At 39.6% G+C, this 115,343-nt stretch carries 109 protein-coding genes and 1 pseudogene (1 of these 110 running past the window's edge); 74 read left to right on the top strand and 36 right to left on the bottom strand.

What is annotated here, in order from left to right; all coding sequences use genetic code 11:
- Window positions 1-109 precede the first annotated feature (109 nt).
- The 4 genes from AB986_RS07235 to AB986_RS07225 all read left to right on the top strand — a co-directional run bounded on the left by AB986_RS07235 (window position 110) and on the right by AB986_RS07225 (window position 2,089).
- Window positions 110-808: a DUF421 domain-containing protein gene (locus AB986_RS07235; RefSeq protein ID WP_048310192.1), complete on the top strand. Its 699-nt coding sequence runs from the start codon at window positions 110-112 to the stop codon at window positions 806-808.
- Between the two features lie 17 nt (window positions 809-825).
- On the top strand, window positions 826-1,002 hold the full coding sequence (fbpA, locus tag AB986_RS21525) for a Fur-regulated basic protein FbpA (RefSeq protein ID WP_084006441.1): 177 nt from the start codon (window positions 826-828) through the stop codon (window positions 1,000-1,002).
- A 198-nt stretch (window positions 1,003-1,200) separates the two neighbouring features.
- Window positions 1,201-1,389: an aspartyl-phosphate phosphatase Spo0E family protein gene (locus AB986_RS07230; RefSeq protein WP_048310191.1), complete on the top strand. Its 189-nt coding sequence runs from the start codon at window positions 1,201-1,203 to the stop codon at window positions 1,387-1,389.
- 457 nt (window positions 1,390-1,846) lie between these two features.
- Window positions 1,847-2,089, top strand: a complete 243-nt coding sequence (locus tag AB986_RS07225) for a type B 50S ribosomal protein L31 (RefSeq protein WP_048310190.1) — start codon at window positions 1,847-1,849, stop codon at window positions 2,087-2,089.
- A gap of 190 nt (window positions 2,090-2,279) precedes the next feature.
- On the opposite strand, the gene AB986_RS07220 is transcribed toward AB986_RS07225, so the two are convergent.
- Both AB986_RS07220 and AB986_RS07215 read right to left on the bottom strand, forming a co-directional pair.
- The gene (locus AB986_RS07220; RefSeq protein WP_048310189.1) at window positions 2,280-2,768 is read right to left on the bottom strand and encodes a sigma-70 family RNA polymerase sigma factor; all 489 of its coding nucleotides are present in this window, start codon (window positions 2,766-2,768) and stop codon (window positions 2,280-2,282) included.
- A gap of 359 nt (window positions 2,769-3,127) precedes the next feature.
- A complete protein-coding gene (locus AB986_RS07215; protein ID WP_048310188.1) occupies window positions 3,128-4,006 on the bottom strand; it encodes a TetR/AcrR family transcriptional regulator in 879 nt (292 codons plus the stop codon).
- Window positions 4,007-4,231: 225 nt separating this feature from the next.
- Between AB986_RS07215 and AB986_RS07210 the strand changes: the two genes are divergently transcribed.
- Both AB986_RS07210 and AB986_RS21120 read left to right on the top strand, forming a co-directional pair.
- Window positions 4,232-7,348, top strand: coding sequence for an efflux RND transporter permease subunit (locus tag AB986_RS07210; RefSeq protein WP_048310187.1), 3,117 nt, complete (start codon window positions 4,232-4,234; stop codon window positions 7,346-7,348).
- Between the two features lie 403 nt (window positions 7,349-7,751).
- Window positions 7,752-8,585, top strand: a complete 834-nt coding sequence (locus tag AB986_RS21120) for an STAS domain-containing protein (protein WP_053216070.1) — start codon at window positions 7,752-7,754, stop codon at window positions 8,583-8,585.
- Here the strand turns inward: AB986_RS21120 and AB986_RS07200 are convergent.
- Together AB986_RS07200 and AB986_RS07195 are read right to left on the bottom strand one after the other, a co-directional pair.
- On the bottom strand, window positions 8,580-8,915 hold the full coding sequence (locus AB986_RS07200) for a hypothetical protein (RefSeq protein ID WP_048310186.1): 336 nt from the start codon (window positions 8,913-8,915) through the stop codon (window positions 8,580-8,582). The genes AB986_RS21120 and AB986_RS07200 overlap by 6 nt on opposite strands.
- A 233-nt stretch (window positions 8,916-9,148) precedes the next feature.
- A complete protein-coding gene (locus AB986_RS07195; RefSeq protein WP_048310185.1) occupies window positions 9,149-9,817 on the bottom strand; it encodes a haloacid dehalogenase type II in 669 nt (222 codons plus the stop codon).
- A 171-nt stretch (window positions 9,818-9,988) separates the two neighbouring features.
- Between AB986_RS07195 and lepB the strand changes: the two genes are divergently transcribed.
- Both lepB and AB986_RS07185 read left to right on the top strand, forming a co-directional pair.
- Window positions 9,989-10,543 carry a signal peptidase I gene (lepB, locus tag AB986_RS07190; RefSeq protein WP_048310184.1) on the top strand — a complete coding sequence of 185 codons (555 nt, stop codon included), beginning with the start codon at window positions 9,989-9,991 and terminating at the stop codon, window positions 10,541-10,543.
- Window positions 10,544-10,851: 308 nt separating this feature from the next.
- Complete coding sequence (locus AB986_RS07185) at window positions 10,852-11,589, top strand: CAP domain-containing protein (protein ID WP_048310183.1); 738 nt, start codon at window positions 10,852-10,854, stop codon at window positions 11,587-11,589.
- A 306-nt stretch (window positions 11,590-11,895) separates the two neighbouring features.
- Here AB986_RS07185 and AB986_RS07180 read toward each other — a convergent pair whose 3' ends face one another.
- From AB986_RS07180 to AB986_RS21115, 4 genes are all read right to left on the bottom strand, one after another.
- On the bottom strand, window positions 11,896-12,342 hold the full coding sequence (locus AB986_RS07180) for a GNAT family N-acetyltransferase (protein ID WP_053216069.1): 447 nt from the start codon (window positions 12,340-12,342) through the stop codon (window positions 11,896-11,898).
- Window positions 12,343-12,405: 63 nt separating this feature from the next.
- Window positions 12,406-13,074 (bottom strand): DNA alkylation repair protein, encoded by a 669-nt coding sequence (locus AB986_RS07175; protein ID WP_048310182.1) that lies wholly within the window; start codon window positions 13,072-13,074, stop codon window positions 12,406-12,408.
- A 304-nt stretch (window positions 13,075-13,378) separates the two neighbouring features.
- Entirely contained in the window at window positions 13,379-14,422 is a 1,044-nt protein-coding gene (locus tag AB986_RS07170) for a YecA family protein (protein WP_048310181.1), read from the bottom strand.
- A 126-nt stretch (window positions 14,423-14,548) separates the two neighbouring features.
- Window positions 14,549-16,198, bottom strand: coding sequence for a PAS domain-containing sensor histidine kinase (locus AB986_RS21115; protein WP_053216068.1), 1,650 nt, complete (start codon window positions 16,196-16,198; stop codon window positions 14,549-14,551).
- A 250-nt stretch (window positions 16,199-16,448) separates the two neighbouring features.
- Here AB986_RS21115 and AB986_RS07160 point away from each other — a divergent pair, with 250 nt between their 5' ends.
- Window positions 16,449-17,486, top strand: a complete 1,038-nt coding sequence (locus AB986_RS07160) for an LCP family protein (RefSeq protein WP_084006437.1) — start codon at window positions 16,449-16,451, stop codon at window positions 17,484-17,486.
- Between the two features lie 227 nt (window positions 17,487-17,713).
- Window positions 17,714-18,565, top strand: a complete 852-nt coding sequence (locus tag AB986_RS07155; RefSeq protein ID WP_048310180.1) for a YihY/virulence factor BrkB family protein — start codon at window positions 17,714-17,716, stop codon at window positions 18,563-18,565.
- On the opposite strand, the gene AB986_RS07150 is transcribed toward AB986_RS07155, so the two are convergent.
- The 5 genes from AB986_RS07150 to AB986_RS07135 form a co-directional block, all read right to left on the bottom strand.
- A complete protein-coding gene (locus AB986_RS07150) occupies window positions 18,562-19,368 on the bottom strand; it encodes a two-component system sensor histidine kinase NtrB (protein WP_053216067.1) in 807 nt (268 codons plus the stop codon). The two genes, AB986_RS07155 and AB986_RS07150, sit on opposite strands and share 4 nt — an antisense overlap.
- A gap of 158 nt (window positions 19,369-19,526) precedes the next feature.
- A complete protein-coding gene (locus AB986_RS07145; RefSeq protein ID WP_048310179.1) occupies window positions 19,527-19,733 on the bottom strand; it encodes a heavy-metal-associated domain-containing protein in 207 nt (68 codons plus the stop codon).
- A 67-nt stretch (window positions 19,734-19,800) separates the two neighbouring features.
- Window positions 19,801-19,926 carry a DUF6254 family protein gene (locus AB986_RS22675; RefSeq protein WP_236690315.1) on the bottom strand — a complete coding sequence of 42 codons (126 nt, stop codon included), beginning with the start codon at window positions 19,924-19,926 and terminating at the stop codon, window positions 19,801-19,803.
- A 58-nt stretch (window positions 19,927-19,984) separates the two neighbouring features.
- The gene (locus tag AB986_RS07140) at window positions 19,985-20,827 is read right to left on the bottom strand and encodes a polysaccharide deacetylase family protein (RefSeq protein ID WP_084006500.1); all 843 of its coding nucleotides are present in this window, start codon (window positions 20,825-20,827) and stop codon (window positions 19,985-19,987) included.
- Window positions 20,828-21,287: 460 nt separating this feature from the next.
- Complete coding sequence (locus tag AB986_RS07135) at window positions 21,288-22,562, bottom strand: NCS2 family permease (RefSeq protein ID WP_048310178.1); 1,275 nt, start codon at window positions 22,560-22,562, stop codon at window positions 21,288-21,290.
- Window positions 22,563-22,749: 187 nt separating this feature from the next.
- Here AB986_RS07135 and AB986_RS07130 point away from each other — a divergent pair, with 187 nt between their 5' ends.
- Both AB986_RS07130 and AB986_RS07125 read left to right on the top strand, forming a co-directional pair.
- Complete coding sequence (locus tag AB986_RS07130) at window positions 22,750-24,048, top strand: purine/pyrimidine permease (RefSeq protein ID WP_048310177.1); 1,299 nt, start codon at window positions 22,750-22,752, stop codon at window positions 24,046-24,048.
- Window positions 24,049-24,112: 64 nt separating this feature from the next.
- Complete coding sequence (locus AB986_RS07125) at window positions 24,113-24,547, top strand: universal stress protein (protein WP_048310176.1); 435 nt, start codon at window positions 24,113-24,115, stop codon at window positions 24,545-24,547.
- A 309-nt stretch (window positions 24,548-24,856) separates the two neighbouring features.
- Here AB986_RS07125 and rpiA read toward each other — a convergent pair whose 3' ends face one another.
- On the bottom strand, window positions 24,857-25,522 hold the full coding sequence (gene rpiA / locus AB986_RS07120) for a ribose-5-phosphate isomerase RpiA (protein ID WP_048310175.1): 666 nt from the start codon (window positions 25,520-25,522) through the stop codon (window positions 24,857-24,859).
- Window positions 25,523-25,816: 294 nt separating this feature from the next.
- On the opposite strand from rpiA, the gene gndA reads away from it, so the two are divergent.
- A complete protein-coding gene (gene gndA, locus AB986_RS07115; RefSeq protein WP_048310174.1) occupies window positions 25,817-27,229 on the top strand; it encodes an NADP-dependent phosphogluconate dehydrogenase in 1,413 nt (470 codons plus the stop codon).
- Between the two features lie 102 nt (window positions 27,230-27,331).
- On the opposite strand, the gene AB986_RS07110 is transcribed toward gndA, so the two are convergent.
- Both AB986_RS07110 and zwf read right to left on the bottom strand, forming a co-directional pair.
- Window positions 27,332-27,955: a cyclase family protein gene (locus AB986_RS07110; RefSeq protein WP_048310173.1), complete on the bottom strand. Its 624-nt coding sequence runs from the start codon at window positions 27,953-27,955 to the stop codon at window positions 27,332-27,334.
- A 90-nt stretch (window positions 27,956-28,045) separates the two neighbouring features.
- The gene (zwf, locus tag AB986_RS07105; RefSeq protein WP_048310172.1) at window positions 28,046-29,539 is read right to left on the bottom strand and encodes a glucose-6-phosphate dehydrogenase; all 1,494 of its coding nucleotides are present in this window, start codon (window positions 29,537-29,539) and stop codon (window positions 28,046-28,048) included.
- Window positions 29,540-29,973: 434 nt separating this feature from the next.
- Between zwf and AB986_RS07100 the strand changes: the two genes are divergently transcribed.
- The 6 genes from AB986_RS07100 to AB986_RS07075 all read left to right on the top strand — a co-directional run bounded on the left by AB986_RS07100 (window position 29,974) and on the right by AB986_RS07075 (window position 36,168).
- On the top strand, window positions 29,974-30,579 hold the full coding sequence (locus AB986_RS07100) for a hypothetical protein (protein WP_053216066.1): 606 nt from the start codon (window positions 29,974-29,976) through the stop codon (window positions 30,577-30,579).
- 126 nt (window positions 30,580-30,705) lie between these two features.
- Window positions 30,706-31,236: a DUF420 domain-containing protein gene (locus AB986_RS07095; RefSeq protein ID WP_048310171.1), complete on the top strand. Its 531-nt coding sequence runs from the start codon at window positions 30,706-30,708 to the stop codon at window positions 31,234-31,236.
- A gap of 423 nt (window positions 31,237-31,659) precedes the next feature.
- Window positions 31,660-32,370, top strand: coding sequence for a purine-nucleoside phosphorylase (deoD, locus tag AB986_RS07090; RefSeq protein WP_048310170.1), 711 nt, complete (start codon window positions 31,660-31,662; stop codon window positions 32,368-32,370).
- A gap of 119 nt (window positions 32,371-32,489) precedes the next feature.
- Complete coding sequence (locus AB986_RS07085) at window positions 32,490-33,968, top strand: spore germination protein (RefSeq protein ID WP_048310169.1); 1,479 nt, start codon at window positions 32,490-32,492, stop codon at window positions 33,966-33,968.
- A 15-nt stretch (window positions 33,969-33,983) separates the two neighbouring features.
- Entirely contained in the window at window positions 33,984-35,069 is a 1,086-nt protein-coding gene (locus AB986_RS07080; RefSeq protein ID WP_048310168.1) for a GerAB/ArcD/ProY family transporter, read from the top strand.
- The gene (locus AB986_RS07075) at window positions 35,062-36,168 is read left to right on the top strand and encodes a Ger(x)C family spore germination protein (RefSeq protein ID WP_048310167.1); all 1,107 of its coding nucleotides are present in this window, start codon (window positions 35,062-35,064) and stop codon (window positions 36,166-36,168) included. The genes AB986_RS07080 and AB986_RS07075 overlap by 8 nt, the downstream gene beginning before the upstream one ends.
- On the opposite strand, the gene AB986_RS07070 is transcribed toward AB986_RS07075, so the two are convergent.
- Window positions 36,169-36,786, bottom strand: a complete 618-nt coding sequence (locus AB986_RS07070; RefSeq protein WP_048310166.1) for an NAD(P)-dependent oxidoreductase — start codon at window positions 36,784-36,786, stop codon at window positions 36,169-36,171. It abuts the gene before it with no gap.
- Window positions 36,787-37,010: 224 nt separating this feature from the next.
- Between AB986_RS07070 and AB986_RS07065 the strand changes: the two genes are divergently transcribed.
- The gene (locus tag AB986_RS07065; RefSeq protein WP_048310165.1) at window positions 37,011-38,225 is read left to right on the top strand and encodes an amidohydrolase; all 1,215 of its coding nucleotides are present in this window, start codon (window positions 37,011-37,013) and stop codon (window positions 38,223-38,225) included.
- A 21-nt stretch (window positions 38,226-38,246) separates the two neighbouring features.
- Complete coding sequence (locus AB986_RS07060) at window positions 38,247-40,106, top strand: helix-turn-helix domain-containing protein (RefSeq protein ID WP_048310164.1); 1,860 nt, start codon at window positions 38,247-38,249, stop codon at window positions 40,104-40,106.
- Here AB986_RS07060 and AB986_RS07055 read toward each other — a convergent pair whose 3' ends face one another.
- Window positions 40,107-40,391 (bottom strand): hypothetical protein, encoded by a 285-nt coding sequence (locus tag AB986_RS07055; RefSeq protein ID WP_048310163.1) that lies wholly within the window; start codon window positions 40,389-40,391, stop codon window positions 40,107-40,109.
- A gap of 234 nt (window positions 40,392-40,625) precedes the next feature.
- Between AB986_RS07055 and AB986_RS21110 the strand changes: the two genes are divergently transcribed.
- Window positions 40,626-42,422 (top strand): ATP-binding protein, encoded by a 1,797-nt coding sequence (locus AB986_RS21110; protein WP_053216065.1) that lies wholly within the window; start codon window positions 40,626-40,628, stop codon window positions 42,420-42,422.
- Window positions 42,423-42,475: 53 nt separating this feature from the next.
- Here AB986_RS21110 and AB986_RS22905 read toward each other — a convergent pair whose 3' ends face one another.
- On the bottom strand, window positions 42,476-43,171 hold the full coding sequence (locus AB986_RS22905) for a universal stress protein (RefSeq protein WP_161797347.1): 696 nt from the start codon (window positions 43,169-43,171) through the stop codon (window positions 42,476-42,478).
- Between the two features lie 446 nt (window positions 43,172-43,617).
- Here AB986_RS22905 and AB986_RS07040 point away from each other — a divergent pair, with 446 nt between their 5' ends.
- The 9 genes from AB986_RS07040 (at window position 43,618) to aceA (ending at window position 51,968) form a co-directional block, all read left to right on the top strand.
- A complete protein-coding gene (locus tag AB986_RS07040; protein WP_048310162.1) occupies window positions 43,618-44,544 on the top strand; it encodes a metal ABC transporter solute-binding protein, Zn/Mn family in 927 nt (308 codons plus the stop codon).
- A gap of 36 nt (window positions 44,545-44,580) precedes the next feature.
- Window positions 44,581-45,336, top strand: coding sequence for a metal ABC transporter ATP-binding protein (locus AB986_RS07035; RefSeq protein WP_048310161.1), 756 nt, complete (start codon window positions 44,581-44,583; stop codon window positions 45,334-45,336).
- A gap of 11 nt (window positions 45,337-45,347) precedes the next feature.
- Window positions 45,348-46,715, top strand: coding sequence for a metal ABC transporter permease (locus tag AB986_RS07030; RefSeq protein ID WP_048310160.1), 1,368 nt, complete (start codon window positions 45,348-45,350; stop codon window positions 46,713-46,715).
- A complete protein-coding gene (locus tag AB986_RS07025; protein WP_048310159.1) occupies window positions 46,712-47,596 on the top strand; it encodes a metal ABC transporter permease in 885 nt (294 codons plus the stop codon). The genes AB986_RS07030 and AB986_RS07025 overlap by 4 nt, the downstream gene beginning before the upstream one ends.
- 251 nt (window positions 47,597-47,847) lie before the next feature.
- Window positions 47,848-48,687: a DUF1206 domain-containing protein gene (locus AB986_RS07020; RefSeq protein ID WP_048310158.1), complete on the top strand. Its 840-nt coding sequence runs from the start codon at window positions 47,848-47,850 to the stop codon at window positions 48,685-48,687.
- A gap of 30 nt (window positions 48,688-48,717) precedes the next feature.
- The gene (locus AB986_RS07015; protein ID WP_048310157.1) at window positions 48,718-49,038 is read left to right on the top strand and encodes a thioredoxin family protein; all 321 of its coding nucleotides are present in this window, start codon (window positions 48,718-48,720) and stop codon (window positions 49,036-49,038) included.
- 394 nt (window positions 49,039-49,432) lie between these two features.
- Complete coding sequence (locus tag AB986_RS22305) at window positions 49,433-49,579, top strand: hypothetical protein (RefSeq protein WP_161797346.1); 147 nt, start codon at window positions 49,433-49,435, stop codon at window positions 49,577-49,579.
- A gap of 11 nt (window positions 49,580-49,590) precedes the next feature.
- On the top strand, window positions 49,591-50,655 hold the full coding sequence (locus AB986_RS07010) for an aldolase/citrate lyase/malate synthase family protein (RefSeq protein ID WP_048310156.1): 1,065 nt from the start codon (window positions 49,591-49,593) through the stop codon (window positions 50,653-50,655).
- Between the two features lie 35 nt (window positions 50,656-50,690).
- Window positions 50,691-51,968: an isocitrate lyase gene (gene aceA / locus AB986_RS07005; RefSeq protein ID WP_048310155.1), complete on the top strand. Its 1,278-nt coding sequence runs from the start codon at window positions 50,691-50,693 to the stop codon at window positions 51,966-51,968.
- Window positions 51,969-53,675: 1,707 nt separating this feature from the next.
- Here aceA and AB986_RS07000 read toward each other — a convergent pair.
- Entirely contained in the window at window positions 53,676-54,149 is a 474-nt protein-coding gene (locus AB986_RS07000; RefSeq protein ID WP_048310154.1) for a glycine/sarcosine/betaine reductase selenoprotein B family protein, read from the bottom strand.
- A gap of 175 nt (window positions 54,150-54,324) precedes the next feature.
- On the opposite strand from AB986_RS07000, the gene AB986_RS06995 reads away from it, so the two are divergent.
- Together AB986_RS06995 and AB986_RS06990 are read left to right on the top strand one after the other, a co-directional pair.
- Window positions 54,325-54,528, top strand: coding sequence for a YuzI family membrane protein (locus AB986_RS06995; RefSeq protein WP_048310967.1), 204 nt, complete (start codon window positions 54,325-54,327; stop codon window positions 54,526-54,528).
- Between the two features lie 274 nt (window positions 54,529-54,802).
- Window positions 54,803-55,150 carry a hypothetical protein gene (locus AB986_RS06990; protein WP_236690314.1) on the top strand — a complete coding sequence of 116 codons (348 nt, stop codon included), beginning with the start codon at window positions 54,803-54,805 and terminating at the stop codon, window positions 55,148-55,150.
- A gap of 163 nt (window positions 55,151-55,313) precedes the next feature.
- Here AB986_RS06990 and AB986_RS06985 read toward each other — a convergent pair whose 3' ends face one another.
- Window positions 55,314-56,159: a superoxide dismutase gene (locus AB986_RS06985; protein WP_084006433.1), complete on the bottom strand. Its 846-nt coding sequence runs from the start codon at window positions 56,157-56,159 to the stop codon at window positions 55,314-55,316.
- Between the two features lie 134 nt (window positions 56,160-56,293).
- On the opposite strand from AB986_RS06985, the gene AB986_RS06980 reads away from it, so the two are divergent.
- On the top strand, window positions 56,294-59,158 hold the full coding sequence (locus AB986_RS06980) for a PBP1A family penicillin-binding protein (protein WP_053216064.1): 2,865 nt from the start codon (window positions 56,294-56,296) through the stop codon (window positions 59,156-59,158).
- A 60-nt stretch (window positions 59,159-59,218) separates the two neighbouring features.
- Here the strand turns inward: AB986_RS06980 and AB986_RS06975 are convergent, their stop codons facing one another.
- The 6 genes from AB986_RS06975 to AB986_RS06955 all read right to left on the bottom strand — a co-directional run bounded on the left by AB986_RS06975 (window position 59,219) and on the right by AB986_RS06955 (window position 61,190).
- Window positions 59,219-59,428 carry a spore germination protein GerPB gene (locus AB986_RS06975; RefSeq protein ID WP_048310153.1) on the bottom strand — a complete coding sequence of 70 codons (210 nt, stop codon included), beginning with the start codon at window positions 59,426-59,428 and terminating at the stop codon, window positions 59,219-59,221.
- A gap of 14 nt (window positions 59,429-59,442) precedes the next feature.
- Complete coding sequence (locus AB986_RS06970; protein WP_048310152.1) at window positions 59,443-59,658, bottom strand: spore germination protein; 216 nt, start codon at window positions 59,656-59,658, stop codon at window positions 59,443-59,445.
- Window positions 59,659-59,724: 66 nt separating this feature from the next.
- Window positions 59,725-60,114 (bottom strand): spore germination protein GerPE, encoded by a 390-nt coding sequence (locus AB986_RS06965; RefSeq protein ID WP_084006432.1) that lies wholly within the window; start codon window positions 60,112-60,114, stop codon window positions 59,725-59,727.
- A 1-nt stretch (window position 60,115) separates the two neighbouring features.
- Window positions 60,116-60,292 carry a spore gernimation protein GerPD gene (locus tag AB986_RS21520; protein ID WP_084006431.1) on the bottom strand — a complete coding sequence of 59 codons (177 nt, stop codon included), beginning with the start codon at window positions 60,290-60,292 and terminating at the stop codon, window positions 60,116-60,118.
- On the bottom strand, window positions 60,289-60,897 hold the full coding sequence (gerPC, locus tag AB986_RS06960) for a spore germination protein GerPC (RefSeq protein WP_048310151.1): 609 nt from the start codon (window positions 60,895-60,897) through the stop codon (window positions 60,289-60,291). The genes AB986_RS21520 and gerPC overlap by 4 nt, the downstream gene beginning before the upstream one ends.
- Before the next feature lie 71 nt (window positions 60,898-60,968).
- Entirely contained in the window at window positions 60,969-61,190 is a 222-nt protein-coding gene (locus AB986_RS06955) for a spore germination protein (RefSeq protein WP_048310150.1), read from the bottom strand.
- A 238-nt stretch (window positions 61,191-61,428) separates the two neighbouring features.
- Between AB986_RS06955 and AB986_RS06950 the strand changes: the two genes are divergently transcribed.
- From AB986_RS06950 to AB986_RS06860, 21 genes and pseudogenes are all read left to right on the top strand, one after another.
- The gene (locus AB986_RS06950) at window positions 61,429-62,097 is read left to right on the top strand and encodes a DUF4397 domain-containing protein (RefSeq protein WP_048310149.1); all 669 of its coding nucleotides are present in this window, start codon (window positions 61,429-61,431) and stop codon (window positions 62,095-62,097) included.
- A gap of 83 nt (window positions 62,098-62,180) precedes the next feature.
- On the top strand, window positions 62,181-62,420 hold the full coding sequence (locus tag AB986_RS06945; RefSeq protein WP_048310148.1) for a hypothetical protein: 240 nt from the start codon (window positions 62,181-62,183) through the stop codon (window positions 62,418-62,420).
- A gap of 56 nt (window positions 62,421-62,476) precedes the next feature.
- Window positions 62,477-62,683 (top strand): DUF2188 domain-containing protein, encoded by a 207-nt coding sequence (locus tag AB986_RS06940; protein WP_048310147.1) that lies wholly within the window; start codon window positions 62,477-62,479, stop codon window positions 62,681-62,683.
- Between the two features lie 85 nt (window positions 62,684-62,768).
- Window positions 62,769-63,251 carry a ribonuclease H-like YkuK family protein gene (locus AB986_RS06935; protein WP_048310146.1) on the top strand — a complete coding sequence of 161 codons (483 nt, stop codon included), beginning with the start codon at window positions 62,769-62,771 and terminating at the stop codon, window positions 63,249-63,251.
- Between the two features lie 80 nt (window positions 63,252-63,331).
- Window positions 63,332-64,150, top strand: coding sequence for a DUF6612 family protein (locus AB986_RS06930; RefSeq protein ID WP_048310145.1), 819 nt, complete (start codon window positions 63,332-63,334; stop codon window positions 64,148-64,150).
- 435 nt (window positions 64,151-64,585) lie between these two features.
- On the top strand, window positions 64,586-65,605 hold the full coding sequence (gene moaA, locus AB986_RS06925) for a GTP 3',8-cyclase MoaA (protein WP_048310144.1): 1,020 nt from the start codon (window positions 64,586-64,588) through the stop codon (window positions 65,603-65,605).
- Between the two features lie 3 nt (window positions 65,606-65,608).
- Window positions 65,609-66,406, top strand: a complete 798-nt coding sequence (gene fdhD / locus AB986_RS06920; protein WP_407921916.1) for a formate dehydrogenase accessory sulfurtransferase FdhD — start codon at window positions 65,609-65,611, stop codon at window positions 66,404-66,406.
- Between the two features lie 85 nt (window positions 66,407-66,491).
- Entirely contained in the window at window positions 66,492-66,764 is a 273-nt protein-coding gene (locus AB986_RS06915; RefSeq protein WP_048310143.1) for a hypothetical protein, read from the top strand.
- Window positions 66,765-66,900: 136 nt separating this feature from the next.
- Window positions 66,901-68,742, top strand: coding sequence for an LTA synthase family protein (locus AB986_RS06910; RefSeq protein ID WP_048310142.1), 1,842 nt, complete (start codon window positions 66,901-66,903; stop codon window positions 68,740-68,742).
- Window positions 68,743-68,812: 70 nt separating this feature from the next.
- The gene (locus AB986_RS06905) at window positions 68,813-69,058 is read left to right on the top strand and encodes a hypothetical protein (RefSeq protein WP_048310141.1); all 246 of its coding nucleotides are present in this window, start codon (window positions 68,813-68,815) and stop codon (window positions 69,056-69,058) included.
- A 290-nt stretch (window positions 69,059-69,348) separates the two neighbouring features.
- Window positions 69,349-70,164, top strand: a complete 816-nt coding sequence (locus tag AB986_RS06900; protein ID WP_048310958.1) for a transporter substrate-binding domain-containing protein — start codon at window positions 69,349-69,351, stop codon at window positions 70,162-70,164.
- A gap of 5 nt (window positions 70,165-70,169) precedes the next feature.
- The gene (locus AB986_RS06895) at window positions 70,170-70,847 is read left to right on the top strand and encodes an amino acid ABC transporter permease (RefSeq protein ID WP_048310140.1); all 678 of its coding nucleotides are present in this window, start codon (window positions 70,170-70,172) and stop codon (window positions 70,845-70,847) included.
- Between the two features lie 379 nt (window positions 70,848-71,226).
- Window positions 71,227-71,952, top strand: coding sequence for a SurA N-terminal domain-containing protein (locus AB986_RS06890; protein ID WP_048310139.1), 726 nt, complete (start codon window positions 71,227-71,229; stop codon window positions 71,950-71,952).
- Between the two features lie 53 nt (window positions 71,953-72,005).
- On the top strand, window positions 72,006-72,641 hold the full coding sequence (locus AB986_RS06885; RefSeq protein WP_048310138.1) for an HD domain-containing protein: 636 nt from the start codon (window positions 72,006-72,008) through the stop codon (window positions 72,639-72,641).
- A gap of 252 nt (window positions 72,642-72,893) precedes the next feature.
- On the top strand, window positions 72,894-73,367 hold the full coding sequence (locus AB986_RS06880; protein WP_236690313.1) for a GNAT family N-acetyltransferase: 474 nt from the start codon (window positions 72,894-72,896) through the stop codon (window positions 73,365-73,367).
- A gap of 256 nt (window positions 73,368-73,623) precedes the next feature.
- Window positions 73,624-73,779, top strand: a complete 156-nt coding sequence (locus AB986_RS21515) for an aspartyl-phosphate phosphatase Spo0E family protein (RefSeq protein ID WP_084006429.1) — start codon at window positions 73,624-73,626, stop codon at window positions 73,777-73,779.
- Window positions 73,780-73,830: 51 nt separating this feature from the next.
- On the top strand, window positions 73,831-74,046 hold the full coding sequence (locus AB986_RS06875) for a hypothetical protein (RefSeq protein ID WP_048310137.1): 216 nt from the start codon (window positions 73,831-73,833) through the stop codon (window positions 74,044-74,046).
- Window positions 74,047-74,186: 140 nt separating this feature from the next.
- Window positions 74,187-76,052: a PAS domain S-box protein gene (locus AB986_RS06870; protein WP_053216062.1), complete on the top strand. Its 1,866-nt coding sequence runs from the start codon at window positions 74,187-74,189 to the stop codon at window positions 76,050-76,052.
- Window positions 76,053-76,152: 100 nt separating this feature from the next.
- Entirely contained in the window at window positions 76,153-76,293 is a 141-nt protein-coding gene (locus AB986_RS22295; protein WP_161797344.1) for a hypothetical protein, read from the top strand.
- Between the two features lie 171 nt (window positions 76,294-76,464).
- A pseudogene (locus AB986_RS21510) lies at window positions 76,465-76,554 on the top strand (transposase); the annotation flags it as partial.
- Between the two features lie 11 nt (window positions 76,555-76,565).
- The gene (locus AB986_RS06860; protein ID WP_048310136.1) at window positions 76,566-77,678 is read left to right on the top strand and encodes an RNA-guided endonuclease TnpB family protein; all 1,113 of its coding nucleotides are present in this window, start codon (window positions 76,566-76,568) and stop codon (window positions 77,676-77,678) included.
- A gap of 186 nt (window positions 77,679-77,864) precedes the next feature.
- Here the strand turns inward: AB986_RS06860 and AB986_RS21105 are convergent, their stop codons facing one another.
- Window positions 77,865-78,317: a protease complex subunit PrcB family protein gene (locus AB986_RS21105; protein ID WP_053216061.1), complete on the bottom strand. Its 453-nt coding sequence runs from the start codon at window positions 78,315-78,317 to the stop codon at window positions 77,865-77,867.
- Between the two features lie 167 nt (window positions 78,318-78,484).
- Between AB986_RS21105 and AB986_RS06850 the strand changes: the two genes are divergently transcribed.
- From AB986_RS06850 to AB986_RS06835, 4 genes are all read left to right on the top strand, one after another.
- Window positions 78,485-78,703, top strand: a complete 219-nt coding sequence (locus AB986_RS06850; RefSeq protein ID WP_048310135.1) for a transcription initiation factor IIE subunit beta family protein — start codon at window positions 78,485-78,487, stop codon at window positions 78,701-78,703.
- A 393-nt stretch (window positions 78,704-79,096) separates the two neighbouring features.
- Entirely contained in the window at window positions 79,097-79,612 is a 516-nt protein-coding gene (locus tag AB986_RS06845; RefSeq protein WP_048310134.1) for a hypothetical protein, read from the top strand.
- 276 nt (window positions 79,613-79,888) lie between these two features.
- Window positions 79,889-80,329, top strand: a complete 441-nt coding sequence (locus tag AB986_RS06840) for a pyridoxamine 5'-phosphate oxidase family protein (RefSeq protein ID WP_048310952.1) — start codon at window positions 79,889-79,891, stop codon at window positions 80,327-80,329.
- A gap of 102 nt (window positions 80,330-80,431) precedes the next feature.
- Window positions 80,432-81,058 carry a TVP38/TMEM64 family protein gene (locus AB986_RS06835; protein ID WP_048310133.1) on the top strand — a complete coding sequence of 209 codons (627 nt, stop codon included), beginning with the start codon at window positions 80,432-80,434 and terminating at the stop codon, window positions 81,056-81,058.
- Window positions 81,059-81,532: 474 nt separating this feature from the next.
- Here AB986_RS06835 and AB986_RS06830 read toward each other — a convergent pair whose 3' ends face one another.
- The 4 genes from AB986_RS06830 to AB986_RS06815 all read right to left on the bottom strand — a co-directional run bounded on the left by AB986_RS06830 (window position 81,533) and on the right by AB986_RS06815 (window position 82,925).
- Entirely contained in the window at window positions 81,533-82,102 is a 570-nt protein-coding gene (locus AB986_RS06830; RefSeq protein ID WP_048310132.1) for a manganese catalase family protein, read from the bottom strand.
- 20 nt (window positions 82,103-82,122) lie between these two features.
- Window positions 82,123-82,389, bottom strand: coding sequence for a spore coat protein CotJB (locus AB986_RS06825; RefSeq protein ID WP_048310131.1), 267 nt, complete (start codon window positions 82,387-82,389; stop codon window positions 82,123-82,125).
- A 2-nt stretch (window positions 82,390-82,391) separates the two neighbouring features.
- Window positions 82,392-82,601, bottom strand: coding sequence for a spore coat associated protein CotJA (locus AB986_RS06820; RefSeq protein ID WP_048310130.1), 210 nt, complete (start codon window positions 82,599-82,601; stop codon window positions 82,392-82,394).
- A 129-nt stretch (window positions 82,602-82,730) separates the two neighbouring features.
- Window positions 82,731-82,925: a hypothetical protein gene (locus tag AB986_RS06815; RefSeq protein WP_048310129.1), complete on the bottom strand. Its 195-nt coding sequence runs from the start codon at window positions 82,923-82,925 to the stop codon at window positions 82,731-82,733.
- Between the two features lie 195 nt (window positions 82,926-83,120).
- Here AB986_RS06815 and addB point away from each other — a divergent pair, with 195 nt between their 5' ends.
- The 8 genes from addB to AB986_RS06775 all read left to right on the top strand — a co-directional run bounded on the left by addB (window position 83,121) and on the right by AB986_RS06775 (window position 99,653).
- Complete coding sequence (gene addB / locus AB986_RS06810) at window positions 83,121-86,615, top strand: helicase-exonuclease AddAB subunit AddB (protein WP_048310128.1); 3,495 nt, start codon at window positions 83,121-83,123, stop codon at window positions 86,613-86,615.
- On the top strand, window positions 86,602-90,324 hold the full coding sequence (addA, locus tag AB986_RS06805) for a helicase-exonuclease AddAB subunit AddA (RefSeq protein ID WP_048310127.1): 3,723 nt from the start codon (window positions 86,602-86,604) through the stop codon (window positions 90,322-90,324). Before addB ends, addA begins: the two co-directional genes overlap by 14 nt.
- 176 nt (window positions 90,325-90,500) lie before the next feature.
- Complete coding sequence (locus tag AB986_RS06800; protein ID WP_048310126.1) at window positions 90,501-91,652, top strand: exonuclease SbcCD subunit D; 1,152 nt, start codon at window positions 90,501-90,503, stop codon at window positions 91,650-91,652.
- An 18-nt stretch (window positions 91,653-91,670) separates the two neighbouring features.
- Window positions 91,671-95,030 carry an AAA family ATPase gene (locus AB986_RS06795; RefSeq protein ID WP_048310125.1) on the top strand — a complete coding sequence of 1,120 codons (3,360 nt, stop codon included), beginning with the start codon at window positions 91,671-91,673 and terminating at the stop codon, window positions 95,028-95,030.
- A gap of 122 nt (window positions 95,031-95,152) precedes the next feature.
- Window positions 95,153-95,803, top strand: coding sequence for a hypothetical protein (locus AB986_RS06790; protein ID WP_048310124.1), 651 nt, complete (start codon window positions 95,153-95,155; stop codon window positions 95,801-95,803).
- A complete protein-coding gene (locus AB986_RS06785) occupies window positions 95,803-96,996 on the top strand; it encodes an efflux RND transporter periplasmic adaptor subunit (RefSeq protein WP_084006427.1) in 1,194 nt (397 codons plus the stop codon). Before AB986_RS06790 ends, AB986_RS06785 begins: the two co-directional genes overlap by 1 nt.
- 287 nt (window positions 96,997-97,283) lie before the next feature.
- Complete coding sequence (locus AB986_RS06780) at window positions 97,284-98,159, top strand: fumarylacetoacetate hydrolase family protein (RefSeq protein WP_048310122.1); 876 nt, start codon at window positions 97,284-97,286, stop codon at window positions 98,157-98,159.
- Between the two features lie 69 nt (window positions 98,160-98,228).
- Entirely contained in the window at window positions 98,229-99,653 is a 1,425-nt protein-coding gene (locus tag AB986_RS06775) for an NAD-dependent succinate-semialdehyde dehydrogenase (RefSeq protein WP_048310121.1), read from the top strand.
- A gap of 63 nt (window positions 99,654-99,716) precedes the next feature.
- Here the strand turns inward: AB986_RS06775 and AB986_RS06770 are convergent, their stop codons facing one another.
- Window positions 99,717-100,910, bottom strand: a complete 1,194-nt coding sequence (locus AB986_RS06770) for an ornithine--oxo-acid transaminase (RefSeq protein WP_048310120.1) — start codon at window positions 100,908-100,910, stop codon at window positions 99,717-99,719.
- A 174-nt stretch (window positions 100,911-101,084) separates the two neighbouring features.
- Between AB986_RS06770 and AB986_RS06765 the strand changes: the two genes are divergently transcribed.
- The 5 genes from AB986_RS06765 (at window position 101,085) to asnB (ending at window position 109,310) form a co-directional block, all read left to right on the top strand.
- Window positions 101,085-101,435: a DUF1516 family protein gene (locus AB986_RS06765; RefSeq protein WP_048310119.1), complete on the top strand. Its 351-nt coding sequence runs from the start codon at window positions 101,085-101,087 to the stop codon at window positions 101,433-101,435.
- A gap of 187 nt (window positions 101,436-101,622) precedes the next feature.
- On the top strand, window positions 101,623-104,475 hold the full coding sequence (locus tag AB986_RS21100; protein WP_053216060.1) for an EAL domain-containing protein: 2,853 nt from the start codon (window positions 101,623-101,625) through the stop codon (window positions 104,473-104,475).
- Window positions 104,476-104,994: 519 nt separating this feature from the next.
- Window positions 104,995-106,326, top strand: a complete 1,332-nt coding sequence (locus AB986_RS06755; RefSeq protein ID WP_048310118.1) for an FAD-dependent oxidoreductase — start codon at window positions 104,995-104,997, stop codon at window positions 106,324-106,326.
- A 16-nt stretch (window positions 106,327-106,342) separates the two neighbouring features.
- Window positions 106,343-107,338 (top strand): class I SAM-dependent methyltransferase, encoded by a 996-nt coding sequence (locus AB986_RS06750; RefSeq protein WP_048310117.1) that lies wholly within the window; start codon window positions 106,343-106,345, stop codon window positions 107,336-107,338.
- A 130-nt stretch (window positions 107,339-107,468) separates the two neighbouring features.
- Window positions 107,469-109,310, top strand: coding sequence for an asparagine synthase (glutamine-hydrolyzing) (gene asnB, locus AB986_RS06745; protein WP_048310116.1), 1,842 nt, complete (start codon window positions 107,469-107,471; stop codon window positions 109,308-109,310).
- Window positions 109,311-109,778: 468 nt separating this feature from the next.
- Here asnB and AB986_RS06740 read toward each other — a convergent pair whose 3' ends face one another.
- The 3 genes from AB986_RS06740 to AB986_RS06730 form a co-directional block, all read right to left on the bottom strand.
- Window positions 109,779-111,173 carry an ammonium transporter gene (locus AB986_RS06740; protein WP_048310115.1) on the bottom strand — a complete coding sequence of 465 codons (1,395 nt, stop codon included), beginning with the start codon at window positions 111,171-111,173 and terminating at the stop codon, window positions 109,779-109,781.
- Between the two features lie 22 nt (window positions 111,174-111,195).
- Window positions 111,196-111,537: a P-II family nitrogen regulator gene (locus AB986_RS06735; RefSeq protein WP_048310114.1), complete on the bottom strand. Its 342-nt coding sequence runs from the start codon at window positions 111,535-111,537 to the stop codon at window positions 111,196-111,198.
- A gap of 247 nt (window positions 111,538-111,784) precedes the next feature.
- A complete protein-coding gene (locus tag AB986_RS06730; protein WP_048310113.1) occupies window positions 111,785-113,518 on the bottom strand; it encodes a glycoside hydrolase family 13 protein in 1,734 nt (577 codons plus the stop codon).
- A 295-nt stretch (window positions 113,519-113,813) separates the two neighbouring features.
- On the opposite strand from AB986_RS06730, the gene AB986_RS06725 reads away from it, so the two are divergent.
- Together AB986_RS06725 and AB986_RS06720 are read left to right on the top strand one after the other, a co-directional pair.
- Window positions 113,814-115,097, top strand: coding sequence for an extracellular solute-binding protein (locus tag AB986_RS06725; RefSeq protein ID WP_048310112.1), 1,284 nt, complete (start codon window positions 113,814-113,816; stop codon window positions 115,095-115,097).
- 95 nt (window positions 115,098-115,192) lie between these two features.
- Window positions 115,193-115,343: the 5' end (the start) of a carbohydrate ABC transporter permease gene (locus AB986_RS06720; RefSeq protein ID WP_048310111.1), read on the top strand. Its footprint extends 1,133 nt past the window's final position; 151 of the gene's 1,284 nt are visible here — the first part of the coding sequence; the start codon lies at window positions 115,193-115,195; its stop codon lies off the right edge, out of view.

Here is a 115,343-nt window from a genome sequence, read left to right as displayed (position 1 = left end):
TGAGATTTTCAGAGGCAAATCAAAAGCAGGATATTATGAATTAATAATGGGCAAACTAAGCAAATAGGGAGAAAGAAGGTTTCAATTTCATGTAAGGGGGAAATAGACGATGGGTGATTGGATTGAAATTGTCCTAAGGTCACTATTAATTCTTGCTGGGTTATTTGTTATTACAAAATTACTAGGCAAAAAGCAACTATCCAAGCTATCTTACTTTGAATACATTGTGGGCATTATTATAGGTGATATTGCCGGAAGCTTATCAATGGATGCAGAAGCTAATTTAGTAAACGGTGTAACAAGCATCTTAATATGGACCCTCATCTCGATCCTTCTTAGTTATGTGTCTCTTAAGAATAAGAAGGTCAGGGATATTGTAGAGGGGAAAGCAAGGGTATTTATAAAGGATGGCAAAATTCTTGAAGGCAATCTTAGAAAAGAACGCTTTACTTCGGATGAATTGCTTGAAATGCTGCGAAAGAAAAGTGTTTTCTCCGTTAGGGAGGTAGAATTTGCACTACTAGAAGCAGATGGAGAGTTAAGCGTATTACTTAAACGAGATTATAGAGCTGTAAAGCCTTCTGAATTATGGCTTCAGCTACCAGAAGATAAAGAACCAAGGACTGTCATTATGGATGGTCAAATCATAGAAGAAATGGTAGAAGAAGTTGGTAGAAATAGAGGATGGCTTCAAGAGATGCTTGCGGATAAGCATGTGAACGTAGAAGATGTCTACCTTGCACAACTTCACTCTGATGGTAAGCTTTCCTTAGATTATTATCATGACAAGATTGAGCAGGAAGAGTAGATTGATGGAGGAAAGTTATGGAGAAAGTTTCGTCTCATACAAAGGAAGAACTGATTGTGCAGTTACTAGAAAAAGGAATTTATAAAGTTCAGCATAAACAACTATATGAATGTTCAAGGACTGAATTGTTCTATTATTACTTATCAATTACAAGAGATTCACTTCAAGTTCTTTCTACAAAGATTAGTTCTTAACAGCTTCATTTTCTGAAGCTGTTATTTTTATTAGAAGAATGGACTTATATCAAGAACTAGTGCGAATAGTTTAACGAACGCTATTCTTGGAGATTGCAGTTGTTTTTGTCTAGTTTTGACGAAAGCCTTCACAATGCATAGGAAAATTTGGATAATAGTTTGTAAGTAAGTAAGTAAGTGAAGAAGGGGTGGTGCACCTTGTTATATGTTAAACAGGAAACGAAAGAAGAGTTACTTCACTGGATTAAACGTAAGCAAGAAGAAATGATTGAAATTGGTACAGAGAAAGGCATTTCTCACGAAGAAACGTTGCAGTGTAGTCAGGAGTTAGATCATCTTTTAACTTCTTATCAACGATTGGCCTCTATCAACCAACTTAGAAGTTAACCTCTGTATAGAATGAAAGATCGCTTCTTGTACAACTGGAGGGTAATCATTCTGTAATTCATTAATACAATCACGAATTTGTTGAATAAGTAACAATTCCTCACGAACAGCATCTTTCATTTCAACAACCTCCTCAATCTTAAGTCTGTATGACAATCATTACAAATAATACGCTAAATCGTCAATCCTTTTTGCGAAAATTCGTTCATTTGGTGCTAAAATATTTTATTTATTCAGTCAATTGAGGACTTTTTACCTATTAGTTGAAAGCTACATACATAACGTTGTTGAAATTTCTTTAAAAACTTGCATTCAATGTTTGAACATATCGAATAAAAATTATATACTAGAAAGGACGGGTTTTGGTGCCCAATCTTTTTGGGTCCAAACCTCTGTTTATTTCTATACCATTCATTTTAACGTAAATGATGATTTGATTGATAAAGGAGGTCTAGCAATGAAGGAAGGAATTCATCCAAAATACCAGCAAGTTGTATTTTTAGACGTTAGTACTGGTTTTAAGTTTCTAACTGGTTCTACTATGGGATCTAACGAAACAATTGAGTGGGAAGACGGTAGCGAGTATCCACTAATCAAAGTTGATATCAGCTCTGAATCACACCCATTCTACACTGGTCAGCAACGCTTCAACGATGCTGGTGGTCGTGTTGAGAAGTTCAAAAAGAAATACAACCGCTAGTAAAAGTAGAAAACACTCCGTTTTACGGAGTGTTTTTTTATTTGATATCTAATTGAAAGTAAAGTGATCTTTGCTTAAGGCTTTTTTGTAGGCGATGTTGCTGTAAGAGTTGGTGAATTTCCGCTCCATCTGCTAAGTGTAGTTTTTTAAATATTTGTTTCAAATGCAACAATCTATATAGGAATAAGTCCTACATACGAGTTGAATTGAGTTGCTTTCTTATTTTTGATAGTGCGCTTTTTCTCCATGATTTCACTGCCTCAATACTGACTCCTTCTGTAAATGCGATTTCTTTTAATGATTTCTCCTCTTCTATTGCTTGCTGCAGCCATGTTCTTTGTTTTATCGTTAAGCCCTTTTTATACCTTTCAAGATCAGAATCACTATGAAGCATGGAAGATGAATCTGGATGGTCTTCAAAGACAGATTGTGTTTGAAGCTCTTTATAAATTCGAATTTCCTTTCTACAGGCATCCAGTAGCTTACCGCGCACTTTTACATATGCATAAGCAGAGAAGCTACCCTTTGTTTCATCGAAACTCATTGAACACTCCCATAAAGCAATAAGAGCATCTTGTTCATATTTTTGATACGCATGTGTTAAGTTCAACTTTTTGATTTGATTTTTGATTAGTGGGGTGAAGCGAACAATTAACTCTTCAAATTCTACTTCTTTCAATCCATTTCTCCATTGTGAGTGCACCCATCCTGAATTCCGCCGGTAAGTAGAAGATAAGCGATCAGGAGATAAGAATCACTTGAGGATATAGACAATAAAAGAAGTTGCGTTCTAGGCATACAGTGTATAACTAGTAGAGGGATTAGCAATATCAATCTATAAATAGAGCGATAACTGCTCATTAGAGCAATTAAAAAAACGATCTGTAATCAGATCGTTTAAGGGGTAGAAGTTAGGCTTTTCGATAGCAAAGCTGGGCGTTAATTCCTTTTAATTGAAGTTCGCGAACTATGCGTCTTAATTCTTCTTTTGTCAGGAGCGGCTCTTTCACAATCTTCCACCTCCACAAATTTGTCATACTAGTCAAGGTCTAGTGCATCAACAAGGTTAGCTGTATAGGAATCGAGTTCTGGAACTCCTTCAAACTGATGAAGCATTCCTTTAAAAATGAAGCTGCGCGGTCTTTCGTTCTCAAGTTCCTTCATAAGAAATCGAACGGTTTCAATTAACTCCTCTTTCTTACGATCTTTCATTGTTAATTGGTTAATCGTTGTTTCCATTTCACTTAATAGGATTATTGGAGAAGTTTGTTCGCATGAGTCTGGTTGAGTTGCTTGGTAGATGGAATAGGCTTGATCGAGAGGAAGGAAAGGTTTCGTGTGGTTTCTTAACATTCCTTCTACTACGTCATGCATCCTGCTCATAATGAAAGCAGGTAATTGTTCTACATTTAACTCGATGTCTTGTAAAACAATTAACTTCATGTATGAAGAGAACATCCCATCTAAGAGAAGGACACAGTCAGGTAGAATCGGTGTAATTCTATCACCATATAAATCTTTAAGACCGCTCGCTAGCGTTTGAAGAGAGTTAATTCTAATCTTCATGATTAACTCGTCAATATCTTTGTTCATCGCAATAGCTTGTTCCCTGAATTGCATAATAATAAACTCTTTATGGTGCAGAATTTCTTGTGCTTGTGTTTGAAGAAGCTTCTGAAGGCGTTCTTCAGGTGTATAGGAATCTAGGTTTACTTCAGCTACCTTTTGTTGTAGTTTCTCGTAATAATAAGAAAATATGGAATAAAGTACATCATCCTTCGATTGAAAATGAAGGTAAACAGCTCCTTTAGATATTCCACTTTCATTAGCGATTTCCTGTATAGACGTAGAGTGGAATCCTTTTTTGGCGAAGAGTTGCATAGCTGTTTCAAGGATCAACTTCTTTTTTTCATTCATGTCACACCTCTGATCGACAGCACAATGAACTGTCAGGGTTCTTATGACCAATTGGTCATTAATAGTATAGCACGAATGATTTAGTTTTACTAACTCATTAAAAGTCTCCTATAACAGTAAAAACATTAGAAAGTATTTCTCTCTTGAAATCATTCCTTTTATTCAGTATAGTGGTTCTGTAATGACCGGTCAGTCATAAGAGTTGATTAAAAGGAGTGAACGTAGTTGAAGAAGCTGATTCAATTCTCGTTGAATAATAAATTTGCAGTTTGGTTATTAACAATTATCGTGACAGTTGCGGGATTGTATTCGGGATTTAATATGAAGATGGAGACAATCCCGAATATTAATACCCCTCTAGTGTCTGTTACGACAATCTACCCTGGTGCTACACCAGAAGAAGTATCGGATAAAGTATCAGAACCTATTGAGAATAAGGTGGAAAGTCTTTCGGGAGTAAAAGTTGTTAGTTCTTCTTCATTTGAGAATGCCTCGAATGTTCAAATAGAATATAACTTTAGCAAAAATATGGACGAGGCTGAGGACGAAGTGAGGGAAACTCTCCAAACTCTGCAGCTACCCGATGAAGTACAAGATCCTGACGTATCTCGTCTAAGCTTTAATGCGTTTCCAGTTATGTCATTAAGCGTGTCAGAAGAGGACCGTAGTTTAGCGGCATTAACACAAAGAGTAGAAGATGATGTTCTTCCAGCTATTGAAGGCGTTGAAGGCGTATCTTCTGTATCGATTGCGGGTCAAGAGATAGAGAAAGTTTCTCTTACATTCAAAGATGATCAGTTAGAGGAAGCTGGTCTTGATGAAGAAACGGTTAAGAATATCATTAAAGGTTCCACTGTAACATTGCCATTAGGATTATATGAATTTCAAGATAATAAGAAAGCAGTTGTAGTCGATGGCAATGTTTCGACACTTGACGATCTTAAGAATCTAGAAATTCCAGTTATTCCGTCACAAGGAAGCAACGCTGGAAATCAGGTATCACAAGGTCAAGCAAGCCCTCAAGCTGCTGCAAACCCTGCTATCCCTACGATAATGCTTGAGGATCTAGCAACGATTGAATTAGTGGGTGAAGCAGAATCTATTTCACGTACGAACGGTAAAGAGTCTATTGGAATCCAAGTTACCAAAACGGCGGATGCTAATACAGTGGACGTAGTAAATGGCGTGAAAGATGAAATTGCTTCACTTGAAGAAGCAAACAATGATGTAAGCATCGTCACAATATTCGATCAAGGTGAACCAATCGAAGAATCGGTTAGTACAATGCTGAATAAAGCTATTGTTGGAGCGATATTCGCAGTTCTTATTATTTTGCTATTCCTGCGAAACATTCGTTCAACGATCATTTCAGTCATTTCAATACCATTAAGTCTTTTGATTGCACTTCTAGTATTGAATCAGCTTGACATCACATTAAACATTATGACACTTGGAGCCATGACTGTTGCCATTGGACGGGTAGTCGATGATTCCATAGTGGTCATCGAGAACATATATAGAAGAATGGCAATGGAAGGCGAAGAATTGAAAGGGAAAGAACTGATTTCTGCAGCAACGAAGGAAATGTTCATTCCTATCATGTCATCAACAATCGTGACAATTGCTGTGTTTCTACCGCTAGGATTAGTTCAAGGACCTGTTGGAGAGCTTTTCTTACCATTTGCCCTTACAATTGTGTTCGCACTTCTTGCTTCACTTCTCGTAGCCGTTACGATTGTACCTGCTATGGCGCACTCTCTATTTAAAAAGGGACTTGTCAAAAAAGGAACAGAAAGTAACGAGAAGGAAGAAGGAAATAGTCGTCTTGCTAATGGTTATAAGAAGGTATTGAAATGGACTCTAAATCATAAGCTCATTACATTCGGAGCAAGTATCTTATTATTAGTTGGAAGTCTATTTCTAGCGCCAATTGTAGGAGTGAGCTTCTTACCTTCTGATCAACAAAAGATGATCGTTGCAACGTATAATCCTGAACCAGGACAAACGACAGAAGAGATTAATGACCTTGCACTTGAAGCAGAAGATTACTTCCTTTCAAAGAATGATGTTACTACGATTCAATATTCAGTTGGTGGAGAAAACCCTATGAATCCGGGTGCTAGCAATCAAGTTCTATTCTTTGTTAGTTATGAAGATGATGCAGAAGGGTTTGAGGAAGAACGTAAAGCGGTTCTTGAAGATCTGAAACAAATGAATGAAACAGGCGAGTGGGGATATCAGGATGTTTCAGCGTCTGGTGGAAGCAACAAGATTACTCTTGTGGTGAATGAAGAAACCATGAATGATCTTGGTCCAGTTGTTGATCAGGTCTCATCCATGCTTGAGAAAGAAGAAAATCTGACTAATATAAGCTCAAGCATTTCTGAAGCGTATGATCAGTTTACAGTTGTAGCTGACCAAGAAAAGTTAAGCGAACTTGGCTTAACGGCAGGACAAATTGGAATGGAGCTTCGTAACTCTGGCGAGGCACCTGTTCTTACAACTGTCGATAAAGAAGGAGAAGAGATCAATGTCGTTCTTGAAGTCGATAAGAAGACTTTTGAAGACAAAGCAGATCTTGAGGACACAACTATTTCGTCACCACTTGGTGTGGACGTACAACTAAGTGACGTGACGACAATTGAAGAAGGACAATCAGCTAATACAATTACACGTCGTGATGGCAAAGTGTATGCCAATGTAACAGCAGAGGTGCTTGATGATAATATAGGTAAAGTATCAGCGGATGTTCAAGAATCCGTTGATAACATGGATTTACCTGATTCATCTGAAGTAACGCTTGGTGGCGTGACTCAGGATATTAATGAGTCGTTTACACAGTTAGGCCTAGCGATGGCTGCTGCTATTGCGATTGTCTATCTTGTGCTTGTTATTACGTTTGGAGGCGGTCTAGCCCCTCTTGCGATCCTATTCTCACTTCCATTTACTATTATTGGTGGTCTTCTGGGGCTACTAGTAGCAGGGGAAACAATTAGCATATCCTCTCTTATCGGAATGCTCATGTTAATTGGTATTGTTGTAACAAATGCGATTGTATTGATTGACCGAGTTATTCATAAAGAAAAAGAGGGATTATCAACCAGAGAAGCGCTGCTGGAAGCAGGTGGAACTCGTCTTCGTCCAATACTCATGACGGCTCTTGCAACGATCGGTGCACTAGCGCCACTTGCATTTGGGTTAGAAGGCGGAGCATTAATCTCCAAGGGACTTGGTGTAACAGTAATTGGTGGCTTAACAAGTTCAACGCTGCTTACGTTAATTATTGTTCCAGTCGTTTATGAATTCTTCATGAAATTCAGCAGGAAACCAAGAAATAAATAAAGAATAACAAACGAGGTCTCTTCTTTAGAGACCTCGTTTTTGTTAAATCTATACCTCTTTATTAAAGGCTCTTTTCTAAGAGATTGTTGCTTTTGAAACAAATATTGAAAAAACCACACTAAGTGATTGGAGCGGAAGGAGGCTCACCGCCCGCCCCGCGGAAAGCGAGCATCCTGGAGCGGAAATTACACCACTCTTATTGCAACAATGTCTACGAAAAGAGCCTTATTAAAGGACATACTTCGCTTATTGGAGCGGAAATCAACCACTAATTTTATAGTAACAAAAGAGCCTATCTTAAAAGTGAATGTGTAATCTTGACGATACTTTCAAACTGTAAGTGTACAATCTGTTGGTTTCGGGAATCAATAAATTATCAATTAATTATGGGAGAGACGTGCCAATGGATAAAGTAGAAAGTATGTATGTTGATTATTTTCATGAACGTCTTGAAGAAATCGGAGAGAAATGGACGAGTAGATTACAAATTCTTGTTGATGAGAAAGAGGCAACTGATACTGCGGTTCTGCAAGTACCGGAATTAAAAAAAGAAATCCAAGCTTTTTGCTCAGATTTCGTAAAGCAAATGATCTTTCTTGAATCAAATAGACGCGATGTCCAGGAATGGGCCGGAAGAATTGTTGAGATTTTTGCGTATCATACGTTTTCTCTCCAACAATCAGTCGCAAGTTTAACATATTTAAGACAAATTCTATGGGATGTAATGGTAGAATTTAGCGCGCAAGAAGATCAGCTTATTGAAGCAAGTCAACTAGCTGAGTGGGGAAGTTATATGAACAAATCTTTCGATCTTCTTCTTCATAAGGTTACTGTGTACACGAATCAATTAAATCAAGAACAAATTGAAGCTCAGAAAACCAAAATATCGGAACTAAGTGTTCCGATCATCCCTGTTTCAGAAGAAATTGGTGTTCTACCATTAATCGGTACAGTGGATACGTATCGAGCAAAGCTCATTCAGCGTAAGGGGATTGAGCAAAGTTCTGCACTCGAACTCTCTTATCTTGTTATTGATTTGTCAGGTGTACCAGTCATGGATACAATGGTAGCGAATGAAATCTTCCAGTTGATTAAAATGCTTGAATTATCAGGGGTCGATTCCATTCTTACAGGTATTCGTCCGGAAATCGCGCAGACAGCCGTGCAATTAGGAATCGACTTTACAAATGTCCGAACTTACGCTCACCTTCACCAAGCTCTTAAAGCCATACTATAGAATATAGTTAAGATGTTTGTGGAGCAATTGGTAATCGCCATGTTTAATAAGAAAGAGAGCAAGGATATAGTTGCTATGTCGTTTTAGGCTACTTATTCGAAAAAGAAATTGTTTAGCAAGTTCACGATATGGTAGCTTTTTAGCTTTAAACACATGATCAATAAGTGACTGAGTCTCCGCTAATTTCAATGCAACATCTCTACACCATGCCCTTGTAGAAGCATCTGTAGGCATACTTGCGGGGAGGTGCTGGATCGAAATTCGGAAAAGGTTTAGCTGTTCCTGATAACGAATTATTTCTTTTTGAAATGGTACATTTACCTTCATCATAGTTCGAATACCATGCCACTTTCTATTAGATTTTACTATATAAACGCTGTAATGTGTTGATTATACGGCTAACTAATCAACTGGTCAATGGGTATAAAATGGGAAGTTCAGTGAATCATGCTAGGAAGAAAGTAGTGTTCTTGGTGAAGAACGAAATGGAGTGTGCTGTCGATACAACAAGCCTGAACGAAAAGTCGTTCAGGCTTGTTGTATCTTGTTATTTCAGATGTAAATTACGACCAGTTTTTAATGCCTGTTAAATCTGAGTATATGGTATCAGGTTCGAGTGCCAATTTCTCAACAGGTTTTTCATTACGATTAATCCATGCCGTATGAAATCCGAAGTTCTTAGCGCCTGATATATCCCACCCATTTGACGACATGAATAGAATGTTCTCTCGGTTTAGTTCGAGTGAGTCAAGAGCGTGAGTATAAGACGCTGGTGTTGGTTTGTATTGATTAATATCATCTGCACTAATAATATGATCAATATACTCTGCAAGTGGTGATTGCTTAACTAGTGGATCTAACATGTCATGTGACCCGTTTGAAAAAATAGCTAGCGTCATTCCCTGTTCTTCTAATTCTTTAAGCACTCCTGGCACTTCGTCATAAACCGTTAGTTCTTTGTATGCATTTAGTAGCTGTTCTTCATTGTCGGAGCTTAATTCCGCATCTACATCAGCCACCGCGTAACGAAGCGCATCTCGGGTGACAGTTGAAAAGGGACGGTATTTCCCCATCATTTGTCTAAGGTAGCTATATTCTAACTGTTTTTGGCGCCAGGTTTGACTAATCTGATCACCTTTACTTGGGAATAGTTCTTCGCATTTTTTTGTAACTGAGAATACATCAAATAGAGTTCCATATGCATCAAATACAAACGCCTTTACGTTAGTCATTAGAATCCTCCTTATATAATGTGAACTGAAGTAAGTGTTCCACAAATAGGGTGGATGATAAACTTTTTTGCTCAAAATGAGCAGATTGGCGGAGGAGCATTCACTAGTGAATGTAGGAAAATGATGCTACAATAAATGGTAATAATGGATAACACTCTTTAGGGGGATAACATGAAAACAGAATCACGATCGAATTGGCTAAAAGACTGGGGAACTCCTCTCCTTTTAGCAATTATCCTCGCATTCGTCATCAAAATGTTTGTCGTTGCGCCTTATATCGTTGAAGGTGCTTCGATGGATCCAACCTTGCATGATGGTGATCGTCTCCTTGTTAATAAGTTTATTTCATATGTACAAGAGGAACCTGCAAGAGGAGATATTATCATTATTAAAGATGTGGAAGCGGACAAGCATTATGTTAAACGTGTGATAGGATTACCGGGTGACACGGTTGAAATGAAACAAGACAAGCTACTCGTTAACGGAGAGGAGCTTAATGAACCATACCTTTCGAGTAACCGTAGTGATGCAGAGACAATGGGCATGCACTTAACGGAAGACTTCGGGCCGGTTAATGTACCTGATGATCAGCTATTTGTAATGGGTGATAATCGACTAAGAAGCATGGATAGTCGAAATGGACTTGGGAAAATAGAACTGGATGAAGTCGTAGGTAAAGCAGAAGTTGTATGGTTTCCATTCAAAGATGTTCGATCAGCTAAATAAGGTAATGAAAAGGAGAGTGTTACACTCTTCTTTTTTTTGTTATTGATTTGAAATGGTTGAAATAGAATGTTAATCGATCAGATTCACCTATAATATGGAATTAGTGCCAATTGAAATAGTGGTTCTTTTGGTTTCAAATATGACTTAGATGCCTAGTTTAATAAGGTTTAGCATGAATGATACATTCGTTTTATTCAAAGAAAGATTGGAATAGATTCCCGTCAGAGGAAGTTATTATGGTCTACTAAACTAGTATTCATATGATAATCTCGTGTTGTAAGAAATTTCACCAACTAGGAGGAATCACATTGAAAAAGTCAATTATTCTAGGTGTAACAGCTGCAGCGGCACTGCTTGCAGCGAATCCAACTACAGGTTCTGCAAATACAGGTGACAATCAGATCGCTCTTGCAGACGTGAAAGCTCATACCTTCGAGGTTAAGAACATGAATGAATTACAATCGGTCATTGATCGAATTGAGAAACAATACAATATTTCGATTCAAGATTTAGATCAGCTTCAGCAAACACAGCAAGCTGATCAGTCACAAGAGAAACAAGCACCTGCTAAAGAACAAGCAGAGCAAAAGGAACAAGCAACTTCAGCAAAACAAGCTCAACCTGAAGCGCAAAAGCAAAGTGAAGAGCAATCCAAGCAACAATCAAGTCTTTCTGAATTTGAACAACAAGTCGTTAACCTTACAAACCAAGAACGTGAAAAAGCTGGACTAGCTCCACTTGAGGTCGATTCTGAATTGAGTAAAGTAGCACAGGCAAAATCGGAAGACATGAGAGATAATAACTATTTTGCACACAACAGTCCAACTTATGTTTCACCTTTTGATATGATGAATCAGTTTGGTGTTGAGTATCAAACAGCAGGTGAAAATATTGCTAAAGGGCAACAAACACCAGAAGAAGTGGTTAATGCATGGATGAATAGTGAAGGGCACCGCAAAAATATTATGAACGGTAGCTTTACGCATATTGGTGTTGGTTATGTAGAAGAAGGTAACATCTGGACTCAGCAGTTTATCGGAAAATAATAGCCCGATTTACAGGATTATGAAATAACACGGAAAAGAGCTTGGAGGCGCAATGCCTTCCAAGCTCTTTTGTATTTGTGAAAGCCTCTTTTCTTAGATGTTTTTGAAGTTTCAGAAAGATTGTTGCTTTAGAAAATAATATTGAATAAAACACCACACTTCGCTAATTGGAGCGGAAGGATGCTCGACTCCTGCGGGACTAGCGGGACAGGTGAGACCCCGCAGGAGCGTTAGCGACGAGGAGGCTAACCGCCCGCCCCGCGGAAAGCGAGCATCCTGGAGCGGAAATTAAACCAAATGAAAGGATTATCTTAAACATTTTTTCATATATACCTTGGTTTCATCTTCATTCAATACAACCCAACCTAATTTATTGTAAATTAATACATTTTCAGTGAATAGTGCATGTGTAGCTAAATGGATGTCGGAATATCCTTTGGTAATCGCTTCTTTTTCTGCAAAATTTAATAAAAACTTACCTAATCCTTTCCCTTGAAAATCAGGATGTATAGCGATATTTGCAAGGGATGCGTTATTTTCTTCAAATGATAAAATTAAGCCAGCAATGACGTTGTTATTAACTTCAACGACCCAAACTGGAAAAGAAGAAATTTCATCTTTATAATCCACATTCAGTGGTGGTAGAGTTTCAACATTAATACGGTCTTCATACTCTGAATAAGCTAAAAACATGCATTCTTGAAGCTCATTAGCATCTTTTAATTCTGCTTTTCTTATATGCCAATTAATCATACTTACGATACCTCCTTCACCTTGCCCATTATAGTGTTATCCTTTCAATATCTAGTGGGGGAGCTAATGTTTGTAGATTACTTTAAGACCTTCTCGCTTGCTAAGTGGTGCTAATTCTTCTTGATCAATAAACATCTGAACGGCCGCGGGATCTGTTTTGGAATATTCTCTTAGTGCCCATCCGATCGCTTTCTGGTGGAAGAATTCTTTCGAATGGGAATGATGACGGATATACCATTTTAGTAGTTCAAAATCTGTTTTTGTTTTGTATGAGAGCTGGAAAAGAAGTGCGCTTCGATTCAGCCAAAGATTAGAACTTGTAATCCACTGCTCGGTTATTGACTCTATTTTGTGAGGGTACTGTTTAAAATAATTTCCTGCACTATGTACCGCTAGCCCGTCTACAGTATCCCACCAGGATTTAGTTGTGATCAGATCCTCGATTAATTCGATGTACTCCACTGGTAATTCTTTCACACGATCAAGTAAATCAAGAGCAACATACTGATATTCTCTTTCATCCATATACCATAGATTGTAGAGCAGGGTCTTTACGTTATCATTATCAGGAATTCCATTTGTTTTAATGACTTGTTTAGTCGCGTTTCTTCGTTCAGGAGTTTTGATTCCAAGGAAGGAGAAGTGATTACGCATATATTTCTCCATCTTTTCAGCCTGGACGGGATTTCGTAAAGGAATAAGTTGTTCTTGAATAGTTAAAGTGGTTAGCAAACATCTTCACCTCCAACCTTTATTTTACACATGACGAGAAAAAGATGGAATGTCCAAATCCACATAGAAAGAGGCGCGTCTATAGACGCGCCTCTTTCACTACTAGAATAAGGAGGTTTCCCGGGGGAGGGAAGGGATGTGTTACTTTATCATTCGGTTACAACCAGTTAGCTTCCCGGGTTGAAAGAAAGCTAACTTGGATTGTTTTCAGTATAGCAGGGTTAGAAAACAAATCAGTTATTATGGGTTTATTTCGATAAGAATTACAGTAAACCTCTTTAATGTTACAAATCGATATCATTGGCTAGACAGTTGCTTTGACAGTAGAAACAAATCGTTCATGTAATGTTTTGTACTTACTTGAAATACTTGATGGTGACGTACCGTATTTCTTGGCTAACGCACTTTGACTCGCAGAGAAGCCGTATTCTTTAGCGGCTAAGTATTCAAGCGTGGCAGCAAAAATGGAGGCTTTTCGAACAACTGGTTGTTCTTCTTTGCTATAGTGCTTCCAGAATGCAAGTACTTCGTTAATTTGTTCATTAGAAAATTCATCACTTACGTTTTCAGTCAACAATTTGGCGATTTCAGCATCTTCTTTTCTTGACCAAATCATGTCAATTGATTCTTCCGATTGGTCTGAACCATTTCCATGCTTCACAATCTCACTTAATATTTCTGGGAAGTGGCTCTGCATCATTGTTCGCACGCCATTAGGTGACGTTTGTGTTTGATTCTCAAGCTTTTCCTCAACCGTTCTCATAGCGTCAGGGTCAATTTTCATAAGCTCAATAAATGGCATTGCCCCATTTTTGACAGGTAGCAGTATGCCAGCTAAGCTTTCTCCTCTAGAAACAATCATTTCCTCATGTAGGAGAATACTTATTGGCTGCTCAGAACTAAGTTCTTTTACGACTGCAGTATGTCCGGAAACTTCTTCAACCGTATAAATAGACATATAAGCTTCTCGCCAGTTATTAACTGTTTCTCTAACGTGGTCAGACGAGAAAGAATGGGAGAACAGCTGGATGTATTCTTTCACAATTGTTTTATTCCACTGATTTACAGCTTGATGGAAGATTGCCCACGGGAAGATACCGTGCATATAAGCTTCTTCGAGATTCTCTGGAATGTCATATCGGTTAAATAAATCATTTGCGAGTGATACCATCTTCTGGTCGTGCTCGCTCATAGCATATTCAACTAACTGTGCTTGAATTGTATATAGTTCTTGTGTGTAAAGCTGTTCTACTAATTGATCCTGTGCATTTTCAGATGTCATACAGCATTTTTTATATTTTTTGCCGCTGCCACATGGACAGGGATCATTTCGTTTTGTTTTTTGCAATGTTGCTTCCTCCTTCAGGTCAACCTTATTCGAGAATAAGAGACGAATGATATTTTAGCATAGAAAGGGAAGGAAGCACAAAAAATGTTCCAACATCAGGTTTTTATTTCGAAACGAACTAGTCTTCTATTCCTCTTTTGAATGAGGAAATCGAACGATAACGGTGGTCCCAATACCTACTGTACTATCGAACGTAATTGATCCATGGTGATTTTCGATAATCTTGAAACTTGATAACAGACCAAGCCCGGTTCCTTCTTCTTTTGTAGTATAGAATGGTTCACCTAGTGTTTTGATTTTGTGCTGTGGAATGCCGACCCCTTCGTCTTGAATCATGGTAATGAATTCATGATCCGTCTTTGATAATTTAATAGTAACACGTCCGCCATTTGGCATTGATTCGATGGCGTTCTTTATTAGGTTAATAAAAACTTGTTTAAGCTGATTTTCTTCACCGAATAAAAGGAAGTCTTCTTCGGAGAACTCTGTTATGAAATACACATTATAGAGAGATGCCTGCGTACTGAGCAATTGCAAAACATACGATAGCAGCTTGTCGATTCTAAAAGATGACAATCGTTCTACCTGTGGCTTTGCTAGAACGAGTAGGTCTTTAATAATGGAGTCCATTCGATCAACTTCAGATAACATGATTGATAGGAAAGGTGCTTTATCAGATACAGATTCATCTTGCTTTAGGAGCTGAATAAACCCTTTTACGGATGTAAGCGGATTGCGGATCTCATGTGCAACGCTAGCAGCAAGTTGGCCAACTGCTGAGAGTTTCTCTGTTTTCATGAGTGCCTCTTCTGTTTTCTTTTTATCTGTAATATCCATAAATGCTGCCATGATTCCATTAATGTTGTTGTCTTTATCCTGAATCGGAGCAGTCGACAATGCCAAATAAACAAGTGAGCCATCTTTTCGTTTTCTTCTCACTTCTTTATTAATAATATGACCATGTTCAATGATTTCGGGAATGGTAATGTCTTGCTCACCCTCAGGAACAATCTGACTCTTCTTGCCTATTATTTCTTCACTACGCCAACCAAATATTTTCTCAGCTGCTGGATTCCAAAGACGTATGTTTCCTTCCATATCGAGGGCAAGCGTAGCGATTGGAGAAGCGCTAATAATAGCTTGAATCATTTGCTTTGCTTCCCACAGATCCTTCACAGCTCTCTTTCGTTCTGTAATATCACTAGTCTGAATAATGGTTGCTGCCTCATCTTTAAACGTGATAGGAATAAACGTCGACTCAACGTCGATAATGTCACCATTCGAACGAATTAATTGATACTCTACCGTTTCAGGATTGCTGCTAGGATCTAACTGCATTTGCTCGAGGATCGCTCTAATTCGCTTTATATCCGCTGGATTTACTACAGGTGATAAATTTCTATTATTCAGCTCTTCTAACGAACGAATTCCAATCAAGTCAAAACCGGTTTGGTTTGTGTAGTTGATTTTACCTTTATGCATAAGTGAGATTCCGTAAGGAGAAGATTCGACAAGTCTTCTATATCGCTCCTCGCTCTCAACCAACTTTTTCTCCATCTCCTCGGTCTTCGATAGCAGGTGTTTTAGGAGAAAGTAAAGGAATCCACATGTTAAAAGAATGAAAAACCAGCCTTTAAACATCCCGATTTGTCTATTGGATAAGAAATCATTAGATAAATTATAAAGAAGTGTATCAGAAAGCAAAATCCACAATGAACCGAATAGAAAATAATTTCCAATAATAATCCACGGTATCGACCTCGTTTGAATTTGCAAGACGTTCTATCCTCTCTTTTTAGCCTGTTTCCTTATTCTACAGTTGTCATATTAGTTTTACAAAATATCATTAGTCAAATGGAAAAAGATTTAGGTAGAAAGTAGCGATAAAAGGTGGTACATTAATAGTTAGGACTATTAACGTAATTAATATTCCTTATGCTTCTTATGAATTTTGACCGTCTTCTTCCTTGCTCGATCTTTGAACGGAGTGAGAGAAGGGGAGACTATTTGAAGGAGATATTAGTTTATGAGTGAAGAAATTAAGTCAAATCGACAAAGTCGATATAAACCAAAGAAGAAACGAAGCTTCTTACGAACAACGTTGTTCATTCTATTATTTACGATCGTAGGTATTGCAGGCTACGGTGGTTATCTTTACTATAAAGTTTCTAGTGTTTCAGATCAATCAATGATGCAGCCAACACGGGGAAGTCAATCAGACTTAAGAAATAATGCAATTGACATGGGGAAAGATCACTTTTCAGTTCTATTGCTTGGTGTTGATGATGCAGAAGATTCATCAAACGGACGAAGCGATGCAATTATGGTTGCTACGTTCAATCAGGATGATAAATCGATGAAACTCCTAAGCATTCCTCGAGATTCGTATGTAGAAATTCCTGGAAGAGGCATGGACAAGATGACACACGCTCATGCTTATGGTGGTATTGATTTAACTATCAAAACAGCGGAAGAATTGCTCGGTATCCCTATTGATCAGGTTGTTCGAGTGAATTTCGAAGCATTTAAAACGGTTATTGATGAACTTGGTGGAATTGATATAACGATTAAAGAACAATTAATTGCTGATCAACTCTACAAAGAATCAAAAGGTAAAATCGATCTGGAAGTAGGAGAACAAACGCTGAATGGTAAAGAGGCTCTCGCTTTTGCTAGGACGAGAAAAGCGGATTCCGATTTAAAGCGTGGACAGCGACAAATGGAAGTTATCACGGCAGCTATTGATAAAGTAAGCTCGCTCTCCTCTATCCCTAAATACGGTGATGTGGTTGATCGTATTGGAGAAAACCTTACAATGAGCTTCACTTTTAGAGAAGCGCTCGGTTTATACCCGTTCATATCTAAATTAGATTCGATTGAACAGCTTCAGTTAACAGGTTATGATTATCAGCCTGGTTCAACCTACTATTTTCAATTAGACAATCAGTCATTAACTACAGCTAAAACTGAACTGCAAAATCATTTGAATTTAACTGATGAGATGGGTGAGCAAGACGATCCATTGAACGCAATGGATAATCAAGATAGTAGTACAACACCATAGATTGAAAAGCAGACTCTTTGGAGTCTGCTTTTTCATTTGGTTGTTTTCATAAACCATGTTTTTAAAAGTGGTGATTGATTTCCGCTCCAATAAACTCTGGAGTGTGATTTTTATCCAAAGCCCTTTAAAAAACAATAAATTTTAAGAGAAGTCCCAAACTACTTTCACGATTACAGAAAAGCAATTAAGGGAACAGAGTAAAAAGAATAAACGAAAGGAGCCTTCTCATGACAGGAATTTCATTTACAAAGAAGTTAGGTAAAGAGATGGGGGAAGATCGGGTTACGAGTCTTGCAGCCGAGCTTGCTTACTATTTCATGCTCTCTATATTCCCACTATTAATTTTAGTGTTATCCATCCTTCCATACTTGTCGATTGATAAGCAACAAGCTGTTGACTTTCTTACTAACTATGCACCAGGGGAGATCGGAAGCATCTTACAGGATAATGTCATTTCAATCATTAGCGAACCTCAGGGAGGGCTATTAACAGTAGGTATCCTAGGAACGCTGTGGTCAGCTTCCAACGGTATGATGGCGCTTATGAGAGCTCTTAATCTCGCATACGATGTGGAAGAAACAAGGTCATTCATTAAAGCTCGTCTATTATCGATCCTTCTTACAATTGGATTTATACTTGTTTTTATCGTAACCCTTGTCCTACCAGTATTTGGTGATGTTATCATCAACACAATGACAACAGCACTAAATCTACCTGAATCAACAGAAATACTTTTCAGAGTTCTTCGTTGGGTAGTTGCTGTTGCTATTATGGCGAGCATTCTAGCGGCGCTTTATCATTTTGCTCCGAATAAGAACTTTCCATTTAAAGAGGTTATTGTCGGAGCCATTGTCGCTACAATAGGCTGGCAGATTATTTCCCTGGCGTTTTCTTTCTATGTAAGCAACTTTGGAAATTATTCAGCAACCTATGGTAGCCTTGGGGGAGTTATTATTCTTATGCTATGGTTCTATCTAACGGGTATCATTCTTCTTGTAGGTGGAGAAGTTAATGCCCTTCTTCATAAAATGAGAAAAGGGGTTAACGTAGCAGATGAGAACGAGCAGATTCGGTTCTAATCTGCTGAAATGATCGGAAGCTGAATCATAAACGTCGTGCCCAGCATTGGAGTGCTATTCACTTCTATTGTACCTCTATGATTTTGAATAATCTGTTTGCAAAGGAATAGGCCTAGACCTGTTCCTTTTTTCTTTGTTGTAAAAAAAGGTTGGAAAAGCTTAGATTTAGTTGTTTCATCCATTCCGATCCCATTGTCACGAATATGGATATCAATCGTGTGCAATCGTCTAAACACTGATAGCGAGATGTAGCCATTATCTCTATTCGCACAACGTATCGCTTCTATACTGTTTTTGACCATGTTTAGAAAAACTTGTTTCAACTGCCCAGAATCAATCATGGCAAAGGACGGTTGTGAGAGGTTTTGCAGATTTGTTGTTAGCGTGCATTTGTTTAGTGTGGCTTCACTTTGGTATAAGAGAAGTATGTTTCTTAAGAAGGGGACGATGCTAACCTTTTCTAATGTCTGTTCGCGTGGTCTCGTTACATTTAAGAATTCTTCAATCAACCCGTTTGTTCGATGGATTTCTGAGAGAAGGAGATCTGCGATATCACTCTTTTGTAATCGATCTAAATCGGGTTTAATCAATTGAAGAAACCCTTTCATAATCGTTAATGGATTTCGAATTTCATGTGCTAAACCAGCGACAAGTTGGTTAACCAACGTCAGTTTTTTATTCTCATAAGTGAGTGTTGCAAGTTCCTTGAGTATTTCTTCATGATTATTTATAGTTAACGATTCCGAATCGTTTTTTGGAGGGATAGATAAGGTTTCACCAAACTCAAATTGGGATTGATCCACATTCTGCACCCCTTTCAGATACATATCATTATAGCTATACCTTATCATCCTCTTAACGCGAAATTTGAATGTTTACGGAAAAATTTCAATGTTTTTTTGTAGAAAAAAGTGTAATTGTGAAACAGAAAAAATGAGCCTGCTTCTGCAGGCTCATTGCTTTATGCTGGTTGGTAGCCAGCTTCTTCAATTGTTTGCATAATGGCAGAAACCTCAACAGCTTCTTCATCATAGACAATCGTTACTGTTTCTTCTTTTAAATCTGCTAGAGCTCGTTCTATTCCATTTAAGGAGAGAAGAGCTGACTCAATTCGTTGTATGCAATCTTCGCCTTTCATACCTGCAACTGATACTGTGATTTCGTTCATTACATTAAACTCCTTTCAACATTCGTAGGAACACTTTACCCTTAAAAAGAGGAGTTTAATCTTATTGCTATTCTGTTTTGTTAGGAGATGCTTCATTAGAGAGCTGCTCTAATGATTTAATCTTACCATGAGGATTTTGCGCTTCTTTCCGTTTACGGAATTGTCTTTCGCGCTGTCCTTTTGATTGGCTCATTGTTGATCACCCCTTTAAATGAATCATTATTAAGGTGACCATTTCGATTTCAACTTAATCACTGCAAATTCTGGTTATGTAGTTGCACAAAAGAGTATCCTTTTTCTTGAAGAATAGGGACTGCTTGTTGCACGCCATCTGCTGTACCGCTGTCAGGTTGATTCATGTGTAGAAGTGCTATATCTCCAGGGGTCGCTTTTAAAAGTGCTTGTTTAACCTGCTCACTTGTATAAGTAGCACCTGCATCTCCTAAAATCGTATAGTTTACAATTTGGATACCAAGGCTATTGGCTATGTCAACAGCGACATCATCATAATATGCCGTCCCCGACCGGAATAAAGTTGGTTTTTCACCTGTATACTCTTCGATTTTATTCTCGTTCATTTTCATCTCTGCGACAACTTCTTCCACTGATGTTGTACCCGTAATGCCCCATGCTGATTGACCATTTACTGATAAAGGCAGATGGTGCGTACCGTGGTTTTCAATTTCGAATAATGGATTTTCTGCAAGCTTTTTGAAAAGTGCAGGGTTTTCATCAATCCACCTCCCGTTGACAAAGAGGGTGGAAGAGATCTCCTCATTTATCAAATACGTAATAAGTTCATCGTCTACTGAACTTCCGTGTGGCCCGCCGCAAGCATCAAACGTTAAGGCAATTTCTTTCTTTGCTGTTTCAAAGCTAGTAAGGACTCCTGATACGCGTTCTCCCCATTCCGAAGGCTCCTGATGGTCATATGAGGCCAATATTTCTTCCATCTGGCTTTCTGAGTAGTGAAGGTGAGTCGGGGCGTTCCTAAACATGGTTTTATCTGTTGAAAAAGCATGTAACATAACTGGCTTAGACTGGCACCCTGATAGTAAAAGTAGAGGGAGGATGAGGGTTGTTATTTTATTCATTTGCATCACCAGTAAAATCATATCATACAAAATATGGGTTAAGAGGGAAGGGTGTAAAAAAACCTCCACATTTTGTGGAGGGATTCTGAATGTTCGTTTCTGTTTTTCTGATCCAGCTGCAGTGGGCAGACCCTCTGTCACTTCACCAAACCAAATGAACACAAAGGGCGTGTTCTTTTGGTTTGGCTCCAGTGCTTGTCGAGGCTAAACGGGCGCTTCCGCTTTTCTAGATCCAGCTGCAACTCGCAGAAACTGCGATATTTCACTCTTGAACCGGAACACAAAGAACGTGTTCCAGTTCAAGAGCTCCAATATCTCCGTTTCTAAACGCTCGTTTCCGCTTTTCTAGACTGCAGTGGGCAGACCCTCTGTCACTTCACCAAACCAAATGAACACAAAGGGCGTGTTCTTTTGGTTTGGCTCCAGTGCCTGACGGGTCTAAACGCCCACTTCCGCTTTTCTAGATCCCATGTAAAAAGAAATTAACGAAGAACAGGCTGGCTATGATGTACATAGGGACTGGGACTTCTTTGGCTTTTCCTAGTGCGATTTTTAGGAAAGGATAGGCGATGAAGCCGAATGCGATGCCGTCTACGATGCTGTAGGTTAGGGGGATCATGACGATGATTAAGAACGCAGGAAATCCTTCGGAGAAGTCCTGTAGTGAGATGTTCTGAATCGATGTGATCATTAATCCGCCTATTATGATGAGTACAGGCGCGATGGCTGAGTCTGGAATAATTTTAAACACTGGGATGAAAAATAGGGACGTTAGGAATAGTAATCCAGTTGTGATGGATGTTAGTCCAGTTCGACCACCAGCTGAGATACCAGATGCGCTTTCAACTGTTGAAACCGTTGGGCTTGTACCGAAAAGACCTGCTGATATAGCAGAGATAGCATTTGCTTTGTATGATTTCTCAAACTTGGATTGATCAGGCAGTAGTCCATGAAGGAGTCCCATGTTTTCGAACACGAGAATCATGGCCATTGAGAATGTAGCAATCCAGAATGGAATGATAAGAATATCATCAAATGACATTGCTCCAAAGACTGACGAGTACGAAGAGAAAGAGAAGCTCTCTTGATTCCCTGTTTCGATTAGTCCAAGAGACCAAGCTAAAGCAGTACCTGCAAGCATGCTAATTAGAAAGTGTCCTTTGACATTCCGTATAAATAGAATAGCGGCAAGTGCCAATGTCACTAGTGTTGCAATAACATGAGCGGAACCTAAGTTTCCCATTTCAACGAACGTTGATTCACTTGAGACAACGATACCGCCTTTTTGAAGTCCGATAAAAGTAAGAAATAATCCGATTCCAACGGTTATTGCTTCTTTTAACGAACGAGGAATTGCTTTGGATAGAACACCTGCAAGAGGTGTGAAAGCTGTAATGGCAAAAAGCACTCCAGCTATGAATACAGAAGCTAGCGCAACTTGCCAGCTAAGTCCCATCGATTCAACCATTGTATACGTGAAGAATGCATTAACGCCCATACCTGGGACTAAGATAATCGGGGCATTTGCATAAAAGCCAATTAACAGGCAGCCGACCACTGATGTCAGGACAGTTGCAATCATTCCTGCTTCAAAAGGAATTCCTGCATCAGCTAGGATTGACGCGTTAACAGCTGCAATATAAACAATTGTAAAAAATGATGTAAAGCCTGCAAGAATTTCCTTCTTCAGTGAAGTATCGTGAGCCTGAAAATCAAAATCAATTTTCTTTTTCACTTTATTCCCTTCTTACTTGTGTTTCCCTCTCCCACCCGTGTATTTGATAAAAATCAAATCACCAATAAATTAGTATAGCAGAGCTCTGCTTTTTTTTATAGTGGAAAAAAACGTAATGACCACTTTACCTCCCTTTGTTACTATTAGAAGAGGTACATAAATTGTATGGATGAAAGAAGGCTTTTCTATGCGTAATACGTTATCCGCCCTTCAATGGGCAGTGTTTATGATTGCAGGATCAATTGTTGCGCCCGTTGCCATCGCAAGCTTATTTCAGTTAGATCCGGCGATGGCGGCAGGTTTTGTACAAAGAACGATGTTTGTACTTGGAGTTGCAGCTATTCTTCAAGCGACGCTTGGACATCGATTGCCCATTAACGAAGGGCCAGCGGGTCTCTGGTGGGGAGTATTTGTCCTCTATGCAGGATTAAGTTCAGCATTATTTGGTTCGAAAATGGAAACGTTACAAGCCCTTGAACTTGCTATGATTGCAAGCGGAGTAATCTTCATTCTATTAAGCGCATTTGGAATGGTGGAAAGACTGTCTCGATTGTTCACGCCGGTTGTTACTGGGATTTATCTTTTATTACTTGTCGCACAGCTTAGCGGTTCCTTTTTAAATGGCATGATGGGTGTGGGCTATTTAAGGGAGGGAATCGACCTTAGGATTGCAGGGCTATCACTTCTTCTCGTTCTCGTATCGATTTGGTTTTCACGATCGATGCCGGCGATTATTCAGCAATACTCAATTTTAATAATTTTAATTATCGGATGGCTTCTTTTTGCCATACTAGGTTTAGCGAAGCCTGTCACCGTTCCTGAGGGAGGATTTGTTCAGCTTCCACAAATTTTTGCGTTTGGTTATCCAGAGTGGAATTCAGGAATGATTGTCACTGCAGCACTTGTCACGCTGTTGCTTTTAACGAATATGATTGCAAGCATTCGAGTGGTAGAAGAGGTTCTAGCTAGACTTTCAAACACGAAGCCAATGGGAAGATATCGGCAAGCTGGATTTGTATCTGGTGTTAATCAGTTACTTGGAGGCATTTTCTCTGCCGTGGGAAGTGTTCCAATTTCAGGAGCTGCAGGCTTTATCATGACGACAGGATTAAAGCGTAGGCTTCCATTTATAGTGGGAAGTGGTTTCATTATTATCATAAGCTTATTCCCAGCACTGATGGCGTTCTTTGCTGCGCTTCCTGAACCTGTTGGTTACGCAGTAATCTTTATTGTGTTTGTCAATATGGTAGGCATTGCGTTCAATGAGTTTAAGAAAGATCATTCTGAAAGTAAATCGTTTGTAATCGGAATGTCCTTCATGGTTGGAATTGGAACCATGTTCATTCCTCCTGAAGCCTTTCAGAATGCACCGCCCCTGACAGCATCGCTTTTAAACAATGGACTAATTCTAGGCTCAATTACAGCGATTGTCACTGAACAATGGATGAATAGAAAGAAGCGAGATAACTTAACAACAAGTGATTAGCATCACAGTGTCTTATCCGTTAACATGATATAATGAAGGCATAATAGGGAAGGGGAGTGTTGTAATGAGAAAATACACTAACGTCCTAGTTGCTTATGATGGATCTGACTTAAGTATGAAAGCTTTGAATGAAGCAATTACAATGGCTAAGGAAAACCCCGCTCTTCAAATTGATGTGGTTACAGCGTTGAATCCTACAGCTCAAATCAGCTCTGCTGTTGTCTATGCGAGTATTCTAAACGAATTAAGAAAAGAAGCGGTCGACCTGTTGAAAGTAGTAAGTGATGTGCTTTATGAACAACTTCCAAATCATGTTGTACGTACTATGGTACTCGAAGGAAATCCAGGCAACGAAATTGTGAAGTATGCCAATGATCATGAGCGTGACCTTATTATAATGGGTAGCAGAGGCTTAAACGGGTTAAGAGAGTGGTTTCTCGGAAGCGTAAGCCATGCCGTCCTCCAACGCTCTCATTGTCCCGTACTAATTATCAAATAAGGGCTATTGATAGCAGTAGATCCTAAATAAAAAGCTCTATTCTAAAGGCTCTTTTCTAAAAGATTGTTGCTTTTGAATTGTTATCGAACAAAAACCACACTTAGCTGATTGGAGCGGAAGGATGCTCGACTCCTGCGGGACTAGCGGGACAGGTGAGACCCCGCAGGAGCGTTAGCGACGAGGAGGCTCACCGCCCGCCCCGCGGAAAGCGAGCATCCTGGAGCGGAAATGAACCTACTATAGCTACCATGTCTTCTAAAAGAGCTAAATAAAATAGGAAAAGCCCGGCGCATAAACGCCGGGCTTTTCCTATTTCTCTAGAAAAGTAATAGTGCTTCCATTACCTATAATTGCTTTCTCTGCATATCCAATAAATAAACCATTGTCGACAACCCCAGGAATCTGATTGATTCGTTCGTGTAAAGTGGAAGGGTAGGGTATACTCCGAAACGCACAATCTACGATATAATTACCGTTATCAGTTATAAACAACGAATCATTTTTACTACGGATTGATGGCTCACAGCCCATATCTTGTAAAACATCTAGTGTCTTTTGATAGCCAAACGGCACGACTTCAACTGGTAGAGGAAAGGTTCCAAGATCAGAAACAACTTTGCTTGAATCTGCCACAACAATCATATGCGTAGAGTGGTAGGCAATGATTTTCTCCCGTAGCAAAGCACCGCCACCACCTTTAATTAATGTGAGCTCATCGTTCAATTCATCAGCTCCGTCAATAGTTAGATCAATGGATGAGACTTCTTCTAATGCAATGAGGGGTATGCCATGCTCAAGTGCAAGCTTTTCAGTTTCTTTTGAAGTGGGAACTCCAGTAATAGACAAACCATTCTGAACCATCTCAGCAATTTTGAGGATCGTCCAATAGACGGTACTTCCTGTGCCTAAACCAACAACCATTCCATCCTGAACATAACTTGCAGCTTTTTCACCTGCTAACTGTTTCTCATTCATTCCTTATACACTCCTTTAATCAAGCGATCAGCATCGATTTGTTTGAGATTATGACATCTATACCAACCATATAGAAAAAATGGACAAATTGAAAGTCGAAAAGATACGACTTAGTTGCTAATCTTTGCACGGTGCTCTAGAAAGACGTATAATGCATACTGTTAGACTGTTAACCTGTGAGTAACCTGATTAAGGGTGTACATACTATGAAAAGCGTATGTTCTACACTATGGTATACTTTTTAGTGGCAGTCGTGGTTTAGAGAAGTAAAGTACAATAGCTGGAGGGAATAAGATGTCAAAACAACAAATAGGTGTAATTGGATTAGCCGTTATGGGGAAAAACCTTGCGATGAATATCGAGAGTCGCGGCTATTCAGTATCAGTCTATAATCGTTCTGAAGAGAAAACGAAAGAAATGATGTCTGAAGTCGAAGGGCGAAACTTTCAGGATACATATAGCATTGAAGAGTTCGTTCAATCACTTGAAACACCAAGAAAAATTTTGCTAATGGTTAAAGCAGGCATGCCGACTGATGCAACAATTGATCAGTTGTTGCCACACCTTGATCAAGATGACATTATCATTGATGGTGGTAATGCTTTCTTTAAAGACACTCAAAAGCGTAGCGATGACTTGAAAGAAAAAGGTATTCGCTTTATTGGTACTGGTGTGTCTGGTGGGGAAGAAGGCGCGCTTAACGGTCCTTCGATCATGCCAGGTGGACAACCAGATGCCTTTAGCGAAGTAGAAGATATTTTTAAAGCGATCGCTGCAAAAGTTGACGGAGATCCATGTACAACGTACATTGGTCCAGACGGTGCTGGGCATTATGTGAAAATGGTGCACAACGGCATTGAGTATGGCGATATGCAGTTAATCGGTGAAGCTTATTATATGATGAAGAATGTACTTGGTCTTTCGACTGATGAACTTCATGAAGTATTTAAAGAATGGAATAAAGGGGAGCTTGATAGCTACCTAATCGAAATCACAGCAGATATCTTTACGAAGAAGGATCCTGAAACAGGTAAAGCTCTTGTTGATGTTATCCTTGATACAGCGGGTCAAAAAGGAACTGGTAAATGGACGAGTCAGAGCGCACTTGATCTTGGTGTACCACTTTCAATTATCACAGAGTCTGTTTTCTCACGCTTTATTTCAGCAATGAAAGAAGAACGTGTGAAAGCAAGTAAGCTTCTTGCAGGACCTAATGTTCCTGCATTTGACGGTGATAAAGATGAGTTAATCGAGAAAATCCGCAAAGCACTTTACATGAGCAAGATTTGCTCTTATGCTCAAGGCTTCGCCCAAATGCGTTCAGCTTCTGATGAGTATGACTGGAATCTTGATTACGGCTCAATCGCAATGATCTTCCGCGGAGGTTGCATTATCCGTGCAGGCTTCCTACAAAATATTAAAGAAGCATATGATCGCGAAGCTGGTTTAACTAACCTTCTTCTAGATCCTTACTTCAAGGAAATCGTTGAATCTTATCAAAGTGCTGCTCGTGATATCGTATCACTTGCTGTACAGCGTGGAATCCCTGTTCCTGGTCTTGCAAGCGCGATTGCTTATTATGATAGCTATCGTAGCGAAACGCTTCCAGCGAACCTCTTACAAGCTCAACGTGACTACTTCGGTGCTCATACGTATCAGCGTATCGACCGTGAAGGTGTCTTCCACACAGAGTGGCTAGAAGATTAAGTAATCCCAAAAACGCCTCCTTCTCAACCATAAGGTTAAGAAGGAGGCGTTTTTAATTGAATATACAAAACAAAAGCCGAGGAAAAGTCCCCGGCTTTTATACTATGCTTCTTTTAATCCATCAAATAAAAGAACGCGAGCAGGTGATGCATCTGTTCCTTGTAGCTTTAATGGTGCAGCTACCATGAAATATTGGCCAGCAGCAACATCTTTTAAGCGAAGGCCTTCCATAATAATGACGTCTTTCTCGAAAAGAGAACGGTGAGTAGGGTGCTCTGGCTGGCTTCGCTCGATACCAAGACCGTCGACACCAACACCGCGGATATTGCGCTCAGCTAGATACCGTGCTGCATCTTCACCAACAAATACGAACTCGAAATTAAATTCGTCTTCGAAGGAGTTTTGCGATTTAAAAAGAATGAAATCTCCTTCTTGGATATCCTCAGACTCAATATCTTTGTCAGAGATAGCACCTTTAACATTCGTTACATCAATGACTTTCGCTTGTCCAACAAGATCTTCCATGTTAATGGTTTCAAATGTTGCACCATCATTCATCATGTGAAGTGGAGCGTCAACATGTGTACCTGTATGTACATCGAGAGACAGACGAGACTCTGTTACATGTCCGTTTGTTGTAGTATTGATCTCAGGTTGTTTCTCTTCTTTGTTTTTGTATACAGGCATTCCGTTAAATATGGGTGCGCTAACATCATACATTTTCATAATTAAGCACTTCCTTCCAATTAGTATAAAGATACTAAAGAAAGATACGTGATTCACGTATCTTTCTTTAGTTGTTATGCATTGATCGTTCTACTCTTTAGGTGATGACCACCAGTGAAGGTTGTCTTTCTCTAGAAGCTTATCAGCCGCATCAGGACCCATCGATCCAGCGGAATAGTTAGGGAAGTCCTGCTCTTTCTCATTTGCCCACGCGACAGATATTGGATCGATGAACTGCCATGAGAGAGCTACTTCATCCCAGCGCGCAAAGTTTGTTGCATCACCTTTCATTACATCGTGTAGAAGGCGTTCATAAGCTTCAGGTGAGTTCATATTGTTTTTCTGTTTGTTGTTAAAGTTCAATTCAATCGGCGTTGTTTTACGCATATCGCCAGTGTCCTTAACATTCAAGTGAAGGGTAATACCTTCTTCTGGTTGAATGTGGACTTCAAGAATATTTGGTCCAAGCTTGCCACTTTCATTTTTATAAAGGTTCATTGGCATGTCTTTGAACTCAATTAGAATATTGGTCGATTTAGTTGGCATCCGTTTACCGGTTCTAATGTAGAATGGGACACCTGCCCAGCGGAAGTTGTCAATCATTAGCTTCGCTGCAACAAAAGTCTCCGTATTTGATTCTTCATCAACATTATTCTCTTCTCGGTAACCAGGAAGTGTCTCACCATTTGCTTCACCTTGTTTGTACTGACCGCGAACGAAGTAATCATTTACTTCATCTTTGTTAACCGCACGCAGAGCACGAAGTACTTTTACTTTCTCACTTCGAATTTCTTCTGTTGTGAGGCTACCTGGTGGTTCCATTGCAAGTAAAGAAACCATTTGCAACATATGGTTCTGAACCATATCTCTAAGCGCACCTGATTTTTCGTAGTATCCACCCCGTGTTTCTACACCTACTGTTTCACTAGATGTAATCTGGATATTGGATATGTAACGGTTGTTCCAGAGTGGCTCAAATAGTGAATTAGCAAAACGGATAGCCTCGATATTTTGCACCATTTCTTTACCGAGATAGTGGTCAATACGATAGATTTCTTCTTCTGAAAATACTTGACGGATTTCATCGTTAAGCTTTTGTGCAGATTGGAAATCATGTCCGAATGGCTTCTCGATCACAAGTCGGTTGAAACCATCACCTTCTAGCAATCCTTCAGAATCAAGATTAAGAGCAATTGTCCCAAAGAACTCAGGAGCCATTGCCATATAGAAAATACGATTGTGTGGAATATCGAATTGTTCATCAAGACTCTCAGTTAATCCTTTAAGATCTTGATAAGATTCTTTCTTCGTAACATCAAAAGGCTGATAGAAGAAATGACTACTAAATTCTTCGTGTTTGTCATCCTTATCCATACAAGCTGTGTGGATCACAGCGTCGTGAACGTTTGACCGAAATTCTTCATTTGATAGCTGTCTGCGAGCTACGCCAACAACAGCGAAATCTTCTGCTAGCACACCTTTACAATAGAGGTTATACAGTGATGGGAAAAGCTTGCGTTTAGCAAGATCTCCTGTAGCTCCGAATATGACGATAACAGAAGCCTGTTTTGATGGTTGATTCATCTTTGTGACCTCACTTTTTCATTATTGCTGTTCCATAGGGAACGTATTGGGCGGAACAGTAAAATTCCCTGTCATTCATCATGCTTATAGTATAAATATGTAGCTTAGCATGATCGGCCCTAGCATAAGTTGCTAGGATGGTCTGATTATTGTTAAGACCATTATTATAATAAACGTTGATCCTGTAACAATTCTGTTAACAGGTTCCCAAGTAAAAATTTTATAGCTTTTTAGCATTAAAATCAAATTGTGAGATTGAGAAACTGAAAGCGAATGGACTATTATGTCTAGGTATCGTCAACTGTAAGCGATACCATCATTGTACCTTAGGGATCAATATAATTTAAAAATTATTCACTCAATACGAATGGTTAATAAAAATAAAGACGAATATATTAGGTAGATAGATGATAAACGATTGGGGAGTGAAGGAATTGATTCATCGAAAAGTGGTCATTTGCTTGTTCTTTGGTTTGCTAATAGGCTGTGCCGAAGTAGATAATCAACCAGTGACTGATGTACCTCAAGTAACATTCGATGAGCAGATTATAGTGATGGAGAAAGCATATGACGTAATGAAAACTTTAGAAAACAGAGAAATGACTGACCTTGGAGAATTTGTGCATCCTAAAAAGGGACTTTTATTCTCTCCTTATGGAACAGTTGATAAGAAACGAGCACAAGTGTTCATGCCCGACCAATTGAAGGATCTTTTAAGTAGCAAAAAGCAGATTGAATGGGGAACAGAGGCAGGGAAGGGTGATCCCATCCGTTTAGAACCAGAGGATTATTATAAAACCTATGTGTACGATGTTGCTTTCATTGAAACTGACTTTGTAACATATAACGACTACTATAAGGAAACAAACAGTATTCAGAACGTAACAGAAGCATTCCCTGATAGTAACTATGTCGAGTTTTTTGTGCCAGGGTCTGATGAATTTGAAGGGATGGACTGGAAGAGTTTAAAGCTTGTTTTTACAAGCTATAAAGGAGAACCCTATTTAACAGGAATTGTTCATGACCAATGGACTCCATAAGTGAATCTGTGAACAAAACGTGTCACCGCCTGAGATTTTTAACATATGGATGTGTCTCATTGGTTGCTCAATTAATCAATCTTTCTTATTCTTAAAGGTAGATTATCTTATAAGGAGAAGAATGTTATGACTGATGTAAAACAACGTAATTATACACCTTGGATTGTCGGGCTTTCTATTGCCGTAAATGTATTAGTAGTAATTTTATTCTTTTTACCTGAATATAGCGGGGACGTAGGTTTCGACATCACATTGCTCCCACTTCTTAATGCTGTATTTAATAGCTTTACGTTTGTCTTTCTTGTAGCTGCTCTTATTTTCGTTAAGCAGAAAAACATTAAACTGCATAAGCGGTTTATTTTTGCAGCGTTTACCACTACGGCATTATTCCTTGTTTCTTACGTGACTTACCATGGTCTGTCAGAATCAACCTCATTTGGTGGAGAAGGGCTTATTGTTCCGATCTATTTCTTTATTCTTATTTCACATATTATTTTGGCTGCTGCTATTGTACCGCTTGCACTTATAACGGTTACTCGTGGTCTTAATATGCAAGTAGCAAAGCACCGTAAGATTGCGCGATGGACGATGCCTATCTGGCTTTATGTAAGCTTAACAGGCGTTGTTGTTTATTTAATGATATCTCCTTACTATTAATTCACTTATTAGAAGAGGAAGAGACCGCACGTCTCTTCCTCTTTTTTTATGTAGGCTCTTTTCGTAAACATTATAAAGGCTCTTTTCTAAAAGATTGTTTCTTTTGATACAAATATTGAAAAAAACCACACTTAGTGATTGGAGCGGAAGGATGCTCGACTCCTGCGGGATGAGCGGGACAGGTGAGACCCCACAGGAGCGTTAGCGACGAGGAGGCTCACCGCCCGCCCCGCGGAAAGCGAGCACCCTGGAGCGGAAATTAACCCACTCATTTAGTAACAATGTATATATGATAAACAACGATTCACATAGTATATTGCAAGTTTTTTAAGGAAAAGTATAATCAAGGTGCATTGCATGTGGAAGTTCAACGCATCTTATGCTACTTTTGATAGTGAGCGCATTATTTAAGGAGGTAATTAAATGAGTGTACATATTGGAGCTAAACAGGGCGATATCGCCGAAACAATTCTTTTACCAGGAGATCCACTACGGGCGAAATATATTGCTGAGACGTTTCTAGAAGACGTTATTTGCTATAACGAGGTAAGAGGGATGCTCGGCTATACGGGTACATATAAAGGCGAAAGAATCTCAGTTCAAGGAACGGGGATGGGTGTTCCATCTATTTCAATCTATGTAAATGAGTTGATTCAAAGCTATGGTGTTAAGAATTTAATTCGTGTTGGTACATGCGGAGCGTTAAAGAAAGAAGTGAAGGTAAGAGACGTGATCTTGGCTATGAGTGCAACATCTGATTCAGGTGTTAATCGCCTTCAGTTTAATGGGATGGACTTTGCACCTACTGCTGATTTTAATTTACTTAAGAGCGCTTACGATGTAGCAACTGAGAAAGAGATGAGCGTTCACGTTGGGAATGTTTTCACAAGCGATTCGTTCTATCGTGATAATCCGGAAATATTCCAGCAATTAGCTGACTATCAAGTACTTGGAGTGGAGATGGAAACATCAGCGCTATACACAATCGCTGCTAAGTACGGTGTAAATGCATTAACTGTTCTTACAGTAAGTGATCATATCGTAACTGGAGAAGAAACAACTTCAGAAGAGCGTCAGTCTACCTTTAAAGAAATGATGGTTATCGCGCTTGAAGCAGCACTTAAACAGAAATAATATGTTCAGTTCGAAAAGGAAATGGGTGATGACCCGTTTCCTTTTTTTGTTTGTTTAAAGGAATAAATGGAGAGAATCTTTCAAAAGCTAACCTTATTATAACGTTGGAGGCTGCTGTTATGATAAGGCGTAAACCAAAGAAGTTAATAAAGAAACTGAAGGAATTAAATGATCAACAGCATAGTGAGCCATCGTTAGAATTATCATTGTACGAGCAAGTAGTAAATGAATTAGAAGGATGCTCTGATCGTGAGGATATTCATTTTCCAGAACTTCAAGTAAACTTGATTTACTTTAATCATCTAGTAGACAAAGATCGTTTTCAGTCAGAAATACTTGACCCCTTTTATCATGTTACGAAGGAAGAATTAAGTTCTTTATTAAAGCGTTCGTTTTATAAACCGGTAGCGGATTTAAAAGAAGTCATAGACGGCATTCTGGATGGGGAGACAGCTATTTTTGATAAAGAACGTGTCTTTCTTGCAAACGTTGCTGGCGGAGAGAAGCGAAACATTCAGCCTTCTGAAACAGAAACGGCGATAACCGGTCCTCATGAAGGATTTATTGAGAGTGGAGAAACGAATCTTTCAATGATTCGAAGGCGAGTGAGAACCAGTCGTCTTAAAGTAAACAAGCTTCCTGTTGGAGAAGTAACAAAGACAAATGCATTCTTACTCTATGTTAAAGGAATTGCAAATGACGAACTCGTAACAGAATTAACACATCGTATTGAAAAGATTGAGATAGATGCCGTTTATGATGCTCATATGCTCTCTCAGCTTATCGAAGATCAACCACATTCGTTATTTCCGCAATTCATCACAAGGGAAAGGCCAGATTCAATAGCAGCAGGGCTTGTTGAAGGGAAAATTATTATCATACTTGAAGGGAGTCCTGCGATCATTATAGCTCCTTCTAGTTTCTTCGATTTCTTTGAAACTGGAGATGACTATTATCAGAGGTGGCTTACAGGGACAGCTACCAGATTATTGCGATTTGGAGCATTCATTATAACGATTGCTTTTACAGCTTTGTATGTTTCAGTAACAACCTTTCACTACGAAATGATTCCGGAATCACTGTTAACAACTCTTGCAGTTTCGAGGAGTAAAGTTCCCTTTAATCCTATCTATGAAGCGTTCTTAATGGAAATGACGATTGAGTTTCTAAGAGAAGCTGGAGCAAGATTGCCAACAAAGGTTGGACAAACAATCGGTATTGTAGGCGGTATCGTTATCGGTCAAGCTGCTGTACAAGCGGGGATTACAAGTAATGTCCTAATCATTGTTGTTGCGATCTCAGCCATCGCTTCCTTTGTTGTTCCGAGCTATGTTATGAGTGCAAGTATTAGACTGGGCCGATTTGGTCTCATTTTACTTGCAGGATTGCTTGGTAATCTGGGCATTATGATTGGTATTACGATTCTTGTGATTCATTTAAGTAGTCTTACGAGCGTAGGGGCTCCTTATATGTCACCATTATCACCATTCTTTCCTAAAGATTGGAAAGATTTCCTGCTAAGAGCACCATATAAAATGATGAAGACGAGACCGACTATGGCAAGAAGCTCGAACAAAAGTAAACAAAGGAATGATTGAATATGTGGGATGCTGATGTCTGAGAAAATTGCACCTTTCCACCTTGCAATCCTCATTTATATGATTCAATCAGGCGTTACGCTATATAAATTGCCAAGAATGTTAGCTGTTAACTTTGGGACAAACGGATGGATCATGGTATTAATTGTTTCTTTTATTGTAATCATTAACATTCTACTCATATCGCTCGTTATACGATTTAGGATTGGAGAAAACGTTTTTGAGATTATGGAAGGCCTGATTTCAGTAAAAGTGATGCTTCCGTTTTATATGCTTCTGGCAGTCACCTGGTCATTACTTGCAATCCTAGTTAGTAAGGATTTCATTTTAATCACTCAGGTTCTAAGTTTGCAGAATACAAACTCTAGCATGCTAATAGTGATTCTTATGGTATTAACTTTCTATCTTGGAATGAAAGATGTCTATACCATATCCAAAGCAACGAATATCTTTTTTATCCTAACCATTTGGATGACATTGCTAATGATTTACCATATTCCACACACATCCTTTTTGAGATTAACACCGTTCATATTTAAAGAAGGTAAAAACGCAGTTGAAGGCATCATTCAAGTGTATACAGGATTTCTGGGTTTTGAACTCGTTCTATTCCTTTTTCCATACGTTGATCAATCAAAGCCAAAATGGTTTCACAGTGTTTACTACGGACACCTGATTACTACTATTGTGTATGCTTCAACATGCTTTATGTCTTATCTTTACTTCTCATTAGACCAGCTTAAAATAACAAGTTATCCAGTCCTTAATCTTATTGCATATGTTGAGATTGAGCTGATTGAACGAATCGAGAGTTTCGTCTTTAATCTTTTTCTCATGAAGATACTCGTAACTTTAGTGCTGTATATATGGGCATCCTGTCTTTTGCTTGAGAGAGCTATACCTAAATTATCTCGAAAGCAATCACTAGTCATCTTGATTGTTACCGGTATGCTTCTCTCGTTAAAAGTTAATGTGATGGCTGATGTCGGAAACTGGCTTCTCATAGTAGGGTTTGTAGCGGCTGGCCTTGCTGTTGGGTTGCCTATAATCTTACTGATTGTTATTGGAATTCGAACTTACAGGGGAGATCACCGTGCGTAATCTTAAACGTTTAGTTATTGTATTTTCTTTGGTTTTTCTACTCGTTGGATGCAATGATCAAAAAATCATTGAAACGTTAGGATTGATGAGCGTCATGTGTTTCGATAAGGCTACCGATTCAGTTGAAGGGAATATGCTCGTCACTTCGACATTTCCTAGCATTACGGAAGAGTCAAATCGTAAAGAGACTACGATTGATACGATCGCCTTTTCAAAGAAAGATGCCGAACGAAAGTTAGCAGCTAAAACAGAACAAGAAATAGTAAATGGTCAAATACGTTCTCTCATCTTCTCTGAAGATTTTGCAGCTGATGGAATTAATCAGATTATCCATTCCGTTGAGCGAGATCAAGAGATTGGTTCTCAAGTAAAAGTAGTGATTTCTGAAGGAGAAGCAAGTGCCATTCTTGAAGCCATTCCAACTGAAAGTACAGGGAACTATGTAGATAAAATGTTGAGAAAAGAGTCGGATCAGTTCAATATTCCATATTTAGATATTCATTATTTCTCTAGGGATATGCATGACGATGGTATTGAGCCTGTAGCTCCGTTAGTTGGAATTGAAGATGGAGAAGTTGTTGTGAAAGGGGCAGCGCTTTTCCGTGATGATCGATATGTTGGAAAGTTGACGATACAAGAATCGAAGCTACTGTTGTTAATGAGGGGTAAAGTAAAAAAAAGCGATCTTGTTATCAAGATTCCACAAGAAACTGGCTATCGTACTCTTTACTTTACCTATAATCATAGCAAAGCAGAAACAAAAGTGAAAAAAAAGGGAACGGAAATTGAGCAAGTTGATATCCACGTCTCGATGGTAGGATCATTATTAGAGGATACGGGTACAAAAATGAATGGGAATTCTTCAACTGATAACAATGAAGTACAGAAATTGATCGATGGATATTTATCGAATGAAGCAGTTCGTTTAATTGAAATATTAAAAGAAAAAAAGGCAGACAGTCTGGGTATTAAAGGTTATGTACGAAATTCTTTAACATATCAAGAGTGGAAGAAGATAAAAGAAGAGGATCTTTTTCAGAAGATCCCCATTAATGTAACGTTTAGTGTCATTCTTCAAAATAAAGGAATGCTTGAATGATTAATACGCAATCCCAACTCGTTTCTTTTGATGTGTGTTATTCATTAAGGTTCGATAAACAAAGTCTGCCGTGTCACCTACTGAAATTTCGCGTCCATTCTCTGGAAGAACATCTTCGTTTATTCTGTACCCACCGACAGCATCACCATCTGGCAAATAGGTTGGACAAACAATTGTCCAATCTAGTTCACTTGCAACAAGATTTTTGTAAACTGACAGGTGCTCTTCTGCGGCACGGGTCGTTTTTCTTTTTGATTCTGAAGATTCGAATCTGTATAGAGCTGGTTCAGTACGACTATTTAAAATACCTGCAGTCCCAACTGTAATGATTCGTTTGATCTGATGTTTCTCCATAGTGCTTATGAGCATCGGTATACTTTCTGATAGTGTAGTCGTTTTATCAGTACTAAGCGCGCTAACAACGACATCAACACCTTGCACAGCTTCTTCCAAAGACTGTTCGTCAAGAACATTCCCTTCAATCACAGTGACTTTTTCTCTTGTAGCGAGCTTTTCCGGAGATCTCACCAATACCTTCATTTCGTGATGATCTGCAACAGCGAGTTTAAGAATGTCGCTTCCAACTCTTCCAGTCGCACCTAGTAGTAAAATCCGCATGCGTTTTTCCTCCTTTATCGTCCAAATCCATTTTAGAAAATAGAACGTGTTTATGCAACTAACAGTCGTCCGTTCGTTTCTTTGATGTTAAATCACCATTTTTTACAACTGATTTGTTATAAACTACATAATATAGTCAGAATTTTTGTTAAAATACACATAGCGTAAAAAGTCTAAACTAGTATAATGTTTCTTAATACAGATACAGAAGAGGGGAATAAGAGATGAAAACAGCACTTTTTGATAGGTTAGACGAGCTATATCCTGACATGGTTGATCTTAGAAGAGATCTACATAGAAATCCAGAGTTATCTTTTGAAGAAGTTCGTACTCCAAAGTTAATTGCCAAATTCTATAATGAGCTTGGTATGGAGGTTAGAACAGAAGTCGGAGGAAGAGGTGTTGTCGCGGTACTAAAGGGGGCACTTGCAGGTAAAACAGTTGCCTTACGCGCGGACTTCGATGCTCTACCGATTCATGACGAGAAAGACGTCTCCTATAAATCAACAGTACCTGGTGTGATGCATGCCTGTGGACATGATGGTCATACATCGACGTTATTGTTTCTAGCTAAGGCTATGCATGAACAGAAAGAGAAACTTACTGGGAATGTGGTTTTTATCCATCAGTTTGCTGAAGAAATTACACCTGGTGGAGCAAAGCCAATGATAGAAGACGGATGTCTAGACGGCGTTGACGTACTATTTGGTACACATTTATGGTCAGGCTTTCCAACAGGAACAATCGCATATAAATCTGGAAGATTCATGGCAGCAGCAGATTCTTTTGAAATTGTTATTAAAGGCAAGGGTGGTCACGGAGGTATTCCACACGAAGCAATTGATTCAATTGTTGTTGCGAGTGGGCTTGTTACGAACCTTCAACAAATCGTAAGTCGCTTTGTGAATCCCGCAAGAACAGCAGTCGTCTCGGTTGGGTCATTCCACTCAGGATCTGCTTTTAACGTTCTGTCGGAAACCGCAACGCTAAAGGGTACAGTACGAACGTTTGATATGGAAGTGCGTGAGAAGATCGTTACACTTATGGAACAAATGATTAAGGGTGCTTGTGTTTCTGCTGGAGCGGACTATTCGTTTACTTATCAACGTGGCTATCCTCCAGTTGTCAATCATGAAGCCGAAACGATGATGCTTGAAGATGCTGCTAAAAATGTAGAGGGTGTAAATGATGTCGTTGAGACAGAAGCTTTAATGGTTGGTGAAGATGTCGCTTACTACCTTCAACAAGTTCCAGGAACGTTCTTTCTAACTGGGTCTGGAAATGAAGAAAGACAATCAACTTATCCTCACCATCATCAATTGTTTGATATCGATGAAAAAGCGATGTTAATTGCTGCAAAAACGCTTGGAGAAGCAACACTTTCATACTTAGAGAAGTCCAGTCAACCTCTTTCAAAAATCGAGGGTGTTAACAGATAAAAGCGAAAAGGAGGGAAGTAAATGGCGAGAGGATTATTAGAGAACGAAGCAGATCTAAGCAAACGGCAGCTACATCTGCTCATGCAAGTTTCAACGATCTTTAACTCTTCATTAGATTTTTATTCAGTTATTCAATCAGTGATTGAAGAAGCTGTTTCGGCGATCGATGCAGCAGATGGGGGAGTCCTCTTTCTTTATGATCGTAATAGTAAAAGTCTAAAAGTCGCGGCTTCATATGGCTTTCGCAAAAAAACTGTAAATGAAGTTATGCTAAAGTCTGGTGAGTCTATGACGGGAATGGCTTTTGCACAAGAAAAAACACTTCACTTTCAAACAAGTAAAGAAGTAGCTCATGCGATGGATACAATGAGTGTACAGAATGCTAAGCTATATAAACAATCGGCCGAAGAACGCCCTTTAAGCACAATTTGTATCCCAATCATCCAAGACAACGTTTGTACAGGAGTCATCGTTCTTGATCGTTTCAAACAAGAGAAGCCATTCACAGAAGATGATATAAGGTTAGTAGAAGCAATATCTTCCCAAGCTGCTATTGCCCTTGAAAATGCTGATTTGTATCGAAACAAAGAGATTTCTCTTGAAAAAGTACAGCGGTTTAATCAAACGATTATTCATCAAAATGAGGGTTTGTCTAAATCAGTTGAAACACATCAGGCTTTATCGGACATAGGGATGGAAGAGAGTTCTTTTGGGGAAATTTGCACTTATTTAGGGAATGCCATTGGAAAAGCAGTTATGGTATTTGATCCCTTTGGTGATGTGAAGGCATCAAGTACTGAAGATTTGCAGAACAGAAAAGTGCTTAAAAGTACAATTATTAATCACCTTCATTCAAAGAACGGCTATATTAACTCGAATGAGAAAGATCAGGCTATAGTAGGGTTAGAAGGTGAGTTTCTTATTTTTCCGTTAGGAAGGTTAACATTTCCACTAGGCTATCTTGCAGTAATAACGGATAAGCGATCTCTTACTAGATTTGAACATTCTGCAGTGTATCATGCTTGTACAGTAGCTGGTCTTCAATTAATGAAGAAGGAGTCAGAGCATAAGGAACAGCAGCGCTTAACAAGTGAGTTACTCATTAATGTTCTGTCAGAACAAGAAGATGATTCAGACTTAAGCTATGTTTCGAATCGATTGGATACAAGTATGGATGGTTATTTCACAGCGGCTGTTCTTGATGTGCCGCAGGAATATAGTAAAGAGCAAGAGGAATGGCTCCGCAGGTGTATTCATTCTGCTATAAGTCACTTACTAACGAATAATAGTGACATACAAGTGCTTGTAACAGAATGGGGTAGACAAGTTGTTTTGATCTTCCACCAGGAATATAAGAAAGGGATTGAATCATCCATAATCACTGTTAACCGCTTTATGAATGATTTCAATCAATTAATCGAAGACATATCAGAAGAGAAAGTTTGCCGAATCGGAATTGGCAAACCAGTTAAAGGGTTACTTGCACTTCATCAATCGTTTCAAGAAGCGAAGAAAACGATTAAGTTCCTCAAACGCTTTGCTTTTGCAGGATCAACCTCATGGTATGAAGAACTAGGGGCTCTACGCTTACTTCTAAATAACAAAGAAGACGAGCTTGCAAACTACGCGTTTGAATACCTTTCTCCGCTCCTTGCTTACGAGAAAAGACGGAAAGGTGAATTGTTCCAGACGCTATTCGTCTATTTATCAACTGGTCAGGATTTGAAAGATGCATCTGAACAGTTACACGTTCATGTGAACACTATGAACTATCGAATTCAACGTATTCAAGAAATCATGAACATAGAATTCAATAACCCTACTGACTTACTGAACATCCAGGTTGCTTGTAACATCTACCGCTATTTATATGAGGCCTAGTTATTGTTCATCAGGTTGAAGGTACGGGCGCAACTTGCGTACATATCTTCTAATATCAAATAACAGCTTTGTCTGCATCTTCTTATCAGATACAAACTGTTGAATATGTGAAATAGAAGGAAATGAGCCGTGTTCATTAAATTGAACAGGGAGAGTACCCTGTTTCATAAGTTCTCCTGATTCACGATTAATGATCTCCACTTCAACTGTTGCTTCGTACGTATCGGGTATATGGTGGTTTTCTAGACGATTGACTTGTTGAACTTTAAAAAGAATTTGTGGCATGGATACTCCTCCTTCACTCTTCCTTACCCGAATAAACCTATAGTTAGGCACTTGAATTGTCAATTGCAGCCTGTTCTAAACAGGCTGTTTGTCATTTTCGAGCTAATTGAAAAACGAAATTTCCTGTTAAATTTGTAAAATGTGGAAGGGATTACGTGAACATTGTCAAATAGTAATTAGGGATATGATTGTTTAGATTTTGACATTGAATACAAAAAAAGAGTGGGGTATAGCATGGCGGATTTCACATATACATTTCATTTCTTTCTAGTTGTGATCTCGATTTTAATGGTAGTAAGTTATTCATATACAGCATTTGATTTTCATGAAAAAGCCTTAAATATGGTGCTCTCATATAGAAAAATATGGATTATCGGAAGTGCTCTCGCATTTGGAGCTGGTATTTGGATTCTTCAATACATAGTCATTTTGGGATTGGCATCCACTTCATCAGCTCACTATCAGCCATGGTTTGTTGCTACTACACTATTAATCCCTGTTTGTGGTTCGTTTGTTTCATTTCTTATTCTTACATACAAAAGGCAATTAAGAGCTATCTTCTTTGCTAGTATATCTATTGCGCTATCCTTACTTATTCTACAGGTGCTCACTTCCACCTATTTGCTGAACGTTACATACAAATTAAGTGATTGGTGGAGATTAGCACTCCCAGGATCCATTGCCTTTTTTACAACAATCAGTAGCTTATGGCTCGTTTATGGTGTTTCAAACGAAAAAGTCTCTTCTTGGGGGAAAATGTTTGGCGCTATCGTACTTGGTATTGGCTCTTCTTGTATTTATTATTTAACGATGTCGACGTCCTTAGCAAAACCTCAATTTAATGTTGAGAATTACGGTGACAGCACACTTCTGCAGTACATCGTTTTGACAGGTATTTTCATTGTAGCCGTCTTAATATTAATTAGTGTCGTTCGAGATCGTAAGCTTGAGATTCAAGCGAACCAACTACAAGAAAGTGAGCACAGATATCAATCACTCGTTGAAAACAGTCCAGACGGTGTGATGCTTCTGAATGTTGATGGTCAGATTCTCAATATCAATCCTTCATTAGAGAAAATGAGTGGATACACTTCAAGTGAAGCAAGAAATAAAACGAGTTTTCAAATTGTTGAACAGCGATTTCTTAAGCGGATGATGACTTGCTTTGAAGAAACCAAAAAGGGTAGTCCTCAGAAATGTGAATCAGCCATCGTACACAAACTTGGCCATTCCGTTAAAGTGAAAATTGTATCGATTCCTCATATAATCGAGGGGAAAGTACAGGGTGTCATTGCTTTCGTAGAAGATATTACAGAATCAAAAGAAACGGAAGAACTTCTAAGGCGCTCAGAAAAGTTAACAGCTGTTGGAGAGTTAGCAGCGGGTGTTGCACATGAAATAAGAAATCCATTAACTTCTTTAAAAGGGTTTGCGAATATTCTTCATAGCTCATCAAAAGATGAAAAATCACAGGAGTTCTTGCAAATCATGCTCTCAGAAATTGATCGTATCAATTTCATAGTGAGTGAATTTATGTTGCTCGCAAGACCACAAGAAAAAGAATTTGCTGAAAGTGACCTTATCTCGTTACTAAGGCATGTTGTTTCGCTTCTCAAGACGCAAGCAATTCTGAAGGATATTGTTATAAGAACAGACTACGAGTTCGATCATTTTCTCCTTGTTTGTGAAGAAAACCAGATTAAACAGGTTTTAGTAAACGTGCTAAAAAACGCTATTGAAGCGATGCCCTCAGGTGGTATGATCTCATTAAAAGTTTCAAAGAATGAAAACGACGACGCCGTGATTTCAATAAAAGATCAAGGCGTTGGTATCCCAGAACATCAGTTATCAAGAATTGGAGAACCATTCTATACACTTAAAGAGAATGGTACAGGACTCGGGTTGATGGTGAGTTTCAACATTATTGAGAATCATAATGGAAGAATGACCATCACGAGTATTGAGGGAGAAGGAACAACTGTAAACATTTCTCTTCCGGCTGAAGAAAAACATTTAGTTTCCGCGCAATAAAAAAACGCTGGCATATTGCCAGCGTTGTTTATTATTCAAGTATGAAAAGTCAATTACTTTTTTGTTTCTACATTTTTTAATGCTTCAATGGTTTCTTTTTCTAGAAATTCAGAAGCTGGAATATCTAGTGCGGTAGATATTTTGAGTAAGGTTTGTACGTCAGGATGTGATTGCCCCTCTTCAATTTGCTGCATTAAACCAGAACCAATTCGAACCTTAACTGCAAGTTCTTCAATAGTCAAATTAGATTCTAATCGATGTTTTAGAATTTTGTCACCTATGTTCAATTTAATTCCCTCCTTAATTGGTACTTTTGCACCTCTTACAACGAGAACATCACAAGGAGCATGTCGGGTGATGTGTTCCGATACGCTTCCCATCAGCAACCGTTCAACACGGTTCATTCCAGTAGCGCCACATACAATGAGATCAATGTTATGTTGAGGAGCGATGGTTTTGGAAATCTTTACTTTAGGAGATCCATACTCAATGGTTGTTTTAACATTTCTTAACCCTGCTAAAGCTGCTTTTTCTTTATATTCTTTAAGTAGCCGTTGGCCGAAATGTTCAGCTCGTTCTGTTGCTAAATCATATAGTTCAAAAGTGGAGAAGTTCCTCGTATCAATAACGTGTGCAATGAGAAGTGATGCGTCGTCCTGTATAGCAATATCAACTGCTTTTGAGAAAGCAACCTCTGCTGAATCAGATCCATCTACCGCTACAAGAATGTTGAAATGTTTTGCACTCATCTTAATTCCCCCTCAAAAAAGTATAGTTAACTTACTTTTATTGTAATCTGAAAGGCAATAGAAGACTGTGATACATATCACAGGAAGAAATAATTATTCTATTCAACTAACGTAGAGCATAAACTAGAGTTGACAAACTTTCGTTTGTGCGATACTTTTGCATTAGGGAAACATTTACGAACGTCGACATTAGTACTAATTATGATTTTTCGTGAGTGATTAATCGATTTCTTTAAATTTTATTGATTGGAGCTGCTTTCAGCTCTGTTTTTTTAATCAATTGTTGCACGAGGGAAAAACTTGTATATGCAGCAAACAAAAGAGAGGGATTGCAAAATGTTTTCACAATTGATAAGTGGAAAAGCACATCTTTTATAAAGAGCCCATAGGTTAGTTGAAGATTATTAGATTAAGAGAATGATGGACAGAAAGAGAGGAGAACGATTATGAAGAAATGGTTTGGAATTGTCAGCGCTTGTTTGTTACTAGTTATTTTAGGTGCTTGCAGTACTGCAGGGGAGAGTACTGAAGGTGAAGGGAAGATTAAAGTTACAACTACAACAGGTCAGATTGGAGACATTGCTAAAAACATAGGTGAAGATCACGTTAAAGTTGATTCACTAATGGGTCCTGGAATCGATCCGCATTTGTACAAAGCATCTCAAGGAGATATTAACAAATTATCGAACGCCGATATTATTTTCTATAATGGTCTACATCTTGAAGGGAAAATGGGCGATATTTTTGCGAAAATGAAAGATGAGAATCCAACCTATCCAGTCGCAGAAGCGATTCCAGAAGACATGCTTTTGGTTGATCAAGCAAATTCGTCTGCAGTAGATCCTCACGTTTGGTTTGACATTGACTTATGGAAGTATGCGGTTGAAGAAGTACGCGATGGCTTGATTGAACTAGATCCAGATAATAAAGCTGATTATGAAAAAAACACTGAAGCGTACCTTGAAGAATTAACGACGTTACAAACTGAATCACAAGAGAGAATTAATGAAATACCTGAAGAAAGTCGTGTCCTTGTGACTGCACACGATGCATTTCAATACTTCGGCCAAGCATACGGCATGGAAGTTAAAGGCTTACAAGGCTTAAGTACCGATTCAGAATATGGATTGCGAGACGTACAGGATTTGGTTAACGTTCTCGCTGACCGAAACATCAAAGCTGTTTTCATAGAAAGTAGTATTTCAGAACGGTCTATAAATGCGGTTGTTGAAGGCTCGAAAGAAAAGGGTCATGAAGTTGTTATAGGTGGAGAATTATTTTCTGACGCAATGGGAGAAGAAGGTACACCTGAAGGAACGTATGTAGGAATGTACGAACACAACATTGAAACAATAACAGAATCATTGAAATAAAGTAAGAAAGTAATAAAGTAAGAAAGGAGCACAGAGATGAATCCAGTGAAGGTATCAAACGTTACAGTTGCATACGATCGAAAGCCGGTACTACAAGAAATTACTTTCGATATGCCAGAAGGTAAATTAATTGGTGTTGTTGGACCAAATGGTGCAGGGAAATCGACTTTAATTAAAGCGATATTAGGGCTCATTCCAACAGCCTCAGGCACAGTAGATATTTATGGTAAACCTTATAAATCTCAAAGAAAACTAGTTGGATACGTTCCGCAGCGTGGTTCAGTTGATTGGGACTTTCCAACAAATGCATTAGATGTTGTACTAATGGGGCGATATGGACATATTGGATGGTTTAGGCGTCCAGGTAAAAAGGACACTGCTATCGCTCTACAGGCACTTGATAAAGTTGGTATGAAAGAATATGCAAGTCGGCAAATCAGCCAGCTTTCAGGTGGGCAGCAGCAGCGTGTCTTCCTCGCAAGAGCACTTGCACAGGATGCGACTGTCTATTTCATGGATGAACCGTTTGTAGGAGTTGACGCAGCGACTGAGAAAGCAATTATTTCTTTATTAAACGAACTAAAGGCGCAGGGTAAAACAGTACTCGTTGTTCACCATGACCTTCAAACAGTTAAGGAATATTTTGATTGGACGCTCCTATTAAACAAACGGAAAATTGCCCTTGGACCTACTGAAGAAGTGTTTACAATCGATAATCTGCAAAAAACATATGGTGGTCGTCTGTCGTTTCTAGACACTCAACTTGACCCATCACATGTAGTGCAGTCATAGGAGGGCTTAAAATGTGGAATGAGCTTCTCTTAACTTTGCAGGATGCGAATACACAATGGGTCCTCTTTGGATCTATTCTTCTAGGAGTTGCGAGCGGTGTGCTTGGAAGCTTTGCTCTTCTTCGCAAGCAGAGTCTGATTGGTGATGCGATGGCTCATGCTGCATTACCAGGTATTTGTCTAGCATTCTTACTATATGGAACAAAATCAATTGGATGGTTTCTTGTAGGGGCTGCATTATCCGGCTTACTTGCAACCTATTTCATTCAGGCGATTATTAATCATTCGAGAATTAAAGAAGACACTGCGATTGGATTGGTTCTTTCTGTGTTCTTTGGCTTTGGAATTGTCCTTCTTACGAAAATTGCGCAGTCTAAGAATGGAAATCAAAGTGGACTTGACGACTTTATATTCGGTCAGGCAGCTTCGCTTGTTGGTAGTGACGTTAAGGTTATTTCTAGTGTAGCAATTGTTCTTCTTATCATAACGTTTCTCCTTTTTAAGGAATTGAAGCTGTTTACATTCGATCGACAATTTGCAAAAGGAATTGGACTTCCAACTGGCTTCATTAATGCTTTACTAATGACCCTAATCGTAAGTGCAGTTGTAATCGGTTTACAAGCCGTGGGCGTTATCCTTATGGCCGCCATGCTCATTACGCCTGCAATAGCTGCAAGATACTGGACCGATCGTCTTGATCGTATGGTCATTGTAGCAGGTACAATCGGGGCTCTTTCAGGTATTCTTGGTACGATCTTAAGTTCGATGGCGAGCAACTTGCCAACTGGACCAGTCATTGTTTTGGCTGCTACGGTTATTTTTATCATCTCGCTTGTGTTTGCACCTAATCGTGGACTTGTTTCAAAAGGACTGAAACTTTACAGATTACGTAAACGTGTTGCAAGAGAAACAGTACTCCAAACAATGTATGACCTTGCTGAAGAAGCGAGTATTTCTAATCAGAGCATGTTATTCACACGTGATCAGTTGCTTACTAGAAGAAGAATGGCGACTCGTATGCTTGATAAAAATCTTCACCGTCTGAGTAGAGAAGGTCTATTGAATCAAACGGATGGAAAATGGGGATTAACAGCACCAGGAGCTAAAGCAGCTTACGAAGTTACATTCAATAACCGATTGTTTGAGATTTACACAATGTATGAAATGAGGTTCGCTTACCTTCAATTAGCAGCAAATGATGCATGGGAGTATTACGAAATTCCTTCACATACATTAAATGAATTAATGGAATTAATGGCCGTACACGAGCACACTCCACAGCTCGACCCAGCTCATTTTGCTAAAGGTGAGAAATACTACATTGCTAATTTGGAATCAAACGATAGTAATAAACGAAAAAGAGAGGTGAAATCGTCATGAGCTACGGAGCATGGATTATGCTAACAGGTTCTCTTGTGGGAGTGACCTGCGGTATAGTAGGCTGTTTTCTTATTCTTCGAAAGATGGCTATGTTAGCAGATGCAATTAGTCATACTGTTCTACTTGGAATTGTGCTTGCGTACCTCGTGAGTCACTCTCTTGAAGGAATTTACATGCTTGTTGGTGCAGGAATTATCGGATTATTAACGGCTTTTCTAGTACAGGTGCTTCACACAAGCGGAGTGCAATCAGATGCAGCAATTGGTGTCGTATTTACCTCTCTCTTTGCGTTTGGTGTTATCCTTCTTTCAGCCTTTGCAGGTAAAGTTCACCTCGACGTTAATCATGCGCTAATGGGTGAAATAACATTCATTCCTTGGAACACGTTAACGATTGGCGGAATGAATCTCGGTCCTTCTGCTGTTTGGATGCTAGGTAGTGTTCTATTAATCAACTTGATCTTAATCTTTTTATTCTATAAAGAGATTAAAATAAGTTCATTTGATCCTGCAATGGCATCAGCAATTGGAATACCCGTAATGTTTATTCATTACTTACTTATGTCAATGGTATCCATTACTACAGTTGCTTCTTTTGATAGCGTTGGTGCAATTCTTGTTGTAGCGATGCTTATTGTGCCAGGTGCAACAGCTTATCTATTAACTGATAAACTTATAGTCATGTTAGTTATTAGTGCAGCAATTGGTGTGATTGCAGCAATCGGAGGTTATTATGCTGCACTGATCTGGAACATTTCAATTTCTGGTTCAATGGCATCTATCGCAGGACTGATTTTTGCAGTCACGTTCATTCTTTCACCAAAGCATGGCTTGATGGCAAAATTAATTGCGAGAAGAAGCATTGTTGCTGAACAGTCGTAGCATTTTAACGCGATGAATTAGAAAAGAAATGATTCGAAACTATATGAAAATTATGTGATCTATAGTATAGTAAGAAAATGCGATAGCTTGGCCCACAAGTCTATCTCCTCATTTAGAAGCCCCGTAAGCGAATGCTGGATTCGCTTACGGGGCTATTTTTATTTCCATACAGTATTTTTGGGTTGAAAGTAACGGATAGTGGGAATAGGAATAATGGTCTAATTATTTAATAGGTTGGAAGGAGATAATACATGGACACGGGTACTGCTGCGAAAGCAAAAGCACGTCAGGCAACAAATGATGTTAAACCTTGGATTAGAGGTTTTGCAAGAATGGGATACATTGCGAAAGGTATGGTTTATGTTGTTATTGGAGTACTAGCTGCTCAAGCTGCGCTTGGACCAGGTGGCAAAACAACAGATTCCAAAGGTGCTTTTACAACTATCGCAAGCAAACCCTTTGGTGAGGCACTTCTCTGGTTGTTGGCATTAGGTCTTATAGGTTATGCTTCATGGAAAATCATCCAGGCTTTCAAAGATCCTGACAACAAAGGGTCTGGAATGGGTGCACTCGGAAGTCGAATTGGTTACTTTAGTAGTGCGATCATTCATTTATTCCTAGCTTACAACGCCGTTTCAATTATTATGCGAGCAGGCAGCTCATCTTCGAGTAGCAAGCAGTCATGGTCTGCAAAGTTATTAGGACAGCCATATGGTCAATGGGTACTTGGCTTTGTTGGTCTTTGTTTTATCGCATTTGGAATTTACCAAGCGGTTCGAGCGTATAAGAAATCATTTATGAAGCATTTGAAACAACATGAAATGCACAATCAGGAAGAATGGTGGGGTAAACGTGTTGGACAATTTGGCTTCACAGCTCGTGGCGTGGTATTCGGATTGATTGGTGTCTTTATTATCCAAACGGCTATTACCGCCGATCCAGATAAGACAAAAGGATTTGATGGTGCCTTGTCTGAACTTGCAAAGCAGTCCTATGGTGCAATCCTTCTTGGAATCGTTGCATTTGGATTAATTGCTTATGGCATATTTATGTTCGTCATTGCCAAAAATAGAAGAATGAATATATCTTAATAGCTGATTGATACAAAGAAGGTGTCCTAAATGGAAGAAGTAACGTTAGAAGAAGCTAAGCAATATCAAAATGAGTATCCACTTTATTTTCTTTATCTATACGGAACGAATTGCTCTGTATGTCATGCCTTATTGCCTCAAGTCGAAGAAGTTCTTAAAGACTTTCCGCAAATCAAAAGTGGGAAACTTAACGTACACGAAACCCCTGAAGCAGCTGGGGAATACTCAGTGTTTACGATTCCTGTTCTATTGCTTTATGTTGAAGGGAAAGAATCAATCAGGGAAGCACGATTCGTCAATATCGAATCGTTCCGTTCCTCCATTAATCGAATTATTACGATGATTAGCTAAAAGCACCCAATGTGGGTGCTTTTTTTGTGATAGAAATAGATGTTTTTAAACACCACCTCAAAATGATCAAAGATTGACGGCTGTGGATCAAGCAAGCAGAAAAATGGAAGATACATCAAATCTGCACCTTCTCTCAGGTGAAAGTTCTTTAAACAAGTATCCGTTTATACAAAATTGAGCATTATCTGTTTGATACAGTTACACGTGCTGAGCACGCAGATTTTTGTTAGTTTTCGTAAATATAATACAAAATTAGTAAAATATTAAACTATGGTTTGTATAAATCACAGTTTTTTTAATTTTTTTGAAAATCAGGTTGAACCTTTTTTGAAAGTTGTTATATAATACTAACAAATAAAACAAATTGTATTATAACAGTTGGGAGGAAAGAAAAATGGATTGTTATACATGTTATGGAAATGGTGAGCTAGAATGTCCACATTGTCAGGGGAAGGAAAGAAAAGTAGAAGGGTGTCATCATTGTGAAGGTGAAGGTTGTGTAGGCTGCCATCGCTGTAATAGTAGCGGTCGCTTAGAATAGGAGGGGAAGCGATGCTTGAGGAGAAGATTGAAAGCGTTAACTCTAACGAAAGTAGTCTATTAACACAGGAGGCGATGGCGTTTCTGTTGAAGCTCCATCGTCAGTTTGAAACAGACATGAAAGATCTTGAAGAACTTGTAATGCAAAACAAAAAAACGCAAAAAGGGTTTCTTTCAAATACGAAATCTGTTCGGGATACGAACTGGACTGTTAAGCATGTTAGAGCAGATCTTCAAGATCGTCGCTTAATCATTAGACATTCTGCTGAAGATAAAAAGCGACTAAGAACCTCATTACAAAGTGGGGCAAAAGTTTTTGCAGCTGATTTAATGAGTGAACCATTTTTAACCTATAAACAGCGCATGGCTACTCATGCAAATGTAAATGAAGAAATTAATCGAAATAACAGTGAACTTAACGTATACCCTACTTCTATCATGATGATCCCACGACAGTGGAACATGATAGAAGAGAAAGTCATTGTAGATGGAATCGCAATGTCAGCCGGACTATTTGATTTCGGGTTATACCTGTTTCATAACACGCTTCCATTGTCGCAAAGTGGATCTGCACCTTATTTCGGGTTAACAGGTTTTACATCCTATCACGAAGCGAAATTTTGGAACAACGTTTTCTGTTTCGCTGAAAAAGAGATGAACCTTGTAGAGGGGACAGTTAAAGCTTCTGTACTACTAGGTAGTGATGGTATTTATCAAGTGGAAGAAATGCTGTATGAACTAAGAAATCACTGTTCAGGAATTCATCTTGAAACAGATAAAACAAAAACTATAACGGATGCCGCTCGTTACGCAATAAACATAGCTCACAAACGAAACACGCATGTCATTTGTGATGATTCTAGTAAAGGTTGTGATAGAGAAGATACGCTAAAACAATTTGAATTTGAAACAGTTGGAGTGGTTGAAGGATTTGATGGAACTTGTGTGTCTAATCCAACTATGACTGACATGGTTAACGCAATCTATAATCACTATATGCCTGAGCCAAACCAGATCTGGAAGAAGCGAAATGACTGTATTGCATTTCTGGAAACAGTGAATGAATTAAGCGTTTGATCTAAAATTTGAGTGATAACTAGGAGGAAACCATAATGACGAATGAAAGAACAGCAGCACTTCAAGAGAACTGGAAACAAGATAGGTTCAAAGGAATAGAACGACCATATTCACCTGAAGATGTACTTAAGCTCCAAGGTTCGATTCAAATCGAATATACACTTGCTAAGCGTGGAGCTGAACGTCTCTGGAAACTTGTAAACGAAGAGGATTTCGTAAATGCTCTTGGTGCGCTAACAGGTAACCAGGCAGTTCAACAGGTGAAAGCTGGCTTAAAAGCCATTTACTTAAGCGGATGGCAAGTTGCCGCAGATGCAAACGTTTCAGGACAGATGTACCCGGATCAAAGTTTGTATCCTGTTAACAGTGTTCCCCAAGTGGTAAAACGCATCAATCAAGCTCTACAAAGAGCTGATCAAATTGAACATTCTGAAGGAGTACACGATAGAGATTGGTTCGTACCCATTGTTGCTGATGCAGAAGCTGGATTCGGTGGTGCGTTAAATGTATTTGAACTCATGAAATCCATGATTGAAGCCGGTGCTGCAGCAGTACATTTTGAAGATCAGTTATCTTCTGAGAAGAAGTGTGGCCACCTTGGTGGGAAAGTTCTTCTTCCAACACAGCAAGCCGTTAAGAACTTGATTTCAGCTCGTCTTGCAGCCGATGTTATGGGAGTACCAACTATGATCATTGCAAGAACAGATGCGAATGCGGCTAATCTCATTACAAGTGACGTTGACAAATATGACAGTGAATTTTTAACGGGTGAAAGAACGCCAGAAGGATTCTTCTATACAAAACCAGGTCTTGATCAAGCAATTGCGCGCGGACTTGCATATGCACCTTATGCAGATCTCATTTGGTGTGAAACTTCAGAACCAAATCTTGAAGAGGCACAGAAGTTTGCGAATGCCATTCATGAAAGGTTCCCTGGGAAACTATTAGCTTATAACTGCTCGCCATCATTTAACTGGAAGAAAAAGCTTGATGACGAAACGATTGCTAAATTCCAGCGCGAACTAGGGAAAATGGGATATAAATTCCAGTTCGTTACGCTTGCAGGATTCCATGCCCTTAATCACAGTATGTTTGAACTAGCAAGAGACTACAAAGACCATGGTATGGCTGCTTACTCAAGACTCCAACAAGCTGAATTTGCTAGTGAAGCTGATGGGTATTCTGCTACAAGGCACCAACGAGAAGTTGGAACCGGTTATTTTGATGCTGTATCACAAGTTATTACTGGCGGAACTTCTTCCACAACAGCACTTAAAGGATCAACAGAGGAAGAGCAGTTTACAACGAAATAATAAGAAAAACCGGCTGATTTCAGCCGGTTTTTCTATGGTTTAGGTGATTAAGTTACGATCTAAGCCTCAACTTAGTTGAGAATAGACGATTGAAAGACTGGATTTTTTGGATATCCGCGATTTTTTGGATATATCCGCGAAAAACGAAATATATCCGCGATAATCTGGATATATCCGCGGAAATCAGATTATATCCGCGAAAGTGGGTTTTAGAAGGCCGCTTCCGCTTTTCAGATCCAGCTGCAGCCTCCAGACCCTCGGTCACTTCACCATCCAACTCGAACACAAAGGGCGTGTTCAATTTGGATGGTTCCAGTGTCTGACGGGTCTAAACGGAGGCTTTCGCTTTTCCTTAGATCCAGCTGCAGTGGGCAGCCTCTCGATTGCTTCACCTCCCAAAATGAACACAAAAAGGCGTGTTCTTTTTGGGAGGCTCCAGCGCTTGTCGAGTCTAACCGCCCACTTCCGCTTTTCTTTAGATCCAGCTGCAGTGGGCAGGTCCTCGAGTCGCTTCAGAATTTCATTCGAACACAAAGACCGTGTTCAAATAAAATCCTTCCAGCGCTTGTCGGACCTAAACGCCCACTTCCGCTTTTCTTTAGATCCAGCTGCAGTGGGCAGGTCCTCGAGTCGCTTCAGAATTTCATTCGAACACAAAGACCGTGTTCAAATAAAATCCTTCCAGCGCTTGTCGGACCTAAACGCCCACTTCCGCTTTTCTTTAGATCCAGCTGCAGTGGGCAGGTCCTCGAGTCGCTTCAGAATTTCATTCGAACACAAAGACCGTGTTCAAATAAAATCCTTCCAGCGCTTGTCGGACCTAAACGCCCACTTCCGCTTTTCTTTAGATCCAGCTGCAGTGGGCAGGTCCTCGAGTCGCTTCAGAATTTCATTCGAACACAAAGACCGTGTTCAAATAAAATCCTTCCAGCGCTTGTCGGACCTAAACGCCCACTTCCGCTTTTCTTTAGATCCAGCTGCAGTGGGCAGGTCCTCGAGTCGCTTCAGAATTTCATTCGAACACAAAGACCGTGTTCAAATAAAATCCTTCCAGCGCTTGTCGGACCTAAACGCCCACTTCCGCTTTTCCTAGATCCAGCTGCAATTCGCAGAAACTACGATATTTCACTCTTTCACGAGAACACAAAGGACGTGTTCTCGTGAAAGAGCTCCAATATCTCCGTTTCTAAACGCTCGCTTCCGCTTTTCAGATCCAGCTGCAGCCTCCAGACCCTACTTCACCATCCAACTCGAACACAAAGGGCGTGTTCAATTTGGATGGTTCCAGTGTCTGACGGGTCTAAACGGAGGCTTCCGCTTTTCCTAGATCCAGCTGCAACTCGCAGAAACTACGATATTTCACTCTTTCACTAGAACACAAAGGACGTGTTCTAGTTCAAGAGCTCCAATATCTCCGTTTCTAAACGCTCGTTTCCGCTTTTCCTACTTAAACTTAATTCCTGATTCTTCTACTTTGCCGCCTTCTGTTGCTTCGACTAGGGTGTCGAGGGCTTTGTTTAGGACTTGTTTGTGTTGTTCTTTGTTACCTGGTTGTCCTACTGCGCTGCCGAATGGGAAGCGGTTGTAGAGGGAGCGAGGTACGTTGACGTATTCGCTGATTTCTTTTGACATTGTTAGGGCAATTGTAGGTATGCCGTGTTCTTCAAGTACGCGTGCGACCAGACCGGCCGACTGTTGACAGACTGGTCATGAAGGGACCAATAAGGCATAGTCTACGTTTTGTTGAAGAAGTTTCTTAGCTACCTCTACTGCAGTAACGTTTTTAAGTGGGTGTGGTGTTGGGATGTATCCCATAAAGCTATAGTGTGTTTCAGCTAGTTCACCAATTCGACCCTCAGCTTGAAGTTCTTTCATGATGTCTAATGGGAACTGAACGTTTGGATCTTGTCTCACATTCGTTTGATCATAATGTTCATGTGCGAAAGAGACATCCTTAAGCTCAGTTTCGACTGGGATCTCCCGATATGAAGGGTCCCCCAATCCGTAATTATCATTAAAAGGTGGTTGTCCTTTTACGTAGATGCCACCAGTAGCAATAATGGCGCCTTTAGATTTACTTAAGTCTTTTGTAAAAGGTGTAAAAGGGGTAGTTTCATTCTTCTCATAACGAAAAGACGGTACCCAGTTTTGTTGAACGGCTTGCTCTACTTTTTCAATCATGTTTACTCCTCCTTCCAATACTTTGTAGTGTACCTTACCGTTTTAGCATGTATGTATAAAAAACGAAAGTAAAACGTCTTAGCAAGCATAATTGTCCTTCTTCCTAAATACGATGAGTAGTAAACAAGGAAGGGGGACAGGCCGGTATGAAAAATAGAAGAAATGCTTGGAGATTATGATTGTGCGCTTCTTCATATTTCTAGTCGGTTTTGGACTCTCTGTTGCAGGTGGCGTTACCTTAATTCTTGAACTAAATTTAATTATTATTGGACATAGTCTCGTTGACTATTTCGTCTATATATCACAAACACCAGAGCTTTATTTATTTGCTTCTGGAATCATTGTTGTTTGGTTTAGTGTATATTGGCCACGCTTTTAATTTAGGCTATTGAACAATGTNCGCTTCGAGCAAATTCATTTGCTCAGGCGAATTGGCACCACAGGGCGACCTTTCAGCAGAGCTGAAAGGCGAGTGAAACTGAGGTTTCACTCGAATGAGCCAAAAATCGAGAAATCAACAATATGAGCTAACATAGCCTTAATTTAAGAAGAATTACCTTTTCTCCGCTAATGTCCCTTCCCGATATTTTGGATGACCATACCTTATACTGTAGGCAGTTATCTTGATGCCCATCAGGAAAGGGAGGAGAGACATGGAGAATTATGTTCCCATGCAAGGGATTTATCATAGTCCTTATCCAGGTACCAGAATATCTCATGAAATGAGACAGTATGCTCATCAACGACCATTTCCAATCATAGGTGCTGCTTTTGCCGGTGGTCTTGCAGGAGGATTATTGGGAGCTCTTGTCATACCAGGGGTATATGGCGGTTTTGGCTATCCTGGAGGTGGGTATCCGCCTCCACCTCCACCAGGTTATGGAGGTGGATACCAGGGCTACGGACCTCAAGGGTACGGTGGATCAGGTGGTTACCCAGGATATTATGGTGGACGTCCGCCTTACGGATCGAGCCCATATCCGTATAGAGAATTAGAATGAAAATGCAAAAAGCAAAGGCTTAATCACCTTTGCTTTTTATTTTGTTTTAGGCTCTTTTCTAAAAGATTGTTGCCTTTGAATCAATAATTGAATAAAACCCCCATTTAGCTGATTGGAGCGGAAATTACCCTAGAGCAACAATATCTACGAAAAGAGTTTTGTTTTAAAACGGTTTCCATGTAATTGTTCGTGCTTTCTCAAACCGTTTGTTAACTTCCGGCCAGTTCACTATTTTCCACCAGTTGTCGATATATTGCTTTCGGTCATTCTCATATTGAAGATAATATGCATGTTCCCAAACATCAAGCGCGAGCAATGGGATCACGTCCCACTGACTTAAATTCTGATGTTTCTCAGCCTGGAGAATTTCAAGTCTTCTCGAAACAGGAGACCAGACGAGAATAGCCCAACCTGATCCCTCCACTTTATTAGCGGCATTTGTAAATTGTTTTTTAAACTGATTAAAGCTACCAAAGCTTTTTGTGATTTCATTGACAACTGGCCCTTGAGGCTTTCCACCATCTGGACTCATGATTTCCCAGAAAAGTGTGTGAAGAAAATGACCTGCTCCGTTAAAAGCTAATTCTCGTTCCCAGTGTTTAATTAGTTCAAAGTTTTCTTTTTGTCGTGCTTCTTGTAATGCTACTTCTGCCTTATTTAAGCCATCAACATAGCTTTGATGATGGATGTCATGATGGAGTGTCATAATTCGTTCTGATATAGAAGGTTCAAGCGCGTTGTAAGCGTAAGGTAAGGGAGGAAGTGTGTGTCCTCCAATCGGAACGGTTTGTTGTACTCTAGAAGCAGCTTGAAAATCATCATATAATCTTTTGGCTTGAGTATAAGCATCTTCATCTCTAACTCCTTGTGCATTTTCTAACTCATTAAGCCATTTTTCTGTATTAGAAAGTATTGGGTATTTTATGTGGTTCACAACTGAACTCGATTGCACGTAATTTCGAAATGTGTAACCCCATGATATCAGCGCCTGAGTGCTATTTGTAACCAAACGTCATCCCCCTTTTTTAGACGTTATTACTATATGAGCGATGTTGATAAAATGTTTCTTCTGATCCTTAATGTTTTTAATATGCAATATTTGGGTATCACCACTCTATGGGATTTGAAATAAGGGGGATCATTATGGGGAAAAAAATAAATGATAACAGCAATGGAGAACGTCAAGGGAAGAGGAAGAATAAGAAGCATTTTGCACGTAACGTTCTACTATTTGCTGCTTTCTTAATGGTTTTTGTACTGTCATTCGGAAGTTATCAAACTTACGCTTATATAGATGATGCGCCAACACTTGATGCAAATAAATTGAGTCTGCCACAGTCGTCAACAATCTATGATGCAGAAGGAAACAAAATTCAAGATATTGTAGGGAAGGAGCATCGCAAAGTCGTCGCATTTGATGAGATACCTACAGAAGTAATCAATGCGTTTATAGCAGTAGAAGACGTTAGATTCTTCGACCATAATGGTGTCGATATTAAACGTATTGGCGGAGCAGTAGTGGCAAACGTTAAAGATGGGTTTGGAGCTGAAGGTGCAAGTACCATCACTCAACAAGTTGTGAAAAACATGCTCCTTGAACCTGAGAAGACAATGAAACGTAAAGTACAAGAAGCCTATTTAGCTGTACAGCTAGAGAAAAAGTATTCCAAACAGGAAATTCTTAGCATGTACCTCAATAAAATTTACTTTGGGCAAGGTGCCTATGGTGTTGCAACGGCTGCTGATGTATATTTTAATAAATCACTAGATGAACTCACCACAGGAGAAGCCGCTCTTCTTGCCGGATTGCCTCAAAGGCCTTCAGGATACGATCCTTACAAACACCCGGAGCTTGCAAATGATCGACGAGCAACGGTACTAGGTTTGATGAAGCAACATGGATTTATTTCTGAAAAGGAAAGAGAAAAAGAAGCATCTATATCTGTACAAGAGATGATTGTTGAACAGAAAAAACAGCCGACAACAAATGATGCTTTTATTGATCAAGTTATTGCTGATTTAGAGAAAGCTGGCATTTCAGAAGAAGCGCTCTACTCAGGTGGTTTAGAAGTTTATACGACGTTAGATCAAGGCGCACAAGAAATTGTTGACAAAGCTTTGACTACTAATCGTGCTGTGACTTACCCAGATGAAGAATTTAGAGCGGGTATTTCACTTTTAGATACTCAAACAGGAGCAATCAGAGCAATCGGTGGAAATCGTCAAACAGGTGAAAATGATGTCCAAAAAGGGTTTAATTATGCAACGCAATTAGAGCGATCACCTGGATCGACAATTAAACCTATCCTTGATTATGCACCTGGAATAGAGAAACACAAGTGGTCAACAAATAAGCAATTTGTCGATGAAGAGCTTGAGCTTAATGGGAAAGAGTTTAGCAATTGGAACGATGAATTCCAGGGTAGCGTCTCAATCCGTGAAGCTTTAAAGTGGTCTTATAACATTCCAGCAATTAAAGCATTTATGGAAGTCGGAGGTAAAGAGGCACAGGCTTTTGCAAAAGATCTAGGAATTTCAATTGATCAAACCTATCCAGCTTATGCAATTGGAGGATTTGCAAAAGGTATTTCTCCGCTTCAGCTTTCAGGAGCATATGCAGCATTCGGATCAGGCGGTACGTTCCATGAACCATATAGTGTAGAAAAAGTAGTCTATCCAAATGGAAAAGAACTTGCACTAACATCTGAATCTAATCGTGTGATGAACGAAGGTACTGCCTATATGATTACGGATATGCTACGGACGGTTGTACAAGAAGGAACGGGTATGCAAGCCGGTGTAAATGGACTCGACATTGCTGGTAAAACAGGAACAACCAATCTACCAGAAGGAATCAATGGTGATGGTACTTCTGATGCGTGGTTCTCTGGCTACACGACGAACTACACAGCAGCGGTTTGGACAGGCTATGATCAAACAACACAAGAGAGCTATATTCGTAAGAAAGATGATGATATAGCTAAGCTTCTTTTCAAACATGTCATTAGTAAGGTTTCAGAAGGAAAAGAAACGAATTCATTCGAAAAACCAGAATCTGTTGTTGAATTAAAAATAGACAAAAATACTGGGTTACGTGCGAACGGTCAAACATCCTCTAGCGATATCATTAAAGAACTATATTTTAAAGGTGAAGAACCGAAAAAGGCAGTAATTCCAGAACCTAAGAAGCCGGAACCTGTAAAAGAAGATAACAGAAATGACTCTAACAATTCAGAAGCGGATAAGAAACCTACTTCTAATCAACCAGCAAACGAAGAAGAATCCGATAAGAAAGATTCGACTAAAGAAGATAACAATGTAGACCAGGTAGAAGAAAATGCTGACAACAATGAACCTAAGAAAGAACCTAAAGAGGAAAAGAAAGAAGAACCGTCAGAATCTAACAAAGAACAAGAACCAGCAAAAGAAGAACCCGTAGAAGAAGAGCCTCAATCGACTGATGATCCTGCAGAAGAGCAAGAAAGTGACCAGGGAACTGAAGAAGATAACTCTAGTAATTCAGACAACGATAGCACAGGGAACTCTGACACTAACGGAGGCACAAGTGAAGGAAACGCCGACAATAGTGGCGACTCTGGTGAAAATGAAGAAGAATCTAATACAGGCAGTAGCAATGGTAACTCTTCTAACACCGGTGGAAATGAGACTGGCGAAACAAATGAAGATAACACTAGTGATGAGGATAATGGGAATAACGCTAGTGAAGAGAGTAATGCGAGTGAAGAAAGCAATTCAGATAGTGGTACTACTAACGGAAACAACAATCAGAACAGCAGTGGCAATACCAATAATAATGGAAGTAATGAAAACAACGAAACGCAGGGCTCTAATGCTGAAAATGATGAGAATCAAGATAGCTCTGAAGAAACCAATAAAGAATCTAATGATTCTTCCACGAGTAACGTTAAGAAATCTGGAAACAATAATGATTCGTCACAAGGCGAAGATGAGACTACTCAAAAGCAGAAAAGCAATGATAATGAGTAGTCTTCCTACCTTGCTTTTCGTTCATATCACATAGAAAGAGCCGCCATTTGGCGGCTCTTTCTATGTGGGTGGCGCTAATGGTACGTAAGGAGTTATCTCACCTTGTGTAGCTTCTAGTTCAGGAGCAGGTTCCGTGTAAGCACCAGTATTATATAAATTTGAAAGTGGCTTAATAATACCTGCGCTACCAATTTGCAGGACTGAAGAATTCGAAATTCCTTCGACTCTTAGCTGATGAATAACGATGTTTTGATTCACAAAGAAATTCACGAATCTTCAGCTCCCTAATTGTTTGCAGTGATATCTTGATCTGCGAGGTCAGGATCAAGTGAGTTGGTTAAACTGAATCCGTTGTTTACGATATGAAAGTCACCTGTATTAAAACCACCTGAACCAGCGTATGTTTTTGAAGTTGATTTAGGTGTCGTATTAAAACTATCCCCAAAGTTGACGACGCCGCCTGCACTGTTAATTTTGACTGGTCCTACTATTGAAGGCATGATTGAACATCCTTTGCAATGATCGTGATACCGTATTGTATGAGTGGTGGGGGGGTTTTGTTCTCATTATTCATTTCCTTCATTAGGGTCAGTAAAAAACTCTCGTATATTTTTAACTCGTGATTCTGCTTGGATCGTTCTTGTAGAGCCTACATGGACCACTCCTGAAGCTGCAACCCCTAGTACTTGAATACTGTTTACTTTAATAACAGGATTTTCGTGGACTGTCACATGGTTAATGGCTTCCGTTAGTAATGGGGTTGGCAGAGACTGACTATAAAGAGAAAAAGAAGAGAGGTCTTCATATTCATTTCCTTTGAAAATAGGCTGTTCTCTTTGTATAGCAAAAATTTTGGTTTCTGGTGTGATTTGATTACTGTCTCCAATTTGTACTGTTCCAGAGCTATCAACAGACAATATGTTCATCCAGTTAACTAAAGAAGAGCGACTATGCATATTAAGATGCAATCGGTACAAATGGTCTGGTTATAATTAAGGATTCTGGAGGAGTATCAAAGATGGAAGAACATGCAATCGATTCTGTATCGCCTACAAGTAAGACCGAAGAACTTGCTACTGCAGTTACCGTAATATTACCAACCGAGAGGCCTCTGTTTATGACAGTGTAGTTCATGATGAATCCGTCCTTTTAGGTAAATTTTTAATAAATGCTTCCATTCCATTCACAATATCTCGTTTTAACTTTTGTTCTATTTCTTCTGACAATTCTTGCGGTGACGCATTAGGAGTACGTTCTTTTTGCTGATTAAGATAATAATTAATACGCTGATCAAGCTGCTTTTGAATATCATTTAAAATAAAATGACGATACGGGTCATCAAGAGGATAATTGTACTTTTGTTCTAATTCACCCAACTGTTTTAACGCGCCGTTTTGCATATATGAATTAACATTCTGTTGAATGGATTGAATCGTCTCAGGCGCAAGAGAAGAAGGATTCATTCCATTTGTTCCATTCACGGTGAAATCTTCAAGCATATCTGCTCCGCCATTCGGCGTTAGTCCAATATTGAGTGTTCCGTCAAGGCGTTCTATCTTTAGTTGATCAAACTTGTATTCAATCTTTTCAATGTTTGTTTTAGGTGCCTTTGATAATTGATCATAATTGTCCTTTAAATCATCTACCATATCTTCAAGCATTTTGATCCGATGGTTTTGTTGTTCAATGTGTTGTTGTATCCGCTGCAGGATGCCGTAGATGTTATCGTTTGGATACATTGACCATCAACTCCCGTATCAAAATGTATATAGTACTGTATGCGGGAGAGTAAAAGTAGGTGAATGCCCTGTTAGATGTTTGCCACTACATTTTGATCAGCGACATCACTGTCATTTACGTTTGTTACACTATATGAACTACTCACATTAAGGCCATTACCAGTATTAAATGATCCTGCACCAGCAAAGGTTCGAACAGCGCTTGTAGGAGACACAATAAACACATCACCGACGTGAAAGACACCACTGCTTCCGATTGAGTTTACTTTGATTGCTCCAACTAGTGCCGGCATGTTTTCACATCCTTTTTAACAGTATTCTTGTATTACTGTATGCGGGATAGTAGCGTATGTTCGAGCGTTCAAGGAATGGTAAACTTTCAAAGTAAGGTCAATGCAAGGTGAGTTATAAATTCGGAAACAGATCTTATATAGATCTGTTTTTTACTTCAATTGAAATTATATGAATAATTACTATCACTCTGTAAAAAAATAGGCAGGTCTTTCAATAAAATAGAAAGGTAGTGATGGAATGAAATGGATTATTTCTGCCTTAATGATTGCAGTGCTATTCGTAACTGCATCACCTCAGAGCCTGGCAGCTGAGAACAACAATGTTGCGAATGTTCGTGTGATTCACGCTTCTCCTGATGCGCCATCTGTAGACGTTTATGTTGATGGAAAACCAGCTTTTAAAGGAGCATCTTTCAAAGACGTAACCGATTATGCAGCGTTAGCACCGGGAGAGAAGAAAGTTCAAATTTTCGCTACTTCTGCCAATGGGAAAGGAAAGCCAGTACTTGAGCAGAAATTAACTGTTGAAGCTGGTAAGAATTATTCGGTTGTTGCTTTAGGGGAAGTAGACAATCTATCTGTGCTTGCTCTAGAAGATCAAAAAGGATCGGGAGATAAGGCTGGGCTTAGAGCTGTTCATGCTTCTCCCGACGCGCCACCTGTTGATATCGCGGTGAAAGACGGCGATGTGTTAATTAAGAACCTCGCCTTCGGTCAAAATTCAGAGTACTTAACTGTAAGCCCGGATTCTTATAATCTTGAAGTTCGCGCAACGGGAAGTGATACATCTGTACTTGATCTTCCTAATGTACCGGTTGAAGCTGGTGTTAACTATACAGCTATCGCAATTGGTTTTCTTGATGGTGATCCTGCGCTTAATGTGATCCTATTAAAAGATGGTAAGTAAAAAGCTCCGCAGCGTAAATCGCTGCGGATGTTTTTGTCTTCGCTTGTTAATACTGTAAGCATTTCTATTAAGGAGTGAGTTATATGCATACCAAGCATACTGTTCGATACATCTGTGAGCGCTACCCAAGTGGCAATCATTATTATTACAAACAAGAATTAATTACACATGATTCCTGGCAGAATCCTTTATCCATCCAATGGTCAGCAAGAAGACCAATCTCAAGTAGAACGTTCATTAAGAAGGAAAAAGAAGGATATAAAACAATTAACACATTTATCGAAAAGCAACCAGCTGACATTCTGATGTTCTCAAAGGCATAGTTGCCGGTTTCATTACTATAGTATAAAGGAATTATTAGGTTGAGGAGGGAAGTAGTATGAAGACAATTTATCATGTGCAAAGCGGGAAGTATGAGAAATGGGAACTTAAGAAAGAAGGCGCCAATCAAGCAACGAAAACCTTTGAAACAAAGGAAGAAGCTTATCAATTTGGAAGGGAGATGTGTGATGAAAATCGCCCATCTGAATTAATTGTTCACCAGTTAAATGGAGACATAGAAGATAAAAGTCTATATAATAAGTAGAGTTTTCGGTTCTAACGTACATATTTTTCATTTATTGAATAAATATAGTACTAACTACTATCCTGATGAAGGAAGGGAACCGTTTATGAATTTTATAAGTCCAACGGCTGGAAAAGTAACAATGGATCAAGTCACTCAGCTTATTGAGAGGTATACAGAGGAAGATCCGAAAGGGAAATATAGGATTGTGATTGGGACAGATTCTCAAACGAGTCGAAAAGCGACACAGTTCGTAACAGCAATCATTATTCACCGTGTTGGTAAAGGAGCAAGAATATTCTATCGCAAGGTTAAGCATAAACCGATCCATGAGCTCAGGCATCGGATCTACAAGGAAACGGAAATGAGTCTTGAGCTGATGGAGTTGTTAAAAGAAGAGGGCTTTTCAGCTTTGCTTGAGAAATGGCCAATTGAGATTCATTTAGATGTAGGTAAACAGGGGGAAACTCGTAAAGTGATACAGGAAGTTGTTGGGTGGGTTACCTCTGTTGGCTATATTGCAAGAATTAAACCAGATTCATATGGGGCAAGCAGTGTTGCGGATCGGTATACGAAATCAATAAGCTGAACTGGCTGATAAAGCCAGTTTTTTCATTTTTATGAAACCTAATTTTTACTCTTTCGTATGATAGACAAAGGAGTGATGAGATGAAATTAAAGCTATATTCTTTAATCGTTACGGTATTTATTGTTCTTGCAGCGTGTAGTGGTACCACGGAATCTGGAGGAGAAATTAGCGTTGATATAGGAATTGACGCGCAAGAGGTGTTCGAAAAGTCCATTGCTGCTCAAGAAGATGTCACCAGTTTTAGGATGATGGCAAACATGAACCAAACCTTCGATTCTAATGAAGAAGAGGTTGAGATTACAAGTAAAATCGATTCTAATATGGTGGTAGATCCGTTAGCATTTCACCAGGTAATTGATATGAATGCAAATGGTGAGGCTATGCAAATGGAGTCGTATTATAGTGAAGCAGGCTTTTTCATGAAACAAGGAGAAGAATGGATGGAATTTCCTGATGAAATGACAGATTCACTGCTCACCATGCAGCAATCACAAGCGGATCCTTCTGAACAAATGGAAATGCTAAAAAAGTACGTTGACGAATTTAAGCTAGTAGAAAATGAAGGTACATATGTGATGACTATGAAAGCGACAGGAGAGAAATACCAGGAATTGTTAGATGAAACCGTTGAGAACATGGGGCAACAAAATGAGATGCTTCAGGGATTTACCGAGCAATTGAAAGTGAATGAAGTAGAATACACTCTCACAATTGGAAAAGCTGACTTCCTAATAAGGGAATTCCAGATGAAAATGGATAGTGAAATAACAATGGAAGATGAATCGATTTCGATGTTAATGGAAATGGACTCACAGTTTGAGAACTATAATGAAATAGAAGAAGTAACAGTCCCAGAAGAAGTAATTCAACAAGCGAAAGAGATGCCGGGGATCTCCTAGGAAGAGAAGAGTACTGAATAAGTACTCTTTTTTTATGGCTATGTTAATGAACAGTGTTGATTTTTGGCTCATTCGAGTGAAACTGAAGTTTCACTCGAATGAGCCAAAAATCGAGAAATCAACAATATGTGCTAACATAGCCTTATTTATTGATAAGGCTCTTGTATAAATACCACACTTAGCAATTGGAGCGGAAGAATGCTCGACTCCTGCGGGACTAGCGGGACAGGTGAGACCCCGCAGGAGCGTTAGCGACGAGGAGGCTCACCGCCCGCCCCGCGGAAAGCGAGCATTCTGGAGCGGAAATGACCAGGTATAGCAACAATGTCTACGAAAATAGTCATTCATAAACAACTTACGCGCTTTTATACTGGAAAAAAGTGTTCATAAGCGTTACCATTAGCCTTAATCAATGTTTTGAAAGGAGCAAGGCTGATGTCTACAGAATCACTCGTATTCGATCAACTTAACAGACCTCTAAGGGACTTACGTATATCTGTAACAGATCGCTGCAACTTCCGCTGTCGCTACTGTATGCCTGAGGAGACATTCGGCCCAGACTACGAATTTTTACCTAAGACGAGTCTCCTTCAATTTGAAGAAATCACAAGACTTGCCCGTATGTTCGTTCAAATGGGTGTTGAGAAAATTCGTCTAACTGGTGGCGAACCACTTCTTAGAAAAGATTTACCTGTACTAGTTGGGATGTTATCTAATATAGATGGGCTTAATGATATAGCGCTTACAACAAATGCTTCTTTATTAAAAAAGTTCGCTATTCCACTTAAACAAGCAGGATTAACACGAGTTAATGTAAGTCTAGATGCCATTCACGATGAAACGTTTGGAAAAATGAACGGTAGAGGAACGAAGATCAAGCCTGTATTGGAAGGCATTCAAGCCGCATCAGATGCAGGGCTCAATGTGAAAATAAATATGGTCGTTCAAAAAGGGATCAATGATCATGAAGTTGTACCAATGGCAGAGTATTTCCGACACAGTGGTCATATCGTCAGATTTATTGAATACATGGATGTAGGCAACTCCAATGGGTGGAAGTTCGACCATGTAATGAACAAAAAGGATATCATTGACACTATTTCAAAGGTGTATCCGCTTGAACCTATTGAAGCGTCCTATTTTGGAGAAGTAGCTAGTCGATATCAATTCAGTGATGGTGCTGGTGAGATTGGCGTTATATCTTCAGTAAGTGACTCATTTTGCTCGAGCTGTACAAGAGCAAGGCTATCAGCAGACGGAGCGCTATACACATGTCTGTTTGCTTCACGAGGGACAAGTCTTCGTAATCCTTTACGTAATGGAGCATCTGATGAAGACATGCAAAAGATGCTCACTGATTTGTGGAACGGTCGGCACGATCGTTATTCAGATGAACGAACGGAAGAAGGCGTAGCGAAACGTGAGAAAATTGAAATGTCATTCATTGGTGGCTAGGTGATGGAGAAGGAAATGAACAGACACACTACAGAACGCGGCGTTATTCGTTATGAGGGCGGACAATTTATCGAGCAAGAAGATACCATTGCATTAGAAAAACCTCTTACGATTCGAATTAATCAGGTTGAATTTGCGACAGTCGTTTGCACACCTGATCATCTAAAAGATATGGTGGTTGGCTTCCTCGCTTCAGAAGGAGTCATTCGATCCTATCGTGATGTGGAAGAAATGCTTTTTAATGATAGTCAAGGTATTGTTAATGTAAAAGCCTCTGTCAGTATGTCTCTCACATCTGAAACATATACAAAGCGCGTAATCAGCTCCTGCTGTGGAAAAAGCAGACACTTTTATTTGCAGAGTGACTCTCAAACGGCAAGAACAATCATGCGCGCACCAAAGCTCACTGCTCAGGAATGTCTTTCAAATATGAAGAAACTACAAGAGCAGTCCACGACCTTTAAATCAACGGGTGGTGTTCATAACGCAGCTATTTTTAAAGGTGATGAATTGATCGCATCTCGTACTGATATTGGTCGGCACAACGCGCTTGATAAATTGTACGGTTATGCACTACGGCATCATATTCATCCATCTGAGCTTAGCGTTGCATTTAGTGGAAGAATATCTTCGGAAGTTGTCCTTAAGCTTTCTAAGATGGGGATTGGCATACTTCTGTCGAAATCAGCACCTACTGATCTTGCCCTTCAATTAGCTGAAGATCTCGAGATTACGACAGTCGGATTTATACGAAAAGGCGGATTTAACATTTACACAAAGCATGAAAGAATTATTATTTGAAACACCTTCAGGTTGAAGGTGTTTTTTTTGGTTAAGTCGTTCATACTACAGAACAAACATGCTTTAATTGAAAGGCGGGTTTATAATGGGTTGGACGATCGCGTTGATTTTTTGGGTGGCAGGTGTAGTGATTGTGGGAAGTCCTCGATATTTATTCTATCGATTAGAAGAAATGAAAACGGAAACTGCTGACCATTCGAAAGCCTCCAAAGCTTCAAATAAGAGAGAAAGTATTTTTTTCTTTATCGAAACAAAAGCACTTGATGCGATTCCATGGTGGGTGATAACCGTAATTTGTGTAACGGTTGGACTCTTTTTAATTGCGTTTGGTGTTATTGCCCTTGTTTTTTCTTATTAATTTGAAACTTTATTGCATAGTTAGTCGTATCAAAGGTAGCAAATCATGACTTGCTGTTTGATTAATAGTGATTAGTGGTAAAGAGAAAAAAGATCACATAAGCAACAGTTAGGGAGATGTAAGGGGTGGAGAAATTATGGGTTTAGAAGAAAGACAAGCAACCTCAGTCTGGCGTTTTTATCTTTTATTAGTAGCGCTTTTAGTACTGAAAGCGTATTTCGTTTATCGCTTTGAGTTCTCATTTACGCTAAAGGGTGTAGGAGAAGAAGTTTTTCTTGTGATTAATTCGATAGGATCGATTGTATTACTGTTAGGTATAGGGCTATTTAGAAAGAGATCAAAACCAGGCCTAATGCTTGCAGTATATTTTATTTTGTCTGCCATTCTTTATGGAAATATCCTTTATTATCGATTCTACATAGACTTTATTACTGTACCGGTTCTCTTCCAATTTGGAAACGTTGGTGGATTGAGTCAGAGCACAGTTGAATTGTTTAATTTTTATGATCCAATACTTATTCTCGATTCAGTTATCTTATTCTTTATTCTTAAAAGATTTAAGGTTCGTTCAAGTACACTCTCCACTAAACGTAAAAAGCGAACTGCAGTAACTGGAGTATCTATCCTATTGGGATCTACTGTTATCGCCCTTATACTGAATCCATTACTTTTCGAAAAATCCTATGATCGGGAGCTTTTCGTAAAATCACTAGGATCGTATACTTATCATGCATATGATATCGTATTTAATTCATTTACTTCCATTACTAGCGTTTTTGCTGATGATACGGATATTTCAGAAATTAAGCAGTTTGTGGATAAAAAGGAGATTGAAGCTTCTTCGTTTGAAGGTGTTGCGAAAGGAAAGAACTTAATTCTCATTTCACTTGAATCCACACAATCTTTCATGCTTGATGAAGAAATAGATGGAGAACAAGTAACTCCATTTCTTAATAAGCTAAAAGAAGATAGCTATTACTTTCCTAACTTTTATCATCAAACAGCTCAAGGTAAAACATCTGATGCTGAATTTATGATTGATACTAGCTTGTACCCACTTTCTGGTGGATCTGTGTTCGTCAGGAAGCCTGAGAATGAATTTTTCTCTCTACCGGAGGCTTTGAACTCAGCTGATTACTCAACCAATTCTTTTCATGGTAATGATCGAGAGTTCTGGAATCGTGAAAACATGTATAAGACGCTTGGGTATGATCGGTTCTATTCAAAAAAAGACTTTGAAGTGACTGATGAGAATTCAATTAATTATGGGTTAAAAGATATTCCGTTTTTTGAACAGTCAATTCCTTATCTTAAAGACTTGAAGGAGCCTTATTCAGCAAAATTCTTAACCCTTACGAATCATTTTCCCTATTTATTAGAAGAAGAAGATCGGATGATAGCTATTCCTGAAACGCAAGAGGAAGTTGTAAATCGTTATTTTGCAACTATACGTTATGAAGATGAATCTATTAAGCGATTTTTTGAAGAGATGAAAGCTGCAGGACTCTATGAGGATGCCATTTTTGTTCTTTATGGGGATCATTATGGACTATCAGAAACGTATAACGAAGCGCTAGGAGAATATTTTGGTAAACAAATTGGTCCAGTTGAACATGTTCAACTTCAGAAAGTCCCACTCATCATCCATATTCCTAATGAAGAAGGCAAAGTATTCGAAACAGTAGGCGGTCAAGTTGACTTAAAACCTACCATTCTTGAATTGCTACGTATAAAAGAGAAAACAAGCTTGAATTTTGGTACTAGTTTATTGTCATCGGAGCGGAAAGACTTTGTCATCTTTCGAGATGGAAGCTTCGTGACAGAAGAGCTGATCTATACAAAAAATACTTGTTATAACAAAGAAACGGGTGCAAAAACAAATCGAAACAAATGCAGTAAACATTTTGGGAAAGTTCAGAACGAACTGGATTATTCGGATAAAGTTATATACGGGGACTTGCTTCGGTTTGTAGAGTAGCTAGAGTGTTCATTCCTTACATTTCATGGTACGCTTGAGGTGAACTCTTGATAAAAAGGGATGAGCGAAGATGGATTTACAAAGACTGCAAATACTAACAGAAGTTGTACGTGAATACAAAACGGCAATTCACATGGATGAGAAGAAAGACGAGGTTGGAAGAGAAGTCCTCGACATCGTCATGAATTCACAAGATCTTGTATTGTATGGTCACGTGAAGCGAGCGAAAGATACTGATAAATTTCCAGACGAAGCAATTAAACACCTTGATCAAGCAACTGCTTATCTTCATCAGAAAATTGACGAACAATTTTAGCATTCCATACTATGGAGTGCTTTTTATTTGGAAGGCTATGTTAGCTCATATTTTTGATTTCTCGCCTTTCAGCTCTGCTGAATGGGCACCACAGGGCGTAAATGAGCCAAAAATCAACATTGTTCGTTAACATAGCCATTTGGAAAAATAAGAATAGTATGTCTTTGTTTTAATGTGCTGTAATGGTTGCAATAGACTGTAACATAGTGATAAGGTCTTACTGTTTACTAGATTAAAGGAGAGTGAAAAAATTGACTAATTCAATTAAACGACTAGCTCCATTTTTACTTATGGGACTTGTTGTTTTTGTTATAAGCGCTTGTTCAAACGGGAATGAAGGAGATCAATCAGCTGATGAAGCATCAGTCTGGGAGCAGATACAAGAAGAAGGTAAGCTTGTTGTAGCAACATCAGGAACACTGTATCCTACTTCTTACTATGAAGAGGGTTCTGATACAGTCACTGGTTATGAAGTAGAAGTAGTAAGAGAAATGGGCAAAAGACTTGACCTTGAAGTTGAATTCGAGGAAATGGGCTTTGATGGAATGTTAACTAGTATCAATTCCGGTAAAGTTGATCTTGCTGCGAATGATATTACAAACACTGAAGAGAGAGAAGAGAAATTCACCTTCTCTGAACCCATTAAGTATTCGTATGGTACTGCAATTGTTCGAAAAGATGATCTATCTGGGATTGAGTCACTTGATGATCTAGATGGTAAAAAAGCAGCGGGGGCATCTACAACCATTTATATGGAGGTTGCTCGTGAAAATGGTGCTGAAGAAGTGATTTACGATAATGCGACTAATGAACAGTATTTACGAGATGTGTCTACAGGACGTACTGATATTATTTTGAATGATTATTACCTTCAAACACTTGCACTTGCTGCATTTCCTGACTTGAATATTACAATTCATCCTGATATTGAATACTATCCAAATAATCAAGCGGTTGTTATGAAAAAAGACAGCGGTGAATTAGAAAGCAAAGTGAACGAAACGCTCAAGGAAATGAAGGATGACGGAACCCTTAAGGAACTTTCAGAGAAGTTCTTTAATGGCGCAGATGTTTCCGTTGAACCAGATCTTGACATTGAGGAGTAAATAGAGTGTTTGATATACAGTGGGAATACTTATTTGATGCAGGACTTGCGTTAAAGTCGTTTCCGTATGTTATTCAAGGACTTGGGCTAACGCTTTTAATTTCAATGGTAGGAATGGTTATTGGTCTAGTGATGGGACTATTTCTTGCACTCGGAAGAATGTCAAAATACAAAGCACTTCGCTATCCTGCAAGATTATATATTTCCTTTATGAGAGGAACGCCAATTCTAGTCTTTCTTTACATTCTTTACTTTGGACTTCCAGTAGTAGGTATTGAGTTCTCCGCTCTAACTTCAGCATTAATTGGTTTTAGTTTAAACAGTGCTGCATATATAGCAGAGATTCAGCGCTCAGCCCTATCATCGGTAGAAAAAGGACAGTGGGAAGCATCCACCGCGCTCGGAATGTCTTACTGGACGACTATGAAACAAGTTGTCCTTCCACAGGCAACGCGTATCGCAATTCCACCACTTTCAAATGTGATGTTAGATTTAATTAAAGCTTCTTCACTAGCAGCGGTTATTACTGTCCCTGAGTTACTTCATCATGCAAAAATTGTTGGAGGCAGAGAATTCGACTTTATGACAATGTACATATTAGTCGCATTCATTTATTGGGGAGTCTGTGTTTGTGTTTCCTTTATACAAGATTTATTAGAAAAACGATATCACTACGTACATTAATCCCCTGAGTACTACAGGGGGTTTTTTATTTGGCTATGTTAATGAACAGTATTGATTTTTGGCTCATTTACGCCCTGTGGTGACCAATCAGCAGAGCTGAAAGGCGAGTGAAACTGGGGTTTCACTCGAATGAGCCAAAATCGTTAAATCAACAATAAGAGCTAACATAGCCTTTTATTTAGGCTCTTTTCTAGAAGATTGTTGTTTTTTATAAAAAATTATATAAAAACCAAACTTCGCTAATTTCCGCTCCAGTAACCAACAAACGAAAAAACAAAAATATCCCATATTCTTCATCATGCATTTTGAGGAATGTTATAATAATGAATATATTCAACTCAGACGATTTGTCATAATAGGAAGGGAGTTAATCATCAGCATGAAAAAACAGTTTAGCTTAATAATGCTTATGGTCATTCTTCTCCTTGCTGCTTGTTCTAACAGCAACGAAGAGAAAGAGCCGGAAGCAACTACCACTGAAGAGTCTGCTTCTATGGACGAGACGAAGAAAGAATTAGAAGCGATGAAGGTTGAAGAAGATAAAGTAGTTGCAACAGTGGATGGTAAAGAGATTAAAGGAAAAGATTATAATTCTATGCTGGTACAAACACAGCTTCGCTATACAATGAGTGGGAAAGACCCATCTGATAAAGAGGTTTCAAAATCGATAGAAGAAGAAGTGATGGATAATTTAATTGGACAAGAGCTTTTGCTTCAGAAAGCAAAGGACGAAGGCTTTTCAGCTTCTGAGGAAGAAGTGCAAACGGAGCTAGAACAAATTAAAGCTCAGTTCTCGACTGAAGACGAATTAAATGAGGCGTTGAAAGCACAAGGCATGACATTAGACAAATTAGAAAGTCAATATGCCGATATTGTCGTGGTTGATAAATTCGTAAACGAAAAAATTGGAAAACCTGAAGTGACAGAGGAAGAAATGAAATCTTTCTATGATGATCAATTCCAGAAAGATGCTGAGAATCCTCCACCATTTGATGAGATGAAAGATCGAATTAAAGATTATTTAGTCGAAACAAAAACACAAGAAAAAGTTCAAGAGATGAAAGAAGAGCTAAAGCAAAAAGCCGAAATTGAAGAAATGCTATAGGTCAGCACAAAAGCTGGCCTTTTTTCATGGAAATGAAAAGAGGAGGATAAAGAATGAATGAAATCGTAAGTACTATTACCCACTATGTAAAGCAAAAGTTAGAAAATGAAGGCAGCGGTCACGACTGGCATCATATTGAAAGGGTGGTCCGACACGCAGAAGTGATTGCAAAGGCTGAAGGTGCAAATGATTTTGTTTGTATAGTAGCTGCACTCGTTCACGATTTGGCTGATGATAAAATAGCTCCATCAGAAGCGGAAGGCTTGAAGGAAGTAGAAAGGTTACTAGAAGATGTGAATCGTGAAGAGCGGGAGCACATCATTGAAATTATTTCTTCGATTTCGTTTAAAGGTGGAAACCGTCCACCAGTCACAACGCTTGAGGCTCAAGTTGTCCAAGATGCAGATCGTTTAGATGCGATTGGAGCGATCGGAATCGCACGAACGTTTGTTTATGCTGGAGCAAAAGGGGATCTGATACATGATCCTAGTATTACAATTAGAGACAATATGACTCCAGAAACTTATCGCAGTGGGCAGTCTACTGCTATTAATCACTTTTATGAGAAGTTGTTGCATTTAAAAGAGTTAATGAACACAACAAAAGGAAAAGAACTAGCGCAACACCGACATGAATTCATGGAGCATTTTCTTAATCAATTCCATGATGAGTGGGCTGGGAGAAAATAAGTTCTTTTCTTCTTGCCAAGCTTTTGCTTTAAGGATAGTGCAAAATTTCCGCTCCAGGATGCTCGCTTTCCGCGGGGCGGGCGGTGAACCTCCTCGTCGCTTACGCTTCTGTGGGGTTTCACCTGTCCCGCTAGTCCCACAGGAGTCTAGTATCCTTCCGCTCCAATCAGCGAAGTGTGGTTTTTATTCAATAATTGTTCAAAAGCAACAATCTTATAGAAAAGAGCCTTTAGAATAAAGGAGAGTAGAAATATGTATCATATTCAACCTATGACTCTAGAAACGGCAAAAGAAATTCAAACTTGGACATATCAAGAGCCTTATTCACTTTATAGTTTCTCAGAGGACAATGAAGTGCTAGAAGAATTAATGGATGGATCATATGTGTCAGTGTGGAATGAGGAGAATTTGTTCGGATACTTTTGTTTTGGTCAATCGGCTCGTGTTCCTTCAGGAGTTAATGCAGGTGTATATGAAGAAGAGCGCCTTGATATTGGTCTCGGTATTCGACCGAATGAGACTGGAAAGGGAAATGGTAGACTGTTTCTTCAAACGGGGCTTCACTATGCAGCGGAACGATTCGGTGCAAAGGATTTTCGACTTACTGTTGCCTCGTTTAACGATAGAGCACGAAAGGTATATGAACGAGAAGGATTTAAATCCCATCGCTCTTTCGTTAACAGAACAACAAGCAGTGAAGTTTCTTTTGAAGTAATGATAAAGTAGAAGTGAAGAATGATTAGCCTCTATTGGGTAAAACATGTGTTAAATCTTGAGAAAAAGGGAATAAGAGAAGTATAATACACGAAGGAATTAAAGGGCGGTATCCAGCGATTGACTAATATCATACCTCCATATCATAGCAAGAAAAATGTCTACTTATTGCTACTTCTGCTGTAGAATGAGAAGTTTCGTCGAAAACGTTTTGATTTCTTCTGAAAATGGGCATAATGGTTATGTATTGGTATGAGGAGGAATGAGAATGTATGATGCAATTGAAAAGAAGCGTAAAGAAATGTTTGATATAGCAGGACGTTACGGATTTGCATCAGAGAAAACCATTCGCTGTAGTCAGGAGCTAGACCGGTTACTAAATGCCTTAATGCAAACGAAGCATCATAATGAAAGAGTACTATGAAACTGGATTCTGTTTTTCTTCCTGTGTTTGTGAAGTGAAGGAGGAAACCTTATGAAAATTGATCTTAAAGCAATTCTCACAAAAGAGTTGTTTGAATGGATAGAAGAACATCCTAAACGAAATCAGCTTATAGAGTCTATTCAAGGCGAGGTCTTTCAATCAATTGTTCATTTTAGAGAGTGGAATGATTCTGACTATAATGGAAATGAGGACTGGCTTGAATATGCAATCCGGAATGAAGAGGAATGGAGAAATGAAACTGATTAGATTAGGAAAGTGAATAGCCGTTAAAGACGGCTTTTTTTGTTGGATTTCGTAACTTTATGGAGAATAGAGAAGGGATAATGAACAGTAGAGTCGAAAAGTTACATGATATATGGATTTTTCATGCTCAGGGGGGAGGAATAATGGTGAATCATTCAGATACGATCGTTATCGGTAAACACGAATATAATCAACTGTATAGACAATATCAAAAGTTTGAATCGCTATTTGTCCATTATCCTGGCGTGATGTATTCACTAGATCTTAAAGGACATGTAACGGACCTAAATGACTTCGGTCATAAGCTTTCTAAAGTAAAAAGAGAAGATGTGATCAGTAAGCATTATTCAAGGTTTATTCTCCAGACAGAGAAAGAACGCGTATCCAAATCATTTCACCTTACAACTGAAGGACATGTAACGCATCTTCAGACGACTTTTCTTAACTATGAAGGAGTTCCATTTGATGTTGAGTTAGTCAATATTCCCATCTATATTGAGAATAAGATTGAAGGTGTTTTTTCTCTTGTGAGGGACCTTACAGATGAAAGACAAAATGAACTTGCGCTTAGGGAAAGCCAAGAAAAATATAGATTGATCGCTGAACATACTTCTGAATTAATAAGTCTAGTTAATGTTGAGAGAGATCTAGTTACATATGCATCACCTTCTCATCAGAACATTTTAGGATATCCGCCTGATTATTATACTGGAAGTTCAATTATGTTGGACGTACATCCTGATGATGAGAAACTTGTCGCGAATTTATTACAAAAAACTAGTTCATACCCACAAGTGGTTGAATTTAGAAGAAAACATGCTAATGGTACCTGGATCACACTTGAAGACCGAGCTACTGTAATTCCATTTGGCGTCCACGGTGAGCGAATGCTCGTCGTTGTATCAAGAGACATTACTGAAAAAAAACGAGCAGAGAGAGAATTACAGAATACTTTAAAACAGTTAAAGGATCTGAAGTATGCGCTTGATGAGAGTGCTCTGGTTTCTGTCACGGATGAGGAAGGCAAAATCACTTCTGTAAATGATAAATTTTGCGAGATTACAGGATATACAAAAGAAGAGTTGCTCGGCAGAGACCATCTTATACTCGACTCCGGGTATCACCCGCCATCATTTTTTGATGATATGCGAAGTACGATTCATTCGGGTGATGTATGGAAGGGTGAAATTAGTAACATAACGAAAGAAGGGAAGGATTTTTGGGTTGATACGACCATCGTTCCATTTCTTAATGAAGTTGGAGTACCATACCAATATGTATATATTCGGAAAGACATAACTGATCGAAAACAGGCAGAAGAACTTCTTCGAACGTCAGATAAACTATCGGTTATTGGTGAGCTTGCTGCTGGTGTTGCACACGAAATTCGAAACCCCTTAACTTCTCTGAAAGGTTTCACGCAAATATTAAAGTCGAGGCATACAGATGAAAATGATCAAGAATTCATCGAAATCATGTTATCTGAGCTTGATCGAATTAATATGATCGTCAATGAATTTATGGTACTCGCTAGGCCACAAGCCGTCACGTATGAAGTAACAAATATTCAGGATCTCATTGCGAATGTTTGTACTCTTATTGAAACACAAGCTATTTTAAATAACGTTCAAATCTATACGAGAGTGATTCATGATCTAAGAGAAATCACATGTAGCGAAAATCAAATTAAACAAGTTCTAATTAATATTATTAAGAATGGCATTGAAGCAATGCCGGACGGCGGTGAAATCACTATTTCATTGTACTCAACAAATGATGAAGTGATGATTGAAATTCGTGACAATGGGCCTGGAATCCCTGAACACCAATTATCGCATTTAGGAGAGCCCTTCTATACAACAAAGAAAAAAGGAAACGGTCTTGGATTGATGATTTGTCGCCGAATTGTTCAGAATCATCAAGGCACATTTTCCATTGATAGTAAGGAAGGAAGCGGAACGGTAGTGACAATAACCTTACCAAATGAAAAAAAGTTTCGAGAGCGCTAAAGCAGCGCCTTTTTTGTGGGAATTACTTTACACCAAACAAGAAAGCGCTTACAATTACAGAAAGATAGGGTTTGAATAATCCAATAAAGGAGTGTTGAGAGTGAAAAGCGAGACGAGCTATCGCATGCTTGCTCTTGAAAAATTCAACGCTGAAACGAATTGGTCTGAAAACAATCGCCTTTTTAATTATTCGATCGCTGGTCTAGGAGCTATAATCTCATTATTATCCATTGTCATTTGATGCATAAAAGGAACGTCTCGAAGTATTGAGAGGTTCCTTTTTTTAACGAACTTCCGAAAGAAGTCTCCCTCTTCAAGCGTGTGAAGGGCGTAGCCCAACGGTAAGGGGGAGATGAATTTCGGTTGGGCAATAGCCCAAAAGTTTCTGCCTTTTATCTCAATGTGGTATAAATTTTGGTCAAGAAGTTTTTGTTTGTTGACCACTGGTGGTTCGCCTATTGAGGTGGTTAAAAAATACATCGAAAATCAAGGGATAAAGTGAGGTGATTTGATATGGCTAAACAAAACAAAGCGTATAAATTTCGTTTGTACCCAACAAAGGAACAGTCTTTGATTATCCGTAAAACCTTTGGTTGTGTTCGTTTTGTCTACAACAAAATGTTAGCTGAACGAAAAGAAACCTACGAAACACTAAAAGATGATAAAGAATCATTGAAATCAGTAAAACACCCCACCCCAGCCAAGTACAAAAAAGAGTATGAATGGCTAAAGGAAGTAGACTCACTAGCGTTGGCAAACGCACAACTAAATCTAGATAAGGCGTATAAAGCATTTTTCAAGGGGAATGCCAAGTTCCCAAAATTCAAAAGCAAGCGACACAAACAAAGCTACACAACAAATGTCGTAAACGGTAATATCGAGCTGTTGGATGGTCATATCAAGTTACCCAAACTTAAAAAGGTCAAAATAAAACAACATCGAGAAATTCCTTCTGAATACATTATTAAATCTTGCACCCTTTCTATGACTGCATCAGGAAAATACTATATTTCTATTCTGACAGAATATGAGAATGAAATCGAAACCAAAGAAACCAAAGAAATAGTTGGATTAGACTTTGCAATGGATGGGTTGTTTGTTGATAGCGAGGGTGAGAAAGCCAATTACCCTAAGTTCTATCGACAAATGCTTGATAAACTAGCCAAAGAGCAACGCAAACTTTCCCGAAAAAAGAAAGGTTCTTCGAATTGGAACAAACAACGCATCAAGGTTGCCAAAATCCAAGAAAAAGTCGCCAATCAAAGAAAGAATTTTCTGCACCACAAGTCTAAAGAATTGGTCACATTTTATGATGCGGTTGTAATTGAAGACCTAGACATGAAAGGGATGTCACAAGCACTAAAGTTCGGCAAAAGTGTAGCTGATAATGGTTGGGGAATGTTCACTTCTTTCTTACAATACAAACTGAATGAACAAGGGAAGCAGCTTATCAAAATAGATAAATGGTTTCCTTCTACTAAAACTTGTTCTAATTGTGGAAATACCCAACCGATGCCTATGAACATTCGAACATATGCTTGTTCATGCGGTCTAAATCTTGATAGGGATTACAATTCAGCACTCAATATTAAAAAAGAGGGCATTCGCTTATTAGCAAGTGCCTAAATAATAAGAGATACAAACTCTTGGAACAAGAGGGTTAGCTTGGTCCATTTCGTCAGCTACCAAAAGTGGCGATTACCCAAGAAGCCCCCACTTCAAGCAACCCGCAAGGGTGGTAAGTGGTGGGAGTAGTTCACTACGTTCTATTCTAAAAGGTTATTGCTATCGTAAGGGATTTGTAGATTGGCTTTATTCAGCAGCGCTTTTTTGAATTTCTTTAAAATTAACTCGAGCGTTTGTTAGCTCAATACGAGTAATGACGATTGGTTTTGTAATCGCCTGTGTGACCATGTCACCCTTTTTAGGATCGGTGTAGTAATAGGAGACAGTAAGCTGATTTTCTTCTTCTACGATACTATCGACGTGGACAGAATATCCGCCAGTTGGCATTTCGCCTCTCGTAATTATAATATAAAGATCGTCTCCAGACGGTACTGTAAAAGTTGATTTCTCAAGCCATTTTTGTTGAACCGTAGCTTGAATATCTTTAGGTGCATTTTGCATGCTCACTGTTTCAAAGGAAAGCTCTTTCTTCATTTTTTGACCCCCATTTGATTCATTTGAAGATGATTCTGGAGAATTGTTTCCGCAACCTGCAAGCAGAACGAAAAGAATGGTTAGTGATAATAAACTTCCTCGCACTCTATTTTACCCCTTTCTTAATTCACTTTACTTAATCTTGTCCTCCATTTAAGTTTAGCGGACTTTCTAAAGCTTGGAAAGACCGTGATATTCTTCACGATTATAATCTCTTCTGGAGGGTAAGGAATAAATGTAGACAAATTACTTTGCCTGAAAGGAGAATTCGTATGCAGAATGAAATTTTAAGTTTTTTAAAGAATGTTGAGGAACCGGTTACAACGAGAGAAATCATGGAGTATTTATCTGGGAAGGGGTACAATCCTGATGAAGAAGAGCTTGTTCGTATGATTAAGAACATGCCACAGGGTACTGTGAAACAAGAGTATGATGCATCAGTAATTGATCCTTCACCATCTGTTGTATACAAAGCTGGGCCGAATGCATAAGTTATTTTTTTCTAAACAGATCAACAAAATATAAACCTACTATTAATAGAAAAACAATCCCGACACCATAGAGTACATCCATAATGAAAGACATCCGTTAACATCCTTTCCTAACTTCTTTTTAATAGGCTTTTTTCTAAAAGGTTATTTGTTTCAGCAAAAGTTTTACTATTAAATTAACATATCAAAGGTGATTGAAGCGTAAGGATGCCCGCCCCACGGAAAGCGAGCATCCTGGAGCGGAAATCAACTACTCTAATAGTAACAACTTCTATGAATTAAGCCCTTTTAATAAGTGTATCAAACGTCAACAAATGGTTGGGAAATTTCCATATCATTGCGATGTGGAAATGATATAATGTTGGCATTGAGTATATTGGGAAGGATGTCACCATGAAGAAGATAAAGTTTAACAGCTCGAAGCTCATTATTCTATTTTTTGTTGCTTTCATAATCGTAGGAGCTGCTAATGTTCTATTTAGTGATCGGAAGATGAATACGAGTGAGTATTTACTTAGCGAAAATCAAAAAGATGTTGTTTCTAGATCTGAAACACAGCCGAAAATTCCATTCGGAGCATTGGTGAATAGCAAACTGAAAGATAACGGTTCGATTAGTTTAACAGCTAAGATTAAGTATCAAGGAGAAGAAAAGGAAGAAATTAAGGTTGTTGAAGATGCTCTACTAGATTATCAAATTACGAATCAAGAAAACGACCAAGTCATTATTCCTTATTCTTCACAAGTTCCCTCAACAGAGAAGAGGGTATCAAAAGATGACATTATTGAAGGCGATACACTAACAACCGAACAGTTAAAGACAGGTGTATACCAGATTGAAGTGAAAGTTCCAATTATATTAAAAGATAAAGAAGAAGTTTTTGTTTTCCGTATACCTGTTGAATTGTAATGCTAATCTAAAACAGATAAAAATAAGTCCGAATTTCTTTAAATTTGAAGTTTGGTTTCTGGTTGATCGGGAATAGTTACTATCAAACCCCCTAAGTAAGTTTGATAGTGATTTTCCCCCTATGAACCGTGCTCAATGAGTGCGGTTTTTTTGTGTCTAACTTCTTGTAGACTGTTAGCTATAGTAGAGCGTTTCCATTATGCGGTATTCGTGGTAATCTTTTAGGAAAGAGTAGAGAATAGTTCTGAAAGGATGAGACGTTTGGCGAAAAAAGACATGATGACACAGTTAACTGATGAATTGGTTACATTTTTGGAGGGTGAAAAGCTTGTAATGCTCGCTACTATTGATCATGAGAGTGATACACCTAATGTCTCAGCGATATCATGGGTGAAAAGTGTTGATAAAGGAAACATTCGCTTCTCCGTTACGACTAACTCTAGAACCGTTCAGAACGTCAAAAAACATTCTGGTGTTGTATTGACTGTCATAGGATTAGAATCAGTTTATTCAATTCAAGGACAGGCAACAATCTTAGAGGAAGCAATGGCAGGGGTATCGTTAAAATTAGCTAAAATCAATGTTGAGATTGATCAGGTGATGGAATCGATGTTCTGGGGAGCAAAGATTACGACCGAGCCAGAATATGAGAAAACCTATAACAAGAAGAAAGCAGAAGAGCTGGATGAGGAAGTTTATAAAGCACTCATGAACTAAAAGAGAGCTTTCTTACTGAATAACTTTATGATTTAATAATAGCAATAAGCATTTTGTGCTGTCATTCTGACGTAGGCACCATGAAACGAGGTTGAATCCCATATGGAATGGGAAATGATCAAAGATTTGATGAATGAAGAAACAATAAAAACATGGCTTAGCCAGTATAGAGCTCTTGGTCCATTACCTGGTATATTGCTACCTATGTTTGAAGCTGTCATCCCTATATTGCCTTTGTTTCTTTTTGTAGCTGGTAATGCAGCTGCTTACGGATTCTGGTATGGATCATTATTGTCTTGGATCGGTGCATCTCTTGGTGCATTAATTGTATTTGTTGTAGTCAGAAAATTGGCTAGACAACGATTTATGCGTGTGGTTACAAAACATGCCAAAATCGAGAAAACGTTGCGATGGATTGAGCGACATGGTTTTGGAATGGTTTTTCTTCTTCTTTGCTTTCCGTTTACTCCTTCTGCCTTAATTAACGTGGTAGCAGGGTTATCCAATATGAGCATTCGAAGTTTTGTGTTAGCTGTGTTGCTTGGTAAAATGGTTATGATCTCGATCGTGTCATTTATTGGACATGATGTGTTTGCTTTAATTCATCGCCCATTAGAAATGATTCTGATATTGGTTGCGATTTTCCTTCTCTGGGGAGCGGGGAAAATGATTGAATATAAACTGAATCAACGTCCTAGGAAGCATCAAACCGAGGATCAAACGAGATAAATGATAAAACCATGCACAGAGTGCATGGTTTTATGTTATTTTTTTTAGGCTCTTTTCGTAGACATTGTTGGTTTTAGATAAGTGGTTAATTTCCGCTCCAGGATGCTCGCTTTCCGCGGGGTGGGACGCTTGAGCCTCCTCGTACGCTCCTGTGGGGTCTCACCTGTCCCACTAGTCCCGCAGGAGTCGAGCATCCTTCCGCTCCAATTAGCGAAGTGTCGTTTTTTATATAAAAATTCTTTCCAAAGCAACAAACTTTTAGAAAGGAGCCTTTTTTTATGAGGAGAGAAGGGCGTTTTGGAATGAAATCCTTCCAGCGCTTGTCGGAACTAACCGCCAACTTCCGCCTTTCGATCTAGCTGCAGTGGGCAGGTCCTCGAGTCGCTTCAGGATTTCATCCGAGCACAAAAAGCGTGCTCAAATGAAATCCTTCCAGCGCTTGTCGGACCTAACCGCCCACTTCCGCCTTTCGAACTAAAATATCTTCTTTTTATCTCTTTCTTCTTTTAATATCTCAACTGCTTCTCTAAAGCGTTGGGAGTGGATGATTTCTCTTTCTCTTAGGAAGGCGAGGGAGTCGTTGAGGTCTGGGTCGTCTGATAGGTCGATGATCCATTGGTAGGTGGCGCGTGCTTTTTCTTCGGCGGCGATATCTTCGTATAGATCTGCTATAGGATCACCTTTTGCAGCGATATAACTTGCTGTCCATGGAACGCCTGCTGCGTTTGAATAGTAAAGAGCGCTGTCGTGATTTGCATAATGTGCTCCAAGACCAGCTTCTTTCATCTGGTCGGCGGTAGCATCTTTCGTTAGTTTATAAATCATCGTTGCGATCATTTCAAGGTGAGCAAATTCTTCTGTTCCAATATCAGTTAACAATCCAACTACTTTATCAGGAATGGTATAGCGCTGATTTAAATACCTTAGAGCGGCAGCAAGTTCACCGTCGGCTCCGCCGTATTGCTCAATTAGAAATTTAGCAAGCATAGGGTTACATGTGCTTACTTTCACTGGATATTGTAATTTTTTCTCATAAATCCAAATTGTTACTCACCCTTTCCTATCTAGACTTGCCATGGCCATGGTGTATCGTCCCAATTCCAAGGGTAACTAGAGTAGCTATTCCCGTATTGTTGCAATGGACCATATTCTTTTTCGTAACGCTTCTTCAGCTGTTTTCTCATTTTGGCATACTCATTGAATTGCTCAATCGCTTCATAGTCATTTGGATGTGTGTCTAGATAGAGGGTTAGTTCGACGAGCACAAAATCACATGCTTGTAGTTCCTCAAGGAGCTCATAATACGCCTTAGGAAGCTGTTTGTTTGCCATTGTTACTCCTCCCGTTTTGAACGATATGGGTCACATAGGGCTTTCCAGAGAGTACCTCGATACAAAGCTTCCCGGGCAGAATATTGTTCAAGTCCAGGAGGCTGAAAGCCCATATAGAGGTTAGGGGGAGTTGAATACGACTTCACTCGAATAGGGGGACATGGATCAAAAGGACCAACATAAGGTTCATAATACTTCCTGTTTGTATACATGCTCGACCTCCTTCAATACAACCTTCATTCTCTAGTTGTATGAGTCTCGTAAAGAAAACATGTATAAACTTAATGAGGAGGAATTGTACCAATTAAAGAGCACTTCCACGATAGGAAGTGCTCTTTCGTTTACATTTTATTTACGGTATCGTTCCATTTCGCAAGCATGTTTTTTAAGTCATGAAGATCTGAGGTGAAAGGGTAATTGTCTGCTACGCTTCGTTTTTGCCCGTCGTCTAGTTTTTCATAACTGTGTACAAACTCTGACATATCTCGAGTTAGGCGGTTGAGTTCCCATTTAAACGTTTCAAGTTCTTTCTCCATGTTCAAAACTCCCTTATCATTATAGTCTTATCTAAGGTATACCCTTGCTACTATAGCTAAAAACCTTATGTCTGCTTTTTACAATATTTAGCTACTCGATATGCGAACGTATTTTCTTATCGATCCTATTCAATATCGGGAAAACATGAGATAATAGGTGTAGAAAATAGGGTTTAGTGACTAGGAGGCAGAAAAATGACGGTTCAGTTTGTCATTGGCAGGTCGGGGAGCGGGAAAACGGACTATTGCTTATCAGAAATACAGAATGAATTAACGAATCGGCCTATCGGTCAGGATATGATTTATTTAGTTCCAGAACAAATGACATTCCAATCAGAATATGAGTTAGTACATAACCGAGACTTAAAAGGAATGATTCGTGCACAGGTGTTCAGCTTTACAAGGCTTGCCTGGAAAGTCCTACAAGAAACGGGAGGCATGGCACGCCCTCATCTTACAAGCGTTGGGACAAGCATGATGCTTCGTCATATTATTGAGGAGAATAAGCAGCACCTGAGAATATACCAACGTTCATCTGAAAAAACAGGTTATATTGAACAGCTAAATGATATGGTTACAGAATTCAAGCGCTATTGTCTTGAACCAGATGATATTAGAAATTACGCGAATGATTTATATACAGAAGATGAACGCAGCTTACTTAAAGATAAGCTATTTGATCTTCATCTCGTTTACGATGCATTTCAAAAGGCCATGATTGGCCATTATCTTGATTCGGAAGACTATTTAGCACTTCTTGCTGAGAAAATAGAAGAATCAAGCTACCTCGATGGTGCTACGATTTTGATTGATGGTTTTCATAGTTTTACGCCTCAGGAGCTTCTAGTGATTCAGGCGCTGATCAAGAAGGGGACGAACCTCTCGTTCACCATTACGATGGATCCAGAAATGAACCTTTCTGCTATTCATGAGCTTGATTTGTTTCATGAACCTGGGAAAACGTATCAGGCACTTCTAGCGATGGCGAATGAAGAAGGAGCTGAGGTTAAGGATTCCATTGTTTTAACTTCCCAAAAACGGTATCAAAGTAGTGAACTTGCTCATTTAGAGGCTAACTATGGTGAAAGACCACCTATTCTTTATAGCGGTCAACTGAAGAACATTCAATTGCACCATGCAGTTAATATTCGCTCAGAAGTAGAAGCGGCTGCTAGAGAAACACTCAGACTTGTTCGAGATGAGGGTTATCGCTTCCGTGATATCTCTGTCATGGTTAGAAACATGACATCTTATTATGAATTGGTTGAAACCATCTTCGGAGACCATGAGATACCGATTTTTTCTGATCAGAAAAGAACAATGCTTCATCACCCGTTAATTGAACTTCTTCGATCAAGTTTGGATATTATTCAATACAATTGGCGGTATGAAGCTGTATTCCGCTGTGTGAAAACAGAATTATTATTCCCAGATGACACTGGTGAGAGTGTAGAAGGTATTCGAGAGCGAATGGATGAACTTGAAAATTACGTTATTGCTAGAGGAATTAAAGGGTACCGTTGGAAGACAGGAGAAAGATGGAAGTCGAATATTTATCGTCAGCTTGAAGATAAAGAAACAATTACATCGGATGAACTTGAGAAGATGGAAGATCGACTTAACGAAACGAAAGACTGGGTATCTACGCCCCTTGAGAAATTTGAAAGAAAGATGACGAAAGCAAATACGGTAAGAGATATGTGCGAAGCTCTTTATTACCTTCTTGAGAACAGTAATGCAGCTGAAAAAGTAGATCGCTTGAAAGAGAAAGCTGAACAATCTGGTCAGCTTACTAAAGCAAGAGAGCACGACCAGGTTTGGGATGCTGTGATCTCGCTTCTAGATGAAACAGTGGAGCTAATCGGAGATCAAAAGCTTTCTGTTGAGCAGTTTACGAAATTACTTGAAGCAGGAATTGAAAGCATGAAATTTGCCCTCGTTCCAGCGTCACTTGATCAGGTGGTGATTGGAAGCATTGACCGAACTCGATTTACTAATGTGAAGTGTGGTTTTCTGTTAGGTGTGAATGATGGTGTTTTACCAGCGAGGATTCAAGAAGATGGTCTCCTAAGCGAACAGGATCGAGAGAAGCTAGAAGAACAAGGCATTCAGCTAGCACCAGGTTTGAAACGTCGCCTTTTAGACGAAGAATTCCTTATTTATCATTCTCTTTCTACTCCATCGGATGCATTATGGGTGAGTTGTCCGCTTGCAGATGAAGAAGGAAAAGGGCTCCAACCATCGATTGTAATGAATCGATTACAGGAAATGTTTCCAGATCTTGAGATTGGATTAAAGTTCGCAGAACCTGGTGAGTCGATCGACGAGCTATCATTTATCACAAATCCTTCTAAAACAATTGGAAGGTTAACAGGGCAGCTTCGACAGTGGAATCGGGGATACCCAATAGATTCTATTTGGTGGGACGCATACAACTGGTTTGTCATGAACCCTTCTCAAGATGATAAGTTACGGTTAATCGATAGTTTATTCTATCGAAATAAAGCTCAGAATTTATCTGACGATACTAGTAGGAAACTCTATGGTTCGAATATTCAAGCGAGTGTATCACGAATGGAACGTTACAAATCCTGTGCATTCTCGCAATTTGCTTCTCACGGATTAAAATTGAAAGAGCGAGCAACATTCAAACTTGAAGCTCCTGATATAGGTCAGCTTTTCCATGCTGCTCTTAATATGATGGCTGAAACGATTAAGCAACGTCACTGGGATTGGGGAAAGCTTTCTTCAAATCAGTACTATGAGTTGTCTGGTGAAATTGTTAAACAAATCGCTCCAAAGCTTCAGAATGAGATTCTACTAAGTTCCAACCGTTACCATTACATCATGAGAAAATTAACTCAAGTTGTAGGTCGTGCTTCTTCGGTCCTCGGTCAGCAAGCCCAAAAAAGTGGGTTTCAACCAGCGGGCCTTGAACTAGGGTTTGGGCCAAACCAGGAGCTACCACCGATTGAGTTTACGCTGAAAAATGGTGTGAAGCTTCAACTAATTGGGCGAGTCGATCGGGTTGATCAAGCGTTTAATGGCGATGAACTACTGCTACGGATTATTGATTATAAGTCGAGCGGTACTTCACTTGATCTATCAGAAGTGTATTTTGGACTAGCTCTACAAATGCTCACATATCTTGACGTGGTGATTACGAATGCGAACGTGTGGCTTGGTCGTAACGCGACTGCTGCAGGTATGCTGTACTTCCATGTTCACAACCCGATGCTACAAACATCAGCTCCAGGACAAGCTGCGATTCAACAAGAGTTGTTTAAGAAGTTTAAGATGAAAGGACTTCTTCTTGCTGATAAGGATGTAGTGAGTTTAATGGATCAAGATATTGAAGTAAAGAAATCAGATATTATACCAGCTGCGCTTAAGAAAGATGGTAGTTTCTATAAGAATTCATCGGTGCTTTCTTCTGATGACTTTCATTCGCTAAGATCATTTACAAGAAATACGATCCAGAAAATTGGAACAGATATTTCTGAAGGACGAATCGATATTGATCCGTACAAAATGAAAGATAGAATACCGTGTACATTCTGCTCGTACCGATCGTTTTGTCAATTTGATCAGGCGATGGAAGACAATGTTTACAAGCAAATCCCAGTTGAAGATGATGAAACAATTTTAAGACGGATGAGAGAGGGGGAAGACAAGAATGAATCCAATTGATAAACCCGAAGGATCTAGATGGACAGATGAGCAATGGGATGCAATTGCAGCTCGTAATCAGGATGTGCTTGTTGCTGCAGCAGCTGGATCTGGGAAAACAGCTGTTTTAGTAGAGCGCATCATTCGAAGACTTGCAGATGAGAACGATCCTGCTGAAGTTGACCGGATCCTTGTCGTAACTTTTACGAATGCTGCTGCAGCCGAAATGAGACATCGGATTGGTGAAGCACTTGAAGAAAGATTAAAGGAAGACCCTTCTTCCCTTTATCTAAGAAGACAGCTTTCGATGCTGAATAGAGCTTCGATCTCAACGCTGCACTCATTCTGTATGGAAGTACTCCGTAGGTATTATTATGAGATTGATTTGGATCCAGCTTTTCGCGTTGCAGACCAAACAGAGGCTGCGCTTCTTAGAGAAGAAGCTATGGAAGAGTTGTTTGAAGAGCATTACAGCAAGGCAGAGAACGAGGCATTTTACGATCTGGTTGATCGGTACAGCAGTGATCGTAGTGATGTTGATCTCCAGCTTCTTGTTGAACGGCTTTATCATTTCTCATCGAGCCACCCTTGGCCTGAACAATGGTTAGCAGACAGCGTTAGATTATATGAAGAAGCTAACAAGGTAGAATTTAACGAACTCGTTTGGGTGAAAGAACTAATGAAAGACGTTGTTCTTCAGCTTGAAGGTATGAAAGAGGTTCAGGACAAAGCGATTGAACTAGCATCAGCACCAGGAGGTCCTGAGCCATATCTTTCATCACTTGAGCCAGAAAGGCAAATGGTTTCAAGTCTTCTGCAGGCTGCTTCAGAATCTTGGGAGTCGTTAAAAGAAGCTTTTGAAACAGCATCGTTTGGTCGATTAAAACCGTGTAAAGGCGATCAATTCGATTCCGGTATGATTGAAACGGTCAAAGCTATGCGAGACCGAGTGAAGAAAACCATACAAAGTCTTAAAGAAGACCTTTTCCAGAGGAATCCCGAGGAGTATCTAGACGACATCGTTAAACTAGCTCCTGTATTAGGCACTCTTTCTTCACTGGTAAATGAATTTCGAGAGCGCTATTCCTTACTGAAGAAAGAAAAAGGGCTAGTCGATTATAGTGACCTAGAACATTATTGTCTTTCGATTTTATTAGATCAGGCTTCAACGCCTATGAATCCGATTCCTTCGAGTGCCGCTCGTGAATACCAAACGCAATTTGCGGAAGTGCTAATTGATGAGTATCAGGATACAAACTCCGTCCAGGAAACGATTCTTAATGCGATCAGCAGGAGTGATGAGTCAGGCGGAAATCGCTTTATGGTTGGCGATGTTAAGCAAAGTATCTACCGTTTTCGTCTTGCAGAACCTGGTCTATTTCTTTCCAAATACAAAACGTTTGGCAGGTCTTCTGCTGATTCTTCAAAGCGAATTGATCTCGCACGAAACTTTCGAAGTAGAGAAGAAGTATTGAATGGTACAAATTATATCTTTAAACAAATCATGGACGAGCGTGTTGGTGAAATCGAATACGACGAAGCTGCGGAATTAATCCCAGGAGCAAGCTATCCGCACTCTGACACGGTTGTACCAGAAGTGCATGTGATTGATCAAAGCTCTGATAATGAGGAAGATGGAGAAGACGTTGAGAAAGTTCAGCTAGAAGCGCGTCTCATTGCTTCAAATATTAAAGCAATGATGGGGAAAAGTGAGACAGAACGAATAAAGGTATACGATCGTAAAGAAGAGCGCATGAGGCCAATTCAGTACCGTGACATGGTGATTTTATTGCGTGCGACAGCTAGCTGGGCACCTGTTATCTTGGAAGAATTGAAGCAAGCAGGAATTCCTTCTTATTCAGATCTTGCATCTGGGTATTTTGAAGCAACGGAAGTAGCTGTGATGATGAGTCTCTTAAACGTGATCGATAATCCATATCAAGATATTCCACTTGCCTCCGTACTACGTTCACCAATCATAGGGTTATCTGAGGAAGAACTTGCGCTTATACGAATCAATGAGAAACATTCAAGTTATTTCGCAGCTCTACAGCGTTATTCTGAAACAGAAAGCAATCGGTTATCCGAAACGCTTACAACGTTCCTTACTAACTTGAACCGTTGGAGAGAGCAAGCAAGACAAGCATCGTTAAGTGAATTGATTTGGCAGCTTTACAGGGAGACCAACTATTTCGAATTTGTTGGTGGGATGCCTGCTGGCTTGCAGCGTCAAGCAAATTTACGTGCGCTATATGATCGCGCGAGACAATATGAAGCAACGTCCTTTCGAGGGCTGTTCCGCTTCCTACGCTTTATTGATCGAATGAAAGAACGCGGCGGCGACCTGGGTACAGCTCGAGCTCTTGGTGAACAAGAGGATGTCGTGCGTGTTATGACCATTCATAAAAGTAAAGGACTTGAGTTTCCCGTCGTCTTTATAGCTGGTATTGCAAAGCAATTTAACATGAGAGATATGGCCAATCCTATGCTTGTACACAAAGAATTCGGGCTTGCTACAAAGTTCATTGATCCTCATGATCGAATCAGTTTTCCAACGCTTCCTTATTTTACGCTTCAGAAGCGAATGAAGCTTGAAATGCTAGCGGAGGAAATGCGCGTCCTCTATGTCGCGTTAACTCGAGCGAAGGAAAAGGTTATCCTAGTAGGGACAGTAAACGATTGGGAAAAAGAGATCTTATCCTGGACAGGAGCAGCTAGCGAAGAGTGGCTTTTATCAGATTATGAGCGATCGAAAGGAAAGTCTTATTTAAGCTGGATCGGCCCATCGATTATTAGGCACAGAGATCTTTCTTCTATCATGGAAGGAAGAGCGAGCTTACCTTTTCATGAAGAAGTCCATCAACATCCTTCTAGATGGTCCCTAACGGTTCATGAAGCTGCAAGTTTTGCAGAGGTAGAAATGGAAGAAGTGCAAAAACATCAGGAGTATGAAACGCTTCTTCAACAAAGGAAACAGATTCCGGAAGTGAGCGTTCATAAAGACCAAGTTGAGAAAAGGTTAAACTGGACTTATGAGCATAAGGCTGCTACTGAGACAAGATCAAAACAATCAGTCACAGAAGTGAAACGACAAAGAGAGATTTTTCAAGATGAGCGAAGTGATAATCAGCTTGTAAAAGGATTTAGTCAATCGTTAAAAGAACGACCTCGTTTTCTACAAAGTAAACAGCTTACGCCTGCTGAAAGAGGTACGGCTATGCATATCGTCATGCAACATTTAGATTTGAAAAAACAGCATGATGAATCATCAATTCGAAATGTCATTGCAAAGCTTGAGAGGAAAGAGTTGTTAACTGCTGAACAAGCTATGGCCATTGATCTTCATCAGATTCATCAGTTAGTCGAATCAGATCTTGGTGAGAAAATGAGAAATGCTTCAGAAATATACAAAGAAGTGCCGTTTAGCCTAGGTGTTGATTCGAAGTGGATCTATGGTGATTTTGAAGGCGATCAAGAAACGGTCGTTCTTCAAGGTGTCATCGACTGTATCCTTCGTGATGAAGATGGAGCATTAACGTTAGTGGATTACAAAACGGATGTGATTCATGAACGCTTCTCATCTGAGGAACAGGCGATGGAAACGATGAAGCGCAGATATACAACCCAGCTTCAACTATATGAAAAGGCGATCAATGAAATCTGGAAGATGCCGTGCAATGAAAAAGTACTTTACTTTTTTGATGGCAGCCGTACTCTATCGATCGACTAACTAGCTGGCCGGGCTCCTTGTCCGGCTAGTCTTCTTTTAGAAAGGCAATGTTAGCTCATATTGTTGATTTCTCGATTTTTGGCTCATTCGAGTGAAACCTCAGTTTCACTCGAATGAGCCAAAGATCAACACTGTTCATTAATATAGCGAAAAGTTTAAATAAAGGAGTGACTTATGTGAGATTACTTCATACCGCAGACTGGCACCTTGGTAAAACATTAGAAGGTAGATCTCGTTTGCCAGAACAAAGAGAGTTTCTAGAGGAACTAAATGGAATTGCAGATGAAGAGAATGTTGATGCTATTCTAATGGCTGGTGACGTGTTTGATACGGTTAATCCGCCTGCTGCTGCTGAGACGCTATTCTATGACGCTGCAGTGAAGTTAACAAGTAATGGGGAACGCCCGCTTATTATCATTTCAGGCAATCATGATAACCCTGAACGGCTTTCTGCATCACGACCACTTGCAAATATGAATGGCATTACGATTATTGGATTTCCAACGAATCAAGCTGTGGAAGTTAGAGTACGTAACGGACAAAAACTTTCAATCGCTGCGCTTCCGTACCCTTCTGAATCAAGGTTGAACGAATGCTTAACTGAAAGCCAGGAAGAAGGGACTCTACAGTTGGCGTATGATGATCGTGTGAAAAAGCTCTTTAGTGATCTATCGACTGGGGATGAGGATTCTGTTCAAATCGCCATGAGTCATATTTATGTAGCAGGTAGCAGAGAGAGTGACTCAGAAAGACCTATACAAGTTGGTGGAGCGTATACTGTTTCAGCAAATTCATTGCCTGAACAGGCACAGTATGTGGCGCTTGGTCATCTTCATCGTCCACAAACGATCACAAGAGGTTCGGCGCTTGCTCGCTATTCAGGTTCACCTCTTGCGTATAGCTTCTCAGAGGCAAATCAGACTAAATCGGTTACGCTTATCGATGTTGAACCAAATGGAATTGCCCATTTGAACGAGGTTCCTCTTCAATCAGGTAAGCCACTCGTTCGGTGGATTGCAGATAAAGGAATTGAGCAGGTCTATACGTGGCTAGAAGAAGGTAAAGATGCTGATGCGTGGATCGATCTTGAAATACATTTAAATGATACTCTATCGATTGAAGAAATACATCGACTTAGAAGTCAGCATAGTGGGTTTATACATATTAGGCCTGTATTTGAGAAGAAAGAGCAGCAAAAGGAAGCATCATACTCAAGTTTACCAATTGATGAGCTGTTCAAGAGATTTTACGAACAGCAAACTGATGGAGCAGAACCGGATGAAGAGCTTATACAGCTTTTTCTAGAGCTATCTGAAAATGATGAGTAAGGAAGGGGGAAGAAAGCAATGAAACCGATCCATTTATCTGTATCAGGATTGCATAGTTTTAGAGAAAAGCAAGAGGTTGATTTTGAAACACTGTGTCAGGGTGGTATCTTTGGCATTTTTGGTCCAACTGGAAGCGGTAAGTCGTCTCTACTTGATGCCATGACGTTAGCTCTATATGGAAAAGTAGAGCGCGCGACGAACAACACACAAGGTATTATGAACCATGCGGAGGATACGCTGTCTGTATCATTTACATTTAAGTTAGGTAGTGACTTAACGTATCGTGTCGAGCGAAGCTATAAGCGCTCAGGTGATATCTCCATTCGCTCTGCGAATTCGCGTTTAATAGAGATCGGGGAAGAGAATACGGTTTTAGCTGATAAAGATCGAGATGTTTCTCAGAAAATCCAAGAAATTCTAGGATTAACGATTGATGATTTTACCCGTGCAGTTGTTCTTCCGCAGGGAAAATTTGCTGAATTTCTTTCTTTGAAAGGTACTGAGAGACGGCAGATGTTGCAACGATTATTTCAGCTAGAGAAATACGGAGATCAATTCAATAGACGATTGCGTGCAAGAGTAGATGAAAAGCGGAATCAGGTCAATGAAATCACTGCTGAGCAAACAGGACTTGGTGAAGCATCGAAACATCACCTTAAAGAGGCGAGAGAATCTCTTACCTTAGCAGAAAAAGCTGCAGAAGAGGCAAGGGTTAACCTTTTGCAAGCCGAGAAACAGAAAGAGGACGTTAATGAAACGTGGTCTTTACAACAGCAGCTTGCTCAAATCAAACTGAAGCGAGATTCTTTAGTGGAAAAAAGTGATGAGATGAAAGAGCTTCAAACGAAATTGAAAGAGGCTCAAGCTGCTTTGCAAATCAAACCATACCTTGATGCAGTTGAATCAACTGAGAAAGAAGCAAAAGAGGCGCAAAATCGATACAAAGAGGCGAAGGTGCAGCTTGATGAGGCAAGTGAGACGTATCGGTCTAGGAAGAAGACGTATGAGGGCGATCGATTAAAGCAACAGGAACAAGAGCCGATTCTTTTGAAACGACTTAATGAGCTTGAACGTGGGATTACGCTTGAAAAAGAGTTGGCTAGACTTAAAGAGCAATCCACTAATCATGAGGAACAGCGTATAGCTCTCCAAAAAGATGTTGCGGTAGCGAACGATCAGAAGGAAAAGGTAGAGAGGGATTTAAGCAAAGCGCGAACACTGCAATCTGACCTTAATCAGGAGCTTACTAGTCTACAAGTTTCTCCAGATGAGCGAAAGCGAGTTTCAAGAGCACAAAGCTTAAAGCAAGAATGGTATTCCATAACGAATCAGCTTAATGATGTGAATAAGGAAGAAAAGGAACGGCTGGCAGAGCGTGACCGACTTTATCCACTCCATGAAGAAATGTCGAAGCAATTAGATAAGACGAAGGAATACTACCAGCATTATTTTGGGTCTCTTCTTACTGTTTATAACCAGGTATCGTCCTGGAAGTTATCGCTTGAAAAGCGAATTGCAAAACGTCAAGAAAAAGTACAGAATGCTCATCAAAAGCTTGAAGAAAGTCGTACGCATGCGATAGCGATTAGGCTTGCTTCAGAGCTAAAAGAAGGTGAATCGTGCCCAGTATGTGGTTCAAAAGACCACGTGCATCTTGCTGTAGGGGACGATGAGTCTCTGAAATGGCAGGATCACATTCAAACAGATGAACAAAAACGTGAAGCGCTGAAAGATCAGCTTCAAAATGCTAATCAGCTACAGTATAAACTTGAACAGCTTTCTGATTTAATGACAGAGCAAGAAGATTTAAGTGGCGTTCAACAAAAAGGGGATCACTCGAAGGAACTAAAAGCTGATTTAACAGACGATGAAGTAATAACAGAAATTAAGTCTCTTACCCAAGATGTTCAAGAGCTTGAGGATAAAATCAAAAAGGAAAGTAGATCACTTCAAGAACAACAATCAAAAGCATCAGAGTATGCTTATCAACTGAAGCAAGTACAGGAAAATCTTGCTTCACGCGTTGAGAAACGAAAACAATTAACCACTCAGAGCGAAAAAATTGAGAACACGTTACAAAATGAGTTTCAGTTGCAAATAGAAGATGTTGAATCAGAGTTGAAAAAGATTGAGGAAATGGACGAGAAGGCAAATGTTGTTCGCGACCGACTAACCAAAAGCGACCCTTACATTGAGAAGCAAGAAAATCTTCTCATTTCATTACAAGAGCAGGTTCAACGGTATTCCGTTCGAAATGCTGAGCTAACAAGCTCTCTAGAACAGCTTTCTAATCAAGTAAGAAGAGCAGAATCAGAGTATGAAGCGATTGCTTGTGATTCAATTGCTCAAGAAGGCTATAATCAAGTGAACAAACAGATAGAATCACTTCGTAACGATGAAAAAGCTTCTGCGGTTCAATTGAAAGAAGCTGAAGAGCGCTACTTGGAAACAGAGAGACAAGCTGCTGCTGCAAAGAACTATGACCAAGATGTTCAACTACGGTTAAAAAAGGCAGAAACAGCATATTCTGAAGCGGAGACAGACTCGATTTTCACTGAACGAAAGCAAGTGAGATTAGCTGAGGTGTCGATCGATCAAAGGAGAGATTGGGAAGAGCAAGTAGAAAGATACACGAAAGAGTGGAACCAAACAGATCATAATAAAAACGAAGTTGAATCGAAGCTTTCTGGAAGGAAAGTAACCGAGGATGAATATACGGAGTTAAATAAACAGGCGGATCTCGCAAAGGAAGCTAGAGAAGAAGCTCTTTCTCATTTTGCAGCAAGACGTCACCATCTTGAAGATGTTTCGGGAAGACACGAACGGTTCAACGAGCTCGAAGAAATTCGCAAAGCATCGAGCGCCGAGTTGGAAAAGCTCGGAAAGCTTCAAACTGTTTTCCGGGGAAATAGTTTTGTAGAATTTATTGCTTCTGAGCAGCTTGAACAAGTAAGCCTTGATGCATCTCAGAAACTTGGAGATTTAACATCACAACGATACGCAATAGAGGTAGATTCGAGTGGAGGATTCCTAATACGAGATGATGCAAACGGTGGGGTTAGACGACCAGTTTCAACACTTTCCGGTGGAGAAACTTTTCTTACTTCACTCGCATTAGCACTTGCACTTTCAGGTCAAATCCAACTTAGAGGTGCACATCCATTACAGTTCTTCTTCTTAGATGAAGGGTTTGGAACATTAGATGAATCCCTTCTCGATACCGTTATAACATCTTTAGAAAAATTACAGAATGATAGCTTAGCTGTAGGTGTCATTAGTCACGTGCCAGAGCTAAGAGCAAGATTACCACGCAAAGTGATTGTCTCACCATCAGAGCCTTCAGGGCGTGGAAGCAACATAATGATGGAAACATTATAAGAGAGAATAACATATCCATTTGGGTATGTTTCTCTTTTTTTTTGAAAGATACTGTCAAAATACGAGAGTTTATGTAAAAATATGAATAGTAGATGAGGTTATTTTACATAGGAGGAACATGGATGTCGCACTCTATGAGACTAGTAGTAGGAAGTATAAAGCCGTTTTCACATTTTCGACCCCTTCGATCGGCTTATCAATTTAAAGGAACGTGGTGGCGGTTAATTTTACTTAGCCTTCTTGCGTTTATCGTTGTGGGATTAACGTCGTTTATGAACATTAAATATGCTGGAGAAGTGCCTGAATATGCCGGATTAGCTTCGAATGACCGACTGCTGTTTCTAATGAGTGAAGTAATAACAGATGGGGTACTTGGTCTTTTGACCTTTGCCTTCATTGTACTAGTTGGTTCCCTTCTTTTCTGGTCATTCTTTCAGGAAGTAGGTTATAAGAGACTTACTTATATACATAGCTATGTCGTGTTTATTCTTTTACTTGGCATGTTGCTTCAATTGCCATTTATTGCATTTCTAAATGAACCATCGCTTATATCACCATACAGCCTAGGCGTTTACGTGGATCTGTTAACGAATAACACATTTTGGCTCTATTTCACCTATAGTCTCTCGATCTTTTTAGCATGGGGCACATTCGTTCAATATGCAGCTATTAAACAAAGTACCACCTTGTCGAAAGGGTATATTTTGTTTTGGATTGTTACATTAAATTTACTTATTGTAGCGATTCTAGCATACATGAGGACGGCATTTTAATGAATAAGTTGGAGGGTCACACTGTGAATCGTAAGTCACTCTGGATTAGCATAAGTGCCGCTCTATTTCTCCTACTCTTCATAACGGCTAATACACTCCTGATTCAGCGTGTTTTAGCAGATGAGAAGAAGGTAGAAACGGTTACGGTAAAGGGAAAAACGTATCAGGAGCTTGTATCATTTGATGGTGTATTAATACCTGAATTAGAAGAGTCATATTATTATCAATCATCGCGAGGAGAAATTTCAGATGTCCTTGTTAATGAAGGCGATGAGGTAACCTCTGGGACAACACTTTTTGAGTATGAAGAAGTAGAAACGGTTAATGTTTCGGAACTGGAGGCTCAGCTAAATAAAGCGGAAACAGCCGTTTCCGTTCTAGATGATCAGCTTAATGACTTATCATTGCAATCATCTCGTGTTGAATCCAACACAGATCTCGAAGATGAACAGAAACTACAGCTGCAGCTTGATGTGGAAGAACAAGTGAGAGACACAGAGTATAAGAAAAGGCTTGCTGAGCTAGATGTGAAGGAGCTAGAACGTCAAATTCAAGAAGCCGATACTGAGGAGATTGAGAATACAGTCGACTCAAGCCTTGATGGTTTGGTTAAAGAGATTAATCGCATTCCAGAGGATGATGAACCTGTCGTAACGGTTCTCTCGAACAAGTTAGCCGTACAAGGTTCAGTTTCGGAACTAGACTATCCAACGCTTAATGCGGATCAAGAAGTGACTGTTCATGCTACAGCGTATCCTGGTCAGCCTGTAACAGGTCGAATTACGATGATCGAAAATCGTCCCTACCAAGTTGATGAAGAATCAGGACTTAGCTTCTATCATTTTACTGTCGAGATGGAAGGCGAGAATGAAATAGCTTCTGGCACACATGTAACGATTGATGCACCTCTTCACCAAAACAAAAACGCTCCATCTGTACCTGAAGAAAGCATCATTCAAAAAGGTTCCGTTAGCTATGTAGTTGTACTCGAAGACACAAATCTATACCTGAGAGTTGTTGAACAGGGAAGGATTGAAGATGGTAAGGTGGAAATTCTTTCTGGACTTCAGCTGAAAGAGAAAGTACTAACGAAACCGAAAGAAGCGTTCACTGAGCTACTATCTGAGAAAAAAGAGAAACAACATAAAGGTAATAAAGATGAGGAAGATAAGGAAGAGCCCAGTAAAGGGTGAGGAAAGTGGATCTGCAGAAATGCAGATCTTTTTTGACTCATTCGAGTGAAATTGAGGTTTCACTCGAATGAGCCAAAAATCGAGCAATCAACAATATGAGCTAACACACCCTTAATAAAAGAGAGTTTCTCTTAGGATATTTGTACAAAAAATCACACTTCGCTAATTGAAGCGAGCATCCTGAATCAGACATTGACCCAGTCTTATAGCAATAATGGTTTTTCAATCAGACTTTTACACAATTAATTAACTGAATATTCATTATTTTAATAAGGAGTGAAAGAACTATGAAATTTATTTCGTTTACAGCGGAAAAAGAAGAGCGCTTTGGTGTATTGCATGAAGAAGAGAGTATTGTCGTCGATTTATATTCCTATTTTCGTGACAAGGGTGTGGATTTGCCTACGCTTCTTTCCTGCATCCAGACAGAGAACATCAACATAGAAGAGGTGAGGAGGGTTTCAGAATCCTACAACATTTCTATTGAGAATGTTTACCTGCAAGCCCCGATTCCGAAGCCTCTGAAAAACATTTTCTGTGTAGGTAAGAATTATCGAGATCATGCCATTGAAATGGGGAGCGAGAAGGATATCCCGGAGCACCCCATGATCTTCACGAAAGCTCCTACTTCAGTAAGTGCACCTGAAGAGGTACTATCGTTCTCAAAAGGTGTTTCTGAAGCGATAGACTATGAGGGAGAACTAGCTGTTGTAATTGGCAAGAAAGGTAAAGGTATTTCGCGCGAACATGCAATGGACTATGTATTCGGTTATACAATCATAAATGACATTACGGCTCGAGATCTTCAAAAGAAGCATGGACAATTTTTTGTGGGAAAGAGTCTTGATCATTCATGTCCAATAGGTCCTGCTATCTTACATGCTTCTAACGTTAGAAATCCACACGACTTAAATCTTGTAACACTTGTCAACGGAGAGGTTAGACAAAATGGTCATACATCTGATCTGATTTTTGATATACCTGAACTCATTCACGTTCTTTCAAAAGGTATGACGCTTGAAGCTGGGGATATCATTGCAACTGGAACCCCATCAGGTGTAGGAAAAGGGTTCAATCCGCCTAAATATCTTGCTGATCGAGATTGTGTTGAAATTCGAATAGAAGGAATTGGTGCATTGCGAAATGAAGTTAGTATAAGATAGCGTTTCCGTGTTTAGCTCGTGGTGATTAAAGGAATTGTTATCCAGAGAACCTACTAGGAGGGTTAGCAAATGGAAAAATTTCATTATATTAACGGTGATTGGGTAGGACAGGATCTAGAAAAGCTTGAAGTAAACAATCCTGCGACTGGTGATGTTGTTGGAACAGTTCCGATAGGTGGTAAGTCAGAAACGAAGAAGGCTATTGACGCAGCGCATAAAGCGTTCCCAGAATGGTCAAGCCTCACCGCATATGAGCGGTCATCATACTTAAAGAAACTCCATAGTCTGATGCTCGAGCATGAAGATGAGCTAGCAGAACTGATGACAATAGAAATGGGTAAGCCACTTCATGAATCTAAAGGAGAAGTTGCTTATTCTGCGTCTTTCGTTGAGTGGTTTGCAGAAGAAGGAAAACGTGTATACGGTCGCACGATTCCGCCACATAAAGAAAAGCGAATGATGGAAGTACGGAAACAGCCAGTTGGTGTTGTTGGAGCAATTACCCCATGGAACTTTCCGGCAGCCATGATTGCTAGGAAACTAGCACCAGCTCTTGCTGCAGGGTGTACCTTTGTCGTAAAGCCGCCATCTGCAACGCCGTTAACAGCGGTAAGACTTGTTGAATTATGTGAAGAAGCAGGGATTCCTAAAGGGGTTGTGAATCTTGTTACTGGTAAATCATCTGAAGTAGCTGGTGAGCTAATGAGTAACCCGCACGTTCGTAAAATAACATTTACGGGATCAACGGAAGTAGGAAAGAAACTAATGGAGCAGTCAGCAGAAACAGTCAAAAACATCTCGCTTGAGTTAGGTGGCCACGCACCTATTATTGTTCTCGATGATGCTGACATTGATAAAGCTGTCGATGGAGTAATAGCCTCTAAGTTTAGAAACGGTGGACAAACATGCATTTGTGGAAACCGGGTGTATGTACAGGAGAAGATCTATGATGACTTTATTTCAAAGTTCGTTAACAAGGCGAAAGAACTTCAAGTAGGTAACGGACTTGAAGAAGGAACTGATATCGGTCCAATGATCGATAAAGATGGCTACGATAAAGTAGAAAAGCACGTTCAAAATGCGATTAGTCAGGGAGCGGAATGTGTATTAGGTGGAGAAGGTTATGAAGAGAATGGCTGCTATTTCTATCGTCCGACCATTCTTAAGGATGTGGCGCCAGGCATGTTAATCATGAATGAGGAAACGTTTGGCCCTGTAGCACCTATTCAAAAGGTTTCAACGGATGATGAAGCCATTAAGTTTGCTAATCAGACGCCATTTGGTCTTGCAGCGTATGTATTTAGTGAAAGTGTCAGAAGAGGAAATCATGTTGTGAACGGGCTTGATTATGGGATCGTTGGATGGAATGATGGTGTTCCTTCTGCAGCCCAGGCTCCATTTGGTGGGATGAAGCAAAGTGGTATTGGTCGTGAAGGTGGACACGAAGGGATCGAAGCATATCTTGAAACGAAGTATGTGTCTATAGGATTGTAATCATAAAGAAGAACCTCGCTAGGGGCAACCCTAGCGAGGTTCTTCTATGTCTATAAGCTTCGTTTACACTGATAATACATCGGTGATTTGCTCAATCGCCCAGTTTAAATCCTCTTCACTAATAATAAGCGGAGGCGCAAATCTAATAACTGTTTCGTGCGTTTCTTTACAAAGAAGTCCTTTTTCTTTCAACTGCTCACAGTATGGTCTTGCTGCTTCATGAAGTTCTACACCAATGAAAAGGCCGCGACCGCGAACTTCTTTAATGAGTGGGTTTTTGATTTCTTTCAACTTATTCTGGAAGTAGTTTCCTAGTTCAAGAGATCGTTCGGCTAGCTTCTCATCTTCAAGAACTTCAATAGAAGCTACGGATACTGCACATGCTAGTGGATTCCCTCCAAAAGTAGAGCCGTGCGATCCTGGAGTAAATACACCGAGAACTTCTTCATTTGCTGCAACGCATGAAATTGGGAACACTCCACCTCCAAGTGCTTTACCAAGAATGTACATATCTGGTTCAACATTGTCCCAGTCACAAGCAAAGCGCTTTCCAGATCGGCAAAGCCCAGCTTGAATTTCATCTGCAACGAAAAGCACTTTCTGTTCTCTACAATAATCATAGGCCTCTTTTAGGAAACCTTCTGGTGGAATATTAATTCCAGCTTCACCTTGAATCGGCTCAAATAAGAAGCCTGCTGTGTTTGGTGTGATCGCTTTTTTCAAAGCATCAATATCCCCATAAGGGATCAGCTTAATACCAGGAAGCATTGGACCGAATCCACGCTGATATTCTTGTTCAGAGGAGAGAGAGACGGCAGTCATAGTACGACCGTGGAAGTTTCCTTCACAAGCAATAATCTCCGCCTGATCTTTCTGAACTCCTTTTACTTCATATGCCCAGCGACGCATTGCTTTAACAGCCGTTTCTACTGCTTCAGCACCAGTGTTCATAGGAAGAATCATATCTTTGTTTGTAAATTCTGAAATTTTACGATAGAAAGGGCCAAGTTGATCATTATGAAAAGCCCGAGAAGTTAATGTCACTCGATCCGCTTGATCTTTAAGTGCTTGAATAATCTTCGGATGTCTGTGTCCCTGATTTACTGCTGAATAAGCACTAAGCATATCCATATAGCGATTGCCCTCAGGATCTTTAACCCAAACACCTTCCGCTTCTGCAATTACGATTGGTAGTGGGTGATAATTGGGTGCACCATACTGCTCTGTCATCTGAATAATATCCTGTGTTTGTACCATGTTACCTGTCACTCCCATCTTTTTGTTAATGCCACGATATCATTATAACAATGAAATCGCTTGCTTCCTATGATTTGTGATAAAATGGCACGAAATATTCTGAAAATGTAGAATGTCTTGTTTCGTGATATGATAGTCAATAGTTTATACATAAGAAAGAAGGAGAGACTGCAAATGCTTCATGCACATTATACAGCCTGGGGATTAACCCTTATTGTTTTTATGACTAGTTACTTTTTAATGAGGGCTGGCAAGGGAAAAGCACAGAACGTTACACATACAATTCTACGCATCTTATACATCTTAACTGTTGTATCAGGAATGTTCCTTGTTTTTGGCTACCATTTCTGGGGTCCGTCGCTCGTAAAAATGGTTGTAGCTTTATGGCTACTTTTCTCAATGGAAATGATTCTCGTAAGAGGTGTTAAAGGGAAAACAATCTGGGCCTTTTGGCTACAATTTCTATTTGCTTTTATGCTTGTCTTTTTTTATGGGTATTACGTACTGCATCTTTATCAGTTATAAGTCCCGAAACCACCTTAATTTAGGTGGTTTTTTTGTATTAAAAGGTGGAACAACATCTGCCGATATAAGAAGTAGGGTAGAATGGCATATTTATGGGATATCTGTGTTCCTATACTCTTCTTTTTGATATTATGGACATAATAGAAAGTTTCGAATTAAAGGTATTAAGGAATGAGGTGTATCCAGCTTGAGAACATTTTCAGTTATGATTCATCAAGATAGTCTGTTGAGCGAGTGTATAAACAATCATCCGGAACTGTTTCAGGCGAATGCCGTACTCATTCAATTATTTTCATTATCAAGAGAAATGAACCATGCGGTAGAGGTGGCCATAGAGCTAGAAAATTTACTTCCTGAAGCTGTTGTTATTGGTTCCACCGCTGCTGAAGCTTATTTTAACGAAGCGAGTGTAACAGAAGGAATCTTGCTTTCCTTTACGCTATTTCAACATACCAGAATAGAATCATTTGTGATGGATGGTTTTGAAAAAGACTTGAACAAGCACATTACAGAAAAAGATGGAATCGTTTTGCTATTTAATTCTGACGTTATAGACGAAGAAGCTCTATTAAGGGGAGCTCCTACACTTGTCATCGGAGGACAAGCCTACGGAAACGATCAATCCTTCGTTCTATCAGGGAGTCGAGTCTTATCCAATGGCACCGTGGGGGTTCATCTCACCGGCCAGAAGTTAGATGTTACTCCTTATTATGAAACATTTTGGAAGTCTGCTAGTCGATCATACAAGGTTACGAAATCCCTTGGTCAGCGTTTATTTGAAATCGAGGGGATGATCGCTCACTCCTTTTTCGAAAAGTACCTTGGTAAACAAGCTGCGAATAGACTACCAAATCATGTATCACATGCTCCTTTGCTTCAAGTAATAAACGGTCAATTGAAGCCATTTTCAGTTATTGAATCTTATCATGATGGATCAGTCAAAGTTGATTCTTTCCTGCCTAAAGGAACGTTAGTAAACTTTTCATACTTTGATGCGATTACGTTCCAGTCTTTTTTAAAGCGGATTAATGATCAGGCGGACTTGTTTTCTTTAGAAGGTCTCTTCTCTTACTCGTCTGTCCCTGTTAAGGATCTTTTCTCAAATGGGATGAGTTTGAACGCGAGCCATTTATCTAGTTCGATTACATCTGTATGCTTAGCTTCAGAATATTTCTCTGACGGGACGACTTTTGAGCATTCAAACAACAGTACAATTATGGCGATGCTTAGCGAAACAGATGCTGAACAGGAGAAGGTTCAGCCTCAACCATTACACAATCAGGAGATGAAGGACTTGGATGGTTTAATGGCATTATCACACTTAATTAAAGCTTCTACGGAAGAATTAGAAACGTTGAATGTAAGCTTACAGCACTCTGAGCAGCGTTTTAAGTCTCTGTTCGAGCAGAATCCGAATCTTGTTTATTCTGTTGATAACTACGGGAAAATCACAAGCGTGAACCCTGCTCTTAAATCGTTATTAGGCTATACATCTGAAGAGGTAATGAGTAAGCATTCGCTTCAATTCGTAGCCTCAGAGGATGCCGAAATGACAAGGGACAAGTTCTATCAAACGTTTCAAGGCGTAGCTCAAACGTATGATGCCCATCTAGTTGATAAGTCAGGTGCTAAGGTGTTATTTACAATAACCAACATCCCGATTATTGTGAATGGTGAAATAATAGGAGCCTATGGAATTGGCAAAAGCAATATGAACCAACTACAAGCAGAAGAAAAAATTGCGCACCTCGCTTATTATGATGTGTTAACAGAACTGCCAAACCGATTGCTGTTTGAAAACTTGCTGAATGAATCTCTCAATAATACGGATGATAAGCTTGCTGTTATGTTCATCGATCTAGACAGGTTTAAGCTAATAAATGATAGCTTAGGACATCAACAAGGTGATCATATTTTAAAGCAGGTAACGAATCGAATTAAAGAAGCAATTCAGGATGATGCTGTACTTGCGAGATTTGGCGGAGATGAATTCACAGTTCTGTTACCGGGATTGAAAGATGAGAAAGAAGCGCTAATGCTTGCAAAGAGAGTAATGGATCAATTGAAAGCTCCTATTGTTTATCAGAATGTGGAGTATTTCATGACTGTTGGGATTGGCATTAGTATATTTCCGCATGATGGTTTAGACCTTGATACATTAATGAGAAATTCTTATATTGCCCTCGATCGAGCAAAGCAGCAGGGTGCGAGCTATATTGAATTCTATACAGATGAAATGACGGACAAAGCTTTCGAACGCCTTGAACTTGAAAGCTATTTAAGAAGAGCGATCGAGAAAGATGAATTAACACTTTACTATCAGCCGCAAGTAAACTTAGACGAACAGAAAATATATGCGTGTGAAGCTTTGATTCGGTGGAATCATCCGAAGCTCGGTCTCGTCTCACCTGCAGAGTTCATACCTCTTGCTGAGGAGACAGGCTTAATTGAAGAGATCGGAATATGGGTACTAAATGAAGCATGTATTCAAACACGTAAATGGCAAGAATTAGGATATGATGATTTGTCAATTAGTGTAAATGTATCTGGAAGACAGTTTCAAAGTGCGAACTTCGTAGAAACAGTTCGCCGGGCGCTTACTACATCAGGTCTGTCAGCGGAATCCCTTCACCTTGAAGTGACCGAAAGCACAACGCTAGTTAATACAGATTATAGTATTACAATGCTTAATGAGCTTAGAGGCATGGGGATAAAGGTGTCAATTGATGACTTTGGAACAGGTTATTCTTCTCTTAGTTATTTGAAAGACTTTCCGCTGGATATATTGAAAATTGATCAGTCGTTTATAAGAAATCTTCAAGAAAATAACGCAGATGCAGCGATTGTGAAAGCCGTTATTACGATGTGTGAAGGTTTAAATCTATCCATTGTAGCAGAAGGAATTGAAACGAAGGAACAGGGTGAAATTATTCGAAGTTTCGGCTGTAACTTTGCGCAAGGTTTTTTCTACAGTAAGCCATTGAATAGAGACCGTTTCGAGAAACTCCTATTATCCAAGCAATTTCCTTTAGCAACTTAGACTAGCCACTATTGGCTGGTCTTTTTGTTTGGCTCTTTTCGTAGACGTTGTTGCTTTTACTGTATAGGGTTTCATTTCCGCTCCAGGATGCTCGCTTTCCGCGGGGCGGGCGGTGAGCCTCCTCGTCGCTAACGCTCCTGTGGGGTCTCACCTGTCCCGCTAGTCCCGCAGGAGTCGAGCATCCTTCCGCTCCAATTAGCGAAGTGTTGCTTTTGAAACACTTATTAAATAAAAGGCTATGTTAGCTCATTTTGTTGATTTCTCGATTTTGGCTCATTCGAGTTAAACCTCAGTTTCACTCGAATGAGCCAAAAATCAACACTACTGATTAACATAGCCAAATAAAAAACCACACTTCGCCGATTGGAGCATCCTGAAGCGGATATTAACCCACTATAGCAACAGTGTCTACCAATAAGGTTTTTGTTTAAATACCTTCGATAACACACACAGATTTCTTATTCTGTTTTAAGGGGTGATTGGAAGGGAATAGGAAGATATCGAATGAGGTGATGAAAGATGGATTACGATGTCATGATTATTGGTGGGGGCATTTCTGGCCTCACCCTCGCTGTTAAGCTAGGGCAGAATAATATTAAGACGCTCTTAGTAGAAAAAGATAAAAAGAGCGGGCTCATCTATAAAGGCGAGTTGCTTCAACCTAAGAGCCTTGAAATTCTGGATCGAATCAATATGCTAGAGCTAGTGAAGGAGAATGGATTTAGTTTACCATCTATTCAATTCTACGAATACGATCAGAAAGCTGACCAAACGATGACACAGCTTAGTGCAAACGAATTCAGATATGATCTTATTGATTCGCCTTATAATACGTCTCTTATGATTCCACATGAAAAGTTAAAAGAGCTTTTATTCATTGAAGCCTCCAAGTATGAATCGGTCGATTATATCCAACCGGCTAAATTTACGGGGTTCACAGATGAAGAACCTCAACATAAAAAAGCCATCATTCAAACGAAAGAAGGCGAGCGGAAAATTCATGCTTCTTTCTATATTGGTGCAGAAGGAAGAGCATCTCCAACAAGAACGGCGATGGAAGTAGATATGAAAAACACAAAGTATAACCATCACTTTTTAACCGTTTCATTTCCAAGACCAGATTCGCTTAATCAGTCTACAATTATTACAACACAAAACAAGTTTGTTGGCTTATTCCCGCTTCCAAATAATGAAGTTCGGAGTGTGCTTTTGATTAAACCTGGCGAGTTTAAAACGATGCGTGAAGAAGGACTGGAGTCATTCTATCGAGCGTATTGCGAACTAATGCCTGAGCTTGAAGGGTATGTTCATCAAATTGATACGTGGAAGAAAATCCAGCTGATGATTCCCGTAAGGCATAATGTATCTAGCTATGTGAAAGACAATATGATTTTAACCGGTGATGCTGCCCATAGTGTGCATCCTATGGCGGGTGAAGGTATGAATCTTGCTATCCAGGATTCGGATGTACTAGGAGAGCTCCTATGTTGGATGTTCAAGACGAATCAAACGGAATGGTCACAGTTAGAATGGTACGAAAAAGTTAGAAAGCCGAGAGCAGAATATGTATCAAGACTCAGTCATCAGGCTGCCTTACTATATTCATTTCCTTATCGAGCATGGCAGAAGCTAAGGATAAAAGGAGTAAAGCAAACGGAACATTCACTTAGCCTGCATTATAAACAAATGCTGAATACATCTGGACTAGGCATATGGAAATTCAATCTAGTGGATCGAATGAAACAGGCTGGACTTCTACCTGTAAAAGCAGGGCGAGTGAAAATTTCTGATAAGAAGAAAGAAAAGATTATGTTTTCAACGTACGATGATTATCCATGGTATCGCAAATGAGACGGGAGGAACTAGAATGAAGGAACTGAAAAAGATTTGGCGTGCAAGGAAATGGATGAAAAGCAATGAACCTTTTCTATATGCCTGGCATGCACATGTTGGTTATGTTCATGATTTATTCGATGAATTTGAGGAAGGAACGACCGTCTCCGATGTTGCGAATAAACGAGATATGAACGAGCTTCTGCTAACTAGGTGGGCAGACGTGGGTGTTGCCATTAATCATTTGAAACTTGATAAGGATGGCAAAATACATTCCAAGAAACATATGGTTGAATCCATCTCAAAGAACAGTGATCAGTCAGTCGGTATACTGTTAAAAGAAATGATGGAGTTACATATTCCCATACTCCTGTCCTATCCAGATTTATTGAATAGTGAAGATCACGCATCTTATCAGGATGAAGATTACGGTGGAACTGTTGCTGCAACGTCGAGTTTTATTGAAAGGTTTGCTTTCCCAAAGATTCATAAGTGTATTAAGAAAACGAATGCAAAATCCGTTATTGATTTTGGAGCAGGCTATGCGGGGTATCTTTCACGTATTGGAGCAAAACTTGAAGATATGAAGCTAGTTGGAATTGAGAAAAACAAGTCGGTTTGTCTTGAGGCAGAGGAAAACATTCACTTTCCTTTAAAATCGTCTATTTCGCTCTATCCGGACGATATGATGACATGGCAGTGGGATGGAGATCCTTTTGATGTTGCCATGATGAATAACCTGCTCTACTACTTTTCACCTGAAGACCGTTTTGGATTATTCGAAAAAGCCCATGAAGTAACAGGAGAAAAAGGAGAGCTTATCGTCATTTCACCGATACATGAGTCGAAGCATGGCATTGCATTTTCAGCGGCATTTAATAGTTTCATGAGTGCACACGACAACCTGTTTCCGTTACCTAATCGTGCTGAGATGGTAAACCTTGCTTCTGAAACAGGATTTAAATTAAAGGAAATGAAGCCAGTTGTGAAAGAAGGAGCATGGTATTTCATGCGATTTCAAAAAGCTTGAAACCCTTACTAAGGGTTTCGAGCTTTTTTCTTGTTCAGAAATGGGATGAATACAGAAGGAGATAAAATAATGCACAAAAAGTGGGCGGAAGCATAAAGTGAACAGAGAGCATTGATTGGAGGGAGAGCTTTTGTGTGGCATAACAGGATGGGTTGATTGGAAACAGGATCTGACAGGGGAGAAGAAAGTTCTTCAACAGATGGCCAATACGTTATCAAAACGCGGCCCGGATGCTTCTACCTGCTGGTTACAAGGCCATTGTGGGTTTGGACATACGCGTTTAATTGTCGTCGATCCAGCTGGTGGTGGTCAACCAATGACGCGTAAACATCGTGAGAAAAGCTATACCATTTGCTATAACGGTGAGTTGTACAATACGGAAGATATAAGAAAGGTTCTGCTTGGCAAAGGATATTCATTTCAATCACATTCAGATACAGAAGTTCTCTTAACATCTTATGTTGAATGGGGAGAGGCTTGTGTTGATCACTTAAACGGTATTTTTGCATTCGCTATTTGGGACGGAGATCAGTTGTTTCTAGCGCGAGATCGACTAGGAGTGAAACCATTATTCTATCGAAATAGTGGCAGTTCTGTTCAATTTGGTTCAGAGCTGAAAGCTATTCTTGCTCATCCTGCTGTGAAAACTGAAATTGATCGGGAAGGGTTACAAGAAATATTCGGCCTTGGGCCTTCAAGAACGCCGGGTCACGGAGTTTTCCGTGGTATTCAAGAACTACGCCCGGGTTTTGCAATGATATTTGATCGAAATGGTTTAAAGAAGTGGCGTTATTGGAACGTAAAGAGCGAAGAGCACACAGATAATTTAGATACTACAGTTGAAACAGTTGGAGATCTTTTGAAAGATGCAATTAAGAGGCAGCTCGTCGCAGATGTTCCTGTTTGTACATTTTTATCTGGAGGAGTTGATTCAAGCGCCATTACATCTGTTGCTCAAACCGCATTTGCAAATGATGGCAGAGGAACGCTGCGGTCGTTTTCAGTAGATTATGTTGATAATGATAAATTCTTTGAAAGTAGTGAATTCCAGCCAAATGCTGACGCACCATGGATCAAAAAAGTATCGGCAGAACTTGCTACGGATCATACGAACTGTGTCATTGATACCGATCAACTCGTTCACCATTTAAAAGGAGCTATACAATGTCGTGATCTTCCTGGAATGGCGGATGTAGATTCTTCGCTTCTATGGTTTTCAAAGCAAATAAAACAACATGCAACTGTTGCACTTTCTGGTGAATGTGCAGATGAAATATTCGGGGGCTACCCCTGGTTCCATAAACCGGAACTTCTTGATCAAGAACAGTTCCCATGGATGCGTTCAACCCTCGAACGTCAGGCTATGTTAAAAGAAGATGTTCGAAATAAGTTAAAACTTGAGCAGTACGTAACAGATCGGTATCGTGAGTCGATTAACGAAACGCCTCGTCTAGATGGCGAAAGTGAGTTAGAAGCGAAAAGAAGATCGCTCTTTTATTTGAATCTAAATTGGTTTATGACAACGTTACTCGAACGAAAAGATCGAATGAGTATGGGAGCAAGTCTTGAAGTAAGGGTTCCTTTCTCAGACCATCGGATAATTGAGTACGTTTGGAATGTACCATGGGATATGAAGATGCTTGATGGTAGAGAGAAAGGCTTACTAAGGAGAGCGATGACAGGAACGCTTTCCCATGATGTTCTTTATCGTAAGAAAAGTCCTTATCCCAAAACCTATCATCCAGCCTACACGAAGGCTGTATCTAGCTGGCTACAGCAGACGATTGATAATAAGCAAGCGCCACTTCTTGTCCTTATTGATCGTCAGGTTGTTCAGGATATTATTGATTCAGAAGGAAAGGCCTTTAAGGTGCCGTGGTTTGGTCAGTTGATGGCAGGTCCTCAGTTAATCGCACATCTTGCTCAAATTAATTATTGGATGGAGCAGAAGGGTGTAAATATTGTAGATTAATTTAAGGGTGTTTTCGTAGGCAATGGTTTAAGAGTAGTGGTTGATTTGCGCTACAATCATTAATGACTTTCATAAAACTTAAATTAAGAACCGAAGCTATGATTCTCGCTTCGGTTCTTTTTGTATGAATGCTTTCTCTTATACATTGTTGCTATTTGAGTAGTGGGGGAATTTCCGCTCCTACCCGATTTCTGCGGGGGTCTCACCTGTCCCGCTAGTCCCGCAGGAGTCGAGCATCCTTCCGCTCCAATTAGCGTAATGTGGTTTTTTATCTAAAGATTTTTAAATAGCAACAACTTTTAGATAAGAGCCTATCTAAATAATGATCTGGTTATTTTGGGGAAGAGTCTAACCTCCCACTTCCGCTTTTCTTGATCCAGCTGCAGTGGGCAGCCTCTCGATCGCTTCACTTCCCAAAATGAACACAAAGAGCGTGTTCTTTTTGGGAAGTTCCAGCGCTTTTCGAGTCTAACCGCCCACTTCCGCTTTTCTATCAACTTTTGGTTTTTCTAGTCCGTTTAGGCGGTCTACTAAGCCGTGGCCGAAGGGAGAACCTGTTGATGGGCTTTCGTTATTGTTTAGGATCCCGCCGCGTAGTTCGTAGGCTGTTGATCCGTGTTCTGCGAAGTCGAGACCTTGAATTTCTTCTTCCCGTGATACGCGGATAGAGGAGAATCGTGTGTAGATAAATAGAAACGTACCGAGAGTAACGGAAGTCCAGGCGATGACAGCGAGTACGCCTATTGCTTGAACTAGCAGGAGTGCTGCGCCGCCCCCGTAGAATAGACCACCTTCTACAGCGAATAGTCCGACAGCTACTGTACCCCAAACACCACATACACCGTGAACAGCGATTGCTCCAACTGGATCATCAAGTTTAACTCGACGGTCAATTAATTGAACAGCTTCAATTAGAATAACACCTGCAATTAATCCAATGAAGATGGCGCCTATTGGTGATACGCTTGCTGTACCGGCTGTGATTCCGACCAGTCCTGCAAGAGCGCCGTTTAATGTTAATGAGGCATCGATTTGTTTGTAACGAATGTAAGAATAGAGTGCACTTCCAATTACACCACCTGAAGCTGAAAGAAGGGTTGTTGCTACAATAATAGGAATAAGTGCATCACTAGCTGAGAGAGTACTACCTGCATTAAATCCAAACCAGCCGAACCAAAGGATGAACACACCTAGAGCACCGAGAGGAATATTGTGACCCTGAATAACATTTACTTTGCCATTAGAGTACTTCCCAATACGACCTCCAAGAAAAGAGACAGCTACGACAGCACCAATTGCACCAGTTAAATGAACAACAGTTGATCCAGCAAAGTCTGTAAACCCAAGCTCTGAAAGCCATCCGCCGCCCCAAATCCAGTGACCTACTACTGGATAGACGATTGCGACCATTGCGATCGTTACAGCGATATAACTAATTAGCTTCATTCGTTCCGCAACGGCACCTGAAATAATTGTGGCGCACGTGGCAGCAAAAACAGCTTGGAATACGAAGAAACCAATGTTTTCAGATTGTCCTAGGAGGAAGAACCCATTCGTTCCAATAAATCCACCTGAGGATGTACCAAACATTATTCCGTAGCCGATAATGAAATACAACACGGCTCCTATTGACATTGTTAGTAAGTTCTTCATTAAAATATTGAGAGCGTTTTTCGATCGGGTGAAACCTGTTTCGACCATTGCAAACCCGGCATGCATGAAGAAGACAAGAAATGCAGCGATCATAACCCAAATGGTGTCCATTGATTGACTTAATGTTGCTACGGCTGCATCTCCTGCAGCAAATGCTTGACCTCCAGAAAGTAGGAAGAGTGCTATAAATAAGGCAGATATCTTTTTCATTGCTTCCATCATCCTTTTCAAGTTATTTAATAGCTGTAAGACCGTGTTCACCAGAACGAATACGAATAACATCTTCTACAGGGTAGACGAAAATTTTACCATCTCCAATTTCACCTGTTGCGCATACATCTCGTATATTCTTTACAACGTGGTCAAGCAGGTGATCATCAAAGATGAGTTCGACTTTAATCTTAGGCTGGAGAGAGACTTCAAAATGACTTCCTCTGAACACGCCTGTTTGCTTTTTCTGTAACCCACATCCTGCTACTTCAGAAACTGTCATTCCTGTAATACCCTCATCACTCAAACGATCCCGTAAATTTTGGAAAGCTTCAGGACGAATAATGGCTTCAACTTTTTTCATTTTAGACCCTCCATGTCAGTTTATCTAACATCATCTTTCTTCTGTATCCTAATAGTATGCTGAGGTACACGTAAATTCAAGTATATTTTTAGAAAATTTAAAAAACTACGTTAGATAATATTCCATCAGTATAATCGGTAAATTGGTTGAAGATAGACAAGGTAAGGGTGGTTGCGCTTACAGATTATTTAGTTAAATAAAGACCAAAAAAGAAGCACCTGGAAGGTGTCCAGGTGCTTCTTCATCATTAAAGTGAGATAATCTCATATCCAAATGGTTCTAGTGTAAGAGCGGTATTTGGTTTGATTTTGTTTCCGAAAAGGCTTGTTGTTTCGTTAGAAAGGGAAAGATCCTCAACCGATTGAATAACTTCAGAACTGTTTATTAGGAATAACAGTGTTTCTGTAGTTGTTTCCTTTTTATACTGAATAACGCCATCTTTCGCTGAAACAAAATGAAAAGATCCGCTATTTCCAAATGCTGAGTGTGACTTACGTAGTGATATCAGTTCCTCTAGAAAATCGAACAGTTCAGTATCCTGTTCTGTTTTATCCCAAATCATACATTCACGACACCCCGGATCAGCTCCGCCCTTCATGCCAATTTCATCACCGTAATAAATGCACGGTGTGCCAGGGAATGAGAATTGAAGCATGTACATCAGCTTGACCAGATCTTTGCGGTCATTCGCAAGCGTAAGCATCCGAGGCGTGTCATGACTCCCTAATAAGTTGAAGGCAACTTCATTCACGTTATCTGGATATGAATGGAGAAGAGAAGTTAGGCGATCCGCCATTGTTTCAACTGAAATTGTTTCATGTGCGAAATGGTCTAGTAGGGCAGATGTCATCGGATAATTCATCACTGCATCGAATTGATCCCCTTGAAGCCATGGCATAGAGTCATGCCAGATTTCCCCTAGAATATACAGCTCTGGCTTAATTTGTTTCACTGTTCTTCTAAAATCTCTCCAAAACTGGTGATCGATTTCGTTGGCAACATCGAGTCGCCATCCATCAATATCAAATTCTTCTACCCAATACTTACCAACTTGAAGTAAATACTCTTTCACTTCAGGATTTTCAGTGTTTAACTTAGGCATTGATGCTTCAAAAGCAAATGTATCATAAGAAGGAAGCGGCTTTGTTTCTATTGGGAATGAACGAACATGGAACCAATCCTTGTATTTGGAGTCTTCACCGTTTTTCAATAGATCTTGAAATGGTTCGAAATAATACCCGCTATGGTTGAAAACTGCATCAAGCATAACTTTAATACCTCGTTCATGGCATGCTTTAATCAATTGCTTAAACGTTTCTTTATCACCGAACTGAGGATCGATTTCCAAATAATCGATCGTATCGTATTTATGGTTCGATTTCGCTTTAAAGATAGGCGTGAAATAGATTCCGTTTATTCCAAGTTCAGTGAGATGGTCAAGGTGATCAATAACGCCTTGGAAATCTCCTCCGAAGAAATTATCTCGTGCTGGAGGATATTCACCCCATGGTAGAACTCCCTTAGGATCTATAGATGAATCACCATTTGCGAATCGTTCGGGAAAAATTTGGTACCAAACTGTATCTTTTACCCAATCAGGTGCTTTAAAAACATCAATTTCATTTAGAAAAGGGAAACTAAAGTAGTCGTTCGTATCTAATGGCTGCTCAGTGAAAAAGCCTTTTTCTGTATATACGAGTGATTCAGACTCATCTTCTAAGTAGAAACCATATCTCATGCGTCGGTAGGGAGGCTCTACAGAAGTGGTCCAGTAATCGAAAAGGTCATCTGAACCAGTTAGTAGCATTTTCTGCTTATGATATTGCCAGACATTATCTTTCCAGTCATAAGGATCTCCATAAATGAGAGTGACGCTCAATGTGTCGTCTTTTTTCGTTTTCAAGCGCAAGTGAAGAGTTCTTTCATCATAGGCATAAGCGAAATTATTCTTTGGGCGGTGGTAGATCGCTTCTTTCTGCATTATTCATAACCTCCATATGCAATCGTTTGCATTTTTTGTTTACCTTTGCATCAACTGTCTATATTAATAGTGATTGTCCTTCTTTCTATACAAATGTAGAAGATAATAGAGTAGTAGTCAAATGTAAAAACATGGCCAAAATAATATTTTGAAAAAACGTAAAAAAAGTTTGTGCAAACGGTTGCGAAAATGATGGGGGCATGTATAATAGGTTATAGAAAGCTAGTGCAATCGTTTTCACGAAAGTTTTTGAAAGCGCTTGTACCGCTATCGTAAATTAAGAGGGGGTTAACACATGAAACGTTTTTTCGCCTTATTTCTAACACTGGTTCTTGCGATTGGTGTCCTAGCAGCATGCGGACCGCAAAATAACCAAAGTTCTTCTAACAGCAACGAGGGTAGTGGCTCTGAAGGTGACGATGCTAACAAACCTGAGAAGCTAGTTGTTTGGGAAGATACAGATAAAGCAGTTGCACTTGAACCTGCCATTGCGAGTTTCGAAGAAGAGTATGGTATTACTGTAGAATTTAAAGAACTTGGTATGGCTGACGAGATTAGAGAGCAAATTCGTCTAGATGGCCCAGCCGGTACTGGTCCTGACGTTATTACACTTCCCCACGATCAGATTGGACAAGCTGCAGTTGAAGGTCTTATTTCTCCAATTGAAGTAGATCAATCTGTCGTTGATACATTCACTGAATCTTCAATTCAAGCAGAGAGCTATGAAGGAAACCTTTATGGTCTTCCAAAGGCTACTGAAACACCGGTTTTCATTTATAACAAAGAGTTAATGGACGAAGCTCCAGAAACAATGGATGAGGTCTATGATTTCGCTACAGATTTCACGAAAGACAAGAACTATGGTTTCCTTGCGCTTTGGGATAACTTCTACTTTGCAAACGCTGTACTAGCAGGTTATGGCGGTTATGTGTTTGAGCGTACGGATGAAGGTCTTGATCCACAGAACCTTGGTTTAAACAATGAAGGGGCTGTAGAAGGTACAGAGTATATCCAGAAATGGTATGACGAAAAACTATTCCCTAAAGGACTTATCGGCGAGAATGGTGGATCTTCAATGGATGGTCTCTTTAACGAAGGGAAAGCTGCGTCTGTAATGAATGGACCATGGTCATTCCAGGGCTATAAAGATGCTGGTATTGAAATTGGTGTAGCTCCAATGCCTAAGCTTCCTAACGGTGAGAATTTCCAAACGTTTATTGGTGTTAAAGGCTGGCACGTAAGTAATTTCTCAGAGAACAAAGAATGGGCTACTAAGCTTGTAGAATGGATTTCAAATGCTGAGAACGGCAAAATTCGTTATGAGAAGACAGGAGAAATCCCTCCGGTTAAGTCTCTTATTGAAGATCCAATTATTGCTGACAATGAAGCTGCAAACGCAGTTGCAGTTCAGTCTTCATACGGTGTTCCAATGCCAAACATTCCTGAAATGGCAGAAGTTTGGGAGCCTGCAGCATCAGCACTTCAACTTGTAGCAACTGGTAAGCAAGAGCCGAAAGCTGCTCTTGATGAAGCTACTAAAACAATTAAGTCTCAGATTGAACAGAACCACAGCAACTAGATTCTTGAAAAATCAAAGCGGTACTCCGGAAACGGGGTACTGCTTCTCACTTTAAAGATAGAAAAGTGAGGTGGAGAAAGGGGATTGCCATCACGATGGAGGCAACTGTACGTCAAACAAAGCATAGAAAAACAGCACTCGCTTTATCACTGATACCAGGATTTGGTCAGTTCTACAATAAGCAACTACTCAAAGGGTTAATGTTCTTGATCTTAACTGTATCTTTTGGAGTGGCATTTGCTGATT

The sequence above is a fragment of the Guptibacillus hwajinpoensis genome, assembly GCF_001039475.1.
GTDB lineage: Bacteria > Bacillota > Bacilli > Bacillales > Guptibacillaceae > Guptibacillus > Guptibacillus hwajinpoensis.
Note: the sequence above shows the minus strand (reverse complement) of the source record. Positions and strands in the feature narration are given on the sequence as shown.

What these genes read in the sequence shown, in the direction of transcription:
- fdhD (WP_407921916.1), top strand. Translation starts at nt 65,609, where the DNA reads ATGGAGAAGGAAATGAACAGACACACTACAGAACGCGGCGTTATTCGT.
- AB986_RS22905 (WP_161797347.1), bottom strand. Translation starts at nt 43,171, where the DNA reads ATGAGTGCAAAACATTTCAACATTCTTGTAGCGGTAGATGGATCTGAT.
- AB986_RS06795 (WP_048310125.1), top strand. Translation starts at nt 91,671, where the DNA reads ATGAAACCGATCCATTTATCTGTATCAGGATTGCATAGTTTTAGAGAA.
- AB986_RS21120 (WP_053216070.1), top strand. Translation starts at nt 7,752, where the DNA reads ATGGATAAAGTAGAAAGTATGTATGTTGATTATTTTCATGAACGTCTT.
- AB986_RS06940 (WP_048310147.1), top strand. Translation starts at nt 62,477, where the DNA reads ATGAAGACAATTTATCATGTGCAAAGCGGGAAGTATGAGAAATGGGAA.
- AB986_RS07035 (WP_048310161.1), top strand. Translation starts at nt 44,581, where the DNA reads ATGAATCCAGTGAAGGTATCAAACGTTACAGTTGCATACGATCGAAAG.
- AB986_RS06945 (WP_048310148.1), top strand. Translation starts at nt 62,181, where the DNA reads ATGCATACCAAGCATACTGTTCGATACATCTGTGAGCGCTACCCAAGT.
- AB986_RS07070 (WP_048310166.1), bottom strand. Translation starts at nt 36,786, where the DNA reads ATGCGGATTTTACTACTAGGTGCGACTGGAAGAGTTGGAAGCGACATT.
- AB986_RS07155 (WP_048310180.1), top strand. Translation starts at nt 17,714, where the DNA reads ATGACAGGAATTTCATTTACAAAGAAGTTAGGTAAAGAGATGGGGGAA.
- AB986_RS06765 (WP_048310119.1), top strand. Translation starts at nt 101,085, where the DNA reads ATGCTTCATGCACATTATACAGCCTGGGGATTAACCCTTATTGTTTTT.
- AB986_RS07195 (WP_048310185.1), bottom strand. Translation starts at nt 9,817, where the DNA reads ATGACTAACGTAAAGGCGTTTGTATTTGATGCATATGGAACTCTATTT.
- AB986_RS07145 (WP_048310179.1), bottom strand. Translation starts at nt 19,733, where the DNA reads ATGAACGAAATCACAGTATCAGTTGCAGGTATGAAAGGCGAAGATTGC.
- AB986_RS06750 (WP_048310117.1), top strand. Translation starts at nt 106,343, where the DNA reads ATGAAGGAACTGAAAAAGATTTGGCGTGCAAGGAAATGGATGAAAAGC.
- gndA (WP_048310174.1), top strand. Translation starts at nt 25,817, where the DNA reads ATGTCAAAACAACAAATAGGTGTAATTGGATTAGCCGTTATGGGGAAA.
- AB986_RS07125 (WP_048310176.1), top strand. Translation starts at nt 24,113, where the DNA reads ATGAGAAAATACACTAACGTCCTAGTTGCTTATGATGGATCTGACTTA.
- AB986_RS07130 (WP_048310177.1), top strand. Translation starts at nt 22,750, where the DNA reads ATGCGTAATACGTTATCCGCCCTTCAATGGGCAGTGTTTATGATTGCA.
- AB986_RS07015 (WP_048310157.1), top strand. Translation starts at nt 48,718, where the DNA reads ATGGAAGAAGTAACGTTAGAAGAAGCTAAGCAATATCAAAATGAGTAT.
- AB986_RS06950 (WP_048310149.1), top strand. Translation starts at nt 61,429, where the DNA reads ATGAAATGGATTATTTCTGCCTTAATGATTGCAGTGCTATTCGTAACT.
- AB986_RS07025 (WP_048310159.1), top strand. Translation starts at nt 46,712, where the DNA reads ATGAGCTACGGAGCATGGATTATGCTAACAGGTTCTCTTGTGGGAGTG.
- AB986_RS07080 (WP_048310168.1), top strand. Translation starts at nt 33,984, where the DNA reads ATGTCTGAGAAAATTGCACCTTTCCACCTTGCAATCCTCATTTATATG.
- AB986_RS06735 (WP_048310114.1), bottom strand. Translation starts at nt 111,537, where the DNA reads ATGAAAAAAGTTGAAGCCATTATTCGTCCTGAAGCTTTCCAAAATTTA.
- AB986_RS06870 (WP_053216062.1), top strand. Translation starts at nt 74,187, where the DNA reads ATGGTGAATCATTCAGATACGATCGTTATCGGTAAACACGAATATAAT.
- AB986_RS07055 (WP_048310163.1), bottom strand. Translation starts at nt 40,391, where the DNA reads ATGCCACAAATTCTTTTTAAAGTTCAACAAGTCAATCGTCTAGAAAAC.
- AB986_RS06725 (WP_048310112.1), top strand. Translation starts at nt 113,814, where the DNA reads ATGAAACGTTTTTTCGCCTTATTTCTAACACTGGTTCTTGCGATTGGT.
- deoD (WP_048310170.1), top strand. Translation starts at nt 31,660, where the DNA reads ATGAGTGTACATATTGGAGCTAAACAGGGCGATATCGCCGAAACAATT.
- gerPC (WP_048310151.1), bottom strand. Translation starts at nt 60,897, where the DNA reads ATGTATCCAAACGATAACATCTACGGCATCCTGCAGCGGATACAACAA.
- AB986_RS07030 (WP_048310160.1), top strand. Translation starts at nt 45,348, where the DNA reads ATGTGGAATGAGCTTCTCTTAACTTTGCAGGATGCGAATACACAATGG.
- AB986_RS22675 (WP_236690315.1), bottom strand. Translation starts at nt 19,926, where the DNA reads ATGAGCCAATCAAAAGGACAGCGCGAAAGACAATTCCGTAAACGGAAA.
- AB986_RS07065 (WP_048310165.1), top strand. Translation starts at nt 37,011, where the DNA reads ATGAAAACAGCACTTTTTGATAGGTTAGACGAGCTATATCCTGACATG.
- aceA (WP_048310155.1), top strand. Translation starts at nt 50,691, where the DNA reads ATGACGAATGAAAGAACAGCAGCACTTCAAGAGAACTGGAAACAAGAT.
- AB986_RS21520 (WP_084006431.1), bottom strand. Translation starts at nt 60,292, where the DNA reads ATGAACTACACTGTCATAAACAGAGGCCTCTCGGTTGGTAATATTACG.
- AB986_RS06755 (WP_048310118.1), top strand. Translation starts at nt 104,995, where the DNA reads ATGGATTACGATGTCATGATTATTGGTGGGGGCATTTCTGGCCTCACC.
- AB986_RS07200 (WP_048310186.1), bottom strand. Translation starts at nt 8,915, where the DNA reads ATGATGAAGGTAAATGTACCATTTCAAAAAGAAATAATTCGTTATCAG.
- AB986_RS06860 (WP_048310136.1), top strand. Translation starts at nt 76,566, where the DNA reads ATGGCTAAACAAAACAAAGCGTATAAATTTCGTTTGTACCCAACAAAG.
- AB986_RS06730 (WP_048310113.1), bottom strand. Translation starts at nt 113,518, where the DNA reads ATGCAGAAAGAAGCGATCTACCACCGCCCAAAGAATAATTTCGCTTAT.
- AB986_RS07040 (WP_048310162.1), top strand. Translation starts at nt 43,618, where the DNA reads ATGAAGAAATGGTTTGGAATTGTCAGCGCTTGTTTGTTACTAGTTATT.
- AB986_RS07010 (WP_048310156.1), top strand. Translation starts at nt 49,591, where the DNA reads ATGCTTGAGGAGAAGATTGAAAGCGTTAACTCTAACGAAAGTAGTCTA.
- AB986_RS06910 (WP_048310142.1), top strand. Translation starts at nt 66,901, where the DNA reads ATGGGTTTAGAAGAAAGACAAGCAACCTCAGTCTGGCGTTTTTATCTT.
- AB986_RS22305 (WP_161797346.1), top strand. Translation starts at nt 49,433, where the DNA reads ATGGATTGTTATACATGTTATGGAAATGGTGAGCTAGAATGTCCACAT.
- AB986_RS06820 (WP_048310130.1), bottom strand. Translation starts at nt 82,601, where the DNA reads ATGTATACAAACAGGAAGTATTATGAACCTTATGTTGGTCCTTTTGAT.
- AB986_RS06845 (WP_048310134.1), top strand. Translation starts at nt 79,097, where the DNA reads ATGAAGAAGATAAAGTTTAACAGCTCGAAGCTCATTATTCTATTTTTT.
- AB986_RS06900 (WP_048310958.1), top strand. Translation starts at nt 69,349, where the DNA reads ATGGGACTTGTTGTTTTTGTTATAAGCGCTTGTTCAAACGGGAATGAA.
- AB986_RS07160 (WP_084006437.1), top strand. Translation starts at nt 16,449, where the DNA reads ATGAGTGAAGAAATTAAGTCAAATCGACAAAGTCGATATAAACCAAAG.
- AB986_RS06980 (WP_053216064.1), top strand. Translation starts at nt 56,294, where the DNA reads ATGGGGAAAAAAATAAATGATAACAGCAATGGAGAACGTCAAGGGAAG.
- fbpA (WP_084006441.1), top strand. Translation starts at nt 826, where the DNA reads ATGGAGAAAGTTTCGTCTCATACAAAGGAAGAACTGATTGTGCAGTTA.
- AB986_RS07060 (WP_048310164.1), top strand. Translation starts at nt 38,247, where the DNA reads ATGGCGAGAGGATTATTAGAGAACGAAGCAGATCTAAGCAAACGGCAG.
- AB986_RS06880 (WP_236690313.1), top strand. Translation starts at nt 72,894, where the DNA reads ATGTATCATATTCAACCTATGACTCTAGAAACGGCAAAAGAAATTCAA.
- AB986_RS06780 (WP_048310122.1), top strand. Translation starts at nt 97,284, where the DNA reads ATGAAATTTATTTCGTTTACAGCGGAAAAAGAAGAGCGCTTTGGTGTA.
- AB986_RS06825 (WP_048310131.1), bottom strand. Translation starts at nt 82,389, where the DNA reads ATGGCAAACAAACAGCTTCCTAAGGCGTATTATGAGCTCCTTGAGGAA.
- addB (WP_048310128.1), top strand. Translation starts at nt 83,121, where the DNA reads ATGACGGTTCAGTTTGTCATTGGCAGGTCGGGGAGCGGGAAAACGGAC.
- AB986_RS06965 (WP_084006432.1), bottom strand. Translation starts at nt 60,114, where the DNA reads ATGCATAGTCGCTCTTCTTTAGTTAACTGGATGAACATATTGTCTGTT.
- AB986_RS06955 (WP_048310150.1), bottom strand. Translation starts at nt 61,190, where the DNA reads ATGCCGGCACTAGTTGGAGCAATCAAAGTAAACTCAATCGGAAGCAGT.
- AB986_RS21515 (WP_084006429.1), top strand. Translation starts at nt 73,624, where the DNA reads ATGTATGATGCAATTGAAAAGAAGCGTAAAGAAATGTTTGATATAGCA.
- AB986_RS07235 (WP_048310192.1), top strand. Translation starts at nt 110, where the DNA reads ATGGGTGATTGGATTGAAATTGTCCTAAGGTCACTATTAATTCTTGCT.
- AB986_RS06990 (WP_236690314.1), top strand. Translation starts at nt 54,803, where the DNA reads ATGGAGAATTATGTTCCCATGCAAGGGATTTATCATAGTCCTTATCCA.
- AB986_RS06970 (WP_048310152.1), bottom strand. Translation starts at nt 59,658, where the DNA reads ATGCCTTCAATAGTAGGACCAGTCAAAATTAACAGTGCAGGCGGCGTC.
- AB986_RS06840 (WP_048310952.1), top strand. Translation starts at nt 79,889, where the DNA reads ATGATGACACAGTTAACTGATGAATTGGTTACATTTTTGGAGGGTGAA.
- AB986_RS06915 (WP_048310143.1), top strand. Translation starts at nt 66,492, where the DNA reads ATGGGTTGGACGATCGCGTTGATTTTTTGGGTGGCAGGTGTAGTGATT.
- AB986_RS06875 (WP_048310137.1), top strand. Translation starts at nt 73,831, where the DNA reads ATGAAAATTGATCTTAAAGCAATTCTCACAAAAGAGTTGTTTGAATGG.
- addA (WP_048310127.1), top strand. Translation starts at nt 86,602, where the DNA reads ATGAATCCAATTGATAAACCCGAAGGATCTAGATGGACAGATGAGCAA.
- AB986_RS07020 (WP_048310158.1), top strand. Translation starts at nt 47,848, where the DNA reads ATGGACACGGGTACTGCTGCGAAAGCAAAAGCACGTCAGGCAACAAAT.
- AB986_RS07140 (WP_084006500.1), bottom strand. Translation starts at nt 20,827, where the DNA reads ATGAATAAAATAACAACCCTCATCCTCCCTCTACTTTTACTATCAGGG.
- AB986_RS06815 (WP_048310129.1), bottom strand. Translation starts at nt 82,925, where the DNA reads ATGGAGAAAGAACTTGAAACGTTTAAATGGGAACTCAACCGCCTAACT.
- AB986_RS06775 (WP_048310121.1), top strand. Translation starts at nt 98,229, where the DNA reads ATGGAAAAATTTCATTATATTAACGGTGATTGGGTAGGACAGGATCTA.
- AB986_RS06770 (WP_048310120.1), bottom strand. Translation starts at nt 100,910, where the DNA reads ATGGTACAAACACAGGATATTATTCAGATGACAGAGCAGTATGGTGCA.
- AB986_RS07110 (WP_048310173.1), bottom strand. Translation starts at nt 27,955, where the DNA reads ATGAAAATGTATGATGTTAGCGCACCCATATTTAACGGAATGCCTGTA.
- AB986_RS06995 (WP_048310967.1), top strand. Translation starts at nt 54,325, where the DNA reads ATGATTGTGCGCTTCTTCATATTTCTAGTCGGTTTTGGACTCTCTGTT.
- AB986_RS06885 (WP_048310138.1), top strand. Translation starts at nt 72,006, where the DNA reads ATGAATGAAATCGTAAGTACTATTACCCACTATGTAAAGCAAAAGTTA.
- zwf (WP_048310172.1), bottom strand. Translation starts at nt 29,539, where the DNA reads ATGAATCAACCATCAAAACAGGCTTCTGTTATCGTCATATTCGGAGCT.
- AB986_RS06850 (WP_048310135.1), top strand. Translation starts at nt 78,485, where the DNA reads ATGCAGAATGAAATTTTAAGTTTTTTAAAGAATGTTGAGGAACCGGTT.
- rpiA (WP_048310175.1), bottom strand. Translation starts at nt 25,522, where the DNA reads ATGAATGAGAAACAGTTAGCAGGTGAAAAAGCTGCAAGTTATGTTCAG.
- AB986_RS06785 (WP_084006427.1), top strand. Translation starts at nt 95,803, where the DNA reads ATGAATAAGTTGGAGGGTCACACTGTGAATCGTAAGTCACTCTGGATT.
- AB986_RS07095 (WP_048310171.1), top strand. Translation starts at nt 30,706, where the DNA reads ATGACTGATGTAAAACAACGTAATTATACACCTTGGATTGTCGGGCTT.
- moaA (WP_048310144.1), top strand. Translation starts at nt 64,586, where the DNA reads ATGTCTACAGAATCACTCGTATTCGATCAACTTAACAGACCTCTAAGG.
- AB986_RS06740 (WP_048310115.1), bottom strand. Translation starts at nt 111,173, where the DNA reads ATGAAAAAGATATCTGCCTTATTTATAGCACTCTTCCTACTTTCTGGA.
- AB986_RS07085 (WP_048310169.1), top strand. Translation starts at nt 32,490, where the DNA reads ATGATAAGGCGTAAACCAAAGAAGTTAATAAAGAAACTGAAGGAATTA.
- AB986_RS06890 (WP_048310139.1), top strand. Translation starts at nt 71,227, where the DNA reads ATGAAAAAACAGTTTAGCTTAATAATGCTTATGGTCATTCTTCTCCTT.
- AB986_RS06930 (WP_048310145.1), top strand. Translation starts at nt 63,332, where the DNA reads ATGAAATTAAAGCTATATTCTTTAATCGTTACGGTATTTATTGTTCTT.
- AB986_RS07215 (WP_048310188.1), bottom strand. Translation starts at nt 4,006, where the DNA reads ATGAATGAAAAAAAGAAGTTGATCCTTGAAACAGCTATGCAACTCTTC.
- AB986_RS07180 (WP_053216069.1), bottom strand. Translation starts at nt 12,342, where the DNA reads ATGATTAATTGGCATATAAGAAAAGCAGAATTAAAAGATGCTAATGAG.
- lepB (WP_048310184.1), top strand. Translation starts at nt 9,989, where the DNA reads ATGAAAACAGAATCACGATCGAATTGGCTAAAAGACTGGGGAACTCCT.
- AB986_RS06835 (WP_048310133.1), top strand. Translation starts at nt 80,432, where the DNA reads ATGGAATGGGAAATGATCAAAGATTTGATGAATGAAGAAACAATAAAA.
- AB986_RS06935 (WP_048310146.1), top strand. Translation starts at nt 62,769, where the DNA reads ATGAATTTTATAAGTCCAACGGCTGGAAAAGTAACAATGGATCAAGTC.
- AB986_RS07000 (WP_048310154.1), bottom strand. Translation starts at nt 54,149, where the DNA reads ATGATTGAAAAAGTAGAGCAAGCCGTTCAACAAAACTGGGTACCGTCT.
- AB986_RS07225 (WP_048310190.1), top strand. Translation starts at nt 1,847, where the DNA reads ATGAAGGAAGGAATTCATCCAAAATACCAGCAAGTTGTATTTTTAGAC.
- AB986_RS21110 (WP_053216065.1), top strand. Translation starts at nt 40,626, where the DNA reads ATGGCGGATTTCACATATACATTTCATTTCTTTCTAGTTGTGATCTCG.
- AB986_RS06790 (WP_048310124.1), top strand. Translation starts at nt 95,153, where the DNA reads ATGTCGCACTCTATGAGACTAGTAGTAGGAAGTATAAAGCCGTTTTCA.
- AB986_RS06905 (WP_048310141.1), top strand. Translation starts at nt 68,813, where the DNA reads ATGGATTTACAAAGACTGCAAATACTAACAGAAGTTGTACGTGAATAC.